The sequence below is a fragment of the Planctobacterium sp. R6 genome (assembly GCF_055755215.1).
In genome coordinates this window covers 1-115343 of record NZ_JBVTQY010000011.1, presented here as the reverse complement: position 1 = coordinate 115343, position 115343 = coordinate 1, and the positions used below count along the sequence as shown (strand labels likewise).

At 47.4% G+C, this 115343-nt stretch carries 107 protein-coding genes (1 of these 107 running past the window's edge); 46 read left to right on the top strand and 61 right to left on the bottom strand.

Annotation, left to right across the window (positions count from 1 at the left end):
* Together AC0J20_RS09620 and AC0J20_RS09615 are read left to right on the top strand one after the other, a co-directional pair.
* On the top strand, window positions 1-1490 hold the 3' portion of the coding sequence (locus AC0J20_RS09620) for a xanthine dehydrogenase family protein molybdopterin-binding subunit (protein ID WP_473021504.1). The gene continues 754 nt to the left of window position 1, outside the view; 1490 of the gene's 2244 nt are visible here — the last part of the coding sequence; its start codon lies off the left edge, out of view; the stop codon is at window positions 1488-1490.
* A 29-nt stretch (window positions 1491-1519) separates the two neighbouring features.
* Entirely contained in the window at window positions 1520-1984 is a 465-nt protein-coding gene (locus AC0J20_RS09615) for a (2Fe-2S)-binding protein (RefSeq protein ID WP_473021503.1), read from the top strand.
* Here AC0J20_RS09615 and AC0J20_RS09610 read toward each other — a convergent pair.
* The gene (locus AC0J20_RS09610) at window positions 1981-2811 is read right to left on the bottom strand and encodes a LysR family transcriptional regulator (RefSeq protein ID WP_473021515.1); all 831 of its coding nucleotides are present in this window, start codon (window positions 2809-2811) and stop codon (window positions 1981-1983) included. The genes AC0J20_RS09615 and AC0J20_RS09610 overlap by 4 nt on opposite strands.
* A gap of 129 nt (window positions 2812-2940) precedes the next feature.
* Between AC0J20_RS09610 and AC0J20_RS09605 the strand changes: the two genes are divergently transcribed.
* The 5 genes from AC0J20_RS09605 to AC0J20_RS09585 all read left to right on the top strand — a co-directional run bounded on the left by AC0J20_RS09605 (window position 2941) and on the right by AC0J20_RS09585 (window position 8939).
* Window positions 2941-4131 (top strand): acyl-CoA dehydrogenase, encoded by a 1191-nt coding sequence (locus AC0J20_RS09605; RefSeq protein ID WP_229530898.1) that lies wholly within the window; start codon window positions 2941-2943, stop codon window positions 4129-4131.
* Window positions 4132-4331: 200 nt separating this feature from the next.
* Window positions 4332-6566: a dehydrogenase E1 component subunit alpha/beta gene (locus AC0J20_RS09600; protein WP_473021502.1), complete on the top strand. Its 2235-nt coding sequence runs from the start codon at window positions 4332-4334 to the stop codon at window positions 6564-6566.
* 1 nt (window position 6567) lies between these two features.
* Entirely contained in the window at window positions 6568-7617 is a 1050-nt protein-coding gene (locus AC0J20_RS09595; RefSeq protein WP_473021501.1) for an ACP S-malonyltransferase, read from the top strand.
* A 249-nt stretch (window positions 7618-7866) separates the two neighbouring features.
* Window positions 7867-8271: an ExbD/TolR family protein gene (locus AC0J20_RS09590; protein WP_229530895.1), complete on the top strand. Its 405-nt coding sequence runs from the start codon at window positions 7867-7869 to the stop codon at window positions 8269-8271.
* A gap of 146 nt (window positions 8272-8417) precedes the next feature.
* Window positions 8418-8939 (top strand): lipid-binding SYLF domain-containing protein, encoded by a 522-nt coding sequence (locus tag AC0J20_RS09585; RefSeq protein WP_377306628.1) that lies wholly within the window; start codon window positions 8418-8420, stop codon window positions 8937-8939.
* A 40-nt stretch (window positions 8940-8979) separates the two neighbouring features.
* Here AC0J20_RS09585 and AC0J20_RS09580 read toward each other — a convergent pair whose 3' ends face one another.
* Window positions 8980-10065 carry a DUF1513 domain-containing protein gene (locus AC0J20_RS09580; RefSeq protein ID WP_473021500.1) on the bottom strand — a complete coding sequence of 362 codons (1086 nt, stop codon included), beginning with the start codon at window positions 10063-10065 and terminating at the stop codon, window positions 8980-8982.
* A 42-nt stretch (window positions 10066-10107) separates the two neighbouring features.
* Window positions 10108-11439 carry a di-heme oxidoreductase family protein gene (locus AC0J20_RS09575; protein WP_473021499.1) on the bottom strand — a complete coding sequence of 444 codons (1332 nt, stop codon included), beginning with the start codon at window positions 11437-11439 and terminating at the stop codon, window positions 10108-10110.
* Window positions 11440-11811: 372 nt separating this feature from the next.
* Between AC0J20_RS09575 and AC0J20_RS09570 the strand changes: the two genes are divergently transcribed.
* Window positions 11812-13953: a TonB-dependent siderophore receptor gene (locus AC0J20_RS09570; protein ID WP_473021498.1), complete on the top strand. Its 2142-nt coding sequence runs from the start codon at window positions 11812-11814 to the stop codon at window positions 13951-13953.
* Between the two features lie 96 nt (window positions 13954-14049).
* Here the strand turns inward: AC0J20_RS09570 and AC0J20_RS09565 are convergent, their stop codons facing one another.
* The 8 genes from AC0J20_RS09565 to AC0J20_RS09530 form a co-directional block, all read right to left on the bottom strand.
* Window positions 14050-14859 (bottom strand): DUF1338 domain-containing protein, encoded by an 810-nt coding sequence (locus AC0J20_RS09565; protein ID WP_229530891.1) that lies wholly within the window; start codon window positions 14857-14859, stop codon window positions 14050-14052.
* A gap of 87 nt (window positions 14860-14946) precedes the next feature.
* Window positions 14947-16419, bottom strand: a complete 1473-nt coding sequence (gene astD / locus AC0J20_RS09560; protein WP_473021497.1) for a succinylglutamate-semialdehyde dehydrogenase — start codon at window positions 16417-16419, stop codon at window positions 14947-14949.
* Between the two features lie 2 nt (window positions 16420-16421).
* On the bottom strand, window positions 16422-17459 hold the full coding sequence (gene astA, locus AC0J20_RS09555) for an arginine N-succinyltransferase (protein ID WP_229530889.1): 1038 nt from the start codon (window positions 17457-17459) through the stop codon (window positions 16422-16424).
* Window positions 17460-17464: 5 nt separating this feature from the next.
* Window positions 17465-18676 (bottom strand): aspartate aminotransferase family protein, encoded by a 1212-nt coding sequence (locus tag AC0J20_RS09550; protein WP_473021496.1) that lies wholly within the window; start codon window positions 18674-18676, stop codon window positions 17465-17467.
* A 331-nt stretch (window positions 18677-19007) separates the two neighbouring features.
* On the bottom strand, window positions 19008-20171 hold the full coding sequence (locus tag AC0J20_RS09545; RefSeq protein ID WP_229530887.1) for an HDOD domain-containing protein: 1164 nt from the start codon (window positions 20169-20171) through the stop codon (window positions 19008-19010).
* Window positions 20172-20209: 38 nt separating this feature from the next.
* Window positions 20210-20812 carry an anthranilate synthase component II gene (locus tag AC0J20_RS09540; RefSeq protein WP_473021495.1) on the bottom strand — a complete coding sequence of 201 codons (603 nt, stop codon included), beginning with the start codon at window positions 20810-20812 and terminating at the stop codon, window positions 20210-20212.
* 139 nt (window positions 20813-20951) lie between these two features.
* Window positions 20952-21815 carry a bile acid:sodium symporter family protein gene (locus AC0J20_RS09535; RefSeq protein ID WP_473021494.1) on the bottom strand — a complete coding sequence of 288 codons (864 nt, stop codon included), beginning with the start codon at window positions 21813-21815 and terminating at the stop codon, window positions 20952-20954.
* A 25-nt stretch (window positions 21816-21840) separates the two neighbouring features.
* Window positions 21841-22644 (bottom strand): class II aldolase/adducin family protein, encoded by an 804-nt coding sequence (locus tag AC0J20_RS09530; protein ID WP_473021493.1) that lies wholly within the window; start codon window positions 22642-22644, stop codon window positions 21841-21843.
* Window positions 22645-22737: 93 nt separating this feature from the next.
* Between AC0J20_RS09530 and AC0J20_RS09525 the strand changes: the two genes are divergently transcribed.
* The gene (locus AC0J20_RS09525; protein ID WP_473021492.1) at window positions 22738-23649 is read left to right on the top strand and encodes a LysR family transcriptional regulator; all 912 of its coding nucleotides are present in this window, start codon (window positions 22738-22740) and stop codon (window positions 23647-23649) included.
* Here the strand turns inward: AC0J20_RS09525 and trpS are convergent.
* Window positions 23633-24640 carry a tryptophan--tRNA ligase gene (gene trpS / locus AC0J20_RS09520; protein ID WP_229530883.1) on the bottom strand — a complete coding sequence of 336 codons (1008 nt, stop codon included), beginning with the start codon at window positions 24638-24640 and terminating at the stop codon, window positions 23633-23635. The genes AC0J20_RS09525 and trpS overlap by 17 nt on opposite strands.
* A 30-nt stretch (window positions 24641-24670) precedes the next feature.
* Entirely contained in the window at window positions 24671-25348 is a 678-nt protein-coding gene (rpe, locus tag AC0J20_RS09515; RefSeq protein WP_473021491.1) for a ribulose-phosphate 3-epimerase, read from the bottom strand.
* A 281-nt stretch (window positions 25349-25629) separates the two neighbouring features.
* On the opposite strand from rpe, the gene AC0J20_RS09510 reads away from it, so the two are divergent.
* The 3 genes from AC0J20_RS09510 (at window position 25630) to AC0J20_RS09500 (ending at window position 27183) form a co-directional block, all read left to right on the top strand.
* On the top strand, window positions 25630-26274 hold the full coding sequence (locus AC0J20_RS09510) for a TorF family putative porin (RefSeq protein ID WP_229530881.1): 645 nt from the start codon (window positions 25630-25632) through the stop codon (window positions 26272-26274).
* Between the two features lie 397 nt (window positions 26275-26671).
* Window positions 26672-26950 carry a hypothetical protein gene (locus tag AC0J20_RS09505; RefSeq protein ID WP_473021490.1) on the top strand — a complete coding sequence of 93 codons (279 nt, stop codon included), beginning with the start codon at window positions 26672-26674 and terminating at the stop codon, window positions 26948-26950.
* Between the two features lie 14 nt (window positions 26951-26964).
* Window positions 26965-27183 carry a DUF2970 domain-containing protein gene (locus AC0J20_RS09500; protein ID WP_473021489.1) on the top strand — a complete coding sequence of 73 codons (219 nt, stop codon included), beginning with the start codon at window positions 26965-26967 and terminating at the stop codon, window positions 27181-27183.
* Window positions 27184-27636: 453 nt separating this feature from the next.
* Here the strand turns inward: AC0J20_RS09500 and AC0J20_RS09495 are convergent, their stop codons facing one another.
* The 11 genes from AC0J20_RS09495 to pilM all read right to left on the bottom strand — a co-directional run bounded on the left by AC0J20_RS09495 (window position 27637) and on the right by pilM (window position 38850).
* The gene (locus tag AC0J20_RS09495; RefSeq protein ID WP_473021488.1) at window positions 27637-28476 is read right to left on the bottom strand and encodes an RNA polymerase sigma factor; all 840 of its coding nucleotides are present in this window, start codon (window positions 28474-28476) and stop codon (window positions 27637-27639) included.
* Window positions 28477-28572: 96 nt separating this feature from the next.
* Window positions 28573-29088 carry a YybH family protein gene (locus tag AC0J20_RS09490; RefSeq protein ID WP_473021487.1) on the bottom strand — a complete coding sequence of 172 codons (516 nt, stop codon included), beginning with the start codon at window positions 29086-29088 and terminating at the stop codon, window positions 28573-28575.
* 570 nt (window positions 29089-29658) lie between these two features.
* Window positions 29659-30486: a Dam family site-specific DNA-(adenine-N6)-methyltransferase gene (locus AC0J20_RS09485; protein WP_473021486.1), complete on the bottom strand. Its 828-nt coding sequence runs from the start codon at window positions 30484-30486 to the stop codon at window positions 29659-29661.
* Window positions 30487-30553: 67 nt separating this feature from the next.
* Window positions 30554-32551: a hypothetical protein gene (locus AC0J20_RS09480; RefSeq protein ID WP_473021485.1), complete on the bottom strand. Its 1998-nt coding sequence runs from the start codon at window positions 32549-32551 to the stop codon at window positions 30554-30556.
* A gap of 40 nt (window positions 32552-32591) precedes the next feature.
* Window positions 32592-33659, bottom strand: coding sequence for a 3-dehydroquinate synthase (gene aroB, locus AC0J20_RS09475; protein WP_473021484.1), 1068 nt, complete (start codon window positions 33657-33659; stop codon window positions 32592-32594).
* A gap of 26 nt (window positions 33660-33685) precedes the next feature.
* On the bottom strand, window positions 33686-34201 hold the full coding sequence (aroK, locus tag AC0J20_RS09470; RefSeq protein WP_229530872.1) for a shikimate kinase AroK: 516 nt from the start codon (window positions 34199-34201) through the stop codon (window positions 33686-33688).
* A gap of 160 nt (window positions 34202-34361) precedes the next feature.
* Entirely contained in the window at window positions 34362-36092 is a 1731-nt protein-coding gene (locus AC0J20_RS09465) for a type IV pilus secretin PilQ (protein ID WP_473021483.1), read from the bottom strand.
* Window positions 36093-36096: 4 nt separating this feature from the next.
* Window positions 36097-36624: a pilus assembly protein PilP gene (locus AC0J20_RS09460; RefSeq protein ID WP_229530870.1), complete on the bottom strand. Its 528-nt coding sequence runs from the start codon at window positions 36622-36624 to the stop codon at window positions 36097-36099.
* Window positions 36621-37220, bottom strand: coding sequence for a type IV pilus inner membrane component PilO (locus AC0J20_RS09455; RefSeq protein WP_473021482.1), 600 nt, complete (start codon window positions 37218-37220; stop codon window positions 36621-36623). Before AC0J20_RS09455 ends, AC0J20_RS09460 begins: the two co-directional genes overlap by 4 nt.
* Entirely contained in the window at window positions 37217-37804 is a 588-nt protein-coding gene (locus AC0J20_RS09450) for a PilN domain-containing protein (RefSeq protein WP_229530868.1), read from the bottom strand. Before AC0J20_RS09450 ends, AC0J20_RS09455 begins: the two co-directional genes overlap by 4 nt.
* Window positions 37792-38850, bottom strand: coding sequence for a type IV pilus assembly protein PilM (gene pilM / locus AC0J20_RS09445; RefSeq protein ID WP_473021481.1), 1059 nt, complete (start codon window positions 38848-38850; stop codon window positions 37792-37794). The genes AC0J20_RS09450 and pilM overlap by 13 nt, the downstream gene beginning before the upstream one ends.
* Before the next feature lie 378 nt (window positions 38851-39228).
* On the opposite strand from pilM, the gene AC0J20_RS09440 reads away from it, so the two are divergent.
* Both AC0J20_RS09440 and AC0J20_RS09435 read left to right on the top strand, forming a co-directional pair.
* Window positions 39229-41832 carry a penicillin-binding protein 1A gene (locus AC0J20_RS09440; protein WP_473021480.1) on the top strand — a complete coding sequence of 868 codons (2604 nt, stop codon included), beginning with the start codon at window positions 39229-39231 and terminating at the stop codon, window positions 41830-41832.
* A gap of 113 nt (window positions 41833-41945) precedes the next feature.
* Window positions 41946-43637 (top strand): NAD-dependent malic enzyme, encoded by a 1692-nt coding sequence (locus AC0J20_RS09435; RefSeq protein WP_267498374.1) that lies wholly within the window; start codon window positions 41946-41948, stop codon window positions 43635-43637.
* 25 nt (window positions 43638-43662) lie between these two features.
* Here the strand turns inward: AC0J20_RS09435 and AC0J20_RS09430 are convergent, their stop codons facing one another.
* From AC0J20_RS09430 to argC, 6 genes are all read right to left on the bottom strand, one after another.
* Window positions 43663-46668, bottom strand: a complete 3006-nt coding sequence (locus tag AC0J20_RS09430; RefSeq protein WP_473021479.1) for a response regulator — start codon at window positions 46666-46668, stop codon at window positions 43663-43665.
* 193 nt (window positions 46669-46861) lie between these two features.
* Window positions 46862-48844 (bottom strand): argininosuccinate lyase, encoded by a 1983-nt coding sequence (argH, locus tag AC0J20_RS09425; RefSeq protein WP_473021478.1) that lies wholly within the window; start codon window positions 48842-48844, stop codon window positions 46862-46864.
* 14 nt (window positions 48845-48858) lie between these two features.
* A complete protein-coding gene (locus AC0J20_RS09420; protein ID WP_229530864.1) occupies window positions 48859-50076 on the bottom strand; it encodes an argininosuccinate synthase in 1218 nt (405 codons plus the stop codon).
* Between the two features lie 18 nt (window positions 50077-50094).
* Window positions 50095-51009, bottom strand: coding sequence for an ornithine carbamoyltransferase (locus AC0J20_RS09415; protein ID WP_473021477.1), 915 nt, complete (start codon window positions 51007-51009; stop codon window positions 50095-50097).
* A gap of 27 nt (window positions 51010-51036) precedes the next feature.
* Window positions 51037-51828 (bottom strand): acetylglutamate kinase, encoded by a 792-nt coding sequence (argB, locus tag AC0J20_RS09410; RefSeq protein ID WP_473021476.1) that lies wholly within the window; start codon window positions 51826-51828, stop codon window positions 51037-51039.
* A 10-nt stretch (window positions 51829-51838) separates the two neighbouring features.
* The gene (argC, locus tag AC0J20_RS09405) at window positions 51839-52873 is read right to left on the bottom strand and encodes an N-acetyl-gamma-glutamyl-phosphate reductase (protein ID WP_473021475.1); all 1035 of its coding nucleotides are present in this window, start codon (window positions 52871-52873) and stop codon (window positions 51839-51841) included.
* A gap of 486 nt (window positions 52874-53359) precedes the next feature.
* On the opposite strand from argC, the gene AC0J20_RS09400 reads away from it, so the two are divergent.
* From AC0J20_RS09400 to AC0J20_RS09385, 4 genes are all read left to right on the top strand, one after another.
* Window positions 53360-54427 carry a Kelch repeat-containing protein gene (locus AC0J20_RS09400; RefSeq protein WP_473021474.1) on the top strand — a complete coding sequence of 356 codons (1068 nt, stop codon included), beginning with the start codon at window positions 53360-53362 and terminating at the stop codon, window positions 54425-54427.
* A 22-nt stretch (window positions 54428-54449) separates the two neighbouring features.
* On the top strand, window positions 54450-55595 hold the full coding sequence (locus tag AC0J20_RS09395) for a GGDEF domain-containing protein (protein ID WP_473021473.1): 1146 nt from the start codon (window positions 54450-54452) through the stop codon (window positions 55593-55595).
* 7 nt (window positions 55596-55602) lie between these two features.
* Window positions 55603-56031 carry a methylglyoxal synthase gene (locus AC0J20_RS09390; protein WP_473021472.1) on the top strand — a complete coding sequence of 143 codons (429 nt, stop codon included), beginning with the start codon at window positions 55603-55605 and terminating at the stop codon, window positions 56029-56031.
* A 210-nt stretch (window positions 56032-56241) separates the two neighbouring features.
* Window positions 56242-56778, top strand: coding sequence for a DUF3016 domain-containing protein (locus AC0J20_RS09385; protein ID WP_229530857.1), 537 nt, complete (start codon window positions 56242-56244; stop codon window positions 56776-56778).
* A 52-nt stretch (window positions 56779-56830) separates the two neighbouring features.
* Here the strand turns inward: AC0J20_RS09385 and AC0J20_RS09380 are convergent, their stop codons facing one another.
* Window positions 56831-57295 carry a hypothetical protein gene (locus AC0J20_RS09380; RefSeq protein ID WP_229530856.1) on the bottom strand — a complete coding sequence of 155 codons (465 nt, stop codon included), beginning with the start codon at window positions 57293-57295 and terminating at the stop codon, window positions 56831-56833.
* A 99-nt stretch (window positions 57296-57394) separates the two neighbouring features.
* Window positions 57395-57709 carry a primosomal replication protein PriC gene (priC, locus tag AC0J20_RS09375; RefSeq protein ID WP_473021471.1) on the bottom strand — a complete coding sequence of 105 codons (315 nt, stop codon included), beginning with the start codon at window positions 57707-57709 and terminating at the stop codon, window positions 57395-57397.
* Window positions 57710-57873: 164 nt separating this feature from the next.
* Here priC and AC0J20_RS09370 point away from each other — a divergent pair, with 164 nt between their 5' ends.
* Window positions 57874-58062, top strand: coding sequence for a hypothetical protein (locus tag AC0J20_RS09370; RefSeq protein WP_229530854.1), 189 nt, complete (start codon window positions 57874-57876; stop codon window positions 58060-58062).
* A gap of 6 nt (window positions 58063-58068) precedes the next feature.
* Here AC0J20_RS09370 and epmB read toward each other — a convergent pair whose 3' ends face one another.
* Window positions 58069-59094, bottom strand: a complete 1026-nt coding sequence (epmB, locus tag AC0J20_RS09365; protein ID WP_473021470.1) for an EF-P beta-lysylation protein EpmB — start codon at window positions 59092-59094, stop codon at window positions 58069-58071.
* A gap of 44 nt (window positions 59095-59138) precedes the next feature.
* Between epmB and efp the strand changes: the two genes are divergently transcribed.
* The 4 genes from efp to AC0J20_RS09345 all read left to right on the top strand — a co-directional run bounded on the left by efp (window position 59139) and on the right by AC0J20_RS09345 (window position 63961).
* Window positions 59139-59708: an elongation factor P gene (efp, locus tag AC0J20_RS09360; protein WP_229530852.1), complete on the top strand. Its 570-nt coding sequence runs from the start codon at window positions 59139-59141 to the stop codon at window positions 59706-59708.
* 75 nt (window positions 59709-59783) lie between these two features.
* Window positions 59784-60749 (top strand): elongation factor P--(R)-beta-lysine ligase, encoded by a 966-nt coding sequence (epmA, locus tag AC0J20_RS09355; RefSeq protein ID WP_229530851.1) that lies wholly within the window; start codon window positions 59784-59786, stop codon window positions 60747-60749.
* A 174-nt stretch (window positions 60750-60923) separates the two neighbouring features.
* A complete protein-coding gene (locus tag AC0J20_RS09350) occupies window positions 60924-62921 on the top strand; it encodes an ATP-binding protein (RefSeq protein WP_473021469.1) in 1998 nt (665 codons plus the stop codon).
* On the top strand, window positions 62918-63961 hold the full coding sequence (locus AC0J20_RS09345; RefSeq protein ID WP_473021468.1) for a response regulator: 1044 nt from the start codon (window positions 62918-62920) through the stop codon (window positions 63959-63961). The genes AC0J20_RS09350 and AC0J20_RS09345 overlap by 4 nt, the downstream gene beginning before the upstream one ends.
* Before the next feature lie 118 nt (window positions 63962-64079).
* Here the strand turns inward: AC0J20_RS09345 and AC0J20_RS09340 are convergent, their stop codons facing one another.
* The 6 genes from AC0J20_RS09340 to hutC all read right to left on the bottom strand — a co-directional run bounded on the left by AC0J20_RS09340 (window position 64080) and on the right by hutC (window position 71485).
* A complete protein-coding gene (locus AC0J20_RS09340; protein WP_473021467.1) occupies window positions 64080-65894 on the bottom strand; it encodes an NACHT domain-containing protein in 1815 nt (604 codons plus the stop codon).
* 161 nt (window positions 65895-66055) lie between these two features.
* Entirely contained in the window at window positions 66056-66298 is a 243-nt protein-coding gene (locus tag AC0J20_RS09335) for a hypothetical protein (RefSeq protein WP_473021466.1), read from the bottom strand.
* Window positions 66299-66614: 316 nt separating this feature from the next.
* Window positions 66615-67415 carry an alpha/beta fold hydrolase gene (locus AC0J20_RS09330; protein WP_473021465.1) on the bottom strand — a complete coding sequence of 267 codons (801 nt, stop codon included), beginning with the start codon at window positions 67413-67415 and terminating at the stop codon, window positions 66615-66617.
* A gap of 147 nt (window positions 67416-67562) precedes the next feature.
* Window positions 67563-69068: a histidine ammonia-lyase gene (hutH, locus tag AC0J20_RS09325; RefSeq protein ID WP_473021464.1), complete on the bottom strand. Its 1506-nt coding sequence runs from the start codon at window positions 69066-69068 to the stop codon at window positions 67563-67565.
* A gap of 9 nt (window positions 69069-69077) precedes the next feature.
* Complete coding sequence (gene hutU, locus AC0J20_RS09320; protein WP_473021463.1) at window positions 69078-70748, bottom strand: urocanate hydratase; 1671 nt, start codon at window positions 70746-70748, stop codon at window positions 69078-69080.
* 32 nt (window positions 70749-70780) lie between these two features.
* Entirely contained in the window at window positions 70781-71485 is a 705-nt protein-coding gene (gene hutC, locus AC0J20_RS09315; RefSeq protein ID WP_473021462.1) for a histidine utilization repressor, read from the bottom strand.
* An 89-nt stretch (window positions 71486-71574) separates the two neighbouring features.
* Between hutC and hutI the strand changes: the two genes are divergently transcribed.
* Entirely contained in the window at window positions 71575-72825 is a 1251-nt protein-coding gene (gene hutI, locus AC0J20_RS09310) for an imidazolonepropionase (RefSeq protein WP_229530844.1), read from the top strand.
* On the opposite strand, the gene AC0J20_RS09305 is transcribed toward hutI, so the two are convergent.
* Window positions 72822-73982, bottom strand: coding sequence for a GGDEF domain-containing protein (locus AC0J20_RS09305; protein WP_229530843.1), 1161 nt, complete (start codon window positions 73980-73982; stop codon window positions 72822-72824). The two genes, hutI and AC0J20_RS09305, sit on opposite strands and share 4 nt — an antisense overlap.
* A gap of 168 nt (window positions 73983-74150) precedes the next feature.
* Between AC0J20_RS09305 and AC0J20_RS09300 the strand changes: the two genes are divergently transcribed.
* The 4 genes from AC0J20_RS09300 (at window position 74151) to AC0J20_RS09285 (ending at window position 76638) form a co-directional block, all read left to right on the top strand.
* The gene (locus AC0J20_RS09300; RefSeq protein WP_473021461.1) at window positions 74151-75056 is read left to right on the top strand and encodes a diguanylate cyclase; all 906 of its coding nucleotides are present in this window, start codon (window positions 74151-74153) and stop codon (window positions 75054-75056) included.
* Window positions 75057-75155: 99 nt separating this feature from the next.
* Entirely contained in the window at window positions 75156-75512 is a 357-nt protein-coding gene (locus AC0J20_RS09295) for an ArsR/SmtB family transcription factor (RefSeq protein WP_229530841.1), read from the top strand.
* On the top strand, window positions 75509-76084 hold the full coding sequence (locus AC0J20_RS09290; RefSeq protein WP_473021460.1) for an SRPBCC domain-containing protein: 576 nt from the start codon (window positions 75509-75511) through the stop codon (window positions 76082-76084). Before AC0J20_RS09295 ends, AC0J20_RS09290 begins: the two co-directional genes overlap by 4 nt.
* A complete protein-coding gene (locus tag AC0J20_RS09285; protein WP_473021459.1) occupies window positions 76084-76638 on the top strand; it encodes a DUF5655 domain-containing protein in 555 nt (184 codons plus the stop codon). Before AC0J20_RS09290 ends, AC0J20_RS09285 begins: the two co-directional genes overlap by 1 nt.
* A 68-nt stretch (window positions 76639-76706) precedes the next feature.
* Here the strand turns inward: AC0J20_RS09285 and AC0J20_RS09280 are convergent, their stop codons facing one another.
* The 4 genes from AC0J20_RS09280 to AC0J20_RS09265 all read right to left on the bottom strand — a co-directional run bounded on the left by AC0J20_RS09280 (window position 76707) and on the right by AC0J20_RS09265 (window position 82559).
* Complete coding sequence (locus AC0J20_RS09280; RefSeq protein ID WP_229530838.1) at window positions 76707-77180, bottom strand: EF-hand domain-containing protein; 474 nt, start codon at window positions 77178-77180, stop codon at window positions 76707-76709.
* Between the two features lie 196 nt (window positions 77181-77376).
* On the bottom strand, window positions 77377-77733 hold the full coding sequence (locus AC0J20_RS09275) for a DUF1428 domain-containing protein (protein WP_229530837.1): 357 nt from the start codon (window positions 77731-77733) through the stop codon (window positions 77377-77379).
* Window positions 77734-77842: 109 nt separating this feature from the next.
* Window positions 77843-79939, bottom strand: coding sequence for a PocR ligand-binding domain-containing protein (locus AC0J20_RS09270; RefSeq protein ID WP_473021458.1), 2097 nt, complete (start codon window positions 79937-79939; stop codon window positions 77843-77845).
* A gap of 268 nt (window positions 79940-80207) precedes the next feature.
* Window positions 80208-82559 (bottom strand): TonB-dependent receptor, encoded by a 2352-nt coding sequence (locus AC0J20_RS09265; RefSeq protein WP_473021457.1) that lies wholly within the window; start codon window positions 82557-82559, stop codon window positions 80208-80210.
* Window positions 82560-82775: 216 nt separating this feature from the next.
* Between AC0J20_RS09265 and AC0J20_RS09260 the strand changes: the two genes are divergently transcribed.
* From AC0J20_RS09260 to AC0J20_RS09250, 3 genes are all read left to right on the top strand, one after another.
* The gene (locus AC0J20_RS09260; RefSeq protein ID WP_473021456.1) at window positions 82776-84320 is read left to right on the top strand and encodes a trehalase family glycosidase; all 1545 of its coding nucleotides are present in this window, start codon (window positions 82776-82778) and stop codon (window positions 84318-84320) included.
* Window positions 84321-84424: 104 nt separating this feature from the next.
* Window positions 84425-85426 carry a LacI family DNA-binding transcriptional regulator gene (locus AC0J20_RS09255; protein ID WP_229530833.1) on the top strand — a complete coding sequence of 334 codons (1002 nt, stop codon included), beginning with the start codon at window positions 84425-84427 and terminating at the stop codon, window positions 85424-85426.
* A 101-nt stretch (window positions 85427-85527) separates the two neighbouring features.
* Entirely contained in the window at window positions 85528-86778 is a 1251-nt protein-coding gene (locus tag AC0J20_RS09250; RefSeq protein ID WP_473021455.1) for an MFS transporter, read from the top strand.
* On the opposite strand, the gene AC0J20_RS09245 is transcribed toward AC0J20_RS09250, so the two are convergent.
* The 8 genes from AC0J20_RS09245 to aroQ form a co-directional block, all read right to left on the bottom strand.
* Complete coding sequence (locus AC0J20_RS09245; RefSeq protein ID WP_473021454.1) at window positions 86768-87184, bottom strand: DUF6010 family protein; 417 nt, start codon at window positions 87182-87184, stop codon at window positions 86768-86770. The two genes, AC0J20_RS09250 and AC0J20_RS09245, sit on opposite strands and share 11 nt — an antisense overlap.
* 152 nt (window positions 87185-87336) lie before the next feature.
* Entirely contained in the window at window positions 87337-87717 is a 381-nt protein-coding gene (locus tag AC0J20_RS09240; protein WP_473021453.1) for a VOC family protein, read from the bottom strand.
* Window positions 87718-87870: 153 nt separating this feature from the next.
* Entirely contained in the window at window positions 87871-88428 is a 558-nt protein-coding gene (locus AC0J20_RS09235; RefSeq protein ID WP_473021452.1) for a hypothetical protein, read from the bottom strand.
* Window positions 88429-88613: 185 nt separating this feature from the next.
* Window positions 88614-89453 carry an MBL fold metallo-hydrolase gene (locus AC0J20_RS09230; protein ID WP_473021451.1) on the bottom strand — a complete coding sequence of 280 codons (840 nt, stop codon included), beginning with the start codon at window positions 89451-89453 and terminating at the stop codon, window positions 88614-88616.
* Between the two features lie 19 nt (window positions 89454-89472).
* A complete protein-coding gene (locus tag AC0J20_RS09225; RefSeq protein ID WP_473021450.1) occupies window positions 89473-89802 on the bottom strand; it encodes a DMT family transporter in 330 nt (109 codons plus the stop codon).
* Between the two features lie 87 nt (window positions 89803-89889).
* Entirely contained in the window at window positions 89890-91239 is a 1350-nt protein-coding gene (gene accC, locus AC0J20_RS09220) for an acetyl-CoA carboxylase biotin carboxylase subunit (protein WP_229530826.1), read from the bottom strand.
* Between the two features lie 11 nt (window positions 91240-91250).
* Window positions 91251-91703, bottom strand: a complete 453-nt coding sequence (accB, locus tag AC0J20_RS09215) for an acetyl-CoA carboxylase biotin carboxyl carrier protein (protein ID WP_229530825.1) — start codon at window positions 91701-91703, stop codon at window positions 91251-91253.
* A 34-nt stretch (window positions 91704-91737) separates the two neighbouring features.
* On the bottom strand, window positions 91738-92181 hold the full coding sequence (gene aroQ / locus AC0J20_RS09210; protein WP_473021449.1) for a type II 3-dehydroquinate dehydratase: 444 nt from the start codon (window positions 92179-92181) through the stop codon (window positions 91738-91740).
* Window positions 92182-92519: 338 nt separating this feature from the next.
* Between aroQ and upp the strand changes: the two genes are divergently transcribed.
* Genes upp through AC0J20_RS09195 form a run of 3 tightly spaced genes read left to right on the top strand, consistent with a single transcriptional unit; the run spans window position 92520 to window position 93839 of the window.
* Window positions 92520-93149: a uracil phosphoribosyltransferase gene (upp, locus tag AC0J20_RS09205; RefSeq protein WP_473021448.1), complete on the top strand. Its 630-nt coding sequence runs from the start codon at window positions 92520-92522 to the stop codon at window positions 93147-93149.
* An 18-nt stretch (window positions 93150-93167) separates the two neighbouring features.
* Window positions 93168-93413: a hypothetical protein gene (locus tag AC0J20_RS09200; RefSeq protein WP_229530823.1), complete on the top strand. Its 246-nt coding sequence runs from the start codon at window positions 93168-93170 to the stop codon at window positions 93411-93413.
* Window positions 93414-93839 carry a hypothetical protein gene (locus AC0J20_RS09195; RefSeq protein ID WP_229530822.1) on the top strand — a complete coding sequence of 142 codons (426 nt, stop codon included), beginning with the start codon at window positions 93414-93416 and terminating at the stop codon, window positions 93837-93839.
* Between the two features lie 136 nt (window positions 93840-93975).
* Here the strand turns inward: AC0J20_RS09195 and AC0J20_RS09190 are convergent, their stop codons facing one another.
* On the bottom strand, window positions 93976-95802 hold the full coding sequence (locus AC0J20_RS09190; protein WP_473021447.1) for a protein-disulfide reductase DsbD: 1827 nt from the start codon (window positions 95800-95802) through the stop codon (window positions 93976-93978).
* A complete protein-coding gene (cutA, locus tag AC0J20_RS09185) occupies window positions 95799-96116 on the bottom strand; it encodes a divalent-cation tolerance protein CutA (RefSeq protein WP_229530821.1) in 318 nt (105 codons plus the stop codon). Before cutA ends, AC0J20_RS09190 begins: the two co-directional genes overlap by 4 nt.
* Before the next feature lie 148 nt (window positions 96117-96264).
* Here cutA and AC0J20_RS09180 point away from each other — a divergent pair, with 148 nt between their 5' ends.
* Together AC0J20_RS09180 and AC0J20_RS09175 are read left to right on the top strand one after the other, a co-directional pair.
* Entirely contained in the window at window positions 96265-96756 is a 492-nt protein-coding gene (locus tag AC0J20_RS09180) for an FxsA family protein (protein ID WP_377306615.1), read from the top strand.
* Between the two features lie 93 nt (window positions 96757-96849).
* A complete protein-coding gene (locus AC0J20_RS09175; protein ID WP_229530819.1) occupies window positions 96850-97686 on the top strand; it encodes a type 2 periplasmic-binding domain-containing protein in 837 nt (278 codons plus the stop codon).
* A 13-nt stretch (window positions 97687-97699) separates the two neighbouring features.
* Here AC0J20_RS09175 and AC0J20_RS09170 read toward each other — a convergent pair whose 3' ends face one another.
* Both AC0J20_RS09170 and AC0J20_RS09165 read right to left on the bottom strand, forming a co-directional pair.
* The gene (locus tag AC0J20_RS09170) at window positions 97700-98566 is read right to left on the bottom strand and encodes an MBL fold metallo-hydrolase (RefSeq protein WP_473021446.1); all 867 of its coding nucleotides are present in this window, start codon (window positions 98564-98566) and stop codon (window positions 97700-97702) included.
* A 219-nt stretch (window positions 98567-98785) separates the two neighbouring features.
* Window positions 98786-99403 (bottom strand): DJ-1/PfpI family protein, encoded by a 618-nt coding sequence (locus AC0J20_RS09165; protein ID WP_473021445.1) that lies wholly within the window; start codon window positions 99401-99403, stop codon window positions 98786-98788.
* A 263-nt stretch (window positions 99404-99666) separates the two neighbouring features.
* Between AC0J20_RS09165 and AC0J20_RS09160 the strand changes: the two genes are divergently transcribed.
* Both AC0J20_RS09160 and groL read left to right on the top strand, forming a co-directional pair.
* Window positions 99667-99957 carry a co-chaperone GroES gene (locus AC0J20_RS09160; RefSeq protein ID WP_229530816.1) on the top strand — a complete coding sequence of 97 codons (291 nt, stop codon included), beginning with the start codon at window positions 99667-99669 and terminating at the stop codon, window positions 99955-99957.
* A gap of 39 nt (window positions 99958-99996) precedes the next feature.
* Window positions 99997-101640, top strand: a complete 1644-nt coding sequence (gene groL / locus AC0J20_RS09155; protein WP_229530815.1) for a chaperonin GroEL — start codon at window positions 99997-99999, stop codon at window positions 101638-101640.
* Between the two features lie 464 nt (window positions 101641-102104).
* Here the strand turns inward: groL and AC0J20_RS09150 are convergent, their stop codons facing one another.
* Entirely contained in the window at window positions 102105-102443 is a 339-nt protein-coding gene (locus AC0J20_RS09150; protein WP_473021444.1) for a hypothetical protein, read from the bottom strand.
* An 83-nt stretch (window positions 102444-102526) separates the two neighbouring features.
* Window positions 102527-103078, bottom strand: coding sequence for a Panacea domain-containing protein (locus tag AC0J20_RS09145; protein WP_473021443.1), 552 nt, complete (start codon window positions 103076-103078; stop codon window positions 102527-102529).
* Between the two features lie 283 nt (window positions 103079-103361).
* Here AC0J20_RS09145 and AC0J20_RS09140 point away from each other — a divergent pair, with 283 nt between their 5' ends.
* Entirely contained in the window at window positions 103362-104285 is a 924-nt protein-coding gene (locus AC0J20_RS09140; RefSeq protein ID WP_473021514.1) for an HNH endonuclease, read from the top strand.
* Window positions 104286-104494: 209 nt separating this feature from the next.
* Here AC0J20_RS09140 and AC0J20_RS09135 read toward each other — a convergent pair whose 3' ends face one another.
* Complete coding sequence (locus AC0J20_RS09135; protein WP_473021442.1) at window positions 104495-106687, bottom strand: winged helix-turn-helix domain-containing protein; 2193 nt, start codon at window positions 106685-106687, stop codon at window positions 104495-104497.
* A gap of 66 nt (window positions 106688-106753) precedes the next feature.
* On the opposite strand from AC0J20_RS09135, the gene AC0J20_RS09130 reads away from it, so the two are divergent.
* Together AC0J20_RS09130 and AC0J20_RS09125 are read left to right on the top strand one after the other, a co-directional pair.
* Window positions 106754-106885, top strand: coding sequence for a hypothetical protein (locus AC0J20_RS09130; RefSeq protein ID WP_473021441.1), 132 nt, complete (start codon window positions 106754-106756; stop codon window positions 106883-106885).
* A 9-nt stretch (window positions 106886-106894) separates the two neighbouring features.
* Window positions 106895-108133: a serine hydrolase domain-containing protein gene (locus tag AC0J20_RS09125; protein WP_473021440.1), complete on the top strand. Its 1239-nt coding sequence runs from the start codon at window positions 106895-106897 to the stop codon at window positions 108131-108133.
* A 113-nt stretch (window positions 108134-108246) separates the two neighbouring features.
* On the opposite strand, the gene AC0J20_RS09120 is transcribed toward AC0J20_RS09125, so the two are convergent.
* Window positions 108247-108873 carry a hypothetical protein gene (locus tag AC0J20_RS09120; RefSeq protein WP_473021439.1) on the bottom strand — a complete coding sequence of 209 codons (627 nt, stop codon included), beginning with the start codon at window positions 108871-108873 and terminating at the stop codon, window positions 108247-108249.
* Between the two features lie 275 nt (window positions 108874-109148).
* On the opposite strand from AC0J20_RS09120, the gene AC0J20_RS09115 reads away from it, so the two are divergent.
* From AC0J20_RS09115 to AC0J20_RS09100, 4 genes are all read left to right on the top strand, one after another.
* The gene (locus AC0J20_RS09115) at window positions 109149-109715 is read left to right on the top strand and encodes a hypothetical protein (RefSeq protein WP_473021438.1); all 567 of its coding nucleotides are present in this window, start codon (window positions 109149-109151) and stop codon (window positions 109713-109715) included.
* 152 nt (window positions 109716-109867) lie between these two features.
* The gene (locus AC0J20_RS09110; RefSeq protein WP_229530809.1) at window positions 109868-110242 is read left to right on the top strand and encodes a hypothetical protein; all 375 of its coding nucleotides are present in this window, start codon (window positions 109868-109870) and stop codon (window positions 110240-110242) included.
* On the top strand, window positions 110239-110742 hold the full coding sequence (locus AC0J20_RS09105; protein ID WP_229530808.1) for a hypothetical protein: 504 nt from the start codon (window positions 110239-110241) through the stop codon (window positions 110740-110742). Before AC0J20_RS09110 ends, AC0J20_RS09105 begins: the two co-directional genes overlap by 4 nt.
* Before the next feature lie 60 nt (window positions 110743-110802).
* Entirely contained in the window at window positions 110803-112488 is a 1686-nt protein-coding gene (locus AC0J20_RS09100; protein WP_473021437.1) for an AsmA family protein, read from the top strand.
* Between the two features lie 99 nt (window positions 112489-112587).
* Here the strand turns inward: AC0J20_RS09100 and AC0J20_RS09095 are convergent, their stop codons facing one another.
* Window positions 112588-113058: a hypothetical protein gene (locus AC0J20_RS09095; RefSeq protein WP_473021436.1), complete on the bottom strand. Its 471-nt coding sequence runs from the start codon at window positions 113056-113058 to the stop codon at window positions 112588-112590.
* Window positions 113059-113550: 492 nt separating this feature from the next.
* Between AC0J20_RS09095 and AC0J20_RS09090 the strand changes: the two genes are divergently transcribed.
* The gene (locus tag AC0J20_RS09090; RefSeq protein ID WP_473021435.1) at window positions 113551-114705 is read left to right on the top strand and encodes a YaaC family protein; all 1155 of its coding nucleotides are present in this window, start codon (window positions 113551-113553) and stop codon (window positions 114703-114705) included.
* Window positions 114706-115343 lie beyond the last annotated feature (638 nt).

Here is a 115343-nt window from a genome sequence, read left to right as displayed (position 1 = left end):
TGGCAGGTAGCCAGCTAATTTCATTCGATGCAAAAAGCGTGAAACAACAAAAGGGTGTCGTGGACACCTTTAGCATTCCACAGGGTGTGGTCATTGTGGCGGATAATTATTGGCATGCCAGTCTCGCACGAAAAGTGGCCAACCCGGTTTGGAACAACAGTGAGTTCAGTAACAGTTCGTCCCATAGTTTAATGCAGACCTTTCGCGGACAACTGGATACACCGGCCCAAAAACATAATGAAAGAGGCGATGTCAGCACACAGTTGGCCAACGCAGCCAGCGAGCAAAGATTTGAACTGCGCTTTGAATTTCCTTTTATAACCCATGTCACTATGGAACCCATGAACTGTGTTGCCTGGCAAACAGAAAGCCAGTTGCAAATTTGGGCACCTACCCAAAACCGCAATAACGCTAAGCAAAAGCTTCAGGAATTATTTGAGCTTGCTCCAGAAGCAATCGACTTTAATACGACCTTGATGGGCGGTGGTTTTGGTCGCCGGGCGCAGGAAGACTTTGTGGTGGAAGCCGCCACGATTGCCCGTCAGGTGTCTTATCCGGTAAAGGTAATTTGGTCCAGAGAAGATGACATTCAGCACGGCTTTTATCGCCCACTTAATGCCCAGAAAGTCAGCGCTAGTGTGGATAACAAAGGCCAGCTACAGGCCTGGCAACACAATGTAGCCAGCCTGTCTACAAGGGCCTGGCACTTTTCCCTTGAGGAACGTGATACCGATGGAGGAGACTGGATAGCCTATGGTGGCGCTGAAATTTCGCTCTATCAAAGTGAGCACTTTAGTTGTGGCGTGACGCTGAACAAAGCGCCACTGCATACCGGCATTCTGCGTGGTATCAGCCATGGCTACACCAATTTCAGCCGGGAAGTGGTGATGGAAGAATTGGCAAAGAAACACAAGCTTCATCCCTTGCAATATCGCCAGCAACACATCGACAACGAGCGGGCTTTGCCGGTGCTTACCAAGCTGCGCAAAGCCTGTGAACCCTACGAACAACAACCCAATCGCAAAATTGGCTATGCTTTCGGATTCGAGAAAGCGCCTAAGGGTCCCTATCAGTACTACAACGCCGCCGCTTTTGTACTGATCAGGAGTAAAAATATCTGGAAACCGGAAAAGCTAATTCTGGTTTTAGATCACGGCACCATCATCAACCCCGATGGCTTGCTATCCCAGGTAGAGGGGGCCAGTATCTTTGCCCTGGGCATGCTGCTGCACAACAAAATCACCATCGAAAAAGGTCAGGTGCAGCAGAGCAACTATCATGACTATCCGCTGCCCCGTTTCGTCTCTCAAATCCCCATTGAACTGCATACCATAGAAAGTGACGCCTGGCCGATGGGTGTGGGCGAAAAACTCCAGGGCACCATACAACCCGCGATTGCCAATGCCCTGGCCAGTATTATCGGTCATCCCATTACTCAACTGCCAATCAGTGCAGAAAAATTACAACAACATCAGATTGCACTGGGCTAATCCGGGCCTCATCATCAGGAGCACATAGCATGATTAAACTCACCATCAATCAACAGGAAATAACCACTCAAGCCGATCCAGAGATGCCTTTATTGTGGTTTTTGCGGGAAGAAGTACAACTCACCGGCACTAAATTTGGCTGTGGTCAGGGACTTTGTGGAGCCTGCACCGTATTGCTGGACGGCGAACCCATACGCAGTTGTTTGCTGCCCTTGGCTCAAGCCAAAGGAAAAACAATAGAAACTATCGAAAACGACAATATCCCGGAATTGCAGGCACTACAGGCGGCCTGGCTGGAACACAGCGTCCCGCAATGCGGCTACTGCCAATCAGGACAACTGATGTCGGCAACCCATTTATTGCAATCCAATAAGGCCCCTGACAACGACGCCATCCACAGCGCCATGTCTGGCAATATCTGCCGTTGCGGCACCTACGAACGCATTGCAAAAGGCATCAATCAAGCGGCTCTGGATTTAGCCAGGGAGATTTAACTCTGCACTATCTCAATCAGGGAGCTGACAATGTCTGAGTTTTGCTGCCAGGCCAGTACGATGCGCCTGGAAAAAGGTTCGTCGGTGATTTGTCGAAATTGCATTTCAGTTTCATTGGCAATCTCTTTGTAATTAGGTAGTAATGCACAGCCAACGCCAGCTTTAACCAGGCCGATGGCGTATTCGATGGTCTGAATTCTGGCCCGGACATCCAGTTTCAGACCCGCGGCATTGAGTTTATTTTGCAGTGCCAAGCCACCTTCACAGGGCATGCGCTGAATAAATGCCAGACCATCAAGATCCGCTAAATTCAGGCGACTTTTCAGGGTCAGCGGATGCCCTGCCGGAATGGCTATCTGAAACGCTTCCTGCCACATAAATTGCATTTGCTCCCGATTTTGCAGCATGGTTTCATTAATAATGCGGGCATCACAATCTTCTTCCGGTGGCACTAAGGTCAATTCAATGTCTGGGTTTTCACTGGTGAACTTTTGCAGTATACGGCTCATCCGCTGTACGCCAAGACCACGCACTACGCCCAGTCGAAAGGGCAACTTTTGTCGCCCGGTTTTAAACAACTCCTCGATGGCATTGGCCTGCCCCAACAGCTGTTTAGCCAATGGATACAACTGCTCTGCTGCCTCGGTGGCTTTCATGCCGCGGGTATGGCGACTAAACAACGACTTACCCACGGTTTCTTCCAGCTGTTTTAGCGATGAAGAAATCGAAGGCTGTGCCACATAACAACGCCTTGCCGCGCCGCTAATACTGCCGGTTTCTTTAACCGCCACAAAATAACGCAATGCTCTGAGATCCAATTTTCCCACCAATGACTTGTCTTAATCAGCTATAGATTTTACCTATATCAAACCTCAATAAAATATATTTTTTATTTATCTTGTTTTAAGCTTACACTAGGCTCCATTAACAATTTGCTTACATCGCCGAGAGATTCAATGAGTTCTGCCTCAACCAAAGTTGCATTTAATTGGGAAGATCCCTTGTTGCTAGAGTCTTTTCTGGAAGAAGACGAACGTCTGATCCGAGACAGCGCCCACCAATATTGTCAGGAGCGCCTGATGCCCAGAGTGTTGGAGGCCAACCGCCACGAACACTTTGATCGTGACATCATGAACGAACTCGGTGAACTAGGACTGTTAGGTTGTACTCTCCCGGAAAAATACGGTTGCGCTGAAGTAAATCACGTCGCCTATGGATTGATTGCTCGTGAAGTCGAGCGCGTCGACTCTGGTTATCGCAGCGCCATGAGCGTGCAATCTTCTCTGGTTATGTATCCTATCTATACCTACGGCTCCGAAGCCCAACGAGACAAATATCTGCCTAAGCTGGCCAGTGGCGAATGGGTGGGCTGTTTTGGATTAACTGAACCCAATTCAGGTTCTGATCCCGCCAGCATGGCGACCCGCGCTGAAAAAGTTGACGGTGGTTATCGTCTGACGGGGACGAAAATGTGGATCACCAACTCCCCTATCGCTGATGTCTTTGTGGTTTGGGGCAAACTGGACGGTGTAGTACGAGGCTTTATCCTGGACAAAGGCATGGAAGGCCTGTCAGCACCTAAAATCGAAGGCAAGTTTTCATTAAGGGCTTCCATCACGGGTGAAATCGTAATGGACAACGTGTTTGTCCCGGAAGAAAACCTGATGCCCAATGTACAGGGTATCAAAGGACCATTTGGCTGCCTGAACAAAGCCCGTTACGGTATCGCCTGGGGCGCATTAGGAGCCGCAGAATACTGCTGGTACGCGGCGCGTCAGTACACTCTGGACAGAGAACAGTTTGGTCGACCGTTAGCCGCTACCCAGCTGATTCAGAAAAAACTGGCCGATATGCAAACCGAAATTACGTTGGGCCTAAGCGCCTGTTTGCAAGCCGGACGCTTAATGGATCAAAACAAGCTGGCTCCCGAGGGAATTTCGCTAATCAAGCGTAACTCTTGTGGCAAAGCTTTGGATATTGCCCGGGTCGCCCGTGATATGCATGGCGGTAACGGTATCGCCGATGAGTTTCACGTTATCCGTCATGTAATGAACCTGGAAGCGGTCAATACCTACGAAGGCACCCATGATGTGCACGCCCTGATTTTGGGCAGAGCGCAAACCGGGTTACAGGCATTTTCAGGTTAAAAGTTAAGAACGTCAGGTAATAATAATAATAAATCCTGACCGCTGTGCCCGCCCGGCTCTGCCGGGCAACTCTTTTAAGACTGCGGCACGAGTAAAAATAAAAACAATAAAAAGCAGAACCTATTCTGCACCTAACGACAGAGCCAAGGGGCTTTGCCCCGCAGGCTCAACCATTTTTATCCACATAATGAGCCTATAGCATGTTGGATCGCAATCAGTTAATCGAAGATAAATTTCTCGATGCCGTGAAAAACGGTACCTTCCCTACGCCCCGTTCTCAAACCGATATTGCCAGTTCCGGATTGTCATTCGAAGAACTCATCGATTTGTTTGAAACCCAAATCATGAGCCGTTTACTGGATTTACAGTCCCGTAAAATGCAAAAGGCCGGTAAGAGCTTTTACACTATCGGCAGTGCCGGACACGAAGGCAACGCCGCTTACGGCAAAGCATTCCGTCACGACGATATGGCATTTTTACACTATCGCAGTGGTGCCTTTATGATCCAACGCTCAAAGCAGGTCAAAGGGCAAACCCCGCTGTATGACATGCTACTGTCATTTGCCGCCTCCTGTGAAGATCCGACATCCGGTGGACGCCATAAAGTATTGGGCAGCAAAAGTCTGTTTATTCCACCGCAAACCAGCACCATCGCCTCACACCTGCCCAAAGCCGCCGGCGCCGCTTTCAGCGTAGCCCTAAAAAGAAAGCTGCAACTGGATGGAGCCTTACAAGACGATGGGGTAATTTTGTGTAATTTCGGCGATGCGTCAGCCAACCACTCCACAGCGCAAGGAGCCATCAATGCCACTTGCTGGGCGGCATTCCAGTCGATTCCTATGCCCATTGTGTTTGTTTGCGAAGATAACGGCATTGGAATTTCCACCCCGACTCCAGGTGGCTGGATAAAGGCAAATTTTGCCCATCGACCAGAACTGACCTATATCGAATGCGACGGTCTGAGCTTAACTGATACCTACCTGAAAGCCTGTCAGGCAGTCAAAATCGCCCGACAAAAACGCAAACCAGTATTCTTGCATTTCCACACTGTCCGGCTGTTAGGTCACGCCGGTTCCGATAGTGAATTCTCCTATCGCAAAGGCGCGGAAATTGATGCTATAGAACATCAGGACCCCTTATTACACAGTGCCCGGCTGCTGATGGAAAACAATATCCTGACGGCTGAGCAAATCACTCAGCTGTATCTGTCCCTGAAACAACGCATAGCCGCCATCGCGGATATTGCCGGTGATCGCCCAAGGCTGACCTCCGCCGAGCAGGTACTTAAATCGCTGATCCCAGCGAAGCGAAACACACCAGAATTTAAGCAAACTATGGCACGTGAACAGCTGTTTGCCCATGAAAAACACAATCTGAGTAAAAAACAGCACCTGGCGAAAATCATCAACTGGACCCTGATGGATCTGATGAATGAGCAGGACAATATTGTGCTCTGTGGTGAAGACATAGGTCGCAAAGGCGGTGTGTACAGCGTCACCAGCAAACTGGTGGAAAAATTTAGTAACTCCCGGGTTATCAACACCTTACTGGATGAACAATCTATTTTAGGACTGGCCATTGGCATGGCCCACAATGGTATTTTGCCTATTCCTGAAATTCAGTTTTTAGCCTATGTGCACAATGCTGAAGATCAGATCCGTGGCGAAGCCGCCACCTTACCTTTCTTTTCTGATGGTCAGTTTAGCAATCCAATGGTGATCCGTATTGCCGGTCTGGCCTATCAAAAAGGGTTTGGCGGTCATTTCCACAACGATAACTCCTTTGCTGTATTCCGCGATATTCCGGGGCTCATTGTTGCTTGCCCGTCGAACGGTGAAGATGCCGCATTTATGCTCCGGGAATCAGTACGCCTGGCTCAGGAAGAGCAACGGGTGGTGATTTTCCTGGAACCCATCGCCATGTATATGCGCAAAGACTTACATGAAGAAGGCGATGGCTTGTGGACCTTTGAATATCCGGCCCCGGAAACCCCAAATCCCATCTCCCTGGGCACACCTGGCGTTTTTGGTAAAGGCAAACAACTGGCCATCATCAGCTACGGTAACGGCTACTACCTGTCCCGTCAGGCAGAAAAACAACTGGCGGAACAAGGCATCGACTGTCGCGTAATAGACATTCGCTGGCTGGCACCCCTGAACGAAGCGGGCATTATCGATGCCGTTAAAGAGTGTGAACACATTCTGGTAGTGGATGAATGCCGTAAAACCGGGTCTATCAGCGAAGCGATAGTGACAGCGCTGCACGAAGCGAAAGAGCAACATAACATTACCGACAAAATAGCGCGGATTGCGGCTGAAGATAGCTTTATTCCGCTGGGCAGCGCCTCTTATGAGGTTTTGCCCGATACCCAGGGTATCGTTACTGCCGCACAAAACCTGCTCAACAAAAACAATCCACTGAAACAAGTGTCCTGATATGTCGCAAACACAGAAAAAACGTGCCCTGGTGATTTGCCCGGGCCGCGGAACCTATAACAAAGAAGAATTGGGCTACCTGGCTAACTATCACGCTGATAAGCAAGCCATGATAGACACTATTGATGCTGATCGAAAAAACCGGAATCAAACTCCGATTCGTGAACTGGACAGCGCCAAAAAATACAATATGCGCCTGCACACCGCAGGCGAGAATGCCTCGTCATTGATATATGCCTGTTCTCGTGGTGACTTTCAGGATATTAACCGGGATAAATACGATATCGTTGCGGTTACCGGTAATTCCATGGGGTGGTATATCGCTTGCGCAGTTGCCGGAGCCTTAAACCATGGCAACGCTGCAAAGGTCATCAATACCATGGGGTCCATGATGACTGATGGCCTGATTGGCGGCCAGGTAATTTATCCCATAGTGGACGATAACTGGAAATTCAGCCCAGAGCGATTTGACCAGGTGCAGACCGCATTACAGCAGGTCAATCAGCAACCGGATTGCCAACTTTATGAATCCATCCGTCTGGGCGGTTACAGGGTGTTTGGCGGCAATGAAGCGGCCTTAAAAGCCTTGATGACGAATTTGCCTGAACTGGAAAACCGCTATCCAATGCGTTTATTTAACCACGCGGCATTCCACACGCCTTTGCTGGATGAGATAGCAATAAAAGGGCAACAGCAATTACCAGAATCACTGTTTTCTGCCCCCGCCATCCCCATGGTGGATGGCGAAGGTCAAATCTGGCAGCCACACAGCACCTCTGTTGCCAACTTGTATCAATATACGCTGGGCACCCAGGTTAACTGCACCTATGATTTTAGCAAGGCCATTGAAGTCAGTATTAAAGAGTTTGCGCCAGAGGTGCTTATCATCACAGGTCCGGGCGCAACATTGGGCGGTGCAGTGGCACAAACATTGATAGCCAATAACTGGTTTGGCCTGAGCGATAAAACCAGTTTTATCGAACGACAAAAAACCGATCCTGTGATCTTAGCAATGGGTTTGGCTGCACAGCGGAGTATCGCTGTAAGCTGAGGGTAAATTTTTTAACAAGCGTTGCGACACAGATTGGTTATTATTCCAGCAGGCACCGAAAAATTGTTATAAAACAGTTTATTTTTTGTGGGAAGCATGTATTTTTTAATAGCAGCGAAGCACTTACCAGGCTATAGTTGGAAGTCTCCCGTCACCATAGGGTGGCGAGTAATGTGTCTATAACGATAATGATACCGACACCAAACGTATCGAATGTATTTCCCAAATGAGCGGATACGGAGTATTTAAATGGCTAAGAAGCATAAAACAGTAGAAGACGAAGCAGATATCGACATGACACCCATGTTGGATATTGTATTCATCATGTTGATTTTCTTTATCGTAACAACGTCATTTGCGAAGGAAAAAGGCTTAGAAGTTCAGCGTCCAAAGGACCAGCAACAGCAGCAACAAACCAAATCTGATGCTGTAAGCATTCTGATCACTGAAACCGGTCAGATATACATGAACAACCGTCTGGTTGATATTGAGCGTGTTAACGCCAACATTCAAAACTATCTGGCAGAAGTTGAAACTGACGTTGCCGTGGTTAAAGCCGCCAAAGGTGCACCACACGGTATCGTTGTTAAGGTACTGGACCAGGCCGCAGAAGCGGGCATTGGAACATTATCAGTGGCTGTTGACGAAGGTTAACCGTTAAAGTTTGAGAAGAAGCTCCCAATTGGGAGCTTTTTTTATGCCCTGAATTTATGCCATAACGTAAAATATCAGTGACTAAACAAAAAGGAGTCTCTATGCAGTATCTTCGCCGTTTATTTTTGATGATTGCGATAGTTTCAATGCTGGGTTGTGCCGGCACGTCTTCAGAGGGCACAGTGCAGGAACAGCAGCAACGTGTATTGCAAATGAAAGATCAGGTCTTAACACAGTTATTCGAGGAAAAACCCGATACCCGAAGCCAGGTCAATACGGCTGCCGGTTACGCAGTGTTTTCCAATGCCAACGTCAATGTGATTTTTGTGGCCGCCGGTGGTGGTTATGGTGTCGCTAAGAATATGCGTACCGGAAAACACACCTACATGAATATGGCAGAAGGTGGGGTTGGTCTGGGCTTTGGCGCCAAAGACTATCGCATTGTCATGGTATTCCACAATGAAAAGGCACTTAACCGCTTTATCGAATCAGGCTGGACCTTTGGTGGCAACGCCGATGCAGCCGCCAAGGCCGGAGATAAAGGCGCTTCCGTGGAAGGCGAAGCCTATTATGGTGATGTTACCGTTTATACCTTTACCGAATCGGGTCTTGCTTTACAGGCCACCATTAAAGGTACCAAATTCTGGGTAGATGAAGACTTAAACTGACCCGTCCAAAGCAACCCGCTTCAAAGCGGGTTTTTCTTGCTCAGGCGCTGTACAATGTGGTCATATGATTGTCAAAGCGAATGCCATCCACCTCGCGCGCCAGATAATCTTTACCCGCCTGTTTTAACAGCTGGCCATGGCCTGTTGAAGCAGTTAACTGCTGACCCAACAAACACAATCCCGACACATCCGACATACTGTCGCTGGCGATAAAGCGATGTTCGTCGGCATGCCAGGATTTTAGATATCCGCCCCTGGGACAGGTTACAAACAGCTTTTGATCTTTTACCACAACACTACTGGTATACTGATGCATACTACGCCACTGCTCATCCGGGGCATCGAAGGCGATTAACTGGTCTTCGCCCTGGTGCGCGTACACCAAAGGCACAATATCCTGTTCTGGTCCCTGATACTGTACGCCAATGAATACCTTGCCATCTTCCCTGACATCGAGATGCCGCATACTCAACTGATGATTTTGCGGATGATAACTGGCCATCAATTTTCCGCTGCCGATATCCAGATAACTGAGGTTTGGCGCCATCGTATCCAGGTTTAACTTAACGCGTTGATAATCAGGGTGAGTTTGTATACCACCATTGCCTATTGCCAGTGTTTTACCATCAGGCAAAAAGGCGATGTCGTGGGGACCAATACCGCCGGAATCAAATCGCTCCAGCACCTGCAGGTTGTGTAAATCCCGCACCACAATCACACCCCGGCCATCAGAGAACCGGTTCTCAGTGGTATACAGGTATTGGTTATCAGGCGAAAGACAGGCGTGACCATAAAAGTGCGTGTCCGGCTCACTGGTGATCTGTCGACTAATCACGCTGTTGTTAAAATCCACTTCCACCAGATAACGGTCCGGGCGACGTGCAACCACCAACGCATGTCCCGGTTTGTGGGGTAATGCCAGTACTTCATGGCCTCGTTGCGGCAATTGCACCTTACTGAGTAACTCCCCGGCAAGGTTGACCGCTACCGCATAATAATTCCCGATATAATCGGAAGAGGCACTTGCCAGTACCACGTCAGATGTCTGACTGAACCGGCTGCAGCCTGGTAACAGCCCACTCAATGACAGCGCGCCGGCATAGCTCAAAAAATCTCGTCGCAGCAATTCACTTCTCCTGATTGATAGTTGTATTGAACACTGACACCCTTAAATCGAATTTAGAAAACGGATAAGTGCCTGTCGCTCATCGATACGCAGTGCAATAAAGCGTTGTTTACTTCGCTCAGCCTCTCCACCATGCCAAAGTATTGCCTCCACCAGACTGGTGGCTCGCCCGTCATGCAGGTAGGCCTGCTGTTGTCCATACTGAGATCTCAGCCCGATTCCCCATAGTGGCGGAGTGCGCCATTCAGTGCCTGTGGCTGAATGTTCCCGCACGCCATCAGCCAACAGCGCCCCCATATCGTGCAATGCCAGGTCAGTGTATGGCCAGATAGTCTGTCCTGCCAGCGCAGTAACCGGATAGCCGGGATCAGTCCGGTAACTCGGTGTATGGCAGCTGGCACATCCTGACTGATAAAAACTCTGCCGCCCTTTAAGAAACACCTCACTTTGCGTATTACGAGCCGGAGGCACCGCCATAAATGCTGAAAAATTCAGCACCAGGTTCAGCAGCTTATCGGGGATTTCCACTGACTCGTGCCCCCCTGATTTGGCCAGTTTCTGGCAATCTTGCTGGTACTCAGTACAGACCTCATTGGGAAACAGCGTACTGGTGATACCAATATCATCCCGAAAGGCAGCAGCAATCTGTTGTTTTAAATTGGGATGTTTCGCTTTTAAGCCCAGACGTCCCAATGCCAACTCGCCGGTAGCTGCATCAGGCACACGGTTATAGCGCCCGGAAATACCATCCCCGTTGCTATCCTGCGCATCTTCCTGGGCTAACAAATCAACATCTGAAATGGCATCCAGTAACCCCAGACCATATATCACAGGTGCCAGCCGTGGTGACAGGCCAATACCTTCGGCCAGCTCACCATAAGCCAGATCCACCAACTGGTATTGCGGCTGCCTCAGTGGATAGTCAACACCATCTATCTGATAGCGCGCCACTTCCAGATAGCTGAGGCTTAATTTTCCCTCGGGTTGCAGCGGGGCCGCCATGTTGCTATGGGACAGCGTGATGGCACGTGATTGCAGCTGCCCACCGTAATTTGGCTCTGTTAATGGTGCTGAATCCTTTTCTGGCCCAAGGCGCAATACCAGCGCCGATGGCTTACTGATCCCCTCAATAGCGACATCCCCCCGACCTCCGGCAGTGTGACAACTAATGCAGGAACGGGTATTAAACAGGGGCCCCAGGCCATCCCGGTCGGTTGTGGAGCTGGGCGCAATGACCCAGGGATCCCGAAACAAAGAAAAGCCGGTCCAGTAATCCAGCTTCTGAGCATTATTTAAATTCTGCCCCGGAACGATATAGGTTCGCTCTGATAATCGGCCGGCCGTCATACCACCGCCGGGCTGCGCTTCACGCATATCGTAATCCGGCACGGGCGCAGGGACACACCCAAAGAGAGCCAGGTTCGTGAAAGCCCACAAAATGACGGGGAAATGACGGTTCAAATCTGCTCCGGGTAGTATCAGGATTCTGAGTTTGGTTTGTCTGCCGATCCGGCAATGATGTGCAAGCCAGCACATAACCAGAGATTGATATCAGCTGCAGTAAATATTATTGATTCTTATTTACATTATAATGCGGCTCATTGCGATGTCCAGTGCTGTGACTGAGTGTTGCTTGTGCCAGGAAACGATGACTTAGACCAACATTGTTATAAAAACCCCTCGACACACCGTATTGATAACCATTATCATTCGCGTCAGAACAATACAGCAACACAAGGCCATTTTATGAACACATTTAAGCGAAATCTCTGTCGTTTGGCGGTAGTTTCCGCACTTTTACCGATAGTTTCCAACGCACAACAAAATGAACAGGCAGCACCCGCTTCTCAGGATGACAACGTCAGAGAAAAGATCTTCGAGCATATAGAAGTTACAGGTAGTCGCTTAGATCAGGCAACCACGGCAACAGGATTGCCACTGACCTTGCGTGAAACGCCACAGTCTATCTCCATTATTGATAGCACCCTGATAGATAGTTTTGCTCTGGATACCGTCGCGGACGTGATGCAATTTGCGCCCGGTATCCAGGCACAACAGGCAGAAACAGACCGCTATTTCTTCCGTTCTCGTGGCCGGGATGTCACCAACTTCCAGTTAGACGGTGTACCCATCGCCTACAACAGCTTTTTCAGTGAAGCGCTGGCAGACTCTATTTTGTTTGACCGGGTTGAAGTGGTGCGCGGGGCCACCGGCCTGCTAACAGGCGCCGGTGAACCTTCAGCGGCCATCAACTTAATTCGCAAACGTCCCAAAATGGATAACACTGGCTATGCCAGTCTGGAAATCGGTTCATGGAGTAACGTCAGACTGGAAGCAGATCACTCGCAATTACTCAGCGATGACGGCAATGTCAGAGCCAGAGTGGCAATAGCCCATGAACAAGGCGACAGTTATGTACGTTTATCAGAAAAAGACAATACCCAGGTCTATGCCGTAGTCGCCGCAGATATCACTGACCAAACCCGGATCACTGCAGGCGCAGATTACAGTGAGCGCAACCCCAAAGGCAGTATGTGGGGCGCCTTGCCACTATTCTATTCAGACGGCACACAAACCGACGACTTACCCGTGGAAACAACCACCGCATCACCATGGAACAGCTGGGCCCGTGAAGGTATGAACGCCTTTATCAAACTGGAACACGCCTTTGACAACAACTGGAACTTGCAGGCCGATATTGAGCAAAGAGAAGATGATATGAATGGCTACCTGCTGTATTTTTCCGGGTTTCCCAGTCGCGAAACCGGTGAGGGATTTAGTGCATCTCCCAATAATTATGTATCAGACAGAGAGCAGACCTCGGTGAGACTATTACTGTCTGGTCCCTTTACACTGTTTGGCCGTGAGCACCAGCTAACCGCGGGCCTGTTACACGCCAAACAGGATGTTGATGCAAGCTCATACGGTACGGCCGATGCCATAGTGATCCCCAGTATCTTCAACTGGGGTCAGGGAGTGCCTGAATTAAACTTTGGTGATACTCCTAATTATTCCACCACTGAATCCCACACCCAGCAGGGTGTTTACGCTGCCGCAAAGCTGAGCCTGACAGACAAGCTGACAGCCATCATAGGTAACCGGATCACCAACTACGAGTACGATGCCGCATCGCCCTGGGCGAGTAGTAAGTATGATAATGACCATGTAAATACCCCTTATGCGGGCCTGGTATATGCGATCAATCGTTATATTTCAGTGTACGGCAGCTACACAGAAATTTTCCAGCCGCAGGAAGCGCGCAACGCCAACAATGAACTTATTGGTCCGGTAGAAGGTACGAACCTCGAACTAGGCATTAAAGGGGACTTTTTCAATGACATGCTCAGTGCCAGTGTCGCAGTGTATGAAGTCGAAGAAGACAATCTGGCCATTTCAGATCCCAATAATACCGAACCACTACCCGGCACAACAATCTTCCCGTCGATAGCTGTGAAAGGAGCGAAAACCACGGGCTTTGAAGTGGAACTAAACGGGCATATTACTGAGCAACTTAACGTTTTACTGAGCTATACCTACAATGATGCAGAAGACGTGGATGGCAGTAACTTTGCCCCCTTCTTACCGAAATCCATGATAAAAACCAGTGCCCTGTACTCACTGTCAGACGCGTTCACCTTTGGCATTAACGCCAACTGGCAAAGCAAAACAGAAAATCCTGGCGCAGGTCCCAATGGCGAGACATTTACACAAGACAGCTACACCGTCGTCAATCTGATGGCCAGTTATCAATTGACTCCTGCCTGGGTGCTATCGGCAAATATTAACAATGTATTTGACGAAAAGTACTTTTCCAGTATCGATTTCTACAATCAGGGATTTTTTGGCGCTCCAAGAAATGCCCAGGCAAGCATTCGCTACAGTTGGTAATTAAGACCGGGATAGGGAAATGAAACTGAAGTAGCTCCGCCGGGAGCTACTTCTATTTTTTACACTGACGTGCAAACTACGTCATACTGAATCTGATTAACTGTCCAGCTTACGGGCGTTAGTACTTTCAAAGATCTTATCCGCAGAAGCCGCTACAAATCCCTGATATAACTGACCGTTGGGCATGGGGTAACGCTGTGCGAATTCATAAAAGCAGCTGGGGATAACGCGCTCAATGTCGCTGAATTTCACTGCGGCCTTATCCGCCATTGTGGAAGATTGTGCTAAAAACACTTCTTCACCACCTTTAATTTCGCCACCAGAGGTATTCAGCTCGAAACCCGCTTCTTTCAGGGTTTCATTGATAGCGGTAAGCTGGCTCAGTCTATCCAGGTGATTGGAGCTTACGGTAAAGTGGTTGGCACGGAAACCCCAGGCCGCCATCCAGGCCGCGTATTCCGACTCCTGCAACAGGGCGTCGTACTGCTCGCTGCTGATTTGCCAGTGTACGCCTGAATAGACAAAACCTTCCGCACTGACGGCTGCCGAATCTATCTGCGCCACCATGTCTTGCACCGTTGCCTGTAACTCAGCAGAAAACTCTTCTACCAGCAGTTCACTGATAAACACTTTTGGGCGGTTGGCTTCAGGGTGTTCAAAATGCTTAGCACGCAGTTTCTTTTCTTCAAACTGATACTGGCCTTTTTCAACATAACCAAGCTCTGTGAAATGAGCCGAGATCTTGTCCAGGTTCACTTTCTCAAGATTGAAGGTACGCAGGGCGATATGATCATTGATAATTTCACCGTGCATGCCCAGCAGATCGTGGATCTTGTGAGCAGAAGGCGTGATATTAATATAGTCTTGCCACAAATTGGCAAACAGGGAATCGAGTTTCGTATTCATAGATTTTCTTACTTCAAACAACCAGAAAATGCCCATCGCCTAAGCGATGAGCATGAATGTAATTAAAGGTGATTTTAAATCAGAGATTTAGAATTTGAGACCTGGACTTAGCGTACCAGGCATAGCCACTTTTTCTAACTCTACTGATGCCACCGGATACGCGCAATAATCTGCGGCATAATAGGCGCTGGCGCGATGATTACCACTTTCACCAATTCCACCAAACGGCGCAGCACTGCTGGCACCAGTAATTGGACGGTTCCAGTTAACAATGCCGGCTCTGATGCGGCTGAAGAAATGCTGATAATCCGCTTCGCTATCCGCTAACAAACCCGCAGACAACCCAAATGCCGTATTGTTGGCCTGATCGATAGCGGTATCGAAATCGTCGTAACGCACCACTTTCAAAAGCGGACCAAAATGTTCTTCATCCGGCATAGTATCGATGATGTTTGTCACATCAATAATACCAGGTGTGACAAAGCCGCTTTCGGTGTCGGTATGGGTCAGTTCCACCAGCGAGCTGGCGCCCAGGTCTAATAACGACTGTTGCGCCTGCACCATCAAACTGGCGGCATGAGCAGATACCATGGCACCCATAAAAGGCTGCTCCTGGGCATCATAATGGCCGACACTGATATTGCGGGTAACTTCGATAAGGCGCGCCAGAATTGCATCACCCTGCTCACCTTTTGCTAAAAACAGCTTACGGGCACAGGTACAGCGTTGACCGCTGGTGATAAACGCAGATTGCACTATGTCGTGTACAGCGGCATCAATGTCAGCCACATCCTTAACGATAAGCGGGTTATTGCCGCCCATTTCCAGTGCCAGTATTTTACCAGGATGGCCGGCGAATTGTTCGTGTAATAACTTGCCGGTTCTGGAGCTACCGGTAAAGAACAAACCGTCAATACCGGCGTGAGAAGCCAGAGCTTTGCCGGTTTCAACATGCCCTTGTACCAGGTTTAAAACGCCTGCCGGTAATCCCGCCTGCTGCCATAGCTTGACGGTTTCTTCCGCTACCATTGGAGTTAAATCACTGGGCTTAAATACCACAGTATTCCCCGCTAACAGCGCAGGAATAATGTGGCCATTAGGCAGGTGCCCCGGGAAGTTGTAAGGGCCAAATACCGCCACAACACCGTGTGGCTTATGGCGAATAAAGGCCTTACCCACAGGCATGGCGTTTTCCACAGTACCGGTACGTTCGTTGTAAGCGCGAATCGAAATCGCGGCTTTACCGATCATGGCACCCACTTCAGTGGCAGTTTCCCACTCGGGTTTACCGGTTTCTTTGGCAATCACTTTCGCCAGATGTGCTTTGTGTTCACCTAACAGTGCGGCGAATTTTTCAATAATGGCTACGCGCTCATCAAAGCTGACCTGCTGCCAGCTTTGAAAGGCTTCTCTGGCCGCAGCTACAGCGCTATCAACCTGAGCGGCACTGGCAGCACTTCCCTGCCAGATTTGTTGTTTTTTGGCAGGATCAACGGAATTCACCCCGTGTCCTTCACCGGCAACCCACTGGCCACCAATGTAATGAATCTGTTCAGACATAATTATCCTCCTAAATGGATCGGAGCGAAACGAATGGCCTCACCGGCGCTCAGGTTCAGTGCGCCCGCTGCTTGCGGAGCAATGCGCGCCACCTGCCTTTCTTCGTCTACCTTGACGCAAGCCATAACGCCGCGGAACTCCTGCACCCGGGTATTGATGACAAAGTGCGTGTCCTTCGCGTCTTCCAGTGCAGCGTCTATTTCAATCGGCAAATTGCGACTGGCCTGTGCGGTGCGAATGTAATTTACATTCGCCTCGACGGTCGGGCCACCGTCAAAGATATCGACGTAACCGCCTTTGCTAAACCCTTCACTCATCAGCAAGTTCAGGGCGGGTTTGGTTTTTTCGTGCACCTGACCGATCACCGCCTGCGCTTCGGCGCTGAGCAAATTGACGTAGATGGGGTACTTTGGCATCAGTTCTGCGATAAACACCTTTTGACCTATGCCAGTGAGGTAATCCGCTGTGGGAAAATCCATGGAAAAAAAGTGTTCTTCCAGCCACTGCCAGAAGGGTGAGCTACCGTTTTCATCACTGACACCACGCATCTCTGCAATAATAGTGTCAGAGAAGCGATGACGATGCTCAGCAATAAACAGAAAGCGGAATTTAGACAGAAATCTGCCGTTGGCGCCTTGTCTGGCTTCTTCGCGTAAAAACAGGGTACATATCTCTGACGCACCGGTGTAATCGTTACACAGAGTCAGAGTCCCTACTTCGTTGCGAATGCCTAATTCGCGGGAAGCGTGTACCACTTTACCCAAATGGTAGCAGTAAAAGGTATTGTCCATACCTACCGCGGCTTCAATGCCACTGGTCCCCAGTACACGCTTGGTTTGTGCATCTTCCATCACAAACAGATAATCCTCAACACCAGGCTTTGAAACGTCTTTTTTGGCAAAAGACGCTTCGGCATGGGCGATTCTCTTGCGTAAAATTTCCTCGTTAACAGGCAAAGACGTAAAGCCAATGCCTGACTCGTTGGCAATCTCATAGAGCGCCTGATAATCATCTGCTGCGATTGGACGAATAATCACCATGGGACTTATTCCTGGCCGTTAACCACGGCAGCAACCGCCTTTTCAAAGCGCGCTAAACCTTCTTTGATGTCAGCGTCAGGAATAACCAAAGACGGCGCAAAACGCACCACGTTGGCACCTGCTACCAGACACATCAGGTTCGCTGCCGTTGACGCAACCAGAAAGTCCCGGCTACGACCAGCGTAATCTTCGTTCAGGGCACAACCTAACAACATGCCTTTACCGCGAATTTCGCTGAACACATTGTATTTTTCGTTAATGACATTCAGGCCATCGCGGAACAGTTGTTCCTTGCGCTTAACTTCGTCCAGAAGTTCGCGATTGTTAACAATATCAAAAACGCGCTCTGCAACAGCACAGGCTAAGGGGTTACCGCCATAAGTACTACCATGAGTACCAGGCTTCAGACTTTCTGCAATCGCAGCTGTGGTTAACATGGCACCAATCGGGAATCCGCCACCCAGCGCTTTAGCCGTGGTCAGGATATCCGGGGTAACACCCAGTCCCATGTACGCATACAATTCGCCAGTACGGCCAACACCAGATTGCACCTCATCAAAAATCAACAGGGCATTGTGTTGATTACACAAGGCTCTGACGCCTTCTACAAACTCTGGCGTAGGCGAGATAATGCCACCTTCACCTTGCAGCGGCTCCATCATTACCGCGCAGGTTTTGTCGCTCATGATCGCTTTCAGGCTGTCCAGATCGTTGTATACCGCGTGATCGATAGCACCTGGCTTAGGACCAAAACCGTCGGAATAAGCAGCCTGACCACCCACAGTAACCGTAAAGAATGTACGACCGTGGAAGCCTTGCTTAAAAGAAATGATTTGATTTTTGTCTTCACCGTGGTGATCTAATGCCCAGCGACGCGCCAGTTTTAACGCGGCTTCGTTGGCTTCTGCACCGGAGTTGGCAAAATAAACACGTTCAGCAAAGGTGGCGTCAGTCAGCTTTTTCGCCAATCTGATTGCTGGCTCGTTGGTAAATACATTACTTAAGTGCCAAAGCTTTTCACTTTGGTCTTTCAATGCAGCCACCATTTCCGGGTGACAATGACCCAATGCGTTAACTGCAATACCACCAGCAAAATCAATGTACTCGTTGCCTTCCTGGTCCCACACTTTTGAACCTTCACCACGAACTGGCACCATCGCCGCCGGGTTGTAATTTGGTACCATGACATCAGCAAACATTTCACGAGTCACATTCATATATTGCCTCCTGTAGAGTAAATTCGGTAATACACCGTGAAAAAAGAGAGCGCATTATTCCAGAAAATTCCCCTTTTGTCTTCCCGAAAAAGGGGGCCCAGCCTTTAGTATAAAAGGGCTTCGTTAGAATTGCATAGAAAATGAATAAGTATGTGAAAGTTTCAGAAAAGACTTTCAAAAAGCAGGGCAAAAGCCTCAAATCTGGCGTATTTATCAACACCCCACTCTTATATAGAACTGAATTCTTATTTTTTAGATTATTTTGCTATATAGAAGGGAAAAGCCTGAATGCCAGCTAAAGACCTCCATTCTGAGTACATTAATCCGGCGATTATTCTTCGCCAAATGCCAGGCTTAGCTGTCGCATATCAACGGTTTTTAAGGCGGCAACTGCGCCTTTGGGCATCCGACAGGCAATCAGGTATTGTTTGGCATCTTCCATGTTGATCAATTTATAACTGCGCAGCATTCGAAAGCGGGCATAACAACGGCCCTGTTCCAGTACCCGTCCAAGGGGTGAACGGTCAACAATCGCGGTTTTATCGGCCAGCTCCTGCAAAGCACCGGCCACCATTACCCGTTTCATGTTCATGTGCTTCATCACGTTGGCTGAAATCTGATAAGACTGATTCCACATCATGGCCAACCACACATCGGGATCAATTTTAACCTGCTGCAGGGCTAAATGCTCTTCTCGCTTTTGCTCTTTGTGGGCTTCCATCATGGCCTCCTGCAGCACCTTGTCAAAGAACTTGAAAAACATTTTGCTGATGGCAATTTTTCCCATTTCATGGTGCATTCCGGCAACGTACCCATGAAATGGATCCACTTTGGAAAGTTCTGCGATTTTGCGGCAACTAATACCGGTGGCAATAATCTGTTCCCACAGTTTTTGTTTAAAGGCGGGATACGGATCGGTGATTTTGGGGATCCAGCGTTGCACCGAAAGCATAGGTATAAGTAACTTCAGGTTTTCAATGCCAAAGAAACTCAGTGCCATACGCAACGTTTCGTACCTGACAACTTTCCCCAAGCGGTCCGTTTTACGGTATTTGGGGCTGTTGGCCAGATCCATCAATTCTTTGGCTAACCAGGGTATGGCGGCAATGCCAGGTTCAATTTTGGCAATTGACGCCGCTTTCACAGACAGGCCGTCATACACTGCGGCCAGACCATCATCAATACCAATGATTTTACTGCTCAGTTCATCAATATTGTCGATTTTTTTCTGCATTCGGTCACAAACTTCTTCATGCACTATGGTACTGATATTTTCCAGATAATGTTGTTTGGAACGCTGATTGAGCTCTTTGTCCCGCATTGCAATCCGTTCTACATCCAGCAATTTCCGGCGGGCATTTAACTGTTCCGACTGTTCGGCCTTAACCTTGCCTTCGACTTCGATTCCGGCGGCGGCCTGACCGGTTTGTAAGCCCATTAATAAATGGTAGTAACGGTTGTCTATATCTGTGCGAATGTCTTGCTGGCCAGTCATGCCGGTTCTCAATATCTTCTTGTCAAACTAGTCTGTTGTTAAGCCCGGGCAGAATCCGCGACCAAAGCTAATATGTTGTGTAAAATTCGGTGACCAAACTCAGTCAAATGAGACTCAGGATGAAACTGCACACCCCATAAGGGTAAAGTATTGTGTGCTATCGCCATGACTTCCACAGACTGATTGTTGCTGTTGTCTGTAACGGCAGTCACCTCAAAATCTGCCGGTAATGATGGCGCTGCCACTACCAAAGAATGATAGCGTGTAACTGTGAACTTTTCAGGTATGCCAGTAAACATTTTATGACCCGAATGGGCCACGGTTGAAACTTTACCATGCATCACTTTCGCAGCGCGCTGCACATCAGCGCCAAACACCTGAGCAATGACCTGATGGCCCAGACAAACACCAAATATCGGAAATTTACCGGACAACTCCTGCACCAATTGCAGCGAGATACCGGCTTCATTGGGTGAGCAAGGGCCAGGCGATATAACGATTAGGTCCGGTCTGAGTTTTTTAACTTCAGCGATACTGATCTGATTATTTCTCACCACCTGCACCGAACACGCCAGCTCTTCAAAGTAACGAGCCAGATTGAACGTAAAAGAGTCGAAATTATCAATTAACAGTACGCGCATGTTTCCCGGGCGAGCGAATAAAACTGCGGAATTAAACAGGTTAAAGGCCATAAAATCAAGCCTCGCAAGGCATTGACCGGGTTTTAATTAAAATAAGTGCACCGGGGCTGCAATATTGGCCTTAATACGCCGGAATAATTTAGCGACGCTGATATTGTTTCTTAGCCCAGACAGCCAGAAACACCGCGCCGATGTACATGGTTACGCCGTAAACTCCGGCGGAAGTGGCGTAGGCCGGGTTGGATAAAAAGGTAATAGCAATCAAAATAGCCATTGATGCATTTTGAATGCCCACCTCAATGCCCAGGGTAACCTTTTCAGGTAAAGCCAAGCCGGTGAGTTTTGCCAGCCAAACGCCGGTTGTGATAGCCGCAAAATTAAGTACCAGCGTGGCCCAGAAAATCTGATCAAAGGAGGCCAACAGCATATCGATTTCCTGAATTACGATGGCAATGATCAGGGCAACCATAAACAATAGTGATATTTTGCGGAAAATCCCTTCTATCGCCAGGGCGCGTTGCTCCCAACGGGCGCGAAACGCAATCCCCAAAATCACAGGTAGCAAAGTTAACAACATCAGTCCTAACGAAGTATTTAACAGCGAAAAGGATTGAACCTGGTCGGCAGCAAACTGTTGAATGGCAAACTGAATAATCCAGGGAGTGGTAAAAACGCAGATCAACGTGGTTACCGCCGTCAGCGATACCGACAACGCCAGATTGGCTCTGGCTAACTGGCTGATGACATTGGATGTTGTGCCGCCGGGACAGGCGGCTAAAATCATCAGACCAATTGCCAGTTCCGCCGGTAAATTAAATAGTACGGCTATTCCCCAGGCCAATATTGGCAACAACAGAATTTGGCCCACCAGACCGACAAAAATAGGTTTTGGTGTTTGCCAGAGCCGGGAAAAATCCGCTCTGGTGAGACTCAGTCCCATGCCAAACATAATAACGGCTAATATGGCCGGAAGTAATACCTGAGTTAATACCGAATCCTGCATCTGCTACCCTACACCCGTTTAAATATCAGTTTTTAAAACTGTCATCCTGTGCCTGCACAATCTGGTACAGGGGCTGGAAATTACCCCAGGTTACCAAATCATTGGCATTCATGGCACGCGTTTTCAACGCGATATCACTAGGAATGGGTTTTATCTTTCCGGCTGCCTGCGCCAATAACTGACTTTCGCAACAACTGTCCATAATAACAAAGTTAGCGGTGGCTGCATCAACGGTATTACCCACGGTCAGTAAACCGTGATTCTGCAGGATTACGGCAATGCCGTCAGAGAGGGCTTCGGCAATCAAATCACCTTCATCCAGTTCGGCCACCACCCCGGTAAAGTGATCAAACAAGCCATGATTCTGATAAAACATACAGGCATCTTGTGAAATTGGTTGCAGCTTTTCACCCAGCGCCGAAAAAGCCCGGCCATTGCGCGTATGGGCGTGGGCCACAGCGTTCACATCGGGACGTGCCATGTGAATACGGGAATGAATGGCAAAGGCGGCATTGTTGATGGCGTGCTTACCCTCAATAATTTTTCCTTCATGGCTAACCCGTACCAAATCACTGGCCCGGATATGGCGAAAATGCACCGCCAATGGATTCACCCAAAAAGTGTCTTTTTCTACGGCATCACGCACTGTGATGTGTCCGGCCAGGCCCTCGTCAAAACCGTGTAAGGCGAAGACCCTGAAGGCGGCGGCAAGTCGAACCTTGTCGTATTCCCGTTGTTGCAGCGGCTCGGAAAACACCGGCGGCTGAGGCACTGAAAATTTTTCGGCACCTATGGTCATGTTGTCGATAGTGGCTTGATGAGCAGACATTCAATTCTCCGGTTGTTTTTTAAGCACAACTGGATTCTACGTCTGCAACTGATAAACTCAAATGATGAATATTTATAGTTAAACATGAATCTCATGCATAGTATTGACTACAATTTGTTTCAGGTGTTACTGACGATCTATCACCAGGGTTCTGTCAGCCGCGCCGCTGATAAACTCCATCTGACACAACCTGCGGTCAGCCATGCTTTGAGTCGCTTACGGCGACACTTTGATGACGTGTTGTTCGAGCGTCATGGCAAAAAGATGGTGCCCAGTGATTTTTGTCAGCACATCATTGCCGATGTAGAAAACAGCCTGCGCACGCTGCAGCAAACAATGTCGCAGCCAAAACACTGGGATGTCAGGCAACTGAATCGCAGCTTCAATGTCGCGGTTAGGGATATACTGGAAGCTTTGTATTTTCCACAACTGCTCGCGCACCTGCAGACCATCGCTCCGAATGTGCGAATTCGCAATGTCAGTATTGAGCCAAAGCATCTGCCCGAAGCGCTTAAAAGTGGTGATATCGATTTAGCCCTGGATTCGTTGATTGCCATGCCAGCAAATATCCACAATCAAACATTAGGACGCAGTCGTTTTGTACTGCTGTGCCGTCAGGGGCATCCCATCATTGCACGTTGTGATTTAGCCAGCTATCAACAGTGGCCACATGTGGTGGCCGCCCTGAAAGCCTCAGATATCAATCTGGTTGACAATGCGCTGACCGCGCAGCAACTGCATCGCAATGTGGTGCTGCGCTGTGAGAATTTTTACGGGGCGGTGCAGACTGTGTGTCATACGGATCTGATCATGACAGCGCCGGAAAAAGCGGCGCGACAATTTGCCAGCCATCTGCCTTTGCAAATTTTGCCCCTGCCACTGTCACTGCCAGATATCAGTATTCATCTTTACTGGTGGCAGGTGGCAGAGTCAGACCCTGCCATTCGTTGGCTCAGGGATGAAATTCAACAGCTATCCCGTCGTTTATTCAGGGACGACGAATAAAGCCTACCGCTTCGTAAACTTTCGCCAGTGTGACCGCGGCTCTGGCAGAAGCGCGCTCGGCACCACTTTTCATGATGGCATCCAGTGCAGCGCGATCTTCCCGTAGGGCTTTGAATTTTTCCTGAATCGGCTCAACCAGGGCCACAACCGCGTCAGCCACGTCCGTTTTAAGATGGCCATACATTTTGTCTTCGTATTCCGGCACCAGGTCTGCAACGGGGCGATTGGTTGCCAATGACAACAGGGTCAGCAAATTGGACACGCCGGGTTTTTCCGCTGTATCGAAATAGATACGAGCCTGTTCATCAGAATCGGTAACCGCGCGTTTGATCTTTTTCGCTAACTTTTTGGGTTCTTCCAGCAATCCGATAAAGTTGTTGGGGTTGTCATCGGATTTAGACATTTTCTTTGTGGGTTCCTGCAGGCTCATAATGCGCGCACCAAACTCAGGAATATAAGGATCAGGCAGAGTAAACAGCTCACCGTACAGATTGTTCATACGGGTGGCGATATCGCGGGTTAACTCCAGGTGCTGTTTTTGATCTTCACCCACCGGTACCTTATCGGCCTGATACAGCAAAATATCGGCTGCCTGCAATGCCGGGTAGCTATACAGGCCGACATTGATATTATTTTCGTTCCTGGCTGACTTGTCTTTAAACTGCGTCATGCGGTTTAGTTCACCCATCTGGGCATAACAGTTCATGATCCAGGCAAGCTGCGCATGTTCAGGCACGTGAGACTGTACAAACAAGGTACTTTTAACCGGATCAATACCGCAGGCCACATACAGAGCCAGTCCATCCAGACAGGCTTCGTATAGCGCTTTTGGGTCCTGACGCACGGTAATGGCGTGTAAGTCCACCAACATATACAGACAATCGTGATCTTCCTGCATGCTCACCCATTGCTTAAGGGCGCCCATATAATTGCCGATAGTCAGTTGTCCGGAAGGCTGGCAGCCGCTTAATACAATAGGTTTACTACTCATCAGAATATCTCTTTGGTCTCTTTACAATAATTAATGGTTGTCTGTTTGCGCTAATTCATGGCGCATGGCATCGATGACCTGCTTGTAATCAGGCTGGTTAAAAATAGCAGAGCCTGCCACAAACATATCGGCACCGGCCTCAGCTATGGCGCGAATATTATCGACTTTCACGCCCCCGTCAATTTCAATTCGGGTTTTCAGGCCTTGTTCTCTTATCAGATGTTGCAAATCTCGCAATTTATCCAGGGTTTTAGGGATAAACGCCTGACCACCAAATCCCGGATTCACCGACATCAACAGCACAAAATCCAGTTTATACAAAACGTAATCCAGCACTGAGAGAGGTGTGCCGGGATTTAAAACTAAACCGGCTTTGCAGCCCTTATCTTTGATCAACTGAATACTGCGATCAACGTGTTCACTGGCTTCAGGATGGAAACTGATATAGCTGGCTCCGGCATCGGCAAACTGGCTAATCAAATCATCTACGGGTTTTACCATCAGATGTACGTCAATGTCGGCGCTAATACCATAGTCTCTGAGGGCCTTACACACCGCCGGACCAAAGGTCAGATTGGGCACATAGTGGTTATCCATTACATCAAAATGAACAACATCGGTGCCCGCGTCTATCACCCTGGCTACGTCTTCACCGAGACGGGCCAGATCGGCGGACAGGATTGAAGGAGCAATTAAATAATCGTTCATAGCCAGTCATTCTCTGTAGCAAAATTGCCGCTAAAAATACCAGCTTCAACCGCAGAAGGCTAAGCCTTATTTTGGTGCGCTCGCCCCAAAAACGTGCGTCATTTTCCATTTCGCCCCCGTGTTGCTTTCAGTGCCGTGCCTTAAGACAGCTTATTAAATTTTGATAAAGGCAATATTTTCAATGACTTAAGAAAGTTTTCAGAAAGCTGGCAAGTTAAAAATTAAACAGGCATTAGTTTTGCTCAATGAATGCCAGCACACATACAAAAACGGAGAAACACATGAAATTAACCAGAACAACTCAAGCGGTCGCTTTCGTTTTAGCCGCATCAGCATTTTCCCAGGCAGCTTACGCAGACTTAAGCGCCAATGTCGGTTTAGTCTCTGAATACCACTTCCGTGGTATCCAGCAAACCAGCTCGGCCTCTGCCAGCGCCGGTGTGGATTATGAAAATGGCGGCTTTTACCTGGGCACCTGGGTTGCCGACGTTGAAGACGGTCTTGAAATCGATGTCTACGGCGGATTTGGCTTTGATATCAGCGAAGATGTTTCAGCCAGTATTGGTGTCACTACTTACCAGTACACAGGTGATTTCGATTCAGCCTACAACGAAGTGAACTTTGGCTTTGGTTGGGGTCCACTTTCCGTAGAGTACACCATCGGTGAATGGGATGATGACCTGGATTTAGGTATCCCGGGTGGTGATTACACATTCTTAGGTTTAACGTTGGAACACGAAGGTTTTTACGGCACCTTTGGTACTTTTGGCGACGAATCTGACGGTGAATACTTTGAAGTGGGCTATGGCACAGAAATCGGTGGTTTTGACGCCGGTGTATCTATGGTATTTGCCGACAGCGATTTAGGTGGCGGCAGCAGCGATGAGACAATCCTGTTCAGCCTGAGCAAGTCCTTCGATCTGTAAGCACGGTTTCACTCAGAAGCAAGGATGCTTCATACGCTTTAAATATATATCTGTCGGATTCTGTAGGGTGAGTCCGGTGGATGTATTCTGGCAGCCATATCTCGTATATGGCTGCCACTTCCCTTCCTCGTAAAATAACCTTTTCCATTCAGTTAAAATTCACACCTGCTGAGTAAACTATTCCTCAATCTGGTCATATTTTTCACTTTAGTGAACTTTTGTTACTGGGGTTGTCCAAAACTGCAGTGAACGTAAATGCACTGATAGCAGCGTATCGCTGAGATAAACGACAGATTTTTAACGACCAACGTCCTCATCAAACAGAGGTTCAACAAGTATAATGAAACAAAGTGTTGCAAAACGGGTAGCGAATATGATCTCCACAAGAAACCAAAAAATGCTGATACTAAGTACAGCATTGGTGGCTATGCTATCTTTTGCCGGCAATCTTGAAGACGAAGGTTTGCGCTTTTGTAGTTGTCCCGCAGACAGCCGTTTTGACGAGTCTCTGCCGATGAGCCACCCACAGAATCTGTGCGCCAAAGAGCAAGCTTCAGGGGTCAGCTGGGTTTCCTGGTTTTCCGGTAGCAGCGCCAGTAAGCAATTCCATTATCTGGATTTATTGGAGCTGTTGACAAGAGTCACCGACAGCGGTCAGGATAGCAGCACCAGTTAATTCGGAAAACAGCAATGAGTAGTACCTCAGACTCATCCAGGCAAACGGAAAAGGCCTCTTTGTGGCAGGTAACCAAAAGTGTTGCCGCCAGTATGTTTGGTGTACAAACTCAAAAGAACCATCAGGCTGATTTTCAACAATCCTCCTTCCTTCCCTATGTGGTTATCGGCGTGATATTTGTATTAGTGTTTATCGCCGCGCTGGTTGGTGTGGTTAATCTGGTTCTTTCCTGACACTTATTTGATTCTACAACACTCATTTTAGGTCCTTTGGGTAGTGTAAGTTGCCAATACAAATGCACCCAACCGTTTAGCGGCGACGATGGCTGTTGCGCTTTATCCGCGCGATCATCAGCAACTTCTCCTTGGGTCGGATTATAACCTAAAAACACTTTAGTATCGGCATACAAAAAATAAGCTTTGCTGGCTACTTGCCTTCCATAAATCTAACATCTAATTATGTAGACGTCCTACCAATTATGCATCAAACGAAGCTTACACTACTTGTGAATAGCCCAATAAAAGAATTCAATATATAAATAAATTCTGAGAATGAACGCCCACTTTGAACAAAGCATATCGGATTTAACCTTTTAAGAAAGGCGTAAAAGCGCATTTATCGACTGTCGGTTTCCTATTCTATGTATTTTGTAGTGCGTAAAAAGCAATACGCGCATCAGTATTTATTCAACTAGCGTAGTGACGCATTCCTTGCTTCACTAGCTCTTCGATGACTTGGCCAAATACCTCTGGCGAGCGATACGCCGGTACTGCTTGCTGTAACCGAGTTGCTTTCAAATGCTGTTGGGTTTCAGCAATGGTTTGTTTGATTTGCTGGTAAGTGTCGCTAGTCTGCACCGAGAAAAACATCTCGCTAGCATTTATTCGACCTCGACTGACCGCACCTGTTAGCTTGTTTGGGCAGCTACACTTTGCTGCGCTATGTACCAAGCCACAACTAGTGTTCATAAACTCAATCACCTTTTGTCGAGCGCGGCTAAGTTGTTGACGAAAATTCGCTTTCTCAATACCTAGAATTTCAGCCGCCTGTTGCTGCTCTAATTCGTAAATATCCCCCAAGATGTAAGCAAGGCGATGTGCTGGATTCAAGCACAGCAGCATTGCCATGGTACACGAGATCCTTAGCTCATTAATCATGGCGTTATATTCTGGTCTTTGTATTAGCCCGTCACCTGGCTGTTGTAAATCCGATTCTAGATCGGCTTGATAATCGTCAAAGCCTATTTGAGGCTGACGTGCCAGTACCTTCTTTTCCGTTAGCAGGTAGTTAGCAGCAACGCGATACACCCAAGTTTTAAACTGACTTTTAAACTCAAAACGAGACAACTTAGTGATCAAGCGGATCAGAATCTCTTGGGTCGCATCTTGCGCATCTTCTGGGTTGACTAGCATGCGCAATGCAAGGGCATACACATCGTTTTGCACCTCAGATACAACCAATTGTAATGAAGCCTTGTTGCCTTGGGTCGCTTGGCGAATATGTTGGTTTAACTCAATGGAAATCAACAGTATTCCTTCACTACTTGCTCATAGCATGTCATTGCACATAAAAAAGTTACTACAGCTCACCCATAAAGTGAGCTTGTAGCAGCACATAGCGAGTTAGTCTGCTTGAATTGACTCAGCGTTCAATAACATTTGTCCATGGGGATTATCTAACACCATCAACCACTTGCCGTTTTCCTGCTTCCGCAGTACTGCAATAGATAACCCCGATTGCTTAATCTCACTTCCTTCAGGTCCTGTTGCCGACATATCCCAAGGGGCGATATGCATTGCAATATCGCCTGCAACAAACACCTGATGCCCATTTGGGTATGTAAATTGCGGCTTCATAGTAAACCATTGTTTAAAGATAGCTTGAATCTGCTCAAGATCAGAAATGGCCGTTCCCGGTTCAAACATTATCGCCACATTCGATTCATAACTGCTCATGACAGTCTCTATATCTGCTTGGTGAAACGCATTGGTCATGGTGTGCACTACACTTACAATTTGCTGTTCGGTTGGTTCAATGCTTAATTCGCTCATCGTTTTATTTCCCGTTATATTGCCAGCCGCCCAGCTTACAGAGGTAAGTAATAGGCTTGTACTGGTCAAGTATTTCAAAGTTTTCATGGTTTATCCCCTTCGTAAGTCGATGCCTGCACAGCGAATAAACTTCACTGCGTTACGCAACAGACATTTATTTAGACGATCCGCAATGAACAGGTGTGACAAATATTTTTGAGAAAACTAAATGAAAGGACTAAATGGGAGGAGAAAATCGCAGCACAAAAGCACGCACCAATGATGCATTGGTGTGAAGGAAGCTAGCCCTTGCTCCAAGTTTTGTTAGGCCAAAAATTCAAGCCGCAATGTCGAGTATAAAATGAATAAAAGCTATCGACGAGCCTAGGTGTAAGGTGATTGTTGGTTTGGCTTGACGCTGTTGGTTATGCGTATTGAGAGAAGCTGTCACGAGTTCGGGATTATCGTCGTTAAGAAGGCTGAACTATAGTACTGAAATCTTGATGATGGTGTGACCCGGCCCTTGCGAAATTTCCCTCTGGTTTCCGCATACGTCCCTTTTTATGCATCAAAGTCAAAATCTTTTTGGATGATGTAATTGTCAATCATTTTGATTTTTTTCGGTCGACAGTCGGAGGTGCTCGGCTCGAATTGGCGGTAATGCTTGCATATTGCGTGCTAAGCTTTTGGGCGATAAACCGCCAGTAATTCCGCCACCTTTTTACGACTATCGCCTTTTTGACTGATAAAACGGGAAACGGATAGCTTGCGCAGTTTGGCCGGTTTGTAAATTCGACGGGTAAAAGCTGTGTCATGATTGCTCACCAGTACAAAACGCCCCAGTTTGTCACTGACATGCAGCGCTAACTGCGCCAGCTCCTCCTGTGAGTCCAGACCAAAGCCCTGTTTTGAATAAGCAGTAAAATAAGCGGTTTCACTGACCGGCGCATAAGGTGGATCGCAGTAGATCACGGAATCATCCGGAGACTGCAACATCACCTGTTGAAATGGCAGGCAGGTAAAGGTGGCTCTGGCAGCTTTTTGGGCAAAAAACTGCAGTTCTTTTTTGGGGAAATAAGGTGCCTTATAGCGGCCAAATGGCACGTTGAATTTACCCGATAAATTGTATCGACACAGCCCGTTGTAACCATGGCGATTCAGATACAAAAACAGTACCGAACGCTCAAACGGATCAGTGCTGTCATTAAACCGCTCCCGTTGCTGATAAAACACCGTTTCCTGGTTAAATTGCGGGGTAAAGTAGTGCTCTGCCTCGACAATAAATTGCGTACTGTCGGTTTGCAAAATTTTGTACAGGTTGATCAGATCTTCATTGATATCGTTGAGGTGATAGGCCTCATACTCAGAATTTAAAAACACCGAGCCAGCACCCACAAACGGCTCCACCAGCACTTTAGCTTTGGGTAGCTCTTTGTTGATCTTTTCAATGAGGCTATATTTGCCACCGGCCCACTTCAAAAATGCCCGGTGTTTCGATTGTGGCATGTTGTTATTATTATCTGACTTAGATCTCTGAACGCTGAGATTGTACCTGACTGAAAAAAAATTACAGCTAGTTAACGGTGATTTCACGCCGAATCTGAGCGACCGATTTAGCAAACGGGGCGGTTGTGCTGAACTTATCAGGCAAAGACGCGGCGGCGGCCCGGGCAACATCCAGGCTGGCATAGTTTTGCTTTACCAAAACCACAAACCAGTCTCCACCATAACGCTGAGTCTGATAAACCCAGACATCATTCAGCAACTGATTATCCACCAAAAACTCCTGCAACAGGGTTTCTGTGCTGATGCCTGATACCTGCAATACGTATTCGCTGTCTGCCAGTTCCAGTAACAACGGTTCGTGATACTGATATCTGGGCGACGAAATGTCCGAATTGTTCTGAGTACCAGACTCTATCGGTTCGAAGCTGGCAATGTCTTCCACCGGGTAGTCATTGACATTGACGTCAGTGTTCACCGCCTGGTTTTGGGTTTCTGCCGTGCTGTCTGGCGACTGCGTCCCGGACAATAAACTCGCATTCCGGGAGACTGTGGCAGAATTATCTGTCACCTCTCCCTGACTCTGGTTTTCCTGTACAGTGACATTCTGTGCAGCAGGATTTGCGCTATTCACAGCACTTTCCTGAGCGGTGGTTTCGTCAATGCGGCGATTCACCGATGCGGTGTCAGCGTTGTCTGATGGTGGGTTTGCACTGTCTCTTGGGGTTAACGCATTGTCATCTCTTGGGGTTAACGCATTGTCATCTCTTGGGGTTGACGCATTGTCATTAACACCGCCGTCACTGTTGAGTAACTCAAGGGCCACCAGAGCATCCATCACAGAAGCGTTAAGCTGTGCCTCAGATGCGGTCAATGCACTGGCCTGTTCGTTATCTGACTTTGCCGCATTGTCGCTACGGCTGCCAGATTGTGTATCGCGCTGAGCCGGTAATGTGCCGGTATCCCGCAACTGTTTTAACTGTTCGGCGCTGATATCGGCAATGTATTCCGAGCTGGGAGAATCGGCGCTTTGTTTGCTAAAGGTATTAACAACCACAGGGGCAGCAACAGCCTCCTCAATTGCTTTGTTGTCGTCAGCGCGGCTGTTTACCACTGATTCATTGTTGTCAAGGCGCTGCATCGCATCACTAAAATTCGCTGCTACCCGTTGATTATCCGAAGAGTTTACCGCGCTTTCCTCCCGCGCTTCTTCGTTGCTTTGCTGATTTGCCAGAGCCACAGCTGCTTCCAAAGATAAGCCGCTACTTTCGCTGCTGTCGGAAGACGCATTCTGCTGAGTATCAGGTTTGGACTGGAATAAAAACTGGCTAAATTCACTCACTGCCGCCGAGGTCACATCAAAATACTGCCAGATGAGGATAGACGAGAAGCTGCCAACGAAGACCATGGCCAGTGCCAGTTTTACCCACCACTTTTGCAAAGGTGCTGTACCCAGCGCAGGTCGGCTGGCACGGTGTTTCATGCGCTCCTGAAAAAGCTTGCGACGATTAGCGATCATCTCATCTAAATCGCCTTCCACTTCGGTTTCTTCATCGTACTCAAGGGTTTGCGTAGTCAACAGAACCGGTTTGTCGTTGTTGTTAGTGGGTAGCCAGGATTTCACATCTTCCGCCCAAAAGTGATCACCGAACATCAAAATATTGATTTGCTCACCATTTCGGGCAAAGCGATTTTGCAACACCAGATCCCAAAGTTCCCGCAATACATCTTCCGGCACATTTTCCGCGCTGGTAATGGCGATCAGCACCGGCTCGGTTTTGTTGTCTCGCGCAGCAAACGACTGCACTAAAGACTGGTTGCGTTGCCAGCTGCACTGCAGTTGTTCTGCCAGTAATTGCCGGTAATAATTGTCGCTTTTACCTTTGCGGGCATTCACCAATGCCACATTGGCGTGCTGACTCTGCTGCCCCAGAAACGCTTCAACAAATCCCTGCTGCACAGCCACATCCTCACCGGTAATAAATACCATCTGTGATGAATGCGCCACGAGATATTCCAGCCTTTGTGAAATATCCGTGTATTCTGTTAGCAAAGTAGAATGTCTCATGTTTGCAACTTATTACTCTTCAGGGTATGCCTGTTCAATATTAATTCAAAACGTCTCGCAACAGCGCGTCGTCAATGTCAGAAGTCACCACCGCCTGGCCTATTCCCTGAGGAATGATAAAGCGGATCTGCCCGGCTTCCACTTTTTTGTCATGCTGCATATGTTGCATAAACTGCGCATAACCCATGGACTTTGGCGCGGATATCGGTAAATCAAAAGCCGCATGTAATGCAGTAATGCGACTAACTTCTGACGCTGATAACCAGCCTTTTTTCTGTGCAACAACTGAAGCAATAATAGTGCCAGCAGCAACCGCTTCACCGTGCAACCAGTTGCCATAGCCCTGTTCGGCTTCAATGGCATGACCAAAAGTATGGCCCAGATTCAGCAATGCACGCAGTCCTTTTTCCCGTTCATCCTGTGCCACGATCTCCGCCTTAATCTGGCAACAGCGATAAATCATCTTTTGTAAGGTGTCGGAGTTCAGGGCTTTGATCGCATCCAGATTATTTTCCAGCCAGGTAAAAAACTCGGCGTCATAAATAATACCGTATTTGATGACCTCGGCCATGCCAGCCGCAAACTCGCGTGCCGGGAGGGTTTTCAGGGTTTCGGTGTCGATGATTACCGCTTTAGGCTGGTAAAAGGCGCCAATCATATTTTTACCTAAGGCGTGATTAACCGCGGTCTTGCCGCCAACACTGGAATCCACCTGTGATAACAAGGTTGTAGGAACCTGAATAAAGGGAATACCGCGCTGAAAACTGGCGGCCACAAACCCGGTCAGATCCCCAATGACTCCGCCACCCAGCGCTAATAAGGTAGCGTCTCTGGCAGCGTGGCGTTGCAACAACTCACCTATCACGGATTCCATGGTTTGCAGGGTCTTGTATTCTTCACCGTCTGGTACCTGGATAAACTGCACATCGATGCCAGTTAACGCAGCGCTTAACTTGTCAGCCCATAAGGCATAAACCGTTGGATTGGTAACCACAAACACTTGTCGGGTTTTCAGGAAGTCTCGAATGAGGTGGGCTTGAGAAAGTGAATCTTCGGAAATGGTTATGGGGTAGCTACGCTCCCCCAACTCTACTGTTAAGGTCGACATGCGCGCTCCCCCCAAATGGTGTTTTTTTATAAGCCGATTTTACTGATGATCGCATTGGCTACAGCACGAGCGCTCTGATCATCGGTTTGCACCGTGTAATCAGCGATTTCTTCGTACAGTGGATTGCGCTCCCCGGCCAAATCTTTCAATACGGCTTCAGGATCGTTATTTTGCAACAACGGACGGCGTTTATCGCGTTGTGTTCTGGCTACTTGTTTATCGATAGTAGTTTCCAGATACACCACAATACCACGTGCCGATAACCGGTTTCTGACGGCATTACGCACCACAGAACCACCGCCAGTCGCCAAAACGATACCTTGTTTTTCAGTTAAATCAGTGATGACAGACTCTTCTCTATCGCGAAAACCTTCTTCGCCTTCAATATCAAACACCCAGGAAATATCGGCACCAGTGCGCTTTTCGATTTCCTGGTCTGAGTCATAAAATTCTAAATGTAATTCATCTGCCAGATGTCTGCCAATGGTACTTTTGCCAGCCCCCATCGGCCCAATTAAAAAAATGTTTCTTTTTTCGGCCATTTTATCTACGTCAACAATCTAAAAAAATGGAAATTCCAACCTCGCTCGATTTTCGAGAGCGGGATTATCTCAGTTACAGGCGCGATTTGGCAACCCTTTTGCTTGCCTTATCTTCAGTTTGCTTTGAACAACCCGCCAGTTATGGGGCTATTTTTGTGCTTTACAAGGTATCAGTGAGTATTTTGGGGGTAACAAAGATCAAAAGCTCCCGTTTATCGTTAACTTGCTGACTCTGTTTAAACAAATTGCCTACCACAGGTAAATCCCCCAGTAAGGGCACCTTAGTGTCGGCATCAGAGATGGTTTGCTGAAAAATGCCACCCAGTACGATGGTTTCGCCGTTTTCTACTAACACCTGAGTGGATATTTCCTGGGTATCAATGGCGACGGCGGGACCGGTTGGCGTTGATACGGTTTCGCCACGGGTATCCTGGGTCACCACCAGATCCAGAATAATGCGATTGTCCGGGGTAATATGCGGCGTAACCATCATACTTAGCACCGCCTTTTTAAATTCCACCGAGGTAGCGCCACTGGATGTGGCCTGAACATAAGGAATTTCGGTCCCCTGTTCAATGTAAGCTTCGTGTTGATTGGCCACCGTAATTCTGGGACTGGCGATGATTTCACCCTTGTTTTCCGTTTCCAGTGCTGACAGTTCCAAATCCAGTATAGTGCCATCAACCAGACGGGCCACTGTAAAACCAATTCGCCCCGCCGGTGAGTTAACCGGCAGATTTACGTTTAGCCTGTCATCAATACTGGGAATTGTACCACCGGCGATGGAATCTGCGGCTTCCAGCGAACCGGATACCCCATCTTCGTCCTGACGATCACTAAAGCCCCAACGCACCCCAAATTGTTCGTCTACCCCGTCCCGTACTGTAACCATGCGCGATTCGATCAATACCTGGCGCACCGGAATATCCAGAATTTCGATCATTTCCAGAGCGTCAGCAATGGATTCATTGGCGTCTTTGATGATCAAGGTATTGGTGCGTTCATCGACAGTGACATTGCCTCTGGCGCTCAACACACTGCCTTCACTGGATTTCAGAATCAGCGCCAACTCTGACGCTTTGGCATAATTAATTTGCACATGGCGGGTGCTGAGCGGGGCCAAATCCGCAGCCTGCTTCTTGGTTTGTAAAATCTGCGCTTCGCGGGCAGCCAGTTCTTCTGCCGGTGCCACCAGTAAAATATTGCCTTCCATGCGCTGATCCAGTCCTTTTATCCTGAGGATCATACTCAGAGCCTGGTCCCAGGGCACATTGGTAAGACTGATGGTCACATTGCCGGTCACCGAATCGGTTGTCACCAGGTTAAACCCATTTACCTGGGCTATTATCTGCAATACCTGTCGCACCGGGACATCCTGAAAATCTAACGATATGGGTTCACCGGAAAATTGCGCTTTGTATTGTGCTTCCTGGTCATCTGGCTTGATGTCGCCAATCTGAATTTTTAGCAAGTTGCCGTCTTTTTCGTGGCGATGGGTAAAATCACCTGCCATTTCAATCACGACGGAGGATTGCGTAGCATCCTGAAAAGTCTCTACAAACTGAATTGGCGTGGTAAATTCTGACACATTCAGGCGCATCAATTGTCCCTCGCCCAATCGGGTTCCGTGCAGATTGACATGCAATAACTTACTGTCTCTGGACATCAGCACCTGATAATCAGCTGAATCAAATTCAATCAATAGCTCAGCGCTGTCGTCGGGAAGTTGCTGAAATTCAATGTTGGTTAATACCGAATGGGCTGAAGCTTTGGACGAGGGAGCCGGATCTACCAATTGCACATCGTTTGGCTGCGCGAGCGCTGCGGTAACACAAAACTGCACAATAACGATGACTATGCTCATTGTGAAAAGTGATTTGCAATTACCCATGTTATTAATCTCCGGAGCCGGTTGATATTGTTATTCTCGAGCTTTTTTCCTGCCAACACCCTGCGCCATCTGGCAATTGCTCAGTAAAATACACGGCATTTTCACTGATACGCGTTATCTTTCCAAAAAATAACCCCAGATGATCGCCAACCGTCACTCGATGTAACGTACCATCATTTGCTGTAATTAACGCCCATTTTTGTCCCTTGCTGGTAAAAAAGCCCTGAATACTGAGGGCGTCCGTACCAAAGGCTTCCAGCGGATCTTTTGGTCGGCGAATGTCCGGTTGCAGGCAATTGCCGGTGGCCTGGTCCTGCAGCGCCAGATCCTGGTTGCGGGGGCGACTAAAGGGACTTCTTTCTTCCTGTGCGGCATAGACAAACGCCGGCACGGGTTTAAATTCGGGATAAGGTTCAATCGGCGGTGGTGTTGACGTTTGCACGGTGGCTATAAATTGCTGCAAATCAGAGGTATCCGCAGAACAGCCCCCCAAAGCCGCGAGCACGGTTAGAACCATCAGTGACTGCCTCATTGTGCCTCCACCTCTGGTGTCGCCCGATAGGTTTTAGCAGACATGGTGAGGCGAAGTTCCTGACCTGAAGTCACCATTTCAAAATCGTGTACCGTGACAATTCTGGGCAGGCTGGCAATCTCAGAAAGAAATTCGCCAAACTCATGATATTCCCCATTGACTTCAATGCGAATGGGCAGTTCGGTATAAAACTCTTTGGGAATTTCCTTCTCCCAGTTGATACCTTTAAATGTCAGACCTGACGATGTGCCCACCAGAGTGATGTCGTCCAGTAGCCCTGGAGTTTCATTACTTGTAGGCAGCGATTTAACCACTTTTTGAAAATCCAGTTTCAACTGTGCTAACTGCTTTTCATAGGCTTCCAGGTTAGCGGCAATCAGATATTTGGCTTCATAGGTGCCTCTGAGTTCAAATTCGCGCTTTTGTTCGGCATCCAGTACCGGCAGTTTATCTTTCACCAGAAAATAAAAGGCGCCGCCACTCACCATAATAAATACCATGAGTGCAAATACGGTTTTGACTTCAAAAGGCCAGTAGGCGATTTGTTCAAAGTCCAGGTCGTTCATTTCCTTGAGTTTAGCGAAATCAAACTTCATGGTGTCTGCTCCGCATCACTGAGACTGACCAAAGGCGGGGCCACTTTGGGACTGATCATAAAAGTCAGTTTAAAATCACTGACCGCTTCGGTGGTACTGGTATCCGCCACCACAGAAGACAGATCGTTACCGACAAATACCGGCGAGTTTTCCAGGCGACGCATAAAGTCCGCAAGGCGGTTATTCGATTCACTGACCCCGATAATTTCAATGCGATTTTGTTTGCGATTGAGTTGCTTAAACGCAATACCGGGAGGTACCAGGGTAGCCAGCTCGTTAAGCACAATTGGACTGACGTTGCGATGCTCCTGCAATTGCTGGATCAGGGAAATACGCTTTTCTATATCTTCTTTTTGCTTCTTAATAGTGGCAATTTTGCCTATTTTTACGTCGAGAATTGCCAGTTCTTTTTCCAGAAATTGATTTCGCTGCTGTTGGTTTTTGATCAGGGTATCCAGAAAACTGCCAATGCCCAACACCAGGCCTACAGCCAGCAATGCACAAAAAGCCAAAGTGGCAAGATAGAGCTGCTTTTGTTTTTCCCGTTGTTTCTCACGCCATGGCAATAAATTTATGTATGACATGTGGAGAACCCCCTCCAGGCAAGCCCGGCAGCCACAGCAAACTGCCCACCATGGAACCCGTCTACGCTGACATTTTTAGCCGTATCCAATTGCGCTAATGGGTCAAACAGGGCTATTTCGGTGTTCATATCCATGGCCAGATCTTCCACTACCCCAGATAAGATGGTGGCACCACCTGACATATAAATTTTGCCTGGCAGTTCAGCGTTAAAGCTGTTGACATACAACTGCAGGATGCGATTGATCTGCATTTGTAAGGTTGATAAAAATTGCGGGTACAGCAGCTCTCGCCAGGTATCGGGTAAATCGCCGGAAATCAGTCCTTTCTGAACATCATTAACACTTAAATTGAAGCTGGCGGCAATTTCGTTGGCTAACATGTCAGTGCCAAAAGCCAGCTCGCGACTTAAAATTACCTGCTTACCCCGTATGACCGTCAGTTGTAACTGGGCCGCCCCGACGTTCAGGCAAAAAATCACTTCTTCATCACCAAATTGCCCGAAATTTACCATAGCATTGCCCAGGGCATAGCCTTCGACATCCATAATCTTCACTTCGAAATCCACTTCTCGGGATATCAAGGTGCGATTTTCCACAATGTTTTTGTGAGCGACACTGAGCAACACATCGGCGCGCCCGGGTTTGCGCGCACAGGGGCCAATTTCCTCGAAGTCCATATACACTTCGTTGAGCGGGTAAGGAATAAGGCTGTCAGCCTCAATTTCGATTTGAGCCTCGAGATCGATATCGCTCAACCCCAACTCCATATCAACAACCTTAGTGAGCACCGTAGAGCCGGATATTGCGATGGCGATATTTTTGACACTGGTTTGCAGGGCTTTGCGCACTTTTTTGAGGGCATGATTTACCGCATCAAAATCTTTGATTTCCCGTTCCTGCATGACATTGCCATAGATTGGCTCGCAGGCGATTGCATCAATACAGTAACGTTTGCCTTTCTGAGATAACAACAAGGCTTTGACATAGCGGCTTCCTATATCGACACCCAGAATTTGTTTGTTATTGTTGCCTATACTCAGATTCAAGCTGTTGTCTCTTTTTTGTGCTTATCAGAGCGTGTTGACCTTCAAACCTGTACCGCAAAGAACAACACACTCTTGAATCATAGTTTAAATTTAATCAGATGTAACAAAAATAGTTAGCTGCTGCCAAACTAACGTATTAATTTATATGCATTTCATCGTATTCTGAGAGCAAATCTTTAATTTCTTCACTGAATTGCCCGAAGATAGTGATTTGATGGTCAGATAATTGTGAACTGACGCTCATGATTACTTACAACACTATTACCGGGGCAGTTTCAATAACCCCTCGTTTTAGGATAAAATGTCGGGCTTGTAATTAAGCCTCTTGATTGACACTGGAATTGCCAGTTACACAACGACGCGGGATAACGCCTAAACGTGAGTAAATTTTTTAAATACGTCATCAGCCTCTTTGCTCTGGGATCGATTCTGGCGGTTGTTGCTATCGCTGGCGTGTATTTTTATATCCGTGCCGATCTGCCCAGTGTGGAAGTGCTGAAAGATGTCAAACTGCAAACCCCCATGCAGATATTTACCCGTGATGGCAGGCTGATTTCTCAGTATGGTGTAAAGCGGCGTATTCCTGTCACCCTGGATGAGGTGCCACAGCAACTCATCGACGCAATTTTAGCTACCGAAGACAGCCGCTTTTACGAGCACCCTGGCATAGACCCCATCGGGATCATGCGGGCGGCGTTTAATCTGATGATTACCGGACAATTAAGTCAGGGCGGTAGTACTTTAACCATGCAGTTAGCCCGGGGTTTCTTTTTGACACGGGATAAGACCTTTGTGCGCAAATTGAAAGAGATTTTCATTGCCTGGCATATTGAACGGGTACTTTCCAAAGACGAAATCCTGTCGCTGTATATCAATAAAGTAGAGCTCGGACACCGTGCCTTTGGCTTTGGCGCCGCCGCTCAGGTTTACTACGGCAAGGAACTCAACGAGTTGAGCCTGGCGCAAATTGCCACTTTGGCAGGGTTACCCAAAGCGCCTTCCACCATGAATCCCATCAGCCGCCCGGAACGCTCGGTAAACCGCCGTAAGGTAGTGCTGGGCAGAATGCTCAATGAGAACTTTATATCCAGAGAGCAATACGAATTTGCCGCACTTGAACCGGTTACGGCCAAACTGCACGGCGCCGAAATCGAACTGGATGCGCCGTATCTGGCCAATGTCATCTACAACGAAATGACCAATCTGTACGGCAAAGAAGAAGCTGAAACCGGTGGTTATAAGGTCTACGCCACCGCAAGTTTTGCTATGCAAAGTGCTGCCATTGACGCCCTGCGACAAAACCTGCACGACTATGATGAACGCCATGGCTATCGCGGCGCGATAACGCAGCTTTGGCGCAAAACGCCCGCAGCAAATGATCCGGATAAAGCCAGTTTTGTCCCCGACATGGGCTGGTCTGAGCAACAAATAGCCAGGCACCTTGCCGGGTTTTCCACCTTCGGGCCATTGGTACCGGCTGTGGTGACTGACATTTTCGAACAGGCAATTGCTGTCATTGACAAATCCGGCGCTTACCGTCGCATTGAATGGGACGGTCTGGCCTGGGCAAGACCATACATTACCGATAGCCGGCAGGGTACACCACCAGAAACCGCGGCGGATATCGTGCAGGAAGGCGCGCTGATTTGGATTCGGCAACGCAACGAAGATCAACGTTGGCAATTGTCACAATTTCCGGAAGCCAGTAGTGCGCTGATTGCATTAGACCCCAACAACGGTGCGGTCAGGGCATTGGTGGGCGGCTACAGTTTTTATCAGAGTCAGTTTAACAGGGCAACTCAGGCGAAACGTCAGGTAGGCTCTAACATAAAACCCTTTTTGTACTCCGCCGCACTGGACCATGGTTTTACGATTGCGTCGATTATCAATGATGCCCCCATTAACCAGTGGGATCGCAGTTCCGGCAGAGCATGGCGACCGGCCAACTCGCCGGCCGTATACGACGGCCCCATCCGGATGCGCATCGCCCTGGGTAAATCGAAAAACGTTGTGGCAGTGCGCCTGTTGCGCGCCGTAGGGATTGATAATGTGCGAAATCACATGCGTAAATTCGGCTTTCAGATGGAAGATCTTCCCCGCGACGAATCACTTTCTTTGGGATCTGCGTCAATCACGCCCCTGGAGGTAGCCAATGGTTTTGCCACTATCGCCAATGGCGGCTACGCGGTTGAACCCCATTTTATTGAGCGCATTGAAGGGCAGTACGGCGAATATGTATGGCAGGCTAATCCCGCAACAGCATGTCCGGTATGTGCCGAAACGGAAGGACTGACGGCGCAAATTAGCACGCCGATTCCCGGCGATGCGCCTAACAATGAAACGGTACTCAGCCCATTGCCACCGCAAGCTGAACAGGTGGTTTCAGGCCAGAATACCTTTTTAGTTTCCGAGATGTTGCGCACCGCGATTACCGGCAGTGGCAGCGTCAAAAACAAAACCTATTGGCGTGGCACTGGATGGCGCGCTAACTCTTTGATACGGCGCAAAGATCTCGCCGGCAAAACCGGTACGACAAATGACTCTAAAGATACCTGGTTTAGTGGCTTTAATCCTGACCTGGTGGCGACCACCTGGGTGGGCTTTGACGATGCCAGTCGCTCATTGGGCAGAACTGCCGCATATCCTTACCTGATCCGCAATAATCCTCACAACACCACGATTATCGGCAATGCGATGCAGGGCGGCGAAGATGGCGCCAAGGCAGCGCAACCAGCCTGGATCAGATTTATGGAAAAAGCCTTACAGGATGTACCAGAAGTCAGCAGTACCATACCGGAAAATATCGTTTCGGTGCGCATCGACCGGACCACCGGTAAGTTGACCAGCCGAACCGATCACACGTCGCGATTTGAGTATTTTATTGCCGGCACTGAGCCCACAGAGTGGGTGGCCGAACACGAAATTGTCGATCAGACTTCTGATGAGCAACAAACGCCGTCATTGGAAGATGAGATTTTTTAACCACAATTTTGCCGGTAGGCACAGCAACAGGCTCGTCCTACCAGCATAATTGCGCTCAACTCTGACCGATTTACCGTTATACTTTCAACAACATTGACCCTACATTTAAAACTATGCAGCAAGATAACAACGATCCACTTTACATTCCCTATGCCGGTCCTGCTTTATTGGAAACGCCATTACTGAATAAAGGCAGTGCGTTTAGTCATGAGGAACGAGTTGCCTTTAACCTGGCAGGTTTATTACCGCCCCGTTATGAAACCATTGAAGAACAACTGGAGCGCTGCTGGGCGCAATACTCCAGTTTCGCCGAACCCATTAACAAACACATTTATCTGCGAGCCATACAGGACAATAACGAAACCCTGTACTACCGACTGATCCAGGAACACATTGATGAGATGATGCCCATCATCTATACCCCAACGGTGGGTGATGCCTGTGAACAGTTCTCTGATATTTATCGCAAATCTCGCGGCCTGTTTTTGTCTTACGCTGACCGGCATGATATCGACGACATCTTGCGCAACGCCACCAAACGCAATGTAAAAGTCATTGTGGTAACCGACGGTGAGCGCATTCTGGGTCTGGGCGATCAGGGCATTGGCGGCATGGGCATCCCCATCGGTAAGTTGTCCCTGTACACCGCCTGTGGTGGTATCAGCCCGGCCTATACCATGCCAATTATGCTGGACGTAGGCACCAACAACAAAAAACTGTTGGAAGATCCCATGTACATGGGTTGTCGTCACCCCAGAATCAGTCAGTCTGAATATGATGAGTTTATTGAATTATTCATGAACGCCGTAGAAAAACGCTGGCCCGGTGTGATGATTCAGTTTGAAGACTTTGCTCAGCATAATGCCACCCCAATCCTGCAGCGTTACCGCGATAAATTTTGTTGTTTTAACGACGATATTCAGGGTACCGCCTCGGTCACTGTTGGCACGCTCATGTGTGCCACCGGAGCTATCGATACACAACTCAAAGATCTGAACGTGGTGTTTGTGGGCGCCGGGTCGGCTGGCTGTGGTATCGCGGAACAAATCATTCAGCAGATGACCGCTGAAGGTATTGACCCGGAGCAGGCCCGCAGTCAAATTTTTATGGTAGACAGGTATGGTCTGGTGACCGACAAAACCCCAAATCTGCGAGATTTTCAACAATGCCTGGCGCAGGACAGCAGTGCCCTTGCTAAATGGCAATTTGCGGGTGAATATCCGTCGTTGCTGGAAGTGATCAACAATGCCAAACCCACAGTCTTGATTGGGGTTTCCGGCGTAGGAGGTCTGTTTACTGAAGAAGTGATTAAGGCAATGGCTACTCATGTGGAACGACCTATTATCTTTCCGCTGAGCAACCCGTCACGCCAGGTAGAAGCACACCCTGCGGATGTGATTCGCTGGACCGAAGGACGCGCCATTGTTGCCACCGGCAGTCCATTTTTACCGGTTGAGTTTGAAGGTAAAAAGTTCACTATTCCACAGTGTAACAACAGTTACATTTTCCCGGGCATCGGACTGGGCGTACTGGCCAGTAAAGCCAGCCGCATCACCGACGAAATGTTACTCACTGCCAGCTCCACCCTGGCGGAATGCTCGCCACTGGCAACCACCGGTGAAGGTGAATTGCTGCCGCCGCTGAGACAGGTACAATCGGTAAGCAGGAAAATCGCATTTGCGGTGGCCAAAAAAGCTCAGGAGCAGGAACTGGCGCTACCGGTAAGCGATGAAGTCATACTGTCCCGCATCGATAAGTTCTTCTGGCACGCCGAGTATCGCCCTTACAAACGCGTCAGCTTATAGGCAGACGCAAGGCCGCGCGAAGACCTTATGGCAACACGGCGATAAAGTCTTCTACGTGGCCTGTAAACTGTTGATACAATGCCGTGATCTTAGCGGCATCTTCGGTTTTCGCCGCGTTTTCTATCTGTTCAGCAACCCGCGCCACTTTCACAGCCCCGAGGCTACCACTGGAACCTTTAACTTTGTGAGCCAGTTTGCCCAACTCCAGATATTTGTGTTGTTCGATATATTCACCAAACAATGCCATCTCCTGAGGCATGGAACTGCGAAACAGGCCTATCAGGCGGGTAGCCAGGGTTTCACTGTTGCCAATTCGCTCCATAAAACCTTGTTTATCCCAGACTTTCTCACCATCGTCAAAATCGACAGTGTGTTTTAGTGGCACATCCGGTTCGATATTTACTTCTTCAATCCCGTCGGTGCGGTCTTCCACGCCCAACCACATATCCAGTTTAGCACGCAACTCATCGGCTGAGACAGGCTTCGACAGGTAATCATCCATACCGGCATTGATACACTTCTCGCGGTCCCCTTTCATGGCGTTAGCAGTCATGGCTATGATTGGTATGGAGGTTTTCTCAATGCCCTGAGCGCCGTTGCGAATTGCCCGGGTGGCTTCGTAACCATCCATTTGCGGCATTTGGCAATCCATCAGAACCGCAGAAATGGGCGGACCACTGGCGTCAGAGTCATTTGCCAGACGCTGCACGGCTTGAACGCCATTTTCCGCCACAATCACTTCGTAGCCCAATCCCGTCAACATACCTTTGGCCACTTCCTGATTGATGACATTGTCTTCCACCAGCAGCAGACGGCATTTGTTTTCCTTTAAATGCGGCTTGAGCTGTTTCAGTTGTTCTTTGGTAACCATGGCGCTGGCAGGAAAATTAGAGCCGCCGTCTAACACCACCACTAAAGCGTCGTACAAATCAGAGCAGGTCACCGGCTTGGTAAAATAGCCTTTGAAGCCGATCTGAGCGAAAAAACTGGGTTCTTTGGCGGAACCAATGGAAGTCATCATGATCATGGGAATGCGTCTGACGATAGCGTCTTCCTGCATCATTTTGCCCAGTGACGCCCCGTCCATTCCCGGCATTTGCATATCCAGAATAGCCACATCAAACTCCGGATTGCGGCGCAGTAATTTTAATGCGCTGACACCGTCTGCGGCTTCGGCCACCTGCGCGCCCCATTTGCTCAGTTGTTTGTTGAGCACTTCGCGATTGGTGGTGTTATCGTCAACAATCAGGACCTGTTTACCGCGAATAGATGCCTTAGAGCGCGGCACTTCAATTTGCTTACCTGGCAACAACTGAATGTCAAAACCAAACGTACTGCCTTTGCCAAACTGGCTCTTAACCCAGATTTCACCCTGCATGACAGCACAGAGTTGTTTGCAAATTGCCAGGCCTAATCCGGTACCGCCGTATTTTCGGGTGGTTGAGCTATCCACCTGGGTAAACGAACTAAACAGGTGAGGCAGTTTATCATCCGGAATGCCGATACCGGTATCAGTGACGATACAGCGCAACCGCCAGTTATCTGGCAGACGCTTATCCAGGCTGATGGTAACGACAATTTCCCCCTGGGCAGTAAACTTAATCGCATTGCCCACCAGGTTGTTGACCACCTGACGAATTCGCCCCGGATCGCCTTTTGCCCAACTGCGCTCCAGATCCACTTCATCGATAATCAGTTCAAGCCCCTTTTCCTCCGCTCTTTGAGCCAGGCTTTCGATAGCATCGTCAAACAGTGAACGCACATCAAAATCAATCTCTTCCAGTTCAATCTTACCGGCTTCCACTTTAGAAAAATCCAGAATGTCATTTATCAAAGCCAGTAACGATTCGGCACTGGATTGCGCCAGCCGCAGATAGCGGCTTTGTTGGGGTTGCAACTTGGTGTCCATTAACAAGCCCAGCATACCGATAACGCCATTCATGGGAGTGCGTATCTCGTGGCTCATGTTGGCTAAAAAATCGCCCTTGGCCTTTACTGCCGATTCAGCCCGTTCCTTTTCAGTAATTAACAGTTGTTGATGCTCTTCTATCTGGCTATTGATCACTCTGGACAACACCACCGCCAGTGCCACAAACAGCAGCAACAGTGAAATAGCAACGATAACGTTCATTTCCAGCAGGTCACTGACCTCCTGCAAGATTTCGTCCTCGCGACTGACACCAATAAACTTCCAACCCAACTGTGGCGATTTATAGACAGATGCAAAATAATTCACACCATCAATATTTACCGCTGAATTCCCCGATTGCATGGCAAAAACAGGCGCAAAATTACCCCCGTAAATGGTATCAATGTGTTTAAAGTTGTTCCCCGGCATATTGGGGTCCACCAATACCGTGCCATTGTCTTCCACTAACATCACAAAACCGGATTTACCCAATTTAATTTGCGCTATGCGCTGGGTCAGGTTTTGCATCGACAAGTCCATGCCCAACACTCCTGTCAGGCTGCCATCATCCTGATACAGTGCTTTGACGGTACTGATAATAACTTTATCGCCAATTTTCCAGTAATAGGCATCGGTTCTTACCGTTTCACCATTGGCTGACAACGCGGTTTGATACCAGGGCCGGATGCGCGGATCATATTGTCGGGAAATGGCCTCCTGTGGCCATGAAACATAACCACCGGCCTGATTTCCCATATAGATGTAGGTTAGATCGGGGTGGCTGTCGGCAAAATCTTCGAACAGGATAAACAGGTCGCGCTCGGTAGCGCTGCCGGAAAGCGGGCGCATCATGGTCGCTGAGGTGGAGGTGCGGTAGCTGGTTAACCCGGAATGGGCCGAACGAACCAGCTCGAGACCGGCAACATAATCGACACTCTCTGCAATTTTTTGCAGTAGTATGGTTAAACCATTATTGATTTGGCGAACTTCGCGCTCATTGGACAGGGTAAAATTTTCAATTGCCTGTCGCTTGCCGTGTTGTACCATCAATATACTGATGATGACAGTGGGCAATACCACTGCCGAAACAAAAGCAATAACTAACTTTTGCGACATTTTCATAGGCAGAATGTCTTTCCTGGCAACTTATCAATCCATTCCTTTGCCGCCTTTTACAGATACGTTTCAGAAATTGATTGCAGTAAATGTGAATTAACTTCTCCTTAACACTATAAGACAATTAAAAAAGCCGCAAGAAGAATACCTTAAAGTTAAACCTAAGTATTAGACTTGCGGCCAGATGTCGGTACTTTTTTTAGCCCACCAAGGCTTTGACAATCAAATTAGCATCCAGTTGACCCGGCGCCGGTAACCCGACCAGATATTCCATGGCAACTTCATCACAAGCTTGTTTTTTGGGACAAATATCACAATCCTTGATGACTTTTTCTGGCAGGCCATTCATGTCGGTTTTAACAAAGCCTAATTTGCCAAAAAACTCCGGTACCCTGGTCAGAACAATCACCCGCTTAAGCTCAATGTGGCGCGCCTGTTCCAGCAAGTACTGGATCATGGCTTTGCCCTGTCCTTTACCCTGCACATCATGCTGTACACCAACAGAGCGGATTTCTGCTAACCCGGTTTGGTAGATATAAAGGCAGGCGCACCCTATCACCTTGCCATCCAGTTCTGCGACGACAAAATTTTGGATATCATGCACGATATTGTCACGGCTTCTGGGCAGCGTTTCACCTTTTGCAGACCAGAAACGCACTATGGCATCAATCGCGTCGACGTCGGTCATTTTCGCCTGTCTGACACTCAAAGCCGCGGCTTTTTGCGCATTAAGACGCTGTTGCACGTGGCGCAAGGCGATTTGTATTTGTGGCTCCGACGGACTACCGGTTACCTGACTGGGGAATATCTCCGCCAGATCGCGCCGGGACGAGTCCAGCGCCAGCTCCACCTGCTCCCGGGAGGTACCACCCAGCACCTGCCGTTTATCAAGACAGGACTCTATGGTTAAGTATTGATACACATCCTGCCCGATTTCCGATGAATAAGCCTGTAGTTCCGACAGGGTAAAATCCTCTAACGCCTTGCCTTCTGAAATAGCTTTGAGTACCACTTCTCCGACTATGTGATGCGCCTCCCGGAAAGGAATTTCTTTGCTTACCAGGTAATCCGCCAGCTCAGTGGCGTTGGCGTAACCTTGCTGGGCAGCAGCCAGGGTAGCAGCACTGTTGACTTTAATACCTTCGGCTACCAATACCCCCATCTGCAGGCAAATTTGCCAGGTGTCCATCGCATCGAACAAGCCTTCTTTGTCTTCCTGCATATCTTTGTTGTAAGCCAAAGGTAGTGCCTTCATGGTGGTCAGCATCGCTGTTAGCGAACCACAGACCCGCCCGGTTTTACCACGAATCAACTCCAGGGCGTCCGGGTTTTTCTTTTGTGGCATCAGAGACGAACCCGAGGTTACCTGATCACTTAATTCTACAAATCCGGCTTCGCCACTGTTGTAGAAAATCAGATCTTCTGCAAACCGGGACATGTGCATCATACTGATGCTGGCACAGGACATCAGTTCAATCACGTGATCTCTGTCGGAAACCGCATCCAGACTGTTTAGCGTGGGTCTGCGGAAACCTAAATCTGATGCTAAGGCATGGCGGTCTATCGGGTAAGCCGTACCCGCCAGCGCACCGGACCCCAATGGGGAGGTGTCGGCGCGGTACAGGGCGTCATTCAGGCGGCCGATGTCGCGGTCAAACATTTCCACATAAGCCAGGCACCAGTGACCAAAAGTAACCGGTTGCGCCCGCTGCAGGTGGGTATAGCCGGGTAATACCGTGGCCTTTTCTCGCTGCGCCAAATCCATGAGTGCCTGTTGAAAGCTGACTAATGCCAGTGACAACTCTTCCCCTTTGGCCTTACACCAGAGTTTCAGATCCGTAGCCACCTGATCGTTTCGGCTACGGCCGGTATGCAGCTTTTTGCCCAAATCACCAACAGTGGCAATCAGCTTTTGCTCCACCCAGCTATGGATATCTTCAGCATCAGACTGCAGGATTTGCTGCGGATCTTGCTGGACTTCGACAGCCAAAGCCTGCAAGGCATTTTGCAATTTTTGTTGCTCAAGATCGGTTAATACCCCCACCTGCTGCAACGCTTTCGACCAACAAATGGAACCCTGTATATCCTGCTCAACCAGACGATAGTCCACGGGTAAAGAATCATTGAACTTCTTAAACAATTCACTGGGTTGCTGTGTAAACCTTCCGCCCCATAACGCCATAATATGCCTCTCAATTAACCTTTTTGCTTGTCTTGCATGGCTTTGATTCTGCTCGCCAAACTGTACAGGCGGATAAAGCCCTCAGCGTGCTTTTGATCATAAACGTCATCGGCACCAAAGGTCGCAAAATCTTCAGAATACAGACTGTTCACTGATGCTTTTTGAATCACAGTGGCGCTGCCTTTGTATAGCTTGATCACCACTTCACCGCTGATTTGCTCTGCAAATACTTTAGCACCGGCAAGCAGTGACTGACACAGCGGCGTAAACCAGCGACCGTCATACAACACGTGAGAAAACTCCAGCCCCAGACTTTCTCTGTGTTTCAGCGAGTGTTTGTCCAGCACCAGGCTTTCAATAGCCTTGTAAGCTTTGTAAATTAAAGTACCACCCGGCGTTTCATAACACCCTCTGGATTTCATACCCACCAGGCGATTTTCTACGATATCAATCCGGCCAACACCATGAGCGGCCCCAATCTGATTCAGTTTCACCAGGGCGGATAACGGCGACAACGCCTCGTTATTTACCTTGGTCAGCATACCCTGTTCAAAACTCAGATGCACAGTTTCCGGTGCATCCGGCGCGTCTTCCGGATCTACCGTCATAGTCCAGACCTGCTTGCTGGGCTCATTCCAGGGGTTCTCTAACTCTCCCCCCTCATGCGAAATATGCCAGGCATTGGCGTCGCGACTGTAAATCTTAGTGGCAGAAGCCGTCGTGGCAATATTGCGGGTAGCCAGATAATCCAGCAGGTCTTCCCGCGAAACCATATCCCATTCCCGCCATGGGGCAATCACTTTCAGATCAGGCGCTAAGGCCGAGAAAGCCCCTTCAAAACGCACCTGGTCATTGCCTTTACCGGTACAACCATGGCACAGGGCGTCTGCTCCCACTTTTCTGGCGATCTCCACCTGTGCTTTGGCAATAACCGGTCTGGCCATCGACGTGCCTAACAGGTATTCACCTTCGTAAACGGCACCGGTTTGCAGTGTCGGGAAGATATAATCTTTAACAAACTCTTCCTTTAAGTCTACGATGTAGCATTCACTGGCTCCGGATGCGATAGCCTTGTCATGCAGGCCCGTCAGTTCTTCATCACCCTGCCCCACATCAGCAGCAAAGGCCACGACTTCACAGTCGTAATTTTCTTTTAACCAGGGGATGATGGCCGACGTATCCAGTCCACCGGAATAGGCCAACACGACCTTTTTAACATTGTGCTCAGACATAATAAATCTCCTCAAAAATTAGTTTTTCGCTAACAGCCACAACAAAATGGCGTTTTGCGCATGCATACGGTTTTCTGCCTGTAACAGCAGTAAAGATTGTTCGCTGTCAGCCACCTGACTGGTGATTTCCAGATCCCGGTGAGCGGGTTGGCAATGCATTGCCCATTGCGCCCCGGATTGTTTCATCAATGTCTCATTGAGCTGAAAGGGTTGGAACTGATTCTTAATTTGTTCCAGCGGAGTGCTATCGCCCATGGAGATCCAGGTGTCAGTGTACAGTGCGTCAACGTCTTTCAGACTGTTGACATCATTAGTCAGGGTCAAGGTACTGCCACTGGATTGCGCCGCACTCTGGCACCAATCCACAATGCTGCTGTCGGGTTCATAACCCAGCGGTGTGGCTATCGTCAGATTAACCCCCAAAATTGCGCCCACTATCATCAGTGAGTGAGCCACGTTGTTTCCATCCCCAAGATAGGCCAGGTGCACGCTGGGCAGGTCATCGAACTTTTCTGCTAACGCCAAATAGTCGGCCAATGCCTGGCAGGGATGATAAAGATCACACAGGGCGTTGATCACCGGAACATGGGTATTTTCAGACAGGGTCTGCAAAGTACTATGCTTGAAAACGCGGGCCACAATCGCATCGGCCCAACAGCCCAGATTGCCCGCCATGTCCTTGCCCGACTCCCGGCCCGACAAATTGCCACTTTCCATATCCAGATATAGAAAATGCCCGCCCAGTTTATTGATACCAATATCAAAGCTCACACGCGTTCTCAGCGACGGCTTTTCGAACAAGCCCACAATGGATTTACCCGCTAATGCTGTTGCGTATTTTTCAGGATGCGCCTTGATGTCCAGTGCGGAGTCCAACAAGGCCTTGAGGTTGTCTTTCGACCAATTTGTGAAGGTTAATAAATCTTGTTTCATGATAACGGCCCTTTTTCTTAATGTGGCTCAAACGGATTGTGCGGGGTTGTCAGGCTGAATACGCGTACCACAAGGCTCCCCCTGAGTTAATGCCAGTAGTTGCTCCGGAGATTTCCAGGAACTGATAAACACGGACTTACCGGTCTGATTAGCGGTGGCCAATGCCGATTTGACTTTTACCACCATGCCGCCCTGAATTACGCCGCTGGCACAGTGTTCGGCAATACTATGACGATTCAGCGAGCTGAGCAGCACCTTGTCCGCATCCAGTACCCCCGGTACATCTGACAACAACACCAGCTCAGCCGCCAGTAATTGGGCAATGGTGGCGGCAGCGTCATCGGCATTCACATTTAGTAAGTTGCCTTGTGCGTCACTGGCAATGGATGAAATGACCGGCAAATAACCTTGGCTGCACAACAATTTGAGCAGCGCAGGATCACCCGGAATGACGTCTCCAACAGCGCCCAGTTCGACACTTTTTTGTGTGGCCTGGCAGGCGTTTCCGTCCAGCAGGGTTAATCCCACCGGCTTCAGATCACAAACGCTCGCCGCCGCACAAATTTCGGTATTGACGGTACCGGCAAGGGCACCCACAACATAAGGTAAATGCGTCTTTGGCGTAACGCGTACACCATCCACTTTTTCGCTGTTAAACGCCAGCTTCTCTAACAGTGCCTGCGTAGTATCGCCGCCGCCGTGTACCAGCACCGGAGCAAACTGCTCCTGTAGTCTGCGCAACACCTTGAGTACAGATTGCAGGGCAACATTGTCATTCAGCAATGCGCCCCCTACTTTAACGACAAGAAAGTTTTTCATATTCCGGCCCTCAGTTACCCTGGGTAAGTCCAAGTGAATCGGGCCAGCCCTGCATCAGATTGGCGCATTGCATCGCCTGAGAAGCGGCGCCCTTTAACAGGTTGTCTATTGCGCTGCTGATCACTATGTAGTGATTTTGCGCTGAATATTGCCAGTGCAGGTGACATTTCGGTGAATTAACCACCTGGTCCAACTTGGGCCAAACCGGTAGCATTTTCACGATATCAGACTGCCCGTAGGCTGACTGATAAGCGTCCTGAATGGCAGACTCAGTGGCATTGGCCTGCAGTTTCAGGGTTATTGTGGCCAAAATTCCGCGCTTAAAATTGCCCAGATGCGGGGTGAAAATAACATCGTTGTGCAAATAGCTACTGATTTCGGGTTGGTGACGATGCGATAAAACACCATAGGATTGCAAACTGACTTCACACAAACTGTTGGTCATACTGGCCTTTCTGCCTGCGCCACTCACTCCGGACGTCGCATTGATCACAGGCAACACTGCATTGTCAATTAAACCGGCAGCCTGAAGTGGCTTTAACGCCAGTAGTGATGCCGTTGGGTAACATCCGGGAACCGCCACCAGATCTGCCTGCTTAATGTCTTCGGCGTACCATTCTGCTAAACCATAAACTGCCTGTTGCAACAGCGCATTTTGCTGGTGCTCAAATCCATAAAACTGAGAAAAAACCGCAGTATCTTTGATTCTGAATGCGCCAGATAAATCCAACAGTTTCGCACCCTGTTGCATTAATCTGGCGCTGATATCGTGGCTAAACTCGTGGGGGGTCGCTAAAAAAATCAGGTCGCTTTGTTCTGCAACCTGATCCAGTACCGCATCACTGAGTGCGGTTAAAGTCAATTTATCATCGGTAAACGGCACCTGATAAAACCGGCTATCCAGTTGCCAAAGGGCTTTTCCGGCATCCTGGCTATGTTCAGATACATACATTCCCTGAAGCTGCATTCTCGGGTGCTGCTCCACCAACAACGCCAGTTCCATTCCGGTGTAACCACTGGCTCCTAATAAGGATACGTTAATCATACTGATCTCTTGGTCAAATTTTTAAGAATAGGTGAAAAAAAGAAAGTGGCTGCTGAATATCAGTCAACCACAGTGCTCTATCGTCGGAATGTGAACAATTCCACCAGAGTAATGGCAGGAAGGAAACAAGATTGGCGTTGCATAAAGGCTTTCATGTTAGGTCTACAACAAATAAATTCGGGGTCAGCTTCTGTTGAGAGAGAATGTGCCACACAAAATATATTTATGCAACTTTTTTGCATTTTTATTTACTTTAAATTTTTATGACAATTCGTTTTTATCCATAATTTATTGCTATAGACACCGTTTTTAACGGGTTTTAACGACTATTATAACAACAATTGTAAATATGATTAATGAGTGAATATGTTTATACCCGGGCAGCCTCCCTTACTGGCGGGAAGACAATCTACTGAGATAGCGCTACTGTAGGGAATATCTCACTCAAAAAATCGCGTCTCTATGTTTTCAGGATACCGCATTACATTGCTTAGCATACTGCTGATCAATATTAAGAGCTTCGCCGCCACAATTCCCGACTTACCAAAACCGGTTAGCAATAACGCAACTGTGCTGGTTCAGAATGATGAGGCACGCTGGCTTATATCTTTTATGGGGCTGGGGGCAGGTAAAGACTGGCAGGATGTACACAACCAGGTGTGGTCTTTTAAATTCACCGAACAATATTGGCAACAACGTACAGCGGTACCCGCCTCATTGCCGCTACAAGGCAGATTAGCCAGCGTCGCCGTGGGAGTTAATGGCATCGCCTACCTGTTTGGTGGCTACACGGTTGCCGCGGATCACAGCGAAATATCCAGCGCCGATAACTACGCTTATAACGTGCTTACTGATCAATACACCAAACTGAAGAACATGCCGGTGCCGGTAGATGACAGCGTGGCTCTCGTTTACCAACAACGTTACGTTTATCTCATCAGTGGTTGGCACAATGATGGCAATGTCAATCTGGTGCAGATATACGATATCAAACGAGATTCATGGCAAATGGGCTCGCCATTTCCGGGAGCTGCGGTTTTCGGGCACGCGGGTGGCATTGTTAACAACAGAATAGTTGTTTGTGATGGCGTTAAAGTGCTGGCGCGCCAAAATGCGCGGCGCACGTTTGCGGCTGAACCCGCCTGTTATATTGGCCTCATTGATCCGCTCAACTATGCCAAAATAGATTGGCAAACCATTCCTCATCCAACCCACACAGCACGCTATCGCATGGCGGCAAGTGGAGTAAACACAGATTTTGGAGACGGCATTCTCTTTATCGGAGGCAGTGCAAATCCCTACAATTTTAATGGCGTTGGGTACAACGGCGAAGCGTCGGAACCGGACAATAAAATCTGGTTCTTTCATATTGATCAAAAACGTTGGATAATTGTTAATAATTCTGCACCAACTATGGACCACCGGGGCTTGTTACAGGACGATACTACGTTTTATATTCTCGGAGGTATGACGCACAGGCAGTCCGTATTAAATCGGGTTACTGACTTTAACAAGCAGGAATTGCTGTCTACTATTAACAACGCTATGCAGTAACCGGGGAAGAATAATTAAGGCAATGAAGCCCGAAACAGATGCAGACAAACTCAATCTGGACTTCCAGCGCCGGGCTGATTTTGATTTTATCAATAGAGCCTTGCCGGGTGTTTACCTGTATCTGTTCGCCTGGCCACTAATCTTCCTTTCCACCGGCTTTTTTCGTCAGAACCCAATCGAAAGTAGCGTGTTTGGTGCCCTGTTCACCATTGTCTGTGCGCTGAGACTCATACATGGCAGACTAACCGCCAAATATTATGACAGCCATTACAAGGCTTGGAATCTCTGGCTGACGAGTCTGTCCTTAATTCACGCTGCCACCTGGGGAGCATTGTTCTATCTGGTGAACCTGGTGCCTCGCTATGAAGAACTTTCGGTACTGGTAAATCTGGTGATTGCCGGTATCGCCAGCGCCTCAGTGCAAAGCCTGATCCCCAAATTTGACCTGACTCGCTGGTATATTTCCATCTTGCTGCTGCCGGTTTGTTTCGCTACGGCGATAAATGGTGAACAGTTACAACTGTGCATTATTGTATTGATGTTCTGGTTATATCTGATGTTTGTCGGCAAACGCTATCGCAGTGAATATGCCCGGGCCTTCAGAATTGAAAAAGCCCTGTCAGAAAAGCAGATAGAATTGCACAAACTCAACCGCACAGATCCCCTCACACAAAGCCACAACCGGCGCTGCTTTACAGAGCACTTTGAAAGTCTCTGGCAGCGCTGTATTTTAACGCAACAGCCGCTGAGTTTGCTGATGCTGGATATTGATCATTTTAAGAGCATCAACGACGACTTTGGTCACCCTACCGGAGACCAGTGCCTGGTGCATTTTGTTAAAACCATTTCCCCCATCACCGAACAGTATCAGGCGCAGCTGTACCGGTATGGCGGTGAGGAATTTGCCATCCTGGTACAGGGTAAAAACGAGGCGCAAACCGCCGAGCTGGCGGAACAGACCAGAACGGCCCTGGAGAGTACACCGCTTAACACCGGTGACAGCAGCATCAGGATGACCCTGAGTGCCGGTACCTGCTGTGTAGTGCCGACGGTCAGTAATTCCAAAATCCGCTTAATAGAGCTTGCGGATAAGGCCCTGTATAGTGCCAAAACTGCCGGCCGCAATCGTGTCGCCGCTAATCAGTATCCGTCAGCTAATGCAGAATGAGGTTAAAATGAACCCAGAAACGTCCCCTAAAACCATTGCTCTGGTGGCCCATGACCACAAAAAACCGGATTTACTGAAATGGGCGCAAAAACACCGTGAAGCGCTGGCCGTTCACAAATTGGTGGGTACAGGTACCACCGGTGGTCTGGTATCCGAGCAACTGAAATTACCAGTCACCCGGTTTAAAAGCGGGCCACTTGGTGGCGATCAACAGATTGGCGCGCTCATCGCGGAGCAGCAATTAGATCTGTTAATTTTCTTTTGGGATCCGCTCAACCCGGCTCCACATGATCCAGACGTCAAAGCATTGCTGAGATTGTGTTCTGTTTGGAATGTGCCCGTTGCCTGCAGTGAGGCCACAGCTGATTTGGTGATCACCTCGCCACTGTTTAATGACCCAGGCTATCAGCGCTATATTCCCACGTATAATAAATAGTCAAAGCTTTACACTCTGATTACATATATTTACCCCTTTCGGGGACACACTGAACTATAATTAAAGCGTGTTGTGATGTTTTAGTGATTACCTCGTTCTTATTCAATGAGGGAATAGGAGTGGCCGGACAATCGTTCTAAAGATAAGGTATTGTGCTGCCATATCCACTCAGATTAACAACAGGGCACAAAGTCAATCAGGAGAGTACAGATGAAAAAATTAACGCTGGCCGTTTTAATATCTACCTTTTGTTTTAGTGCGTCGATGCTTGCAGAAGAACAGGAAAGTGTCGACCGTGTTGACGAATCAGAACGCCTCACTGTCACCTGGGTGAACCCAAAAGAGTTTACAGACGTTAAGCCTTCTGGTGGCATCGCTTCCCGGTTCAGAGACCGGACTATGGAAAATCTGCATGAATATTTGGACGATTTGGCAAGTGATCTGCCGGCAGGGCAAAAACTAACCATGAAAGTAACGGACCTTGATTTAGCCGGACGCGTTTGGCCCGGTGCCCGCGAGTATCGACTGATCAAGTCCATTGAAATTCCACGAATGGATTTCAGCTATCAGCTGGTTGATGCCGACGGCACCATTTTAAAGTCGGGCACTGAGGAGTTGAAGGATATGTCATTCATGAGTAATGTCAGTCGAACCACCAGCAATGACTCGCTAAAATATGAAAAGACCATGCTTAAAGACTGGTTCAGAAAGGAATTTAAACAAGAACTACTGGCCAGTAACCACTAAGCAAGTACAAGTACCGAAAAACGGGAGTTTAGCTCCCGTTTTTTATGTCTGCTTACAACAAACTCTGAATAGAACGATACACTTCAGCCGCTTTTTCAGCGGGAATGTTGTTCTTTTGCGCACTACCTTCACTACTGGCAACACGCACGAACCCTGAATTATCGTTATCACTATCCTGTTCTTGCTGTTGAGAATCGTTGGCTTGTTCTTCACGGGCTTTGGCAAGCCGGTCGCTGAGTGCCTGTTGATTGGCTTCATTTTGCTGCAAAATGCGAGCCTGCGGCGATAGTTCCACTTCAGGCCGATTGGCCCTGCCAATACCAAATGCATTCACCGGCAAATTGCTATTGTTGTCTTGCTGAAACCCCGCGTTTAATGAGGTGGTTTGCGAAGTATTGATGGAAGGCACACGCGCGGCATTGCCGATACCAAATGTATCGGTATTCAGTAAATCACTGGCGGTCGCAGTGCGACGAAAACCAGCGTTTAAAATGTTGGTTGTAGTGGAAATTTCCATAACAACGCGTTTTACCTGTAACTACCCCTCACAGATAATTATGGTATTTTTTGCCTAAAAAACAAGCGACCCAACAACAATTAATTGCTACGAACGTAATTATTCGGCCAAAACACCTTTAAATTGCGCCAAAGTTACAAACAACGCCTCCATTTTCTTTACCACTGCCGATAACGTCTGGTTGCGCTCTTCTTCGTCAGCGACTTGCTGCAGTGCTGCAATGTCCTCACTCAGCTCTGCGATGTAAGGAGCAAATCTTTCGCTGCTAGTGGTAAATCCTGCTTCAGCCGGGAATATGGCTTTGTGCTTTGCCTTACCTTGCCCGCTCAGCTGATCTAAGGCTTTATCTGCGTCCAACGCTTTGCGATATAACACCTGGAGATTTTCATTTAATTTGTCTAATACTGCGTCCACCCGAGCATCCCTATTTTTTTGAAAAAATACCTAAAGGAATATCAGCCTTAGCCGATAACCAAACGAAGGCGGGCAATTCTGCCTGCTTTTTAATCCGACGACAAGGCATACCAACGATTACCCCTCAACGGTAGCTGCGGCGTCACAACTTTAGGAACTTTGGTATGGAAATTTCAGGAAATTCTGGAAACTCCGGTGTGTCATCGTTAGAACTCAAGGGCTTGCAGCTGTCTAAAAACCAGCAAGAAGCAGAGGGCGCGCAGACACTTCAGCTGCTGGACTCAGCCGCTGGCGTACCGAGTGGCCCATCAGGTGATGTGGCAAAAGGCGGAAACATCAATACTTTCGCTTAATGTCCATTACGGATGAAGCCGTAAATCCATAGGCGTTTTGCCAGGCTGGCCACCAATCTCCCGGACGAGCTTGGGAACCAGATACCCTGGCTGGCGCTTTATCACCTCGGCCATAATGGCCCGCGCCTGGTCATCAGAAACCTCAAAATGACTGGCCCCTTCAACCTTGTCCAGCATGTGCAGGTAATAAGGTAACACCCCGGCATCAAACAGAGTTTCATGCAGATGGATCAGTGCATCGGCACTATCGTTGACGCTTTTTAGCAACACCGCCTGATTTAACAAAGTAACCCCTGCTTGTCGCAGTGTCAGTAATTTTTGTTTCAGCGGCGAATCGATTTCCTGGCCGTGATTTATGTGTACCACCATGACCGGTGTTAACCGGCTCTGCGTAAACCACCGCAAAAATTCGCTATTGATACGATTGGGGATCACCACCGGTAAACGGGTATGAATGCGCAACGTTTTTATATGAGCAATGGCCTCAATTTGTTGTGTCATCCACAATAAAAAGGCATCCGTGGCCATCAGAGGATCGCCCCCGGACAGGATAACCTCATTAATAGCCGTATCAGAGGCAATATAGTCAAACACCGGCAACCAATCTTGTTTACTCAGGGCATTGTCCTGATAGGGGAAATGGCGACGGAAGCAATATCGACAATTTACGGCACACCCACCTTTAACCACCAGCAACACCCGGCTTTGGTATTTATGCAACAAGCCGGGCTGTTGATTGTCCTGCTCCTGCAGTGGATCTGCGGAATACCCTGCTTGACTGGTAAACTCTTCGGCCAGCGGAAACACCTGCCGCAGCAAGGGATCATGAGGATTTCCGGGCTGCATTCTGGAAACAAACGCTTTGGGCACCATCATGGGGAACAGGCTACGCGCACGAATATCGTCGGCATAGGTTTTCGGGTCCAGCGCCAGGTCCTGCAACAGGGCTTGCGGGGATTTATAAGCAGTGGCTAATTCTTTTTGCCAGTGACTCTCTACAGTGACAAGTTTTTCCGGTATTATCTGCGCCAATTATGTGCTACCCAATATAAATTAAAAGAATTTGAGAGGAATTTATGGCTAATTACAGCACGAATGAATTCAAATCGGGCCTAAAAATAATGCTCGACGGCGAACCTTGCAACATTTTAGAGAATGAATTTGTAAAACCAGGTAAGGGACAGGCCTTTAACCGCGTAAAAATTCGCAAACTGATCTCCGGCAAAGTACTGGAAAAAACCTTTCGCTCCGGTGAGTCGGTTGAAGGCGCGGATGTTATGGATCACGATCTGGCCTACCTGTACAGCGATGGTGAATTTTGGCACTTCATGAATAATGAAAGCTTTGAACAGCTGGCAGCAGACCAAAAAGCCGTGGGAGATTCAGTTAAGTGGTTAGTCGAAAATGACGTTTGCACACTTACCTTGTGGAATGGCTCACCGATTGCCGTTACGCCCCCCAATTTTGTTGAACTGGAAATCACTGAAACCGATCCAGGTCTGAAAGGCGATACAGCGGGCACCGGCGGTAAACCAGCGACACTGAGCACCGGCGCGGTGGTACGTGTACCTCTGTTTGTACAAACCGGCGAAGTGATCAAAGTAGACACCCGTACCGGTGAATATGTAAACCGCGTACAAAAATAAGCGATTTGTTTATTTACAAAGCCCACTGATAGTTATCAGTGGGCTTTTTTGTTAGTTATTACTGAGTAATACCCCATGAACTGGAAACCTGGCGCGGACTTAGCCACCTTACAGGCACGAGCTAAGTTACTTGCAGATATCCGTGCTTTTTTTGCCGAACGCAAGGTGCTGGAAGTGGAAACACCGCTGATGGCCTCCGCCGGTGTTACGGACCCACATCTGGTGAACTTTACCACACAACTGCATCAACCAGGGTCGCAGCAAGCACGTACTCTGTACCTGCAAACCTCGCCAGAATATGCCATGAAACGCCTTTTGTGCGCTGGTAGTGGTTGTATTTATCAGATTTGTAAAGCCTTCAGAAACGAAGAGCAAGGCCGCTTTCACAACCCCGAATTTACCATGCTGGAATGGTACCGGGTGGGTTTTGATCATTGGCAATTGATGCGGGAAATGCAGGATTTATTGCAACCCATATTGGCTTGCGATGAATTTGAGCAACTTTCCTATCAACAGGCATTTCAGCACTATCTGGGGTTTGACCCACTGTCGGACTCAGATGAACAACTCAGGGAGTTGTGCATCGAACAGGGCTATGAGAACTTTGCAGACAGCATGACATCTCGCGATACCCAGTTGCAGTTGCTGTTCAGTCACCTGATTGAGCCGCAAATTGGCCAAACCAGCCCCTGTTTTATTTATCACTTCCCGGCATCACAAGCAGCGCTGGCACAAATATCAGGCCAGGATCCCCGGGTAGCCGAGCGCTTTGAACTCTATTACAAAGGCATTGAGTTAGCCAATGGCTTCCATGAGTTGCAGTCGGCAGATGAGCAAGAAAAACGTTTTGCACAGGACAATCAGGAGCGCCTGGAGATGGGAATAGATGCCGCAAAAACTGACTCACATTTTCTTGCCGCGCTTAACTCCGGGTTGCCAGACTGTGCCGGTGTGGCATTGGGTCTGGATCGTTTGTTGATGCTCATTCAGGCGCATTCAGATATCGATAACGTACTGAGTTTTAGCCACAGCCGGGCCTGACTCCCGACGAAGTAAAGTGCACAGGCCGCCCTTAAACTTAAGTCGTAAACAGGCAAAAAAGCCGGGACGTTTTAGCAAAAATCCGCTATTAATTAAGGATACGCAAGCCAATTTAACGACAAATTAATGAGCTCATCAAACCAGCCAACTCTTGAGAGCCGATTGCAGAGGCGGTTGACCCGAGAGAAAAACGCCCGCAAAGAAGCAGAAAAGCTGCTGGAAGAAAAGAGCCTGCAGTTGTATGCCCTCAATAAAGAGTTAGAGCAATTTGCTGAAAAGCTGGAACAACAGGTCCTGGATCGAACACAGGCGCTGGAAGTGGCAACACATAAAGCCGAGCAGGCCAACGAAGCTAAGTCGAAATTTCTTGCCAATATGAGCCACGAGCTTCGCACACCACTCAATGGCATTTTAGGGATGATTTCCCTGACCCTGAAATCCACTCTCAACAACGAACAAAATAAATACCTGACTCTGGCACAATCCAGTGTCCATTCGTTGCTTGCAGTAATCAACGACATTCTGGATTTTTCCAAAATAGAGGCCGGTAAAATTGCTCTGGAAACTCACGAGTTTGATATTCGCACTCTGGTTGAAGAAATAGCCCTTATTCACAGTAAAGTAGCGGCTGAAAAAAACCTTGAATTACATTGCGACACCACAGAATTAAAGGGCACTTTAGTGATCGGTGATGCCCTCAGGTTTCGCCAGATCATTGATAACCTGGTAAATAATGCCATTAAGTTCACGGAACAAGGCGAGATCCAGATAATCCTGAGTTCAGACATCATCGCCGGGCACAATCACATTACCTGCAAAATAATCGATACCGGGCCAGGTATTCCACCAGACCAGCAACATTTGCTGTTTAAATCCTTTACCCAACTGGATGGTACAACTACCCGAACCCACGGCGGTACAGGATTGGGCTTATCAATTGCGCAACGACTATGCCGACTAATGCAGGGCAAAGTGTCAGTGTCCAGTGAGCCAGGCAAAGGCAGCCAGTTCAGTGTCAAATTAAGCCTGCCACTACCCACTGACTATCGTGAAACTGACCTTCTAAAACCTATCGCATCCGGCAAACGCGCACTCATTCTAGCCCCGGATAACACAGACAGGGCAATATTGCGCAAAATCCTGGAAAAACTGGGACTCAATGTCACCTGTAGCCAGGATATCGCCGACGCAGTGCAAATCCTGACGCAACAACCGGCCCAACCGCCGGACTTTCTATTTGTTGATGTCGGCTTTAAACAGTCATTAAAATCGCTGTGGCCCATACCTGAACAGGTCAGACCCGTGGTTGTCAGCCCGGTTGCCAGTGCGGTCAATACCACAGACTTCGGACTACCTGAAAACTACAGCAGCCTGGAAAAACCTTATAGCTTAAACGAGGTTATCGCCTGCCTTTGTGGTGCTTTAGACAGGGAAACAGGTCAGAATCAACAGCAAATTACGGAAAGCCGAAAAACGCAGTTTGAACATTTCACCGTGCTATTAGTGGAAGATGACATCATAAATCAACAGGTGGCAAAAGGACTGTTGGACCTGATCGGCGCAAAATCCATTCTGGCGGAAAGTGGTCAACTGGCTTTAGACCTGCTGAGCCAGTCAGGAGACAAGGTGGATATGATCCTGATGGATTGCCAGATGCCGCTTATGGATGGCTTTGAAACCACAGAAAGGATCCGCCAGGGTGAAGCGGGCGAACATTGCCGCAACCTGCCTGTTATCGCCCTGACAGCCAATGTGATGGAAAACGACAAACAAATGTGCCTACAGGCGGGTATGAACGCGCACTTAAGTAAACCTATCGCCTATGCGGATCTTAAAGCCACATTAAAGCACTGGTTATTGCAAGCTCCGTCAGCAAAATTAGCATCAGTGTCAGCTGTAAAACCCTTAACAACAGATATCGATAAAGGACAATTTGAAAACCTTACAAAACACCTGAATACCCTTCAGGCGCTGCTGGAAAGTTACGATACCCAATCCGGCGCATTGCTGGAGCAAATAATTCGATTGGTCAATGAACCCAGGATCAACAACACGCTGGCCCATATCAAAACACTGACCAACAAATACCAATATGAAGACGCCGCCAAACTGGTGGCAAATTTACGGCCAGAATTAACAGCGCTTGCCAAAAGTGCCGAAGGTGAATTATGACAACGGAATTCCCCAAACAAACCATTTTGATCGTGGATGATCATCAACAAAATATCGATGTACTCAGCAATATACTGGGCAACGAATATGCTCTAAAAGTGGCCACCAACGGTGAAACCGCGCTAAAAATCGCGCATCGATTTACCCCTAACCTGATTTTACTTGATGTCATGATGCCCAAAATGGATGGTTTCGAAGTCTGTAAACGCCTCAAAGCGCATTCGGATACTGCACACATTCCTATCATTTTTGTGACTGCGCTGTCCGATACCATCAATGAAGAAAGAGGTATTGCGTTAGGCGCTGTAGATTACATTTCTAAACCGGTGGTGCCCTCCATTGTACAAATCAGAGTGAAAACACATCTGCAACTGGCGGATCAATACAGAGCCGCCCAGGAATTGGTGGAAGCCAAAACAGCCGAGCTGGAAGCCAGCCAGAAAAGTGCCATCTTTATGCTCAGCAAAGCTGGACATTTTAATGACAATGATACCGGTTTACATATCTGGCGAATGGCGGCCTACGCCTGCGCCCTGGCAAAAAAAGTGAACTGGCATGTTGACGACGTAAAACTACTGGAACTGGCAGCGCCAATGCACGACACCGGAAAAATAGGTATCGCCGATGAAATTTTAAAAGCACCGCGCCGCCTCACCGATGAAGAAATGACTATCATGCGCACTCATTCTGTTATCGGTCATCAAATCTTAAGTAAAAGCGACACACCGTTATTTCAGATGGCCGCTGAGATCGCCCTACGTCACCACGAAAAGTGGGACGGCAGCGGCTATCCCGATGGATTACGCGGGGACGAGATACCCCAGTCAGCCTTGATTGTCGCTATTGCCGATGTTTTTGACGCCCTGACCATGGTGCGCCCTTACAAAAAAGCCTGGCCTGACGATGAAGCCTTTGCCTTTATCCGTGAACAAAGCGGCAGCCATTTTTGCCCGGCGTTAGTGGATGCCTTTTTCAGTATCAAAGAGGAAATTTTAGCACTTAAACAGTACTGGAATGACAAAGAGCAAAATGCCGGTTGATGAGATTATGTGAGCGATTAGCTTATAAGTGCCGTCAGAGTTTTATAAAATTAACATAAGTTTCAGTAAAACTGACCTTATTGCTTTTTTAACACCGCTTTGTTATGCAATTATACTTCTATCCGGATCTTGGCTTCTTGTTCAACAACGCTTTTAGGCTTTTCCCCTTAATTGTATACTTTGTATCCAACTCATTTTGAAGTAGTTGAAGAAATTTGAGTTTCCTTCTGCAATAAATAGGAATCCCGGTTTCTTCTAACCAACCCGAGTCATCTGGAAGGTCTGACAACGCAACGGTCCTATCATTTTCAAGTCGGCAATGTTGTGCTAGTAAAGCAGTTTCTCTTTTCCCATTAGCTTCCCGTTCCTCTTCCGTCAGTTCATTCTCGCCAAAAACTGTTTTTACTTGCTCACGATAAATCCTTGCTAACAAAGACGAAAAATAACCTTCTCGTTTGCGCTCTGAGAACTGAAGAGCGATTCCGTCATCATGGGCTGTTAGGGCGTCATAGAATATATTCAAAATCTGAACTGTTCCCCCCTGAGCATCAGCTGACTTACACCGCGGAATTAACTCATTAAGCTTTGGCAAGACCCAATTCATTTCAATCTGTTCTCGATTAAGTTCAAATAGCATTTCAATGACATAGTCCCTGAAATATTCTTGAACCATTGAGTCCAAAACACTTGAAAAATCGATAGATTGTGACCTTGAAATGAAGTACGCAGAAAAATATTCTTGAAAAGATCTGTGAGTAAAGGTGTATACGTTACCATCTTTTTGAATTATACAAACAGATTTGACAAGGTCGTTGAAAAACTTTTGAGATTCAGTTTTCACTGACTCAAGCGCAATGGCTTGATCTATATAGTTAAGCAGCTCATGAAAAGTGAAACTTATTTTCCTATCAGAGTAGGTGAGTATGCAAAATGCTGCGAACAATCGTTTAAAATCATCTATGGGCAGCCCCGTGTATGACTTGCGCTTATACAACGATTTCAACGCGTCATGTTTATGAAACAGCGTATCAAAGGCTTGCTCATAAAAAATATGTATTTTTTCGGGGATTTCCGCAAGCTGCTCATAAGTTAAAAGCATCATGGTCAATAACAGCGGATTAGACAAAAAATCCTCATGACGGTCATATAGACCAGAAGCCAACTCTTGAATAAATTTATTCTTAACTGTAGTGTCATAGTCTATGCGACTAATCAAATCAGTGGCTTGCTCTTTGCTCAATGGAAGAGCACGATAAACATGAAACTGCTCCCAAGAGGAAAAGCACTCATCGGGGCGACTCGAAACCACAATGTTAGTGTCCGGATACTTTCGAGATATCTCTAAAATTTCTTTCTCGTAAACCTCCCTACTTGAGAAGTCTATTTCGTCAAATCCATCCAACAACAACATTATCTTCCCTTGCTTTAACGCATAATGAAGTTGCTCAGAGGAAAGATTCTCATCCAATTCAGTGATCGATTTATGGATGTAACTTTGGATAGTAATTTCATCATCAAGAGACTCAACCAATCTAAGCTCAACTAAGACTGGAGCAATTCCAAGTTGGTTTTCAACCAAATCAAGAAACAATCGGCGCATTAGTACAGACTTGCCTGAGCCAGCAGTCCCTACCACAATGTTTCTCTTTGATGCTATGAACTTTTGAAGGATAGCGTTTCCAGAAATTTTTTCCTTACTTAGCTGGAAATCCGAAGATACGTAATGTTCTCTTAGAGCGACTGGCCGATCACGGTATAAAAGAGTTTTGATTTTTGAGTATCGAGCATAAGAACTCTTTAAGTATTTATTGAATGCCAGCTCTAGGGTAACTAATGATTTCTTATACTGAGCAGAGCCGACGTCATACATTTTAACCAAAATCGGCTTAGAAATATTCTTGACGAGTTCGGTGATCAATTTATCCAAATTCATTGCTATGTTTCCTTAATCCTATCCTAATCCGAACACCTAGCCACATGAACTGCAACATATTGATGCAATTACCTGATAGGTATACAATCCAAGAATGTATATAAACTAAACTTTCGCGAATAAAGTTCATAACGAATTTATGAGTCAGGTGTAGCGACTTTTTAAAGGTCACTCAAACGAGAAAGCCCAATCATATCACTTAAATCAGAACTGCTTAGCCATTCTGCTTGGTATGTTTTAATACCTAAATTGTTAGTAAAAGATCGAGTTTTATATTGGCCTGTTTTTAAAGTAGCCCCATTATCAACCTTTTCCATTCCTAGAGAAGTCATTTTCTTCTCTATCTCCAGAAGCTTTTCCTTACTTAAATCCTTTACATTTTGTAAATAGTTCATTTCATTCATTTATTTATTACCTTCAAGCATGATTATTTCAAACAATTATCTACCGAAACAAAAGATTACTTTTTAAAAGTAAAATGCATCAAACAAGATATATGAGTTATTGTGAAGTCTAAAATAAATTTCACAAATAACCACCCGCAATTGTGTTCAAAGTCGAGACAAATCCAGTCCTTTCGCGAGATAAACCAAAAGCGCAGAGAAAACCTGAAAATTGGCAGCAGGGATGTATTTGCAGGCCTGACTTGAACATGGACAAAGTGAATGCCGATTCCAACTTCAACAATGATAAAGAATATTTGGGCAGCTTAATTTCAGATTACTGGTTATTGTAAAAATCCAGCATAGCGTCAGCCACTTCTTCCCCTTTCTCAATGGCAGCACTATGGCCAGCATCAGGAATAATCGACAACCTGGCGCCAGGTATCACCTCCGCCATGCGTTTTGAACAATTTAAAGGCGTCAGTGCGTCCTTTTCTCCCACGATAACCGCCACCGGCAAGGTCAGCTGCGATAACGACGACAACACATCATCCCGGTTAAAAATCGCCTTGCCAAAAGCCAGCATGGCTTTTTTATTTTGTGCCGTGACCACAGATTTCCAGTAGCCCACGGTCTTTTTGTTCGCAGGATTTTTAACGTATCGACGGTGAAACATCATGCACAACACCTGCCCGATAACCGGCCACCAGCCAAGATGCTGAACGGTTTTCAGTAGCAATTTATTTTTCTTCAGGGCTTTTTTGGGCTCACCTTCAGCAGAGGTACTCATTAATACCAAAGAGCGCAACAGATCCGGTCGCTGCAATGCCAGGCGCATCCCGACAAATCCGCCGGTAGACATTCCGACAAAATGCACCGGCCCCAGCTTGAGTTCATCCAGCAAGGCGATGGCATCTTTAACCAGATTATCCAACTCATAGCCTGCGGCAGTCACTTCGCTTTGTCCATGTCCACGGTGTTCGAAGGATATACAGCGAAAGCGTTCTTTTAGGCGCTCTACCTGTCCGTTAAACATCGAATGATTCATTAAATAACCATGGGAAAAAACCAGCGTTTCCTCCCCTTTCCCGGTGTCCGTGTAAAAAAGCTCTGCACCATTAACGATGAGTGTCGGCATAACAAGACCGTGATAAGTGGGTGAATAATGTTCAGAATAACTAACATCCAGCGCTATGGATAGCCTGCTGTGGTTAAATTAAATACACAGAGAATAAAAAAGGCCATGATTGCGACAATCACAGCCCTTTTTCAGCACACTCGCAGATTAACGGATTAACCCGTTGAAGCCACCCGACTGAATGATGTCCTGCGCTTTGGCGATATCCGGCGAGAAATAGCGGTCGTGGTCGTAAAATGGCACCTGGGCCCGCACTATGGCGTAAGCCATTTCCAGTTTTTCTGAGGTTTTGTGAGGACGTCTGAAGTCGATGCCCTGAGCCGCAGCCAGTAGTTCCACAGCAACGATACCACGGCTGTTTTCAGCCATATCCATCAAACGACGTGCCGCAAAAGTGGCCATAGAGACGTGATCTTCCTGATTAGCTGAAGTTGGCAAACTATCTACCGATGCCGGATGCGCCAGGGTTTTGTTTTCCGAGGCCAGCGCTGCCGCTGTCACCTGCGCCAACATAAAGCCGGAATTAACACCGCCGTTATTGACCAGAAACGGGGGCAAACCACTGAGGTTTTTGTCAATCAGCAACGCGGTACGTCTCTCAGATAAGGCACCGATTTCAGCAATCACCAACGCCAGGTTATCCGCTGCGAACGCCACAGGCTCTGCGTGGAAGTTACCACCGGAGATAATATCTTCGTTAAATACCAGGGGGTTATCGGTAACGCCGTTGGCTTCGGTGGCCAGAATATTTGCAGCATGTTGCATCTGATCCCAGCAGGCACCCATCACTTGCGGCTGACAACGCAGAGAATAAGGATCTTGTACTTTGTCGCATTCCAGATGAGACTCACCGATTTCAGAAGTCTCTGTCAGCAACGCACGGAACATCTCAGCTACGCGGATCTGTCCTTTTTGACCACGCGCCTCGTGGATGCGGGCATCAAAAGGTACGCGACTCCCCACAGCAGCTTCGACGCTCATGGCACCGGCAACGATGGCAGCGTTAAACAGGTTCTCTGCATGGAATAAGCCTTCCAGCGCCAGCGCGGTAGAAGCCTGGGTACCGTTCAGTAAGGCCAGGCCTTCTTTAGGAGCCAGATTAACCGCTTCCAGGCCAGCGATTTTCAGTCCTTCTTCACCAGAGATGATTTCACCTTTGTAGCGCACATGGCCTTCACCAATTAACGGCATACTCATATGGGCTAACGGCGCTAAGTCACCACTGGCACCGACAGAACCTTTTTTCGGCACACAGGGATACACTTCGGCACTAACCAACGCCATCAGCATTTCAATCACTTTCAGGCGAATCCCCGAAAAGCCCCGGGCCAGAGCGTTGATTTTCAGGGTCATCATCAGACGTACTGTGGAATCCTGCATTAACTCACCGGTACCTGCCGCATGAGACAAGACGATAGATTTTTGCAGCAGTTCCAGTTCTTCCGGTTTGATACGCGTGTTGGCTAGTAAACCAAACCCGGTATTAATACCGTACACTACCTGACCCGAAGCCAGTACCTTATTCACCTGATCCGAAGAGGCGGTAATGGCGGCTTGTACCGATGGGTCAAGGCTCAGTTTAACAGGGTTACACACCACATCACGCAGTTGTGCCAATGACAAACTGCCGGGTTGAATCATTAATTCGTTCATGGCTATTCCTTATTTATTACCGGTGGACAACATAGGCAAATCCAGACCATTTTCTTTGGCACAATTGATGGCGATATCGTAGCCAGCGTCTGCATGGCGCATCACGCCCGTAGCTGGATCATTCCACAATACGCGGCGCACTCGCTCACCGGCTTCTTCGCTACCATCACAAACAATGACAACACCGGAATGTTGTGAAAAGCCCATGCCCACACCACCACCGTGATGCAAACTCACCCAGGTAGCACCACCAGCAGTGCTCAACAGCGCATTGAGCAGAGGCCAATCGGATACTGCGTCTGAGCCATCCAGCATGGATTCGGTTTCGCGGTTAGGACTGGCCACTGAACCTGAGTCCAGATGGTCACGACCAATGACCACAGGCGCACTTAATTCACCGTTTTTCACCATTTCATTAAAGGCATTTGCAATGCGGGCGCGATCTTTCAGGCCAATCCAGCAAATACGTGCCGGTAAGCCCTGGAACTGAATGCGCTCTCTGGCCATATCCAGCCAGTTGTGCAGATGCGGGTTATCCGGGATAAGCTCTTTCACTTTGGCATCGGTTTTATAGATATCTTCTGGGTCACCACTCAGAGCTGCCCAGCGGAAAGGTCCAATGCCTTCACAAAATAGCGGACGGATATAAGCCGGTACAAAGCCAGGGAAATCAAAGGCGTTTTCCACCCCTTCTTCCAATGCCATCTGACGGATGTTATTGCCGTAATCCAGGGTTGCTGCACCACGCTCCTGCAAGTTCAGCATGGCCTGTACCTGAACCGCCATGGATTGCTTGGCGGCTTTAACTACCGCCGCTTCGTCTTTCTGGCGCATTTCAGCAGCCTGTTCCATCGTCCAGTTTTGCGGCAAATAACCGTTTAGCGGATCGTGAGCCGAAGTCTGGTCAGTGACCACATCCGGGGTAATACCTCTGTCCACCAGCTCAGCAAAGACATCGGCCGCGTTACCTAATAACCCCACTGAAACCGGGGTATCAGCATTGTTGATAATGTCTAAGGCTTCATCCAGTGAGGTGGCCTTTTTGTCTACATAACGGGTACGCAAACGGAAATCAATTCGGGTTTCGTCACACTCTACCGCGATCATAGAAAACCCGGCCATAGTGGCGGCTAAAGGCTGAGCGCCACCCATGCCACCTAAACCACCAGTAAGCACCCACTTACCTTTGGCTTCGCCGTTAAAGTGTTTACGGGCAACTGCACCAAAAGTTTCGTAGGTGCCCTGCACTATGCCCTGACTACCGATGTAGATCCAACTGCCCGCGGTCATCTGGCCGTACATCATCAGACCTTCTTTATCCAACTGATTAAAATGTTCCCAGTTGGCCCAATGGGGTACCAGGTTAGAGTTAGCGATCAGTACACGCGGGGCATTGCTGTGGGTTTTGAACACACCCACAGGCTTACCTGATTGCACCACCAGGGATTCGTCGTCTTCCAGGCGCTGTAACACTTCTACGATTTTATCAAAACACTCCCAGTTGCGGGCGGCACGACCAATGCCACCATAAACCACCAGATCTTCAGGGCGTTCTGCCACCTCCGGATCCAGGTTGTTCATCAACATGCGCATTGCCGCTTCGGTTAACCAGCTTTTGCAGCTTAACTCTGTGCCTTTAGGGGCGCGGATCACTCTTGTAGGGTCATGACGATTGTTCATTTTAATCACCTTTATAATGTCTGTTACCCGAATCAACCGAAGGTCAGGTGACTTCCTAACCGATAGCGGTCGCCGGGATGGGTCAATATGGCGTAACTCACCGAGGCCTTTTTAGACCAGGTTCGCCGGGTTACGCGTAAACTGGCGGTTCCTTCCTGAATAGCTAATAGTTTCTGTAACTCAGCATCCGGCACTATGGCTTCTACCAAATGCTCGGCTTCTGTCAGAGGTAAAATTTGGGTCAGATAATCGTGGGTGGTCTGGTGCTCAAAATCCTGCTGCAAATAATCCGGCGCGACTTTGGGATTCACGAAGCGCTCTTCCAGTTGCAAGATCTGCTGATTTTCCCAGTGCAACACCAGACTGCGATACACATCAGCACCGCTGGAAAGGCCAAGATTAGCGGCAACATTCGGTGTGGCCGGCACAGTGTGCAGCTGCAAACACTGCGCTTTGTGCTGATGTCCACGCTCCAGAATCTCATCGGCAATATTGCGAATAGCCAGCATAGAAGACTGACTTTTTAAGCTGGCCACATAAGAAGCGGCCCCCTGATTGCGCACGATAACGCCCTGATCAGACAACTCCTGCAAAGCACGTCTGGCAGTCATTCGGCTGACATTAAATTCCGCTGCCAGCATATTTTCTGAGGGCACAGGACTATACTCAGGCCAGTGGCCCGATTCGATATTGCGCAGCAGATGCTGCTTGATCTGTAGATATTTACTGACGGTCATCGTTTAATAAAGTGACACAGCAAACTTGTATATACAAGTAAAATTTCGCAAAATGTCACTCTAAAACTCAGCAACCTGGGGCAACCTGAATGAATTCAATAACTTCCGAAATCAATTCTGAGCAAGACAAGGTATTGCACAACCTTAATCTGGCCAGTTTGGAAAACGGTATTGCCGATGAGCAGCTCATTTATGAGGCTGCGGTAGTGATCAGCAGTGGCAAAATTTGCTGGCAAGGACCGATGAAGGAGTTGCCGAAGCCGTATCAACAACTGGAAAAAGTTGACTGTCACGGCCAATGGTTGCTGCCCGGACTGATAGACTGTCACACCCACCTGGTATTTGGTGGCGATCGCGCAGATGAATTTGAAAAACGCTTGCAGGGCGTCTCCTATGAGGAAATTGCCCGTGCCGGTGGTGGCATAATGAACACGGTGGGCGCTACCCGTGACGCTGATTTTGATCACCTCTACCAGCTTGCCCAAAAGCGCCTGCAGGCGATGCAGCAGCAGGGGGTTACCACCATTGAGATCAAATCGGGTTATGGTCTGAATACCGAAAGCGAATTAAAGATGCTACGAGTAGCCAGGAAACTAAAAGAAAACAGCCAGGCCAATATTCAGGCCACGTTTTTAGGGGCGCACGCCCTGCCCCCGGAGTTTAAAGACAACAGTGATGGTTACATTGATTTGGTGTGCAATGACATGTTACCCAAAGTAGCCCAGGAAAATCTGGCTGACGCCGCTGATGTGTTTTGTGAAGGTATTGGTTTTAATCTCGGTCAGAGCCACAAAGTGTTGTTTAAAGCTCAATCTCTGGGTTTGAAAGTGAAAGCCCATGTGGAGCAACTGAGTAATTTGGGTGGCAGTGAAATGGCTGCCGGTTTAAAGGCGCTTTCTGTGGATCACATTGAATATCTGGATGAACAAGGCGTTGCCGCCATTGCGCAAAGTGGTACGGTAGCCACACTGTTACCGGGTGCATTTTATTTCCTCAGAGAAACACAATGCCCGCCCATTGAATTATTGCGCCAACACAAGGTGCCAATAGCAATCGCTACCGATTTTAATCCTGGCTCATCCCCTATTGCGTCATTGCCGCTGATGCTGAATATGGCCTGTACTTTTTTCCGACTCACTCCGGAAGAAGCCTTGTTAGGCGTCACTAAACACGCCGCCGGCGCGCTGGGTCTGCAGGACAAAATTGGGACGATTAGTGTTGGTAAGCAGGCGGATCTGACTCTGTGGGATATTGGGCACCCAAGAGAACTGTGCTATTTCGCCGGATTGCACAAACCCAGCCAGGTTTGGTTTAAAGGTCAGCTATTGGGGCAAGTTTAAAGCGACAGCATCGACTGTCGCTTTTTGGCTGCGTACAGGCTTTTATCGGCACAGGCAATAATCTCATCCAGTCCCTGATTGGCCGTAACGTCACATATTCCATAGGATGCGCTGACAAATAAAGGGTAAGACAGGCCAGGCACGGGGGAAGCAGCACAGCGCTTATCAAAACGCTGCAAAAACTCCCGACACTGTTCCGGCTCACAATCCCACATCAGGATCACAAACTCATCACCGCCAATACGCCCGACAATATCGGATTTTCGGCAACTGGTGTTCAGCAAGTGGCTAAACCAGGTCAGTGCCCTGTCGCCAATGCTGTGGCCGTGTTTATCATTAATGGCTTTAAACTTATTTAAGTCCACCATCACCAGTACCAGTCCTTTGGTATCTACTCTGGCGGATTTTTCCAATGTAGTTTCATAGGCCTGCTCAAAGCCAAACCGGTTGTACAGACCTGTCAGATAATCGTGACGGGATTTTTCTGACAGCTCTTCGATCACATCCAGTAGCATCACCCCAAAAAAGCACACGCCTAACAGCACGTAGGCCAGCGGTGCCAAAAGCACCAGTAATTCAGCACTGCCGCCTGCGCCATTAAACAGACTGGTGGAAGGGTCGGTAATAAACACCGCCACGGTAACGAAATTGTGCAATGCGTAAACCAGAAACCCCAAAATAAGCAACCGGTCACCGTAGCGTGTTTTGCTGTAACGCAGAACACAGACTACGGTCATCATCGCCATGAGAGCACTAAAACCATGCATGGTGATGGAACGCAAACTGTAGTTATTGTCCACAAAAGTAAAACTGAATAAGAAAATTATCTGAATGGCAATCAGGGATAAAAACCATTGCCAGGCAAACGTCATGCGGTTGCGCAACCATACCCCAAAGGGCCACAGGTAAGTGGGCGCGCTGTAAATCAGGTTGTTGAAAAAGGTCAGATTTTTCCCAGGTAACTGACCATTGTATGCAAGGATAGCGGCCTGCAACCAGGCACTGCCGAGCAACAGGAATCCGGTGGCCCACCAGATAGCGGGTTGTTCATCGTAGATGTTATCGAACTTTTTTGCTGTCCGACTAATGAAATACAGCAATGACGCTGTAAAAAGGGCCATTATCGTGGGAACAACAAATAATATTCCGTCAATCAATATTCAATCCCTCGTTCACGGTACCAACAGGGGTTGGTATTACACTGTTAAATCTAGTTCAGGTGCCGGGGATTGCAAAAACAGAGCGGATTATCGCACCGCAGCGCTTATTGCAATCGATTGCATTTCATTGTAATTTAACGTTACGCAATGCTTTCGGATCGACCTATGAATTCACTCAGTCACATCACCGTGAGCGGTATAGTCAAGACGCTGCAGATCAATCTGGTGCGGTTATTATTCAGTAGTGGCTTATTGTTTTGCCTACCACTGCAGGCCCAGCAAAGCATAACCTACAGCATTACCGATAATCCTACGGAAGCACTCATTGTGGAACTGATGAAGTTAGGGTTTGAGCGAAGTCCACACACAGAAACACTGCAGTTCACAGCGAAACGTCTGAATATCAACGAAGCGCGCAAAATTCAGATGCTACATGACGGCCAGTTAGACGTTATCTGGACCGGCACCACCGCAGATTATGAACACAGTCTGTACCCCATCCGTATTCCGATTCTCAAAGGAATGTTGGGACATCGAATCTTTATTATTCGCACCGGAGAACAACAACGTTTTAGTCAGATAAGCAGTTTCGCACAGCTGCAACAAATTCCGCTGGGGCAAGGCAAGTTTTGGGGAGATACCAAAGTGTTAAAAAACGCCCGTATGGCGGTGGTCGACCCGGTAAAGTACGAAAGTCTGTTTCATATGCTCGAGGGCGGGCGTTTTGACTTTTTCCCCAGAGCATTGCACGAGCCCTGGTCTGAAGTGAGCAGTCGCCAGGAACTCAATTTAACCGTTGAGCAAAAACACCTGTTGATATACCCCTTTGCGCTCTACTTTTTTGTTGCCAAAGACAATCAGGCCTTAGGCCTGCAATTGTATCAGGGACTGATGAACGCCATTGAAGATGGCAGCTATGATGCGCTGTTTTACAACCATCCGGTGATCAAAGAAACCCTGTCCCGTTCTGCATTGGGACAACGCATGGTGCATCGCCTCGCAAACCCCAATATGTCCCCTGACACCCCGGTTAACGATGCCAGATTCTGGCTGGATATCGACAACCTGTAATATCAGTCAGTAATAAAAAGTAAGGTTTTTGCAGATAAAACTTGATCTACTTAAAAAGGTAACCTATAAGTTACCTATTAGTTGAAAACAGGATGTAGTATGTCGCCCGAATCAATGGATGCGGTGTTTCAGGCACTGGCCAATGAGAAACGTCGCAAGCTTCTGGATTTCATCAAGGAACACCCGGGTTGTCTGGTAAAAGATGTCTGTAAGGAATTTGATGTCACCCGGATCGCCGTGATGAAACATCTGACCGTGCTGGAAAAGGCGGATTTACTGATCACAGACAAACGCGGCAGAGACAAGCACCTGTATATCAACGTTGTGCCTATTCAGATGATACATAGCCGATGGACCACAGAATACAGCGCCCTCTGGGCTGGCAGAATGCTGGACATCAAATTTATGGCAGAGCAAAAGCAAGCCCAACCTGACAAAAAGCGAGAGCAAAAATGACCGATTCCACGCCCAAACCCGGTAAAATGCGTCAATCGATGTACAAAGTCTTTATCAACGCCAGTATTGACAAAGTGTGGTCTGAAATTGTCAATACCGACAGCCCCAGGTTATTTTTCTTTAACAGTCAGTGTGACACCCCGGGACTGGCGCCCGGTGCGCCTATGGCGATGCGCACACCGGATGGCAAATACACCAGTGTTATTGGCGAGGTTACCGAATTCGACCCGCCCTATCGCTATGCTCACACATTTAAATTTACCACTATGGATGATGCCTTCAGCAAGGTGACTTACGATCTCAAAGAGGTCAATGGCGATACTGAATTTACCTTAATCTCAGAAAATCCCGATGTGGCAGAGGTTTCCAAAACCGAAAAAACCATGCAGGACGGCAACAAGTTCATTTGCGAAAACCTCAAATCTCTGGTGGAAACCGGAAAACCGACTTTCTCAGGCCGTATGATTCTGCTTATTATCAAGCTAACTCAGGGCTTTACCCCGAAAGTAGCACTCAGTGAAAACTGGAGTTTCGACAAGATTACCGAACTACATAAAAAGGAGCAACACTAATGGCCAGCCCAGAACAACAAGCACTGAGCATGTTGCAAAACCTGCCGGAAAAAACCGGTAAGCCGTTAGCTGAATGGTTAGGGATCATCGCCACACAACAACTGGACAAACACGGTAAGATTGTCGGCTACCTGAAAACCGAACATCAGATAACGCATGGTTTTGCTAACCTGATCGCTCACGAATACCTCAATCAGGACAAAGCTGATGAGCCTGATCTGGTGGCGCAACAGTACAGCGGCGGTAAAGAAGGCTTATTGCCTATTTACGAGGCGCTCATTAGTGCCATTCAGAGCTTTGCTGCGGATTTGGAAATTGCGCCGAAAAAAGCCTATGTCAGCTTGCGACGGAATAAGCAGTTTGCCCTGATCCAGCCTTCCATTAAAACCCGACTGGATCTGGGAATAAATCTCAAAGGCACTGCAGCCACTGAGCGTCTGGAAAACGCCGGTAGTTTTAATGCCATGGTAAGCCACAGAGTCAGAATAACTGACAGCAAACAGATTGACGATGAGCTAATCAGATGGCTGAAAACGGCCTGGCAGAGTGCCTGAAGCCGGGTATTTGAAGCTCAAAACGCAGGAAAAACTCACCTACGAGTGTTTCCTGCGTTTTACTTTACTCAGGCATAAGTATTGATGGGAGGCATTTTCTCGTTAAGAATTTGCCAGGGCTGCTGATCAGCCAAGCCATTACCATTTTGCACCTGTTCAATAGCGGCTTTGAGATCCTGATCTTCGTCACTATCAGTATCCAGAGAGTCCAGCAGATTTTGAAAAGCACTGTTTTGTTGGTAGCCCATCCCCGTTAACCCACTGCCTGCGCCCATTGACTGAAACTGCGCCAGGCGTTGTTGCATTTTTTCTTGTGCTGCCAGTTGCTCTTCCTGCGACAACTCACCATCTCCGTCGGCGTCCATGCGCTCAAACATCTTATCCATATTGGATGGTGTATGTCCCACTTCTTCCATTGACTCCGTTAATTCGGCCTTTGACAAAGCGCCATTATTATCGGTGTCAGCTTGCTGCAGTTTTTCCTGCATTTTTTGCATCATGGCTTGAGGATCAACCCCTGAAGCGCCTGTAATTGAAGTCATCATTTTTCTCCTAACTTGCGAGTATTCGCGTCAAAGATTTTGCAAATGACAGACCAATCATGAAATTAAAATATTTATAGAATTCAAAGAGATATGTGTAAAGATAGGGTAAAGAAAACAATCGGGATAGAAACAGGCAAATGGCAGGTGTCAGTTGCCGGAAAACGGCAATGGTTTTCCGCAGCAACCGATGTTTTTAGTCTTCGACGATCATGGTAAATCCGCCGAATATCATGCGTTTTCCGTCAAAGGGCATAGCCTGCGGATCCCAGTCATTCATACGGGGATCTTCCATGGCCTTTTTCATGCCGCTGTCTCGCACTGCCTTTGACGGCCAGGTTACCCAGGAAAACACCACTGTTTCATCCTGCTGGCATTGCACAGCCATGGGAAACGAGGTGAGCTGTCCCTCGGGAACGTCATCACCCCAGCTTTCCACCACCTGAAGGGCGCCGTAATCTTTAAACACCCTGGCACTGAGCTGTGCCAATTCCATGTATGCCTGTTTGTTTTTGGTAGGCACAGCCAACACATAACCATCAACGTAACCCATTATTTTTCCTTTTTTTACTGTAAAAATTTCAAATCGGATAGTGACCATCATCGCCGGACCGAACTTTTATTTAACGGGAATGCGCACTACCAGGCCAGACCGTTCCACCTTAGTCTATCAATAAACGCGCTAATGTTTGATACAAAACAGACATATCGATAGGTTTCCCTATATGTTCGGTAAACCCTTCCTGTTGATAACGCCTGAGGTCATCTTTCATGACATTTGCCGTCAGTGCCACGATTTTAGTATCTGGGTCCAGGCCTTTGATCCGTTTGCAGGCGGCAATGCCATCCAGATTAGGCATTTGTATATCCATGAGAATAAGATGGGGTGAACAGCGTTGAAAGGCTTCGATAGCTTCAACACCATCATTGGCAAACACCAACTCAGCCTGAGTTTCTTCAAGCATTCTGGCCACGATACTCTGATTGATTTCATTGTCTTCGGCGATGACAATGGTTTTTCCTTTCAGAATTGGTGCCTTTCCCTGATAGCGGCCTGATGGCACTTTAATTTCATCGCCACCTTGTTCCAGAGGCAGCATAACTCTGAATTCAGATCCTTTGCCCTGCTCACTGGTGACGTATATTTGCCCGCCCATTAAATCAATAAGATTCTTTGCGATCGCCATACCAAGTCCGGTGCCCCCAAAACTGCGCGTGGTGGTAGAATCGGCCTGTTCAAAGCGTTCAAACAGGGCTTTGATGCCATTTTGGTCCATGCCAATCCCGGTGTCTTTCACCATAAACTCCAGCACTGTACGAGGACCCATTTGCACCTGACTGGCGAGAATTTCCACTTTCCCTTTGCTCGTGAACTTAACCGCATTGGAGGCCAGGTTTAACAGAATTTGCCGGATGCGCACTGGATCACCCCGCCAGTTGTCGGTAAACCCCCCGGCAATTTTGATATGCAGTTCCAGCAGTTTACTTTGGGTAACGGGATACAAATCTGAGCTGATGGATTCCACAATTTGTTTTATAGAAATCGGCACGTTTTCCAGTTCCAGTTTACCGGCTTCTATCTTTGAATAATCCAGAATATCGTTAATGATGGTCAGCAAGGTTCGGGCTGAATACAGGGATTTATCGATCAGATCTCTGTCACTATCATCTGTAACATTGCGCTCCAGTAACTGTAAGGCACCCAGAACGCCATTCATGGGGGTGCGAATTTCGTGACTCATATTCGCCAGAAAGGCGCTTTTGGAAATATTGGCCTGTTCCGCGCGTTTTTTAGCGGCATTGAGTTTCATTTCGTGCAATTTACTCAATGTTATATCTTGTACAATGGTCCAGATGCAGGCGGCTCCGGTAACTTCTACCGTTTTAACACCGTGCAATAACGCCGTTATGCCGGTGCCTCCCCGGGTTTTCAACCTCACTTCGACAGGTCCGAAAGTTTCTGAATTTTGCAACGCCTCAACAGTACGCGTCAGGGTTTCAGCACCAAAAGCAATAAAGTCGATCAGGCTGTATTCCGTCAGTTTATCTATGTCCAGCGCAACCAATTCAGTAAAAGCACTGTTTGCCAATACTATTCGCCCGGTGTTGGCATTACTTTTTGCGACACCTAAGGGTGCCACTGCAATAAAATCATTGAAGGAACTGGCCAATAACTCGTTTTGCCTGACCACCTTTTTGTTCATTTGACTGATTTTTTTATTCGCGATACCCAACTCAGCGATCATTTCTGCCAGGGTGGCTAAAAAAGTAAAATGACTTTCAATTTCTGTTTTTGAATAAACCGGTACCCGCGCAATCGCTTCGACGTAGCTGTCTTCATCAAACCCTACCTGCCTGGCCCGCTCTCTGAAAGTAGCTAAATCGGGTTTTTCGAAAAAAAACTGTCCGGTAAACAAATTGGCAACATGTTGATTTTCAATGACAACGGGGGTCGCCACATCCACCAGGCCATTTTTGCATTCGTACACATTGTATTTATGACCCTCAGCTAACTGGCCAGCAAGGGCAGTATCACTTTCCAGACAATTGGCGCAGGTGCGGGTATTTTGGCGATGAAATTTGGTACAGGAGTCTTGCCAGTTGGTGGCGATTAGCACATTGCCATCGAGGTCTAACAACGCCGTCACCATCCCCGTCGCTGAAGAATATAACTCCAGTAACTTGGTGAGCCTTGGAATGTCGATTAAATCCGACACCAGGTACTCCGGAGAGATCAGGTGTGCCGGGTCGATTTTCATATCAGTCAGTTGTCAAATGTCACTCATTTAAGCGTAGTCCAAAATGACAAATAAAAAAGCCCCAAACTCAATAGAGACGGGGCAAAGAGGTATATCATTAACAGGAAACAAATCAATTTAACATTCGGGTTATAATTCAACTCTGAGCCCGGTAATTTTATTTCAGCAATTACAAGACTGTGGAACAAAACACCCAAACCAGAGCAGAAACTAACCTGTAAATCTTGCGTACAACAATGAGGCCGGACTGATATCCGGCCTGGATACCTTAATAGAACTCGTAGCTGACACTGAAGGTGGCAGATCTGGGCATAATATAACGCCCATTAGGTGCCGTTGGGTTACGCGGATCGCCTTCGGTCAGGGCGTCCTCATCAGTGACATTTTGCATGGACAACTCAAACTTAAGCCCTTCCTCTGTGAGCAAGGTAAAGCCCAGATCCAGTTGCTCATAGCCTTCCAGTACAACGGTGTTTTCATTGTTGGCAAAACGGTCATCTACCAGAATCACGTTGGCATACACGGAAGCCATGTAGTTAGCGATTTCAAAATCGTAACTTGGCGTGGCGCGCAGTTGCCAACCGGGTTGACGTTGCGCTTCATTGCCCACCAGCTCCGGATTGGAATCACTCTTAGTGATCTCAGTTTCCTGTAGCGTTGCGTTCAGGGTCACAGAAAAACCATTGTCGTTAAACCAAACCGCATCCAATTCGACACCATAAGCTTCGGTAAAAAAGCGTTGTGAAGGGGCGCTGGGGAAAGGCGTTTGCGATGATTCACTTTCGTTGAAGAACGCGGTGGCGTAGAAATTATAGTTATTTCTCGCCAACTTATACCCCAACTCGAACTGACTGACGTCAAAGATCAAATTTGAGCCGGCTTCATAAGCACCATAGTTGTCACGAAAATCGTCAAAATAGGGCATTTTTGAACCTTCACTGGCTCGCAGGAAAACACCGCTGCTGTTCTCAAACTGATAGTTAACCCCTAAAGTCCAGGCGGTATCTGACTCATCGTATTGCACCACTTTATCAATCGAACCATCCAGACCTTCGTCTACAGAATACTCAATTTCGTGATTTTCGCGGCGAATACCGACATCCGCGCTTAGCTGCTCGGTAAATTGATAATCCAATGCAGCGTAAAAGGCGGTTGTTTTACCATCACCGGTGCTGTTGATATCATAGTTCCAGCCACCGTTATCGACACAGCTGTCCTGCATATCATTACACACGATACCGGTCAGGTTTTCACCGCCCTGCGCAATCACATGATAAGACTGATTTCCGATAGACCACCAGTCATTGGCAGAAAAGTCTGATGCGTACAAACCAAAAGACGCTTCGTAATTGTCGCCGACTTTGGTTAAAGCCAGATCATTGGTGAAAGCTTCGATTTCTTTGCGTACAACCCAACGGCCCACTTGTTGGATCAGGGTGCTGTCCGCATACTCAGTACCTGTGACCGCGCCGGTAACAGGCACCAGATTGCCATTCTCATCCTGATAACGCTCTGCGTTGTCTTCGCCTATCGCCACCAGTTCCGCAATGGTTTTAGGCGTACCATTGGGTACCAATCCTAACGTATCGGCATCGCCTTTGGTGAAAGCAAAGCGGTCAACGAAGGTCCAGCCATTGCCCAACTCCAAGTTCACCGAGCCACCGGTGATGGAGCCATCCCAGCCACGGCCTTCGCCAAAATCAAACGCTTCGCTGGTGCCGTCAGGTCCGTACTGAATACTCGCCTGTCGGTTTAACGTACCCAGTTGGGTGTACTCGTTATCCACACCATCCACCAGCGGTGTAGGCAAATACCAGGCACCGTGATCGTCAGTAACGCGGGTAAAGAAGTTTAGTTTGCCGTTGTCCAGCTCTTTGGTCAGATTAATAGTGAACTGTTGGCCTTTTTCAGAGTTGAAACCGGCATCGCGGATACCGGAACTCTGTTGCACATAACCACCAATCATATAGTAGAAGTCGTCAGCCAACGAACCGCTCAACACCCCATCAAGGCGTTGCAGATCGTAACTGGATGTCGTGTACTTGAGTAAGCCCTCAGTGGCATCGCTGCCTTCTTTTAACAAAAAGTTAGTGGTTAAACCTGGCTGACCATTGGAAACCACAGAGTTTGGCCCGCCGCGCAAGCCATCCATAAATGAAATGGTTTCATCCACGCGGAACAGCGTGGAATTCTCTAAAAAGGACAGCGTGGGTGGCTGATACACGGGTACACCCTGCAACTGAACAGTCAGAAAGGGGGCATCACCGGTACTTGGAAAGCCACGTACAAACACATTAGCGCCTGATACACCGCCAGAGCTTTCCGCCCAGATACCCGGGATCGCCTTAAATACGTCAGCGGTGGACTTAGGCACCAGCTTTTTAATGTCTTCGGCACTTAGTGAAGTAGTTGCAAAGCTACTGTCTACCTTGCGCACGGCTTTACCGCTGGCAGTACCGGTTACGATGATCTGTTCATACAGATCCGGTTTTTGGGCACCGTCATCAGGGGTTTCGGCTTCCTGTGCTGATACTGTGCTAAACATCGCCAGTGAAACCGCAGCGGCCAGTGCCGACTGTTTTAAATTTAACAAATTAGTGTGGGGTCGTGTGTTGCTCATTGTGTGTATATCCTCTGCTCCCAGATGTTACTTAATTGTTAATTTAGGATCTATTGCAATCGATTGCAAGTATTTTTTGCAAACGATTGCATTTTAAGATTTTAGCAGTACACTGCAATCAAGATGATATGATTTTAAAGGGGGATACGGGCGACCGGACCAAACGCCATGTAGATAAATGGCTGGTCACAAGTGCAAAAGGCGTCCAGAGTTGTTATGGAAATGTTAGAAAAAACAAATACATCCAACGCGTTTTTAAACAGTGAGTTATTCACTGCGGTGCAGTCATCAGAATTGTTTCCTGACAGTAAAACGTTTGCCGATGCCATCCCCAAATTACCATTCGCTGAAATCGAAAATAACTGGGTTAAGCAATCCCGGTCGGCGCATTTCAAACTGGCGGATTTTGTTGCCGAGCATTTTAATGTGCCGCTCGCCAATAACGAAACCCTGCGGCCCGATACACAGCAAGATGCCCTGAATTATATTCAGGCTATGTGGCCTAAATTGCACCGCCACCCGGATGCACAAACTCATAGTACCCTGATCCCTTTGCCGCACTCTTATGTGATACCCGGCGGACGGTTTCAGGAGATTTACTACTGGGATTCCTATTTTACTGCTCTGGGTTTATGTCACGACGGGCATCATCAATGGGTACTGGATATGTTTCTTAATTTTCAGTATCTGTTACAGGACAATGGTTGTATCCCCAATGGCAATCGCGATTATTATCGGGGACGTACCCAGCCTCCAATAATGGCCTTGTTGCTGGATTTATTGTTAAGCAATAAAACACAGCTACCGGCAGTGCAGCAAGCTGACTTCCTGACAAAAGCAGTGGACAGCCTGGAACAGGAATACCGGTACTGGATGCAGGGTGCAGATGCCCTTTCTCCACAGAACCGGCAAAATCACCGCTGCGTTTTAATGTCCGATGGTGCTGTGCTGAATCGCTATTGGGATGAGCACACCGGCCCCAGACCCGAGTCCTGGCGGGAAGATTTAGAACTGGCATCGGCACTCCCCGAAACTGTCCGTAGCAGCTGCTACACCCACATTCGCGCGGCCTGTGAATCCGGATGGGACTTCAGTTCCCGATGGCTGGCAGAGCCGGATAAACTGGAAACAATTCGCACCGCAGACATAGTTCCGGTGGATTTGAACTGTTTGTTGTGGCAATTGGAAACCAGCCTTGCCCACTACAGCACGTTACTCGCCGAAGAACACAAAGCCAGCCAGTACAAACAAGCGGCACAACAACGCGCCAGAGCTATTCAGCGCTGGTTCTGGCAGGAAAGTCAGGGATTCTATATGGATTATGCCATCGTAGAAGACAGGGCATCACAGGTGTTTTCACTGGCCGGTGTACTGCCGCTGTTTGTGGGTATTGCAACAACAGATCAGGCCCGGCAGGTAGCCAACAAACTGCGCGGCGAGTTTCTGAACTCTGGTGGCCTGGTCACCACCTTAACCAGTACTCCACAGCAATGGGACAGCCCCAATGGCTGGGCTCCGCTGCAGTGGTTTTCGGTGATTGCGATGGAAAATTACGGTGAGCAAACTCTCGCCAATGAAATCATGGACGCCTGGCTTGGCAATGTCGAGCTCTGCCTGGCAACGCACGGCTGTATGCTGGAAAAATACGACGTAGTTCAACCGGGCACCGTTGCCGGAGGTGGCGAATATCAGGTGCAAACGGGGTTCGGCTGGACCAATGGTGTATCCCGTGCCTTTTATAAAAAGCGCCATCAGCGCTAATTGGCGGTTGGATTTTTGAGTGGATTGTTGTTACATATAGTCTTTTACAGTCCACAGGGCGCAAACAGGTTTGTGTCTTTAGTATTCACCAGGTCACCGGATTAATGACAAAAAAAGCCAGCACCCTCACGGATGTCGCCCGCATCGCCGGCGTTTCTGAATCTACCGTATCCAGAGCCCTTAATGACAGCCACCTGGTCAGCGAGAAAACCCGTAAGCGCATAAAGCAAATCGCGGCAGATATGGGTTTTAAAATTAACACGCTGGCCCGAAATTTACGTACTCAAAAATCCTATACCATCGCCGTTGTACTGGTTGTGAGTTCAGAAGAAGACCAGTCCGCCAGCGATCCTTTCTTACTCAGTCTGGTGGGCGTCATTGCCGATGAGCTTAGCAAGCGCAATTATGATTTGTTGCTCTCTTCCCATCCAGGGAAATCACTGGAAAAGGTGCCGGAGCTGGTCAGTCAGAAAAAAGCCGACGGCGTGATCTTATTTGGCCAGGGCGACGACATTGCCCACTTCACCGAGGTGGTCAAGCCTGAGTTACCGGCGATCGTCTGGGGGCAAGTGGCCCCCGATTCGGGTTACGTCACCGTGGGTACAGACAATTACCAGGGTGGCTTGCTGGCGACCCAACATTTGCTGCAAACCGGGCGCAAAAATATCTGCTTTGCCGGACATTTGTCCTATGAAACCGCGCAGCGCTACCAGGGTTACCAGCAAGCGATCCGCGACGCCGGCAAACAATACAGTCACCACCTGGATGTGCACTTTAGTTTCTCAGATGCTTACGCCATCACTCAATCGCTGTTACAGGACGAGCAATTTCATTACGATGCCATCGTTGCAGCCAGTGACACCATTGCCCTGGGCATGATGAAAGCCCTGAGCGAAGCGGGCAAGCACATTCCGCAAGATGTGGCTTTTGTAGGCTATGACGATATCTCAGTATCGACCTATACAACCCCGTCCCTGTCTACCATTCGCCAGGACACCCGCAAAGGCGGCGAAAAATTAGTAGAGCTGTTATTTGAACGCCTTGAGGGTAAGTCGGCGGAATCTTTCCTGCTGGATACGCAATTGATAAAACGCAGTAGTAGCTGAACCGGGCAATTTTCAACGTTAACATCAAAATAACAATTGCAATCGATTGCAATTCAGAAATTCTCATGTAATGATTAAGCGGGATTTCTGGAGAAGCAACTATGGTAAAAGCCACCACCACTGAATCTAAACATCTGGTGTTTTTGAGTCTGATTTGTACCTACGTGGTGTTTGCCATTTTGCTCAACAGTGTGGGCACGGTTATCCTGCAGTCCATTGAATCCTTTAATGTCTCTAAAACTCAGGCCAGTACCCTTGAGGGCTTTAAAGATTTACCCATCGCAATCGTCTCCTTTTTACTGGCCTCCTGGTTGCCGCGTTTCGGATTTAAACGAGCTTTGCTTACCGGCCTGACTATCGTCACTCTCAGTTCAGTGCTCATGCCATTAGTGGGTAACTTTCTGATGACTAAGTTGTTGTTTTTGTCCGTCGGGGTCAGCTTCGCATTGGTGAAGGTTTCGGTTTATTCCAGTATCGGCCTGATCGCTGATGACGCCCGCCAACACGCCGCAAAAATGAACCTGCTGGAAGGCTGCTTTATGGTGGGTGTATTGTCCGGTTACTGGATATTCAGCTTTTTTATTAATCCTGACAACCCCGCGTCGCCGGAGTGGCTCAATGTCTACTGGCTGGTGGCAATACTCTGTGCCATTGCACTTTTTGTGGTTCTTATCTCGGACTTTCCGGCACCGGAGGTCACCACCACAGAATCCAGTTTTGACAGTTTTAAAGCCATGCTGTCGCTGGTGTGGTTACCCTTCGTCGTCATGTTTGTTTGCTGCGCCTTCTTCTATGTATTGATCGAACAGGGACTCGGCACCTGGTTGCCCACCTTCAACAAAGACGTGTTGGGACTGAGTAACAATATCAGTGTTCAGATCACCAGCATTTTTGCTGCCTCACTCGCTCTGGGACGCCTTTCAGCGGGCGTTATTCTGAATAAAGTTGACTGGTTTGTGTTTCTACTGATCTGCGTTATTGCCATGGCAGCACTATTATTACTGACCATTCCACTGACACTGCAGGAACGCCCTGACGCCGCGATAACCAGCTGGCAGGCAGTGCCTTTCGCCGCCTGGTTGCTGCCTCTCATCGGCCTGTTTATGGCCCCAATTTACCCGGCGATTAACTCAGTGGTACTCAGCGCTCTGCCCAAAGCACAACACGCCAGTATGACCGGCTTAATTGTGATCTTCTCTGCTCTGGGCGGTACCTTTGGCAGCCTGGTCACCGGTACTGTTTTCGATTTGTTCGACGGCCAAACCGCCTTTTACACTATGCTGGTGCCTATGGCGATTTTATTGCTCAGCCTGGTGTTTTATCGTCGCGCCCTGTCTAAAACTATGAATTGATCGCCATTGGCTGTTTTTCCAGGCTTCTTTTCAGCAAATAAGCAGCCAGTACAACATCAAATGAAATGCACGCCCAGGCGTACCAGGCAGGCGCAATGTGTGCTCCCGGGCCAAATAAATGCAGTGCAGCATCCCAGGCAGGATGCAGTAACCAGCCAATGGCCAGCCAAACGAGTCCGCGCTGCAAAGCCAACCAGTAGAAAGCGCTATATAAAAGAACCCCAACAAACTCGGTTGCCAGCCACTTAGTATCCCCCCAGATAATTGCAAAACCGATATAAATAAGCGCAGCAATCACCAGGCTACTTCCCATAATATGAACTAACCTTTTACCACGCAGCTTTCGCGTAATAAAAATAAGTGGGCTTACCAGCAACAATCCCAGAAACAACCAAAGCAAAATCATCTTACTTTTCCTAAATTAAACTCAATAATACACCGGTCTATTGTCGTAGGATTCTGTGACAACCTGGTTACCAGTAAAACCGGGGGGATTGGAAATACACTGTCAGTCAGGCCTTTGCAAATGCTTGCTGTTTAGTGCTACCTGAGCGGGTTTTATTCAGTCCCGTTGGGATTAAAATGAAAGTTGAGCTTATTGCCATCCAGATCCCGAATATAAGCACAATAGAAACCACCGGAACGAATACCAGGTGCGCCTTCATCGGAGGCGCCAATTTCCAGGGCTTTGTAATACAGCGATTCAACCTGTGCTTGTGATGCTGCCTGAAACGCGATCATGGTGCCATTACCGGCTGTGGCCTGTTGACCATTTTCGGGGTTCAGCAAGGTAAATATGACAGGCGCGTCGTCTTTTGCCCATGCAATGCAGTTTGCCTGGTCGTATACTCTTTTGGCACCTAAAATGGCAAATAGCTGATCGTAAAAGATGCCGCCGTTTAGGACATCATTTGTCCCTAACGTGATGTATCCAATCATAGTGTTGCTCCTGGTTTTCCTGACCTATTAATGGCTAGTAAAGATAATGCCTGAGGGCGGCCAGGCTTCCAACCAATCTTATACCATTCCAGGCACTGCGATAGCCAATATCCACACAAGCCAGCAACAACTGTTAATTAGTTTAATTTTGACTTACCGGGTTTCGTCTATACACCTGGCGTAATCATGTTTGGCCATAGGATCTGCAGAAAATCTGTTATTTTTTTTGATTCTGTCGCATATATCTTCATCATAAGCAGCCTGGATAAATTGCCAAAAATCAAAGTCAGTCGGAGACCGTTCAATAGCACAGTTCTTCGACCCAATAGCCGACTGTAACCACATATACCTGACAACTTCACTGTTCGCCCTGTTGTAAGCACTAAAGCTATTTTCTGAATCAAGAATACGAGACTTGATTTCAATCTGATGTTCTTCGGTTTTCAGACACATCATATGCTCCACCATATTCGCAAAACTCTGTGCTCGCTTTATGCCTTTAGTTTCTATAAAACGCGACAGAAAAAATGCGTAATAACTCAAATGGGTCTGTTCTGTGATATCAGACGTGAAACTCGCTATTTCACGATCGACATCGTCTCTGATGCCATTTCCGTTTACGTCATTGATGTCTCTTTGATAGCTATCGGGTTGGGCCAGCGTAAATAGTGGAAGGGTTAGTAAGAGGATGAGGTACCGTAATCGGCTCATTGCATGATTCTCCTTTTGTCAACGTTCTGTCCTTGGTAAAGCCCCTATCAATGCAGGTGCTTTTTTTAACCATTATAATCATCACATACGCTGAAAACAAGAAACGGACCATCTCCGTCTAACCGGGAAAAAAGAAGTGATGCAGCTCTACTCTGTCACTTGTGGGGAACCTGATTGCTCACCGATTACTGCACCTTATTTAGGGCCTGCGCCTGTTGCTGCTCGATAAATTGGAGGAAGTTTTCCCGATCAACAAACGGATTCTTCAAATCATTGGTGTTAATCGCCGTACGGGATTTAAATAAATGATTTTTATGGGGATGATTTGCAAGGTTGACGGTTACCACAGGACTTTCAGCGCTGAGTGTTTTTATGCGTGACATGCTGGCTATAAACAGTTTGGTCAGTTGTTTATTTTGAAGATTTGCGCTGTGCCCACCGGTGACAAATGCGCGGTACAATTGCCCTCGATGCCTTGCCATAAAATCAATCGACATATCCCCCTGTGTATGACCGGGGGTAAGGTAAAACTTAAACCTTGTATTGCCAATAAGCAGGCTCATTTCATCCTTTACAAATGATAACACTTCAGGCGGCCTGAACTTCTTCTCACCGCGGCTTTGTTCAGCTTGTTGCAGAGCCAGTGCATAACCCTGCTCGGAAATAATGACCTCAGCAGCGTATAACTCCTGTAAATAGCTGGCACCAGCCACATGATCTGAGTGACCATGGGTCACCAGAATGTGGCTCACCCGTGCCCCCTGTAAACCTAACTTTTTAAGATTGACAGGTAGCCATTGGCTATAGGGAAACTCCAGCGTATCAATGATGATCAGTCCGGTAGAGGTTGTCACCGCGTAGGAAGAAACCCATTTATCACCAATGTAATAGACATTATCGAACATCTGGAAAGGTTCGATGTAGCCATTGTCCTCGTGCATATCCGGAATTTTTGCTGCGCCATAGCCGACCATAGTGAGCCACAAAAGGACGATTATCCTTAACCTGAATATCACGGTAGCCATAGCTTTTACTTATTCAGCCTCAATGGCTCACCGAATTTGAAAATACATTCATCACAACCACACCGCTGATGATCAATATAATCCCCACAATGGCCGCTAAATCCAGTTTCTGACCAAACAAAATCAATCCGGCGATGGAGATTAATACAATGCCAAGCCCCGACCAGATGGCGTAGGCGATGCCAATAGGGATAGTCTTTAATACCAGTGATAAGCAATAAAATGCGATACCAAACCCGATCACCACCACAGCAGAGGGGATAGATTTAGAAAACCCTTCAGAGGCCTTCAGGGCGCTGGTAGCGATTACCTCTGCGACAATTGCAATTGCTAAATACAAATAGGCCATTAACTTCTCCGGAAAATCTATAAGAACTTATTCACACAAACAAAAACGGGCCATCCGGCCCGTTTTGAATCGCTTATAAAGGTTGCCTTAATGGCCGCCAATCCCCAGCTTTTTCTCCAGGTAATGAATGTTGGTACCACCGGCACCAAAGCTTTCATCTGCCATGATTTTTTTCTGAAGTGGAATGTTGGTTTTGATTCCTTCCACTACCAGTTCGTCCAGTGCATGACGCATTCTGGCGATGGCCACATCACGACTTTCGCCGTAGGTGATCAGTTTACCGATCATGGAGTCATAGTTAGGCGGTACTGAATAGCCCGCGTAAATGTGGGAATCCCAACGCACCCCTAAACCACCTGGCGAATGGAACATATCTATTGCGCCTGGAGAAGGAATAAAGGTATTCGGATCTTCAGCGTTGATACGACACTCAATGGCGTGACCTTTGATGTTGATTTGCGACTGGTCAATAGACAGCGGTAAACCACCGGCAATACGCAGTTGCTGTTTGATCAAATCAACGCCGGTGATCATTTCTGAAACCGGGTGCTCCACCTGAATACGGGTATTCATTTCGATGAAGTAGAATTCGCCGTTTTCGTACAGAAACTCAAAAGTACCGGCACCGCGATAGCCGATTTCCACACAGGCACGGCAACAACGCTCACCGATTTTGGCGCGCATTTCAGGGGTAATTCCTGGCGCAGGTGCTTCTTCCACGACTTTCTGGTGACGACGCTGCATAGAACAGTCCCGCTCACCTAAGTGGATTGCATTACCCTGACCATCGGCCAGTACCTGAATCTCAACGTGACGTGGGTTTTCCAGGAATTTCTCCATGTAAACCACATCGTTGTTAAAGGCCGCTTTGGCTTCCGCCTTGGTAGTTGCAATGGCGTTGATCAGCTCACCTTCAGAGCGCACCACCCGCATACCACGACCACCACCACCACCGGCAGCTTTAACAATTATGGGGTAACCGATGCGTCGGGCGTGAGCTTTGTTCGCATCCTGGTCGTCCGTTAATGGCCCATCAGAACCCGGAACACAGGGAACACCGGCCTTTTTCATGGCATTGATGGCTGACACTTTGTCACCCATCAGACGAATAGTGTCGCCTTTGGGACCAATGAAAATAAAGCCGCTTTGCTCAACCTGATCAGCAAAATCAGCGTTTTCCGCCAAAAAACCGTATCCCGGGTGAATAGCAATTGAGTTAGTGACTTCTGCGGCGGCGATAATGGCAGGAATGTTCAGGTAGCTTTCCTGAGCTGCTGCCTTTCCGATACAGATAGACTCATCGGCCAGCAATACATGCTTTAAATTTCGGTCAACCGTCGAGTGTACTGCCACTGTTTTAATGCCCAGCTCTTTACAAGCCCGCAATACTCTCAGTGCAATCTCACCCCGGTTGGCGATAAGAACTTTATCCAACATGAGCTTGCCTCTTATTCGATGATAAACAGAGGCTGATCGAATTCTACAGGCTCTTCATTTTCCACCAGGATTTGCTTAACCACACCCGACTTATCGGCTTCGATCTGGTTCATCATCTTCATGGCTTCAACGATACACAAGGTATCACCCACAGATACGCTTTGCCCTACTTCAACAAACGCTGGCGTACCAGGTGAAGAAGAACGGTAGAAGGTACCCACCATTGGGGAGCGAACCGTATGGCCTGTTGGGGCTGCGGGTGCAGCTGGCTCACTGGCGGCAGGCGCAGCCGGTGCAGCAACTGGGGCATGGGCCATCGGTTGAGCCATAGGAGCCGCCATATAAGCGCCACCACTGTGACCGCGATTGATGCGTACAGATTCTTCACCTTCAGTAATTTCCAATTCAGCAATACCGGACTCTTCCACCAGCTCAATCAGTTTTTTAACTTTACGTATATCCATTGTTGACTCTCTATGTAATCAATTTAATTGTTTGTTATGAATGTTGCGCATTGCCATGGCGCAATGCCGCTTGTAGGGCGAAGTGGTATCCCTGTTCACCCAAACCGCAGATCACGCCTTGTGCGACATCAGCCAGATAAGAATGATGACGAAAAGGCTCGCGGGCATGGACGTTAGACAGGTGTACTTCGATAAAAGGTACAGACACACTTAACAGCGCATCGCGCAGCGCGACGCTGGTATGGGTAAAAGCACCAGGGTTGATAATGATAAAATCGGTTTTGCCGAAACCGGCGTGAATTTTGTCAATCAACTCATGCTCAGCATTGGATTGCAGGTGCGCTAAAATGGCACCGTTGTCGCTGGCAACCTGTTGTAAACCCTGCACAATATCAGACAAGGTGCGATGGCCGTAAACTTCCGGCTCGCGCTTACCTAACATGTTTAAATTGGGACCGTTAAGCAATAGTATGTTCAAAGTAATTTTTTCTTAGTTTGCTGCGAATACTGAATTTATAGACTAAAAATCATCAAACGTCGTCGAAAACACTTAATATTTAACAGTATGAAACAATTATGTCAGACACAACATAAAAACAGGTTAAATAATGAGCGATCAGTTTCGCAATATCCTATAATTCGCTCCATTATAGGTAAAATTGCAGAAAAGGCAGCATTTTACTGGTCTAATCTGCGAAGATTAGCGCATTTTCTTAGCAAGTCATTTCTTTTTGAAGACAATTTAATGACATTTCAAAAGCAACAGAATCGGTTTAAAGTACACTTATAAAAATCCAGACAACGGAAAACAACACTATGCCAGTCCATTACATTAAACACCCCCTTATCGAGCATAAAATTGGTTTAATGCGAACCAAAGACATCAGCACCAAAAACTTTCGGGAACTGGCCGGAGAAATAGGCGGTTTGCTGACTTATGAAGCCACCCGTAATCTGCCCACAGAAAACGCCGAAATTACCGGCTGGAACGGCGAACCAATCCAGGTACAACAAATTCACGGCAAGAAAATCACCCTGGTGCCGATTTTGCGGGCCGGTTTAGGCATGCTGGATGGGGTAATGAACCTGGTGCCCACGGCGAAAATCAGTGTGGTGGGTTTTTACCGTGACGAGGAAACCCTGCAACCGGTTCCCTACTTCGACAAAGTTATTGAAGATGTTGAGCAACGCACCGCACTTATTTTAGATCCCATGTTGGCCACCGGCGGTACTATGAATGCCACCATCGACCTGCTCAAAAACAAAGGCTGTACTTCTATCGCCTGTCTGGTGTTACTGGCAGCACCTGAGGGTATCTATAATGTTCGACAGATCCACGACGATGTTGACATTTATACCGCCGCCATAGACGAGCGTTTAAATGATAACGGCTATATTTTGCCAGGCCTTGGCGATGCCGGTGATAAGATATTTGGCACCAAGTAAACACAATCGGATAAGCGGATGAATAACGACAAGTTGCAACTGGAAATCGAAGGACAAAACGTCGCCGTATTGTCCTGCAGAGCTTATGAAGAGTTACTTAAACTCGAACTGCCCAACGATGCGATCAGCAGCGTATTTCATGTAAAGGACAGTCCACGCTACCAGATCAATATGGGAAACTCAGTGGCAGGCTATTATAAAATATTGTCTGCCCGTCCATTGGCAAACCAGAGCAGCACACTGTTGTCGCTGCACAAACAATAAATGACGACAGATTTATTCCTGCTGCCGGTTGCGGCCTCGGTTTGTCTGATTATGGCACTGCTGGAGGCCTGGTTGTTGACTGCCGCCCGCTACCTGAAATGGCGCTGGGTAAAAAAGGTATTTCCTAATTACCGGGATCTGGTGCGTTCTCACATCGATTATCTGATCATGTCTGCCATAATCTTTGTGGTTTTTCTGGTGCTGCTGCAGTTACAAATCAATCCTCCATCACTCATTTTATGGCTGACCCTGATTGGTGCCATCTACAACCCGTTTGGCTTTATTCTGCAGGCCATAAAACCAGATATTGTCGGTGAAGACACCTTATCTAAAGTCGGCGTAGTGATTGGTTTTCTGCCATTGAGTATCGGCTTGGGATGGTGTGTAGTAACCATACTGGTCGCCAGCGTTTACCGACTGACTTAAATTAATAGTGTCTCGGAAATAGCAAAGCGGGCAGAACAGCTTTATTTAAACAGGGTGGCGTGTCATACAGAGATTTGTGAATTGACCACTGGCGAGTCGCCCCGCCAGTATCTCCTGCAAGTCAAATAGTTATGAGCTACAGCGCATTGCGCACATGCGCTTCAAATTTATCGGCCTTCATAAAACCAGTAACTCTGGCGCTGTCCAGCTCATTGCCCTGCTCATCAAAAAATAAGATGGTGGGTAGCCCTAAAATGGCAAAGTTTTCCTGAAATTCCAGAGATTGCGGTGTGTTGTCGGTCAAATCAATTTGCATCCACACGGTATTCGACAGGGCATCCTGTACTCCGGCATCGGTAAAGGTGTACTTCTCAAACTCTTTACAGGCCACACACCAGTCGGCGTATAAGTCGATCATCACAGATTTACCTTGCTGATTGGCTTGCGTCAGCCTGGCTTCGAAGTCGGCCAGGTCTTTCACAATCAGAAACTCGGGATGGGCTTTGGCTGCAGTCGCCGTCCCGTCGGAATGATTAACTAAGCCCGTTGCCAGCTGGATTTGTTGCCATCCCCACAGCGCAGATGCAAACAAACCCAGGAAAATCACCACAGTTCGCACACCTTTCCAGAAGCTTGCTGTACTGTTTTGATTCATCACATAAAAGTAGCCAAACATGGCTAATCCCACCGCAGCCCAGGCCAGGTTGGTCCAGAGATTTTCTATCATGCGCTCCAGGAATAATAACGCGACGGCCAGCATCATAAAGCCAAAAGCGACTTTCACAATGTTCATCCAGTTGCCGGCTTTAGGCAGCAACTTACCACCGGTTACAGCGAAGATAATCAACGGGATGCCCATGCCAATGCTCAGAGCGTATAGTGCCGTAAAACCCAGTAACAAATCGCCACTTTGGGCAATAAACAGCAATATGCCGGTCAGCGGTGCAGTAGTACAGGGGGAAGCCACCAGCCCGGAAATTGCGCCCATAATAAACACGCCCACAAAGCTGCCGCCTTTTTGCTGAGCGCTCATGCTATTCAGTTTTACCTGCCAGCTTGAAGGCAGTTGCAGTTCATATGCACCAAACATCACCAGTGCCAATGCGGTAAAGATGACGGTGAAAGTTATTAAAATCCAGTCTGCCTGCAGTGCCGCCTGAAACTGCACACCGGCACTGGCTACCGCCAGCCCGATCAGGGAATAAGTAATGGCCATACCCTGAACATAAAAGAATGATAATGTCAGCACCCTGGAAGTTTTAACCTGTTTTCCCTGCCCCACCACAATACTGGAAATAATGGGATACATAGGAAACACACAAGGGGTAAAGGCCAGCGCCGCACCCAGCAGCACAAAAAGCAGTAATGTCATTGCCAGTGGTTGCTCGCCGGATAACATGGCTTGTAGTTCAAATTGCTCAGATACGGAACCAGTTTCAGACTCCATAGCTTCAGAAGTTTGAGCCGCTTTATCCAGTTCGGCATCACCAGCAACCGCACTCAGATAGACCACTTTAGTGGTGGGTGGATAACACAAACCGGCTTCTGCACAGCCCTGATAACGGACCTTGAACACCCCGTCCTGTTTGGCATATTGAATATCGTGTCGAATTTCTAACTGTTCAAAATACACATCGGATATGCCAAAGTACTCATCTTCGATTTGCTGATGTTCAGTAACAAACACGGCATCAGCTACGGTGACGTCCCTGGCAACGTATTTATATTGCTTTTTATACAGGTAGTAGCCCTCGGCAATCTGCCAGCTTAATATCAGCTGCTCATCTTGTTGATCAAACTCAAAGATAAAGGCTTCATCGACGGGCAAAAACTCGGGCTCTTCAGAGAATAAATCGTCTACCTGAGTATCAAATTGCAGGGCCTGGGAGGGTTGCAACCAGGACAGCTGCAACACCATTAAAATGACTGAAAAAATTAAAACAAACTGCTTGTTATTGCTCATTTAACCGTACTTTTTATCCACTTTTCATATTCATCACCTGCAGCATCGGCATTTAACACAATCCACTCAGGAACATCATAGGGATGCGTTTTAAAGACCAGTTTCTGCAAGGCAGCCACAGCCTCTTTATGAGTTTTAAGTACCAGTTGGCACTCAGAATTTTGCTGTACCTTACCCTGCCAACGATATACCGACAAAATCCCGGGCACAATGTTCACGCAGGCCGCCAGGTTCGCCTCAATGGCTTTGCAGGCAATGTCGCGTGCATGGGATTTATCAGGACAAGTACACAAAACAACACATAAATCTGACATAATAGCTCCTAAAGACCTGTACTCCTGAGATCATATTTCATGCTCAAGAAAAAACAGGGATACAAACTTGGTTACATAACATAGCATTGAGTTTTTATTCAGAGCCTCAATGTCTATAGGGATAAAGCGTAGGCCAAAAGAGACGAACGTGTTTGCAAAACTTTTCATATTATTCGCGATTTTACCCATTATTGAAATAGCCTTGCTGATCAATGTTGGAGAAATAATTGGTGGCTGGAATACCGTCGCCATAGTTATTATCACAGCCTTTTTGGGTGCCCACCTGGTGCGTCAGGAAGGAATACAAACCCTGACGAACGCTCAACTCAAAATGCGCAGTGGTGAAATGCCCGGCCAGGAAATGGCGGAAGGTTTGCTATTGTTAGTTGCGGGTGTGTTGCTGGTAACGCCAGGATTTATTACTGATGCCATCGGGTTTCTGTTTGCCACACCGTTCACCCGCCCGCTCATTGCAAGGTATCTGATGGCGAATCTGGGTCATCGGGTGGTCATGCACAGCGCCGGGGGTTTTCAGCAGGCGCAGTTTCAGCAACATCAACAAACTCAGTCCCGCTATCAGTCATCCAAACCGCAAGATCCAACGGTGATCGAAGGCGAATATCAGCGCAAAGACGATTAGAAACTCATGTGCCTTGTACTAAAGTACCAATGAAAAATCATTGAAACTGGTCTTTAATTAGCACTATGAAAAGACCAAATATTTTACCCTGACATGCGTCGCTATTTCGCACTGTTCTTTGTGCTGATGGTCAATAGTGCCATCGCCGAAGAACTATTCCTTACCTATCCTCATCAATCATTTTCTGACGGATACCCGCTGGCGTTGCTAAAAATGGCCCTCAAAAAGGGACAACCGGATAACCAATATCACCTCACTGAATCCGGCATAAAGATTCAACAGGGGCGCGCACTGGTGCTGTTATCGCAAGATATTGAATTGGATGTGGCCTGGAGCATGACTTCCATTGAACGAGAAAAAAAGCTTCGGGCCATCAAAATCCCCATTTATAAAGGCTTGTTTGGCTATCGCATATTTTTAATTTCTGCTCAAAACCAACATCGTTTCAGCAAAGACATGTCACTGTCAGGGTTACAACAAGAACGCCTGGCTGTGCAGGGTCACGACTGGCCAGATATCAAAGTGCTGCAACACAATGGATTCAGGGTAGAAGGCGTTGAGATCTACGACGCCATGTTTGAACTGGTGGAAAAAGGTCGGGCCGACTACTTCCCGCGCTCAATACTGGAAGTGTGGGGAGAGGCCCAACAGCACCAGCAACACGGCCTGGTAGTGGAACAACAGCTGGCATTTGCCTACCCTGCCTACATCTTCTTTTTCGTACACAAAAACAACCGGGCACTGGCCGAGACAATCGAAAAAGGCATTCTGGCCAGTATTGACGATGGTTCTTTTGATATTTTATTCGATACAATTGAAAACGGCGCCATCGAAAGAGCCAACCTCAATAACCGCAAGATTATCCCACTACACAATCGCACCGTGAACAGCAAAGGGGTTTACCCCTGGCCGTCATTGTCACAGCAGTGAATTTTAATAATCTCTAGCTTTCATCTACGATTCCCAACACATCTTTGACGAAATGTATGATATATGGGCTGAGCCTTTCGTAATCATTTAGCGGTTTCAGTAAGTTGTGAATATCCTGACTTTCGGCAATTTTTGTCGGTTTAAGTCCTGACTTATGAAGCGATTTAACTTTTTCTACAAATAGTCCGTAGATTGCCATCAACTCTCCCATATCCGCTTTGTTGCCAAACTCCTCTGCCGTCCAGTTTCCTGGGTAATAAATGGTTTCTTCGTCTCCCTGAGCCAGGATCAAATCTAACGCTGCGATATGCTCATCGGGACCGTTGGGGCCAGAATAGACAATCCAGTCAAAACTTAACGCGTCACCTGCGAAAATGACATTGCTATTTTCAAGTTTGACCATGACATGATCAGTAGTGTGAGCTTTGGTTGGAATAACCCAAAGTTGCTCTGTGCCTACATCCAACCGATAGGGTTTATCCACTAATATCCTGTTTTCAAACACATTCGGGATAAGGTTTTTATGAGCGATGAATGTTGCGCCACGCTCTACAAAATATCTGCTGCCATAATATTGGTAGTAGTCGCCATCAATACTAATGACATGTCGGATGGGTTTATCAGTTACCTTTTTAATAAGCTTTTCAACGTGGGGAGAGAACTCTTTCATCATGGTAGTGATGAGTACAACACTGTGTTCTCCGACTACGGCAGCAAAATTGATTGATGCATCGCCATAGTCCTGAGTCATCACATACAAGCTTTCATTCACTTTTTTAGTCTTGAAGAGACTTAAATCCAGGTCAGAAGCAGAGACAGAAGATACAATGATATATAGAAATACCAGGACGGTTGTGGCGATTTTAAATTTGAGCTTCATTGTTAGTTAGTCCATTTTTTTGTTCTAAAAGCGGAACAAAAATGTACTAGAAGAATGTCGAGCTTAGTATGAAGCCTATCCCGTTTATTCGGTGATTGAACCAGAACAATATAAATACCGGTAGAACATTGCATTTTTTGCAATATTTCAGCCCCGATTTAACACGCCCGTTTGAGATAAGCAAAAATTTCAGATGAAATACAAGACGCGCTGACTAAATCAGTCGCGCCCAAAATCCATCCCGCAGTCCGCGCTATTGCGATGATACTCCATGTAGGTTGCGGTTTTGTTGGCCACCTTTGCACTGGTAATGTCCTTAAGTAAATCCAGCGCGGCATCTATACCAGCCGAAATACCGCCTGCAGACAGCAGTTTGCCAGCGCGCACGTAGCGCAAATGTGACTGAGGAAATGCATCGGGGGCCAGCGCCACTAGCTGTGGATATACTTCCTGATGTGTACAGAACTGTTTTCCTGACAACAACCCCATACTGGCTAACAACCGCGTACCGGAACACACGGTTAACACCTGTTCCGCCTGCTGATACCGCTGCTTTACCCAGCGCTGATATTCGGGTAGCTGAAATATCGCTTTGGTGCCGTCGCCACCTGGTATCACAAGATAATGAATATCATCCGGACAACTGGCAAAACTGCAGTCTACACCCACTCTCAAACCATTCACTGCGCGCACATCTTTGCCGTCAATACTGACAGTGAGCACATTGAACAGCCCATAGTCATGTAATTCATTGGCTACTGAAAACACCTCAAAAGGGCCGGCAAAGTCCAGCACTTCCACCTGATCAAACATTAATATCGCAAGATTTTTCTTCATGGTTATTGATTCCTGAATATTGGCACTGCCCCTGATTATTCCGCTTTGACAGGGTGTTTTTCGGACTTTGATACGACGAATCGCGACAAATAAACAAAAATTTCACTTTTTTTAAAAAAAAGTCCTTGAGATCGATTCTGAGACCCCCATCTAGGCAGGCAGACATAAACAACATGCCACTTTGCCAATCGGCACAGTGGTTAAAATAACCGCCCATTTGGGTACTTATTTGACTTAAACAAGACTTATCAGGAGATCTTGAGATGGCAATTCGTCCTTTACACGATCGCGTTATCGTTAAGCGTCACGAGCAGGAAACTAAATCTGCTGGCGGCATCGTTTTAACTGGCTCTGCTGCAGAAAAATCCACTCGTGGTGAAGTTATCGCTGTTGGTAACGGTCGCCTTCTTGACAATGGTGAAGTTCGCGCACTTGACGTAAAAGTTGGCGACATCGTTGTTTTCAATGATGGATACGGCGTTAAAACTGAAAAACTGGATGGCGAAGAAGTGCTTATCATGAGCGAAAGCGACATCCTTGCAATCGTCGAATAATACAACCCCATCAACTAAGCATAATTAGAGGAAATTAAAATGGCAGCTAAAGAAGTTCGCTTCTCAGATGACGCTCGCGCAAAAATGTTGGCGGGTGTTAACGTTCTGGCAAACGCAGTAAGAGTTACTTTGGGTCCTAAGGGCCGCAACGTTGTTTTAGACAAGTCTTTCGGCGCACCTACCATCACTAAAGACGGTGTATCTGTAGCCAAAGAAATCGAACTGGAAGACAAGTTCGAGAACATGGGCGCACAGATGGTTAAAGAAGTTGCGTCTAAAGCTAACGACGAAGCGGGTGACGGTACTACTACTGCCACTGTTCTGGCGCAATCTATCGTTACTGAAGGTCTTAAGTCTGTTGCCGCGGGTATGAACCCAATGGATCTTAAGCGCGGTATCGACAAAGCTGTTGCTGCAGCGGTTGAAGAATTAAAATCACTGTCTACAGATTGTAAAGACAGCAAGTCAATTGCTCAGGTAGGTACTATCTCTGCAAACTCTGACGAAGAAGTAGGTAACATCATTGCTGAAGCAATGGACCGTGTAGGTCAGGAAGGCGTTATCACTGTTGAAGAAGGTCAGGCGTTGCAAAACGAGCTGGACGTTGTTGAAGGTATGCAATTCGACCGCGGTTACCTGTCTCCTTACTTCATCAACAACCAGGACAACGGTACTGTTGAACTGGAAAACCCTTTCATTCTGTTGGTTGACAAAAAAGTATCCAGCATCCGTGAATTGCTGCCAGTATTAGAAGCTGTTGCTAAAGCCTCTAAACCGCTGTTGGTTATCGCTGAAGACTTAGAAGGCGAAGCACTGGCCACTATGGTAGTTAACAACATGCGCGGTATCGTTAAAGTTGCTGCGGTTAAAGCACCTGGTTTCGGTGACCGTCGTAAAGCTATGTTACAAGACATCGCAACGTTGACTGGCGGTACTGTAATCTCTGAAGAAATCGGTCTTGAGCTGGAAAAAGCCACGCTGGAAGACTTAGGTACTGCTAAGCGTATCGTTATCAACAAAGACAACACAACTGTTGTTGACGGTGCTGGCGACGAAGAAGCCATCAAAGGTCGTTGCGCGCAAATCCGTGGCCAAATTGAAGAATCTACTTCTGACTACGACAAAGAAAAACTGCAGGAGCGTCTGGCCAAGTTGTCTGGCGGTGTAGCAGTAATCAAAGTTGGCGCAGCCACTGAAGTTGAAATGAAAGAGAAGAAAGCTCGCGTAGAAGATGCACTGCACGCTACTCGCGCTGCCGTTGAAGAAGGTGTAGTACCTGGTGGTGGTGTTGCTCTGGTTCGTGTTGCTGCTAAATTAGCAGGCCTGACTGGTGACAACGAAGATCAGACTCACGGTGTAAACCTGGCACTGCGCGCGATGGAATCTCCTCTGCGTCAAATCGCTTCTAACGCCGGTGCAGAAGCTTCTGTAGTTACTAACGAAGTTAAAAACCACGAAGGTAACTACGGTTACAACGCGGGTAACGACACTTACGGTGACATGATCGAAATGGGTATCCTTGACCCAACTAAGGTTACGCGTTCAGCTCTGCAATTCGCAGCGTCTATCGCCAGCCTGATGATCACTACCGAGTGTATGATCACTGATGCACCTAAAGATGAAGCGCCTGCGCCAGATATGAGCGGCATGGGCGGCATGGGTGGCATGGGCGGCATGATGTAAGAATCGCCCCGCTTTCTAGGTCCTTATAAACCAAGGGCTTACGAGCATTTGAAACTAACTGTGGTACGTTTTGTGTCACGGTTAGTTTCACACCATTTCCCTAATCTCCTTTTACGATATCCATCAACTTCCCAATATATCCCCCTAATTCACTATCTATAAAATCAGCTCTTTAAGGGCTTCTACGATCTCGTAATGTGTCGGGTATGCCTATACTCAAAGTCTTATCGCAGATCTTCTCAGGACCTCCTATGAGGAAAGGGAGAGGGGGCAAGGTAATAACCCTTAGAGACAATTGCGCCGTTCCATGATTAAAGAAAAAACGTGGGTTATTTATGGCTATTTTTTCTTGTCGACACATGTTGCAGTAACTGGTACTTAAGCGAGCTTCGAAAATAGTCTTAATGTAGTGGGATACTTTCTCAAATTTGAAAAAGGTTTAATAAAATACAACACATAATATTTTATGCTACGTTGTCACTTTCTCTTTTGAAACGTTTGTATATACCTTTCACCAGTGTATCCATTGCATCTGAACATTCAAATCCTTCACACACTCTACTGTGAACTACTTCAGTTAAGTCAGCGTGGGGTGAGAACACATTATTCTCTACACCAGATACTATTTTAGATACTTCTCGAATTCTACTTTCTTTAAAGTTTACAAAGCTCTTCTTAACGACAAATGCATGGTCTCCAACATCTAATATACATGTATTGTCACAGCCATCAAAATAACTGTTTAAAGGGGTCACGATAACTGAAGGAGGTGGAATGTTAACAGGGTCTGTGATCACCAACATTAAGTGATTTAATCCTTGCCTATGTGCCAAAGGCGTGGGAACCAAAAGCGTGCATCTTGCACAAGGTGAATACTGATTTCCTATCATAGTGAGTCAAAAATATTATCTATTGTCTCAATAGCTCTTATTTGTTCTGCTTTAGCCCTAGCCAATTCATCAGAATCCCCTACAGCCAAAAATATATCTTTATAATGGATTGGGAGGCTCGAACCCTTTGGATCTCTCCATTCTGGAAAGTGATCAGGGTCATGTGTCAGGTCACGAAGAGCGTACTTACTCAAATGGCCGTACTCTTCGTAAACTTCTTCTAGGGTATTAATGTCGTTTGGGCTAAGAGAGGAAAAATCAATTTCTTCATGTAAAGAAATGGTGTGTGGGCCACCTTTCACCAGAAACTTTGCCCAAGATTCAGGCATAGGTGTTGGCTTTGAATCGATATAATTCAAAGTTTTGTCGAGAATTGGACCGTGCGGTAGTGACTTCATTCTGTCATAAGTCATAGGAAATCCTGTCTTTTCCATAGACAGTCTGTCAGCAATATACATAAGCTTAATAAGCTTTAGATGTGATATGTCCCCACCTTCCCTTTCAACAAAGAATGCCGCAATCTGAGCTGACTTTTCTTCTTTGTACATAACTTCCCCTAATTAAAACGCCGGTCATTATATAGCCAAAAATGAAATTAGCAATATTACTCATCCACTGTTACCTATCTGAAAGTAGCAGATACATGCAGAAGTTTCCACCCTGATTCTCTTATCAAATACGATTGCATTGCCCTGTTACCAATGGCTATTTTTTTGAAAATTAGTCTGTCTCTATAGGTTTAAAGAAATACTTTGATATCCTCAATGATAAAGGAAAGAATTAGTATTAAATCCATCATAGTAATGTTCAGTATAAAAGGAGTTTAGATTGATGAATTTATATTTTCATGATGTTGGCCTAAAAGGAGCTACTGCAGACTTCCCCAAAACAGTTTTTGGGGAGGTTTCAATTGACGATATCGCAGAGAAATTACCGCCACACATTAAAGACGAGGTCTATACTGCGTTAACTAAGGAGTTCCCAAGCGGCTTTTGTAACGCTTGGGGCGTTCCTTCCGGTGCAAAAAGCGTCATACGTAATATTCAATATGATGACGTTATGCTTCTAATAAAGACAACCGGCGGTAATGGCGAGATGCCTGCGCTTTGCCAAGTAAAAGGATTTTGGAAAGAAGAGCTACCTGTACTTTCTAACTTTTTGTGGGGAAGCAACCATTTTCCCTATGTATTTTTCTTTAAGACTAAAGAAATTGAACTTACATGGACTAAGTTTAAGCAGGATGTTAATTACTTACCAAAATTTCGACCTAGCGGAAACGTATATAGGGTCAAGGAAGACCGACTATCAAAGTTTGATGGTGTAGACGGCTATGTTGCACAATTGATAGGGGAGGACTATACAATTGACGAGCCAGATTATTCAACTGTTCAAGAACCAGGACCTGACGTTGAATATTCAGAAGGAGAGAGAAAAATGCGTGAGAGTTTCTTTTTTGCAAGAAACCCTCAATTAGTCGCAGACGCAAAAAAAAACTATGGTTATGTATGCCAAGCCTGTGGATTTGATTTTGAGAAGAAGTATGGCGAATTAGGAAAGAACTACATTGAATGCCACCATAAAAATCCGCTTTCTGAACAAAGTGAATTAACACCTTCTACGTTAGATGACGTTTGCGTGCTGTGCTCCAATTGTCATCGAATGATTCATAGGACCAAACCTGCAATGAGTCTGGAACAGCTACGTCACCTATTAAGGGAAATGCAAGAAAACATAGACCCGTGGAGCGATGCATAGACGTGCCACTGCCAGAAACACTCTCATATAATTTGACACTGACAATAACTGTAATTTCAGAGTTGTATTAGTAGATATCAATATCTCTTGAGTTTTGACATAGAGTAACTCTCTGATGGAATTCAAAGGCTATGCAAGGGTATCTGCTCAGCAACAAGACCTCACATAACAATTCGTGAAACTAGATGACCGGCAGCTCTAAAACCGACTCACTGCAGTGTCAGCTCCACCACGTCCTTGCGGGCTGCAACACGTAAGGTCAGTAACATCTGTTGCTCATTAATATCCGTGATGTAATCAACGGTATCCGGCAATTGGGCAATAATGCCTGAACTATTGTCTTGCAGGTTATAAAACCACAGCTGATAGTCGCGATTGATGCTGTATATCTGCTCGCCACGAACCACAAAGTGTTTGTGCCGACCTGTGCCGTTTTCGATTGGGATAAGCTGATCCTCAGCGGGACCCGGTTGCCAAAAGCGGTCCAGGTTATCCAGATAAATGATTTTGCCATCGTCGGTTTTCTGTGCCCAAATCACCTTTTTATTATTCACTACACGTACACTAAGTTTATCCAGGTCTATTTCCACCAGCCGACTGATGCCCTGAATTTGGGCCATGGCCAGCACCGATTGCCCGGCAGTATCCCAGTGAAAAAGATCGGTCACCGGATAGGGAAGCTGGATCTCAGTTTCGCGACCATTAAGCTCAATGCGCTTTAATTCGTAGGACGCGCTGACTAACACACTTTGCCCGTCAGCCGCCCAGACAAAACTGGGGATAAAGGTATCTAACGGAAACTGGCTAAGCTGTGTTGTTCTTTCGCCATCGGTTAACCAGATCTGCGCCGCACCAGAGCGGTTGGAAACGTAGGCAATCCAATCCCCCTCAGGCTGAAATCTGGCCTGTTCATCTTCCAGTGTAGAGCGGGACAGCGCCGCATCAAGCATTTGTTGTCGGGTAATATTACCGGGTGTGTTGTCTGAGAACAGGCCAGGCAATAACACAATATCACTGTCGTAAAAGCCTTTAATGGCCAGCATATGTTTGCCATCCGGATGAAATACCGGTGTCCCCATAGCCTCATCCAGTGGCACAGTAATGCGCGCCACCTGCCCCTTATGAGACAGGCTAAAGAGTTGCCTGCCGGTGCTAAATAGCAATAACTCATCCAAAGCAGAAAAACGCGGATAAATCGGGCGATATTTTGCAATCTTATCCGGCAATTGGATCGCATGGCTGGACACCAATTCTCCGTCCGGATTGCGCATGTCGATATACGCCTTGCCCTCACTATCGATACGCGACAGTGCCAACATATTTAGTGCCGGTGAATAATCATAGGCAATCAGGTTGCCTGATTCAGGTGCAAACAAAGTGCTGCTTTTATCTTTCGGGATGGAATAACTGATAAGTTGCCAGCGGCCCTCATGTTTCTGCATTAAAGCAATGTCATCACTATTCAGCCAGCGGGCTGTGCGAATTTCAGTATTTTTACACTCCAGCAGTGTTTCCGGACGCTGTGGCGACCTGAGGGCCTGTTCAAAATTTATGCTTTGCAGCTTAAAACAGCTGTTTTGCGTAATGGGTGTCCTGCAATCCACCTCTTTTACAAACGCCAGGGTTTTACCATCGGCTGAAAACGCCGGACTATCAAACGCCCCAACCTCCTGGGTCAGTTGAAACTCTTCCTGAGTTTCTCTGTTCTTTGCCCAAAGGTTGTTCACGCACAGCACTTCCGGATAACGTTTAAACACAATGTATTTGCCATCCGGTGAATAAACACTAGCCAGTTCCCGGTTGTCTGTTGAAGTCAGTGCGCGAATATTATCAATAGTAAACCGGGGCTCTGACTCAGTCCAGAAACGGTTCGTTAGCAACATGCCCACAATCAGCAGTAAAGCCACCAGCGCGAATAGTGCGGGTCGTTTTTGACGTATGCTATGGGTTGAAGAAGGGGATGCAGGCTTGCCGGAAGAGGTTGAAGATTCATCATCAGTTGTAGCAGCCTGCGTGCCATTGACGACAACGTCCTCAGTCAGTGTATCACTGTGTTGGTCATGGCTGCTTTGTGGCGAAATCCCCGTTTGCCAACTAACGCTGCATTCCAGGCTGTAACCTTTTTTGGCATGGGTTTTAATGATATGCTGTTGTCTGCTGTCATCACCTAATGCCTTGCGCAGTTGGGCAATACAGCGTTGCAGCGTATTGGGAGACACCACGGTATCTTTCCAGATGTTGTCCAGCAGGTCGTCCTGACTTACCACTTTGCCCTGATGTTCCGCCAGATAGGTCAGCACCGCCAATACTTTCGGCGGCAGTGTCAGTGTTTCGTTATTGTGGGTGATCTGATTCCGGGAAAGATCAATAAAAAACCCACCCAACCAATATTGTTCTGCCATAACCCCTCTGACGCCAGGCTCGTCCCAAAGATACCAACGTTACCACTATCACCGGCAGAGAAGAATATGATTTCCGCTTATCAGCAAAAAATCAGCGACAAGTCAGCGTTTTATCATGTTTTACGGGGTAATTACGACAGACTGGTGATGAGTTCAATAACCACGACTCAGCGCCTGGCTGAGGAGTCCGAATTTTAAAGGACAGACATGAAAACAAAAATCCTCCACTTATTCACAATCACCACTATCAGTATGATCTGCAACTTCGCACTTGCCGGCTCAGGGATAGATTCGTCAGGGGCCCCCAGAGCCACCGCAGAAGAAGCCTTAATCAAACACTGGCGAGAGCCAGAACTCAATCAGAGATTCATGGATATTCCGGAACTCGAAAAGGCCTACATCAGTGCCAGTCCGGAAAACCTTAATGATGGCATAGCCGTCGGCAACCTCAGCTCCCGCCTCGGCGATAACGCGGCCATTGTTAAACTGGCCAAAGAAATTGCAGAAGAAAAGCACGGGCAACTGGACAGTTTGCTAATTGCTCATCAGGGAGAGTTGTTGTTTGAATCTTATTACCGACGCGGCCGAATCGACTTATCGCACCCGCAATCTTCTGCCACCAAAAGTTACACCTCACTGGCCGTTGGTCGTGCAATACAATTGGGTTATTTGTCGATGGCGGATTTGGACAAACCGGTGATCAGTTTTCTCAAGGATTTGGATCACGCCCGGTTAGCAGATGGCGCAGGGAAAGTCACCCTTCGCCGTGCCCTGACCATGACCACCGGGATCACTATTAGTGAAGAGCAATGGCAGCAAATCAATGACAATCCGGAGAAGCTCAAGGGGCAACAGGAAGTTCAGGTTATTCTGGAAACCAGCCAACCCATCAGCGACGACACTCAGGTGTTTAAATATGGCACCGGCCCGCAATTGATCATGCAGGTGCTGGATGCGGTTGTACCCGGCTCTGCTCAAAACTTTATTAAAACAGAATTGCTCGACAAGCTCGGTATTCACAATTACAGCTGGAAAAACGCCGCCAGTGGCCTGCCGGAATCTGGCTGGAAAGCCAGTATCACCTCGCGGGATATGCTGAAATTTGGATTGCTGTTCAGTAGCAACGGTAAATGGCAGGAACAACAACTGATTTCAGCGGCTTACCTCAGCGACGCGACCCGCCGTCATATATTCACCGGCGATGATGATATATACGGCGGTGGTAAAGATGTGTCCAGACAGGGTTACGGGTATTACTTTTGGGGCACCGATTTACATCACAATGGAAAACATTACCCGTCAGCTTCAGCCCAGGGCGGCGGCGGTATGTATATATTACACGTTAAAGCACTCAACCTGGTGGTAGTAATAACAGCACATCATCGCGATCAGACAACACAACAAATGATCGCTGAACGAATACTGCCAGCTTTTGTAGCGAGCTGACAAGGCAGTACTATCACTAAAGAACCCTGCTTTTCCGGCGCCTGTCTCGGCATCAGAATGAAGCAGGGTTAATGTGTTTCTATCCAGCACATCAAACCGGAAATGAAGATACGCTAAACAGCCACGCGGCAGGTTAACTGAAGCAAAGTATTGCCCTGAACCTGACAGACCATATTAGCCTGTGAACTTAGCCGGTTCACAGCCTTAAACAGGGTGGCCTGAAGTTGCAACTGTTGCTGCAACTTTGCCATAGTCGCCGAAGGATCAGGCGCCGGAAAATTGATGGCAAACCTCTTGTCAAACTCGCTAAACTCAACATCGGCTATATCCCGACATAACCCAGCTTGCAACCTGCATGCAGCGACTAATTTACTGCCACGTTCGCGGAAAATAATAACATCGGGATCTGAGTTTTGCTGACTATCGGCAACGTGATTGTTGTTATCTTCTGGCCAATCTTTCCCGTTAGCATCGAACGAACTTTCCAAATCCTGAAGGTCGTTGTAATGCCCATCGTTAAACGCTGCTGTAGCAAATTCTTCTATGATTCTTTGTTCAGACAATTCTGTCCGGTTGTAAATTATCAATGACTTTACGCCATCTGTGACGCTATAAGAAACCCGAACTTCTTCCCCTGATGAAGCACTAAACCACAGCTCCTCAGTCAATGTATTTGCCAGCGTCTTAGCAGCCATCAAAGACAAAAAAGTGAAAAAAACACATGCGTACATTTTGCTCATAGATTGTTCCTTAATACCCTATCCATGTAATAACCGGCCCCCTAAACAACCCACAAAGATGGTTAATTAAGTGACCTGAAAGTTTAATTAAACCCTTTAAATGCTGCAATACCCGATCTGTCATTTAATAGCACAGTGGCTGCGAAGTCATCGCACTACAGGGATTTGTAAGGCGTTTGACAACACGGAGCCGCCACATTACATTGGTTCGAATATTTACCGGCTTTAACCTGAGCTGCCAGCAAACACATTTACCCCGGCAAGAGGACTGAGAAATGAAAGTATCAATGTACACTTTGCTTATCGTAATTGCCGTGATTTGGGCCAACAAGGTTGATGCCGATGTAGCAAACTGTATTCCTGAGTGTCAGTTCTATTTGTCAGAGGGTCACGCAAACGCGGTTAAGGTATCGGTGCCCAATACCTGGTTTCAACTGGATGCCAGTGATCCAGACAATAATCAGGCAACCATACATATTGACCTGAAAGATCCAGGTCAACCCCAATATAACAACGTCCCTCATACCTTCACACTGGGCCACAGCATCGAGTTTGTCTCTGATCCAAGGTTAAATGAAGCTTTTCGGTTTACCCTGGAAGCCATCGAAAGTACACAGGTCAAAATTTCCATCAAACAATTAGCTGAACAAAGCCCGGACAATGGTGCATGGCGCACAATACAATTCCTCGCTAAACAGGCCAACTATCTGGTGGGTGCTTTGGGTCTGTTGTGTGTAATAATTCTGTTTATTAAAAAGCCGGAAAACTACATTGCTTTGTGTGGTGTCGTTTTTGGCGTAGCAACCCTCATCATCGGCATGATACAGGCCTTGTTGGCGTAGGCCCGTTATTGCACTGCGCTTAGTAAATTCAACAAAACGTTACATTTAATTGCGTCGTTTCCCGGGGAAATTGGCAATATCTTTACCCCGCACCTTTCCTAAATATGCAGTTATGGTAAATTTATATTCAGCGTCTTTATTATTCTTACATTATGTTGCCATCCTATCAGGTCATCGTTAAAAAGCAGTTAATCAAAGTAGACCTTGAGGGGGACTGGGATAATAAGTCTGACCTGGCTTACCTCAACGAACTGGCGCTCACCATGCGCAACATGCAATCCGCTCCCTGGGGATTGGTGGTAGATATGCGTGGCTGGGTTGTCAGTAAAGAGACCCTTGGTTTTAAACAAAAAACGGCATTTCATATGGACCGGCGCAATCAGGTAGTGGAGTGCTGGATAGTGGACAACCTGAATCAGGGTGCGCATCTTATTCACTTTATCGAAAAGGCGAAAATTCCCCTGAAGCGCTGCACCAGCGTTGACAGTGCGCAACTGTGGTTGAACCAATACGGCTTCAATCTTTGAACAGCATTGACATGTATCAGTCACGCCAGATTAATCATATCGTCACAAATCCGGCTTACACTGCGCAGTGTACTCTTTCTCACTCACCAACCATGAAAAGTCCAACCTATTCCATCACCACGCAACATAAAGTTATTCAGGTTATTTTGAAAGGCGAATGGAACCCGGTTATCGATTTGCGTTACATGTGTGAACTGGCAGATACGGTCAGAACAGTAAACAACAAAAAGTGGTCGCTCATGGTGGATATGAGCCAATGCCACATTCACGCCAATAATATCGCCGGACAGTACGCCAATAGTTTAAGTACTGATCGCCGTAATCAACTCTCCGAAGTCTGGGTAGTCAATCGTGCCGATCAGGGGGACTTCTTTCTTCAGTTTGGCAACACCTCGCAAATCAAAGTCCACAAGTGCTTTTCCCGCAAAGAAGGGCAGCTGTATCTGGAGAGACAAGGTTTTTTGCCTGCTCAGATAACTGAGGAACTTTGCTGCGGATAGGTTGTCTTCACTTTCTGACAAGCAATTTTAGGGTCGGTTTAAAAAAGGAGTGGTATCAATATGACGTTAGCTAAGAAGATCGTTTCCACCGTCGTCGTTGTGCCTGCACTGTTGCTCCTGTTAGCCGCACTATTTTGGGATCCAAACTGGTTTAAAGATGAAGCGACTCCTTATCTGAACGATGTCGAAAGTCACAGCATTGCATTCGAGGATATCGAACACAGCTTATTCAATCCGGGTAAAATTACCATCAAGCAATTGCGCGTAAATGGCCCGATTGTCAATGGCGATATTGGTACCCTGGTGGTAGACGCAAGTATTATGGATGCCATCAGCAAAAACATTATCCTTGACGAGGTTCGATTGATCGCTCCTGATCTGCAAATAAACATGCAGGCGCTGGATGACTGGTTAGCAACACGTCCGGCTCAGGCTGAGCCCGAAGCTGATAACGCCGCTACCACACTTCCGGTCAAGCGAGTGCTGTTACATAAGCTGAGTATCGAAAAGGCCAATCTGCAGGATATCTCTGCACAGCAACAGTTTATAGTGAATAACCTGAACTTACAGCTTGAAGATGTGCATATTGCGGAACAATCCGAAATCATCATTTTAAAAGATCACTCCCCTATCCGCGCGAAACTGGATGTTGCGCAGTTGCAGGCTCAGGGTGCCAATTTGGGTAAGGTAGCTACCACAATAACTGCCACAGAAAACAATATCAGGCTCGACAACCTGAGCCTGAACACCGAGCGTACCCGGTTGCATTTATCCGGAACTCTGCAAAACCCGAAAGGCGACGCCAACCTGACATTAAACATTGCGGATAGTCAGCTGGCTTTGGCAGATTTCGCTGCCTTGCTACCGCAATTTCCGCTGCAAAACTTAGGCATGATGACACTTTCCGGCGAGGTGCAAACAAGCGGCAAACTGAGCCAGCCTGTGAACTTGCTCAATGACCTGATCAGCGATCTCCGACTGCAACTGGACACAGGTAAAAGTCAGCTGGATGTGGCGGGTAAAGTTACCAGTGACGCAGGCCATTCACGTATTCAACTGGACATCAACGAGAGTCAGGTCAATCTGGATGAATTTCACGCCTTTATGCCAAGTTCCCCGGTTAAACCCTCTGGCACCATGGCATTGTCAGGACTCATTGATGCCCAAGGTCTGCTTCAGGACCCACAATCCTTTTTAAAAACACTGTCAGGCAATATCGAGTTGGGCTTAGACAGCGGCAAATTGCAGGGCGTAGATATCAACAAATTAGTAAAAGGCTTTAAAGACAGCAAAGAAAGTGACTGGAAAGACGTGGGCAGCTTTCTGATCACCGGGCCAGTAGGTATTCTGGCAGCGAACGTATTTGATTTGGGAAGTGGCGCCAATGCGTCTGGTGGCGAAACCCTGATCCCACAATTTAAGCTAAAGAGCAAAATGGATAACGGTGCCTTACTGCTCAAAGATACCGCCATCGCCACCGATAAATACCGGCTGGCATTTGAAGGTCAGCTGAACCCCACCGACAAAACCTTTAACGATTTTACCTTTGCCTTGCTGGATAAAGCCGGTTGCGCCGACATCAAACAGACTCTGAACGGCAGTATGTCCAATCCCAAAAGCGCCATTGCACAGTCGCTACTGGATTCCGCCTTAGCACCACTATCAGGGTTACTCAAATCCGTAAAAAACAGCGCCTCAAAGTGCACACCATTTTATCAGGGTGACGTAGCGCACCCTGAAAGCTGATACCACTATTTCTGTTAATATTTTAGCCTTTGGGGCATTGGTGCGAAGCGTTTGATTGAAAGAATACCGAATCCGGCAAGGCCAATGGCCTGCCCTTATTCAATTACATTGTTCACCGGCCTTTGAAGCATTAACCCTGCTCTCTTTAGCATTTCCAATGATATATACCATGAGGATAAAGCCTGAAAAAAGCACACTATTAAATGCGATGCTCGCCCAAGGCCACCACCACAAAACCTGATAAACGGCAAAAACAGAATCACTCAGCCCGCTACAGGCATTATTAACGTAAGTTGCCGCATTAATTGCTCTGTCGGCAATGCCTGTCAGGTTGACGATGTGGAATAACCACATAAAGGCTGAACCGAACAGCAGCGCTTTCCAAACCAGCTTGTGCTCGTTAATAAATTTCCTGGCCTCGGCTGAGGTCAGTACCCAGCCAATGGCCACTATCAAAGATGCAATCGTGGAGTAAACAGTATTTATGTAATCCGACTTCGCCGCTTTCATTGCATCGAGGGCAATCTTGCAGATCTCAATCACATTTTCCGGGTTCGCTACGATATCCATATTATTCCCTCAGGTTGCTACACACTAAGCGGCCGACTAGCGAGCAATTATTTACCTTGGCGATTATTTTTGCAAATAAGCCGGTGGTGGTGAATGAACCTGCCTTTTATTTTGATATTAAAAGGCATCCTTCAGGTTTAGAATTCGAATGCTTTGCAGACAGATTCTTGTCCGTTCTTACCGTGAAGCAATCAATAATGCATCTGGCAGTATGCTAAACGCCAGGTTGGTCCCAACAGCGATAATTACTATTCAAATAATCTTTTGTTTGGGTGATTCTCCCATAGTCAGGAAAAGTCCTCATTGGTTCATTTTTGTCGGAATCCACTCAATGTATAAGTTTATTTCAGACCACTTCTGGTATTATCCGGGTAAATTTGTTATCAATTTACAAAAGAATGAAAACGACCCAGCAATTGGTAGAAAAACGCCCCGTTGGGTCGATATTAAGTTGTTACGTGGCTAGATAGACATCATTTAAGGAATTGAAGTTTGGTCAAGCAAAATAAAGCATTAGCTAAAAAAGTTACTAAGCTTGGCGAAGATGTAACTAAAATAAAGTCTGATCTAAAGGTAAATAAGGAGCGTCCATCAGCTCAGATGGGTAAGTGGCCTCTTCGAATTTACCGTCCTCACATTTCCCCTGAGCTAGAAAGCAAAGTAATTTTAACGGATTCCACTTGGCAATATGTTGAGATCTATCTAAAAAGAAAATGTTCGAATAGTGATGCTGTATTTTACTGGCAGCAGGCCAAAAACTTCTATCAAGCAACACAACAACTGGATCTCATATCAAAGCCACTAACTACATATTATTGTTTTCTGAATGCAACTAAGGCTCTGCTGGAGTGTAAAACGATAAACTATCATTTCTCTCATGGAGTATCAGGCAAAGTGTCTGATGGCCATAAACGACTAAATAATGAGCTAATACGATTTCAAGTAAGAGGTGTACTATCGGGGTTGTGCGTCTACCTTGAGGAACCAGTTGTTCCGGAGTCTCAGGACAGGAAATTTGAAGAATATAACCTTAAAGATATTCTATACAATTTACCCTATATTCATCGCGCTTATCATTCAACGTATGGCAATCAAGCCGAAGTCTTTATTCCTATATTAAATCCAAGAATAGTTCATGATAAGCATAGAGGTAAATGCTGGTTAGAACTTCAATTAGAGCCAGAACATTCCAATACCACCACTCTAAGCCGCCTCAAAGGTTATAGTCTAGATCGGCGTTATAGGAGTGAAGAAACTTATACGTTGAGAAGAAATAAGACGTTTAAATGGACTGCTCCGAGAAATATTCCTGATGCTTCAAGCAGAAGTAGACTAAACAATTATCTAAAAAATCGGCGCTCTGAGTTGGCATATATTTTTAGCTCAAATGATCTTTGGTACGTTAAAAGAAAAGACTTAACTTCACCCTCCATAATCAACCGCAGTACGCTGCCTTTAACTTATGCAGCTATGCATAGGTTAAGTGAACTTGCTAGATATGAGCCTCAATCACTACGAGCGCACTTGGAAAAAGATGCCTCTTGGTTACTGAGCGAATTTATTGAAAAATCTATAGTTCAGTTTGTTGACCAAATCTCATGCGAGATAACTGGTAACGAATTCAGAATGACAGGGTTTCGCTCATGACGCCACGTAATCGGGTAGCCGGAGGTCTCTAACCTCCAGCCCCCACAACACACTGCATGCGGCTCCGCACAGGGCGTTTCATTCAGGATAGTGAAGCGCTATCCAACCATCTCGTAGCGAATAAAGCCCTTCGGATTTTAAGTATTCAAGTGATAAAACAGGATAAAAAGACATCCACTTTAAAATCCATTCAGCTTTCTTTTTTGAAATCTCAGATCTCGCCATTAGTTTTTTCTAAATTTCTGGGAAGATACACATCAGAGAGCGGATTCAGACTCTTAAATAGTGCTTTCTGCATCAGGATAAAAAGACATCCACTTTAAAATTCATTCAGCTTTCTTTTTTCAAATCTCAGATCTCGCCATTAGTTTTTTCTAAATTTCTGGGAAGATACACATCAGAGAACGGATTCAGACTCTTAAATAGTGCTTTCTGGGTGGGAAATTACAACTTCAAAAAGATATAGGTAGGTGCCCGCCTTACCTTGCGGCAATTATACTTTTAGTTGGCATTAAGGAAGTGATTGTCAGCCAAATAATCGGATAGCGGTGTTTTTATCCCGGATAAAAAGACATCCACTTTAAAATTCATTCAGCTTTCTTTTTTCAAATCTCAGATCTCGCCATTAGTTTTTTCTA

Coding starts and splice junctions, on each gene's coding strand:
- AC0J20_RS09295 (WP_229530841.1), top strand. CDS start 75,156: ATGTCGCCCGAATCAATGGATGCGGTGTTTCAGGCACTGGCCAATGAG.
- AC0J20_RS09430 (WP_473021479.1), bottom strand. CDS start 46,668: ATGAAAATGTCGCAAAAGTTAGTTATTGCTTTTGTTTCGGCAGTGGTA.
- AC0J20_RS09160 (WP_229530816.1), top strand. CDS start 99,667: ATGGCAATTCGTCCTTTACACGATCGCGTTATCGTTAAGCGTCACGAG.
- AC0J20_RS09600 (WP_473021502.1), top strand. CDS start 4,332: ATGTTGGATCGCAATCAGTTAATCGAAGATAAATTTCTCGATGCCGTG.
- AC0J20_RS09270 (WP_473021458.1), bottom strand. CDS start 79,939: ATGAAAATCGACCCGGCACACCTGATCTCTCCGGAGTACCTGGTGTCG.
- astD (WP_473021497.1), bottom strand. CDS start 16,419: ATGTCTGAACAGATTCATTACATTGGTGGCCAGTGGGTTGCCGGTGAA.
- AC0J20_RS09170 (WP_473021446.1), bottom strand. CDS start 98,566: ATGAAGCTCAAATTTAAAATCGCCACAACCGTCCTGGTATTTCTATAT.
- AC0J20_RS09385 (WP_229530857.1), top strand. CDS start 56,242: ATGAAAAAATTAACGCTGGCCGTTTTAATATCTACCTTTTGTTTTAGT.
- astA (WP_229530889.1), bottom strand. CDS start 17,459: ATGGTGATTATTCGTCCAATCGCAGCAGATGATTATCAGGCGCTCTAT.
- AC0J20_RS09380 (WP_229530856.1), bottom strand. CDS start 57,295: ATGGAAATTTCCACTACAACCAACATTTTAAACGCTGGTTTTCGTCGC.
- AC0J20_RS09195 (WP_229530822.1), top strand. CDS start 93,414: ATGACGACAGATTTATTCCTGCTGCCGGTTGCGGCCTCGGTTTGTCTG.
- AC0J20_RS09540 (WP_473021495.1), bottom strand. CDS start 20,812: ATGCGCGTACTGTTAATTGATAATTTCGACTCTTTTACGTTCAATCTG.
- AC0J20_RS09140 (WP_473021514.1), top strand. CDS start 103,362: ATGAATTTATATTTTCATGATGTTGGCCTAAAAGGAGCTACTGCAGAC.
- AC0J20_RS09510 (WP_229530881.1), top strand. CDS start 25,630: ATGAAATTAACCAGAACAACTCAAGCGGTCGCTTTCGTTTTAGCCGCA.
- AC0J20_RS09275 (WP_229530837.1), bottom strand. CDS start 77,733: ATGGGTTACGTTGATGGTTATGTGTTGGCTGTGCCTACCAAAAACAAA.
- cutA (WP_229530821.1), bottom strand. CDS start 96,116: ATGTCAGATTTATGTGTTGTTTTGTGTACTTGTCCTGATAAATCCCAT.
- AC0J20_RS09115 (WP_473021438.1), top strand. CDS start 109,149: ATGAAAGTATCAATGTACACTTTGCTTATCGTAATTGCCGTGATTTGG.
- AC0J20_RS09130 (WP_473021441.1), top strand. CDS start 106,754: ATGATTTCCGCTTATCAGCAAAAAATCAGCGACAAGTCAGCGTTTTAT.
- hutI (WP_229530844.1), top strand. CDS start 71,575: ATGAATTCAATAACTTCCGAAATCAATTCTGAGCAAGACAAGGTATTG.
- hutH (WP_473021464.1), bottom strand. CDS start 69,068: ATGAACGAATTAATGATTCAACCCGGCAGTTTGTCATTGGCACAACTG.
- AC0J20_RS09340 (WP_473021467.1), bottom strand. CDS start 65,894: ATGAATTTGGATAAATTGATCACCGAACTCGTCAAGAATATTTCTAAG.
- AC0J20_RS09415 (WP_473021477.1), bottom strand. CDS start 51,009: ATGAAACAAGATTTATTAACCTTCACAAATTGGTCGAAAGACAACCTC.
- argH (WP_473021478.1), bottom strand. CDS start 48,844: ATGGCGTTATGGGGCGGAAGGTTTACACAGCAACCCAGTGAATTGTTT.
- AC0J20_RS09165 (WP_473021445.1), bottom strand. CDS start 99,403: ATGAAGAAAAATCTTGCGATATTAATGTTTGATCAGGTGGAAGTGCTG.
- AC0J20_RS09525 (WP_473021492.1), top strand. CDS start 22,738: ATGCATAGTATTGACTACAATTTGTTTCAGGTGTTACTGACGATCTAT.
- AC0J20_RS09300 (WP_473021461.1), top strand. CDS start 74,151: ATGAATTCACTCAGTCACATCACCGTGAGCGGTATAGTCAAGACGCTG.
- hutC (WP_473021462.1), bottom strand. CDS start 71,485: ATGACCGTCAGTAAATATCTACAGATCAAGCAGCATCTGCTGCGCAAT.
- AC0J20_RS09150 (WP_473021444.1), bottom strand. CDS start 102,443: ATGTTGGTGATCACAGACCCTGTTAACATTCCACCTCCTTCAGTTATC.
- AC0J20_RS09550 (WP_473021496.1), bottom strand. CDS start 18,676: ATGAATGTGACTCGTGAAATGTTTGCTGATGTCATGGTACCAAATTAC.
- AC0J20_RS09095 (WP_473021436.1), bottom strand. CDS start 113,058: ATGGATATCGTAGCGAACCCGGAAAATGTGATTGAGATCTGCAAGATT.
- accB (WP_229530825.1), bottom strand. CDS start 91,703: ATGGATATACGTAAAGTTAAAAAACTGATTGAGCTGGTGGAAGAGTCC.
- AC0J20_RS09280 (WP_229530838.1), bottom strand. CDS start 77,180: ATGACTTCAATTACAGGCGCTTCAGGGGTTGATCCTCAAGCCATGATG.
- epmA (WP_229530851.1), top strand. CDS start 59,784: ATGAACTGGAAACCTGGCGCGGACTTAGCCACCTTACAGGCACGAGCT.
- AC0J20_RS09485 (WP_473021486.1), bottom strand. CDS start 30,486: ATGCCACAATCGAAACACCGGGCATTTTTGAAGTGGGCCGGTGGCAAA.
- AC0J20_RS09450 (WP_229530868.1), bottom strand. CDS start 37,804: ATGTCATACATAAATTTATTGCCATGGCGTGAGAAACAACGGGAAAAA.
- AC0J20_RS09390 (WP_473021472.1), top strand. CDS start 55,603: ATGAACCCAGAAACGTCCCCTAAAACCATTGCTCTGGTGGCCCATGAC.
- AC0J20_RS09285 (WP_473021459.1), top strand. CDS start 76,084: ATGGCCAGCCCAGAACAACAAGCACTGAGCATGTTGCAAAACCTGCCG.
- accC (WP_229530826.1), bottom strand. CDS start 91,239: ATGTTGGATAAAGTTCTTATCGCCAACCGGGGTGAGATTGCACTGAGA.
- AC0J20_RS09335 (WP_473021466.1), bottom strand. CDS start 66,298: ATGAATGAAATGAACTATTTACAAAATGTAAAGGATTTAAGTAAGGAA.
- AC0J20_RS09235 (WP_473021452.1), bottom strand. CDS start 88,428: ATGAGCCGATTACGGTACCTCATCCTCTTACTAACCCTTCCACTATTT.
- AC0J20_RS09605 (WP_229530898.1), top strand. CDS start 2,941: ATGAGTTCTGCCTCAACCAAAGTTGCATTTAATTGGGAAGATCCCTTG.
- AC0J20_RS09265 (WP_473021457.1), bottom strand. CDS start 82,559: ATGAGCAACACACGACCCCACACTAATTTGTTAAATTTAAAACAGTCG.
- AC0J20_RS09290 (WP_473021460.1), top strand. CDS start 75,509: ATGACCGATTCCACGCCCAAACCCGGTAAAATGCGTCAATCGATGTAC.
- aroB (WP_473021484.1), bottom strand. CDS start 33,659: ATGTCGACCTTAACAGTAGAGTTGGGGGAGCGTAGCTACCCCATAACC.
- upp (WP_473021448.1), top strand. CDS start 92,520: ATGCCAGTCCATTACATTAAACACCCCCTTATCGAGCATAAAATTGGT.
- AC0J20_RS09465 (WP_473021483.1), bottom strand. CDS start 36,092: ATGGGTAATTGCAAATCACTTTTCACAATGAGCATAGTCATCGTTATT.
- AC0J20_RS09135 (WP_473021442.1), bottom strand. CDS start 106,687: ATGGCAGAACAATATTGGTTGGGTGGGTTTTTTATTGATCTTTCCCGG.
- AC0J20_RS09545 (WP_229530887.1), bottom strand. CDS start 20,171: ATGACTGGCCAGCAAGACATTCGCACAGATATAGACAACCGTTACTAC.
- AC0J20_RS09480 (WP_473021485.1), bottom strand. CDS start 32,551: ATGAGACATTCTACTTTGCTAACAGAATACACGGATATTTCACAAAGG.
- AC0J20_RS09435 (WP_267498374.1), top strand. CDS start 41,946: ATGCAGCAAGATAACAACGATCCACTTTACATTCCCTATGCCGGTCCT.
- AC0J20_RS09100 (WP_473021437.1), top strand. CDS start 110,803: ATGACGTTAGCTAAGAAGATCGTTTCCACCGTCGTCGTTGTGCCTGCA.
- AC0J20_RS09260 (WP_473021456.1), top strand. CDS start 82,776: ATGGAAATGTTAGAAAAAACAAATACATCCAACGCGTTTTTAAACAGT.
- AC0J20_RS09395 (WP_473021473.1), top strand. CDS start 54,450: ATGAAGCCCGAAACAGATGCAGACAAACTCAATCTGGACTTCCAGCGC.
- groL (WP_229530815.1), top strand. CDS start 99,997: ATGGCAGCTAAAGAAGTTCGCTTCTCAGATGACGCTCGCGCAAAAATG.
- AC0J20_RS09190 (WP_473021447.1), bottom strand. CDS start 95,802: ATGAGCAATAACAAGCAGTTTGTTTTAATTTTTTCAGTCATTTTAATG.
- AC0J20_RS09575 (WP_473021499.1), bottom strand. CDS start 11,439: ATGCGTGAAGCGCAGCCCGGCGGTGGTATGACGGCCGGCCGATTATCA.
- AC0J20_RS09490 (WP_473021487.1), bottom strand. CDS start 29,088: ATGAAAACTTTGAAATACTTGACCAGTACAAGCCTATTACTTACCTCT.
- AC0J20_RS09595 (WP_473021501.1), top strand. CDS start 6,568: ATGTCGCAAACACAGAAAAAACGTGCCCTGGTGATTTGCCCGGGCCGC.
- AC0J20_RS09615 (WP_473021503.1), top strand. CDS start 1,520: ATGATTAAACTCACCATCAATCAACAGGAAATAACCACTCAAGCCGAT.
- AC0J20_RS09125 (WP_473021440.1), top strand. CDS start 106,895: ATGAAAACAAAAATCCTCCACTTATTCACAATCACCACTATCAGTATG.
- AC0J20_RS09370 (WP_229530854.1), top strand. CDS start 57,874: ATGGAAATTTCAGGAAATTCTGGAAACTCCGGTGTGTCATCGTTAGAA.
- trpS (WP_229530883.1), bottom strand. CDS start 24,640: ATGAGTAGTAAACCTATTGTATTAAGCGGCTGCCAGCCTTCCGGACAA.
- AC0J20_RS09565 (WP_229530891.1), bottom strand. CDS start 14,859: ATGAATACGAAACTCGATTCCCTGTTTGCCAATTTGTGGCAAGACTAT.
- AC0J20_RS09145 (WP_473021443.1), bottom strand. CDS start 103,078: ATGTACAAAGAAGAAAAGTCAGCTCAGATTGCGGCATTCTTTGTTGAA.
- AC0J20_RS09240 (WP_473021453.1), bottom strand. CDS start 87,717: ATGATTGGATACATCACGTTAGGGACAAATGATGTCCTAAACGGCGGC.
- aroK (WP_229530872.1), bottom strand. CDS start 34,201: ATGGCCGAAAAAAGAAACATTTTTTTAATTGGGCCGATGGGGGCTGGC.
- AC0J20_RS09245 (WP_473021454.1), bottom strand. CDS start 87,184: ATGATTTTGCTTTGGTTGTTTCTGGGATTGTTGCTGGTAAGCCCACTT.
- AC0J20_RS09460 (WP_229530870.1), bottom strand. CDS start 36,624: ATGAGGCAGTCACTGATGGTTCTAACCGTGCTCGCGGCTTTGGGGGGC.
- AC0J20_RS09345 (WP_473021468.1), top strand. CDS start 62,918: ATGACAACGGAATTCCCCAAACAAACCATTTTGATCGTGGATGATCAT.
- argB (WP_473021476.1), bottom strand. CDS start 51,828: ATGAAAAACTTTCTTGTCGTTAAAGTAGGGGGCGCATTGCTGAATGAC.
- AC0J20_RS09175 (WP_229530819.1), top strand. CDS start 96,850: ATGCGTCGCTATTTCGCACTGTTCTTTGTGCTGATGGTCAATAGTGCC.
- AC0J20_RS09585 (WP_377306628.1), top strand. CDS start 8,418: ATGCTGGGTTGTGCCGGCACGTCTTCAGAGGGCACAGTGCAGGAACAG.
- AC0J20_RS09230 (WP_473021451.1), bottom strand. CDS start 89,453: ATGGCTACCGTGATATTCAGGTTAAGGATAATCGTCCTTTTGTGGCTC.
- AC0J20_RS09500 (WP_473021489.1), top strand. CDS start 26,965: ATGAGTAGTACCTCAGACTCATCCAGGCAAACGGAAAAGGCCTCTTTG.
- hutU (WP_473021463.1), bottom strand. CDS start 70,748: ATGAACAATCGTCATGACCCTACAAGAGTGATCCGCGCCCCTAAAGGC.
- AC0J20_RS09225 (WP_473021450.1), bottom strand. CDS start 89,802: ATGGCCTATTTGTATTTAGCAATTGCAATTGTCGCAGAGGTAATCGCT.
- AC0J20_RS09120 (WP_473021439.1), bottom strand. CDS start 108,873: ATGAGCAAAATGTACGCATGTGTTTTTTTCACTTTTTTGTCTTTGATG.
- AC0J20_RS09200 (WP_229530823.1), top strand. CDS start 93,168: ATGAATAACGACAAGTTGCAACTGGAAATCGAAGGACAAAACGTCGCC.
- rpe (WP_473021491.1), bottom strand. CDS start 25,348: ATGAACGATTATTTAATTGCTCCTTCAATCCTGTCCGCCGATCTGGCC.
- AC0J20_RS09590 (WP_229530895.1), top strand. CDS start 7,867: ATGGCTAAGAAGCATAAAACAGTAGAAGACGAAGCAGATATCGACATG.
- AC0J20_RS09505 (WP_473021490.1), top strand. CDS start 26,672: ATGCTGATACTAAGTACAGCATTGGTGGCTATGCTATCTTTTGCCGGC.
- AC0J20_RS09455 (WP_473021482.1), bottom strand. CDS start 37,220: ATGAAGTTTGATTTCGCTAAACTCAAGGAAATGAACGACCTGGACTTT.
- AC0J20_RS09330 (WP_473021465.1), bottom strand. CDS start 67,415: ATGCCGACACTCATCGTTAATGGTGCAGAGCTTTTTTACACGGACACC.
- efp (WP_229530852.1), top strand. CDS start 59,139: ATGGCTAATTACAGCACGAATGAATTCAAATCGGGCCTAAAAATAATG.
- AC0J20_RS09250 (WP_473021455.1), top strand. CDS start 85,528: ATGGTAAAAGCCACCACCACTGAATCTAAACATCTGGTGTTTTTGAGT.
- AC0J20_RS09110 (WP_229530809.1), top strand. CDS start 109,868: ATGTTGCCATCCTATCAGGTCATCGTTAAAAAGCAGTTAATCAAAGTA.
- AC0J20_RS09535 (WP_473021494.1), bottom strand. CDS start 21,815: ATGCAGGATTCGGTATTAACTCAGGTATTACTTCCGGCCATATTAGCC.
- AC0J20_RS09420 (WP_229530864.1), bottom strand. CDS start 50,076: ATGTCTGAGCACAATGTTAAAAAGGTCGTGTTGGCCTATTCCGGTGGA.
- AC0J20_RS09255 (WP_229530833.1), top strand. CDS start 84,425: ATGACAAAAAAAGCCAGCACCCTCACGGATGTCGCCCGCATCGCCGGC.
- argC (WP_473021475.1), bottom strand. CDS start 52,873: ATGATTAACGTATCCTTATTAGGAGCCAGTGGTTACACCGGAATGGAA.
- AC0J20_RS09570 (WP_473021498.1), top strand. CDS start 11,812: ATGAACACATTTAAGCGAAATCTCTGTCGTTTGGCGGTAGTTTCCGCA.
- AC0J20_RS09530 (WP_473021493.1), bottom strand. CDS start 22,644: ATGTCTGCTCATCAAGCCACTATCGACAACATGACCATAGGTGCCGAA.